The sequence below is a fragment of the Campylobacter sp. BCW_6466 genome, assembly GCF_001762835.1.
GTDB classification, from domain to species: Bacteria; Campylobacterota; Campylobacteria; order Campylobacterales; family Campylobacteraceae; genus Campylobacter_D; species Campylobacter_D jejuni.
This window is the reverse complement of sequence record NZ_MJXO01000067.1, coordinates 19,038-119,312: the sequence shown is the minus strand read 5'-3', so window position 1 is coordinate 119,312 and position 100,275 is coordinate 19,038. Positions and strand designations below refer to the sequence as shown.

Below are 100,275 nucleotides of genomic sequence, written 5' to 3'. Positions count from 1 at the left end.
TTTACTCAAATATTTTTCTCCTTCCTTATTTAAAATGATTTATTTTGAAATTAATTTCATATTTTTTATTTTTTAATAATAATATAAAATATAAAAATAAAATAGCGGAATAATAAAATATTTAAACTTAAAGTATAATTAAATACTGATTATTATATAATTATAAAATTTCAATTTAAATTTTATTTTATATAAAAAATTGATTTAATGAGAGTAAAATTAATTAAATATTGAAATTATCTGTGAAATATTTTTAATTAATTTATATTAATTAAAGCTAGCCTGTAAATTCAGTAGCTTCATAGCCCATAGGCTTATCTACAAAACAAGATTTTTCTTTTAAAAATATAACCTCTATAGTTCCGACCGGTCCATTTCTATTTTTTCCAACAATAATTTCAGCATTTTCTTGCATAGGATTTGGTATAAAAAGCCTTTGATAAGCTTTACCTTCAGCTTTAGCTTTATTCTCTCTTTCTTTTTCTTCTTGCTCCCTATAAACCTCATCGCGATATACAAATAAAATAGCATCCGCATCTTGCTCTATAGCTCCACTTTCTCGCAAATCACTCATCAAAGGACGCTTATTTGCTCTTTGCTCTAAACCACGATTAAGTTGTGAAAGTGCGATAATCGGCATATCAAGCTCCCTAGCCAAAAGCTTAAGTCCTCTTGAAATTTCACTCACTTGCAAATGCCTATCATTAAAATTTGAATTACTCATCATAAGCCCTATATAGTCAATCACACAAAGTCCTACACTTTCATCTTGAGATTTTAAACGCCTTAAAATAGCCCTTACATCAGCAATAGTTGCATAACCACTATCATAAATATATAATTTCTTTTGACTATAATCATTACAAGCATCTCCTAAACGCTCCCATTCATCATCGTTTAAATCTGCGGTTAAAATTCTTTGTAAAGGGATAGAAGTTTTTGAAGAAAGCATTCTTTGCATGATTTGAGTTGCGGGCATTTCAAGAGAAAACAAAGCCACACCTTTATTTTGTCTTAAAACTTTATCAATGAAATTTAAACAAAGGGTTGTTTTTCCCATACCTGGGCGCGCAGCGATTATTATAAGCTCACCTCCTTTAAAACCTTTTGTCATTTTATTTAAACCCTCAAAACCTGTATCAAGGCCTATGATATTTTTATTTTCTAAAGTTTTTTGCTTTTTAAATTCTTCAAAAAGTTCTGATATTATTATATTAACATCTTTAATATCTCTAAAATTTACACGATTTGTAATGCTAAAAATTTCTTTACCAATTTCATCTGCGATTTCACTTACAGCACGATTTTCATTAATACGAGCTGGTAAAAGATGTGCAAAACTCAAAAGTTGTCTTTTGATGGACTTTTCGCGAAGTTCATTTACATAAGCAGGCAAATCTATCATAGAAGGAGTGGCAAGAATTTCTGCTAAAATCTCTTCATCTATTTTTTTATGTTTTTTTAAAAAACTTATAGAAATAGGCTCTTTGTTGTTGCTACAAGCTATAATTGCTTTAAAAATATCTTCATGAGCTTTAAGACTAAAATCTTTTGGACTGATATCGCCTGCTATACTAGCGTAAGCTTCTTCACTCATGATGCAACTGCTTAAAATAGCTCGCTCTAAATCCAAGTCATAATACTCTTGTTGCACTAAATTTCCTTATAAATATAAATAGTTTTAAAAATTTTATCTAAAAAAACTTAAAATTATAAACTTTAATTTTTTATAAATATTTAAAGTAATATTAGTTACAATTATAATCACAACATTTATTTTATTAGGAGAACACTTGAAAAAACATTTATTTTCATGTATTTTAGCTTCCATCTTAGCCCAGTCAGCTATGGCTGTAGATTTTCAAGAAGGTTTTAGTGGAAATTTAAGCATAGGTGTAGGTGCAAGAGATATTAAAAGCAATATTTCAACTTTAGCGGATAGTGATTACTTAGGTGGTTATGATGCTGATAATTCGGACTCTTCTTTTATTCCTTTTATCGGTGTAGAACTTTACTATGGCAACCTTATAGACAATGATAGAGTTTTTATCAAAAACTACAATGGAAGAGATATCAGCGGTATAGCTTTAGGTTATGAAAAAGCCTATTTAGAGCGTTTTAGTACTTCTTTTTCTGTAATTTCTTCTTTAAGAGAAAAAGCTTATGCAAATCCTTATCAAATAGGCAATAGAGAAGAAACTGATGTTGATAGATATGGTTTTAAAATCTCTCAACTTTACGAAAGTGATTTAGGAAAATTTACAGCTTCATATTTATTTAGCAAAAACAAATATGATAAAGACGCAGTTGAGTACAACTCTTTAAAAAGAGAGGGGTATTATCACGAGTTTGAATTAAATTACAATTATAGTTTGTTAAATTTAGGACTAAGCTATGATTATAATGATGCAGATGGAAAAGCTCAAAGTTACTCAAGATATGGTTTAAGCATGGGGGCAAATTTAGCTTTTGCTAATGACTATATCTTCACCCCAAATTTAAGTCTTAGTAAATATGAAGCAGTAGGAACAGATCCTATCTTCCACAAAAAACAAGACGGTAATATAGTTAAGCTTAATCTAAAAGTTGTTAAAAATCAATTTTTGGGCTATAACGGACTTTATGGTTTTGCAAATTATGGTATAGAAAAAAGAAATAGCGATATAGGATTTTATGATGAAACCTATCAAGTTGTTTTAACTGGAATAGGATATAAATTCTAAAAAATTATAAAAAAAGCTCCTTTGATAAAATTTAAAAAAGATCTATCCACTATAAAGATAGATCTTTAAAAATCCTTTTAAGAAAAATCCAAGCTAAAATCAAAACACAAAATTCAGCAAAAAATGGACTTAACCATACTCCATTTAAACCTATAAAATAAGATAAAAGCAAAAGAAAAAATAAAGGCATGAATAAATTTTGCATTAAGCTTAAAAACAAAGAAAAACTTGCTTTATTAAAAGCTGTCAAAAAAGAACCGCTTAGGACATTAAACCATGCAAAAATATAATTAAAAGCAAAAAGCATCAAAGCTGTATAAGCAAAAGTTTTAAATTCTTGATCATTTTCTTTTGCAAAAAGTGCTATTAAATTTTCTCCAAATATCAATATAAATACTATAGAAAATAAAGATAAAATTCCCCCTGCAAAAAATACCACTTTTATAATAGCTTTAATCCTTAAAAAATCTTTTTTAGCATAATTATAACTAAGTGCAGGTTGCATCGCATCCCCCATAGCAATAATGAGCATTATAATAAAACTATCAATATATAAAATAATAGAAAAAGCTGCCACGGCTTGAGTGGTAGAAATTTTTAACAAAACAAAATTTGCAAAAATACTATATAAAGAACCCGAAACATTGCCAAAAAACTCGCTACTTCCATTATAAAGAATATTTTTAAAAATTCTCAAATTTATATATAAACTTGAAAATTTAAGCTCTAAATTTTGAAATAAAAAAGGAATAATTCCAAAAATACCACTTAAAACAATTCCTAAACAAGTTGCAAGGGCTACCGAAAACAAGCCCCAACCAAATACAACTATAAAAAGATAATCAAATATAATATTACTTAAAGCTATGATTATGTTCATAATCATACTATAGGTTGTTTTTCCACAAATTCTTAAATAATTATCCAAGGCAAAAGAAAGCATGGTAAAAGGTGCAAATAAAGCAAAAACAAACATACATTCTTTAGCCATGGTTTTAATCTCATCGCTAACATTTAGACAATCAATCAAAACAGGTCCTAAAAAATACTCCAAAATTCCAATAAAACAAGAGATTAGAAAAATAATCAATATACTAGAACTAAATATCTTTCTAGCTAAATTCTTCTTGCCTAAACCCAAATGCATAGAAATTTGCACTGCTGAACCTATAGCTATCATATCAGCCAAAGCAAAAGACATCATAATAAAGGGAATAATCAAGGCTAGTACTGCTAAAGCATCACTTCCTAGATATTTTCCAACAAAAATTCCATCAACTATATAATAAAAAGAAATAAAGGCCATGCTTATGACATTTGGCACGGCACATTTTATAAAAAGCCTAAAAGGGCTTAAAGTGCTAAAAATATTTGACATACAAATCCTTTAAAAATATTAAAATAAAATATTTTTAAAGACGCTAGTAGAGTGCTTGAAGTCCTAAAATATAGAAATTTAAACGATAAGTTCTTATTGTTGTTTTTGTATTAGTTTTATTTTGCATTTTCATAGTTTTAAATTAAAATAACTAAGAATTATAAAATTTACTTATTAATAAGTCAAATTTAGCCCGAAGGCTAAATTTTAAAGCACAGAAAGAATTTTTACAGCGTCATTTAACCCTGTAACTATACTTGCTCCATTTTTAGTAGCAATATCTCCTGCTACAAAGATACCTTTAATATTGCTTTGTTTATTTTCATCCATTAAAGGCACGCCTTTATCATCAACATTAATCCCGCATTTTTGTAAAAAATCAAGTGGAGTAGAACCACCAATAGCATAAATAATTCTATCATAAATATCGCTTGTACCATCGGTAAAATTTACCTTAGCCTTGCCACTATCATCTTCTACCTCATTAATATCAATTCCTAGTTTTAACTCTACTTTACCCGAATTTCCAGCTTCGTGAATATCTTTAAGATTGATATCATTTAATCTTGTAAATTCTTTTTTGCGATAACAAAGGCTAACTTGATTTGAATTAGCCAAATCCACAGCGTATTCTGCTGCTGAATTTCCACCACCTACAACAAGAATTTTTTCATTGCCCAAAACTGAATTGGCATTAAAATTAATGATTTTTGTTAAAGTCATAGGAAGTTTGTAATCAGGCTTATTAGGCTTACCCATTCTACCTATAGCAACGATGATGTTTTTACACTCATAAGCGCCTTTAGCTGTGCTTACTAAAAAAACTCCATTTTCATTTTTAACGCTCTCAACTTCAGAGCCAAATTCAACTTCTATATTGTGCTCTTTTAATGCGTTTTGAAAAGTTTCTATAGTACTTTCTTTGGTACCATCTTCAAAAGGAACATGTCCATGATTAGTTCCTTCGCATCCCTTATAAGCTTTATCTACTCTTTTGCCATCTTTATAAAATTGCATTAAAGTTTGACAAATGTTATTTGATTTTTCCAGTATCAAAACTTCTTTGTTTTTAAGCTTAGCTTCAACCGCACAACCTATGCCTGTTGGACCTGCACCTACTATAATTAAATCTATTTTTTTCATTTATATTTACCTTTCAATTCTGATTTTTTTTGTATAATTTATCAAGTTTTTTGTAAATAAAGGATTAAAAATGCGAAATTTGCTTGAAAATATTAAGAAAAATTCTCAAAAACTACTTAACTTAACACCTAAAGATAAAGAAAAAATTATTTTAAAATTAGCTCAAATTTTAAGAGAAAATTTCAAAATTATCCTAGAAGCAAATGAAAAAGATATAGCAAATTTCACAAAAAGTGGGGCAATAAAAGATAGGCTTTTATTAGATGAAAAACGCATTTTAGCTCTTTGTGAAGGCCTAGAAAAAATCGCTTATATCGAAGATCCTATAGGTAAAATTTCTAAAGGCTGGAAAAATTATGCGGGTTTAAGCATACAAAAAATAAGCATTCCTTTGGGACTTATTTGTGTTATTTACGAAGCAAGGCCTAGTCTTAGTGCTGAAATCGCAGCTTTAATGATAAAAAGTTCTAATGCTTGTGTATTTAAAGGTGGAAGTGAAGCAAAATTTACAAATGAAGCTATATTTACTCTTGTTAGCAAAACACTTAAGGAATTTGGTTTACAAGATTGTTTTGCTATGTTTACTCAAAGAGACGAGATCAAACAAATTCTAACTTTTGATGATTTAATCGATGTGATCATACCTCGCGGTAGTTCAAATATGATACAAGAAATCGCAAACAATACCAAAATTCCTCTTATTAAACAAGATAAGGGCTTGTGTCATGCTTTTGTAGATCAAAGCGCTAACTTAGATACGGCTTTAAAAATAATCCTTAATGCAAAGTGTCAAAGAGTAAGTGTTTGCAACGCTTTAGAAACGCTTTTAATCCATGAAAAAATTGCTAAAAATTTTATAAGTCTTTTAATCCCTGAATTTAAAAAATTTAAGGTAAAAATTCATGCCTATGAAAATGCTTTGGCTTATTTTAACAACTCAAATTTAGAAGTTTTTAAAGCAAGTGAAAATACCTTTGATACAGAATGGCTTGATTTTGCTTTAAGTGTAAAATTAGTAAAAGATTGCGATGAAGCTATAGAGCATATCAATAAACACAGCTCCTTGCATTCTGAAACCATTATCTCAAATGATGCTTCAAATATCGCTAAATTTCAACGCCTTATAAACTCATCTTGTATTTATGCTAATGCTTCAACGCGTTTTAGCGATGGAGGAGAATTTGGCTTTGGTGGGGAAGTTGGAATTTCAACTAGCAAATTGCATGCAAGAGGTCCTATGGGGGTTGAAGATATTTGCACTTATAAATATATAATTAATGGAGAAGGACAAATTCGAGAGTGAATAAAATAGAAATGCTAAAACAACACTTTAAAGAAATTGCTAAACTAAATTCAAGCGAACAAGTTTGGCAAATGCCTTTTTTTGCGGCTTTAGGTGTGGGTATAGTTTTAGGGTTTAGTGTATTTTTTGGAAAATTAAACTATGGACTCATTGCCATGATAGGAGCTTTATCTTTTTTATATGTTCCAAACACTCCTTTATATCATAGAATGGCTGTTGTAATGTGCTGTTCTTTTGGCATAGTTTCTAGTTTTTTCTTAGGAATTTTAACCCATTTTTTACCTTCAGTTTTTGCCTTCATCCCTATAGGACTTGTGGCCATGGGAAGTTCTATTTTAATTAGATATTATAACATTGGTGCACCTGGATATTTCTTCTTTGTATTTTCTTGTGTTTTAGGAGCTTATTCTCCTTTTGAAGCTAAGGATTTTATCTTTTTAGTGGGTCTTGTTTTTCTTGGAGCAATGGTAGCTAATTTAATGGCTTTTTTATACTCTATCGTTGTGATTTATGGATTTAAAAATGCTTTACCTAGCGAAATTCCACCTAGAGAATACATAGGTTTTGATGCAGTTTTTGTGGATTCTTTGATTATGGGTTCTTTTGTAGCTTTTTCTATATTTTTAGGAACTTTTTTAGAACTTGAAAGAAGTTATTGGATAGCCATTTCTTGCACAGCTATTATGCAAGGTGTAACTTTAAACTCTATATGGATTAAACAAATTCAACGTATCATAGGAACGGCCTTAGGAGTATGTTTTGCTTGGTGGCTTTTATCTAAACAATTTCACAATATAGAACTTGTTTTACTTATGATGTCTTTGTTTTTTATAGGACAATTTTTAGTCAATCGAAACTATGCTTTAGCTATGATTTTCTTTACTCCTTATGCCACTTATCTTTCAGAAGCAGCTAATTTTATGAGTGAGAATGCAAATACATTAATACTCGCTCGTTTAGTTGATGTCGTAATAGGAAGCATTTTAGGACTTTTGGGTGGTTTTGTAATTTATAAACCTTATCTAAGAGTACATTTTGAACGCATTGCAAAATACATCTTTAGGATAAAACGAAAAGCTTAAAAGTCAAATAAAACACAAGCATTATCCCCTAAAATTTGCTCTTGTTCTTTTTTAGATACGACAACTTCATTAAAAGCTGCTAGAGCCGATGAAAAATTAACATTTGCTTCAAAATTTGTATGTGGCCAATCGCTTCCAAAAACAAAATTGCTAAGTGGAAAATATTCTTTTAAAATTTCATATATTTTCTTTGCAAATTTTATAGCTTGTTCATTATTAACATAGTCTATTTTTGCCCTATAAAAACCGCTAATTTTAAAAAATATTCTAGAATTTTTTAAACAAATTAAATCCTCTAAATTTGTTAAGTTTGCATTAGCTCTTGCTAAATGATCAATAACAATATTACAACCATAAGGAATTAAATTTTTAACAATATCAACAAGATTATTATCCAAATCTCTTTGAATTTCTATTTGCATTTTAAGCTTACTTAAATTTTCAAAAAATTGAGTCCAAACCGTACTTTTAAAATTTGGCAATTCTTTGCCAATTAAATTTAATCTAACTCCACAAGCTTTTCTTTCTTTTAGTTTTTGAAGCTCATCAAATTTAATACCTTCATCAACCACAACTATAGCTTTTATATTTTCATCTTTTTCGATACTCTGAAGCAAAAATTCATTATCAACACCTAAAAAACTTGGCTGAACTAAAACCCCTTTATCAAAATCATAATGATCTAAATTTGCTTTATAATCTTTAAAACTAGCGTCATAATCAGGCTTATATCTTGCATTTGCAACTGTATTTAACTTTTTCAAAAATATATGTGCATGAGTATCAATCTTCATTAAATTATCCTTATAAAATAAAACTCATTATAATAGTAGCTAAAATCGCCGCCATAAATCCTATTGGCACAGCTTTAATAAGTAAATCTTTAAATAATTTTTCCTTATATTTATCAGGACAAGATCCTAAAATTAAACTTCCTCCAGAAGAAAAAGGAGAAATAGCAGAAGCTTGAGCCCCTACAACAATACAAGAAAAAAGCAATGCCTCGCTTAATCCACTGCTTGCAGCAATGCTTGGAACTATAGGAAAAAGCGCTGGAGTAACCACACCCAAAGTACTTGAAAAAAGCGACATAAAAGCTGCAATAGCACACATTATTAACGGGATAAAAATCACATTGATCTCATTTTCTACAAGATCTGAAAATAATTTTATAGCCCCTGCTTCAACTGCTATGCTAATTAACATCCCTACTCCACAAATCATTATTAAGGTTCCCCAAGGAATTAAAGCAACAACTTGTTTCTCATCGGCTAATTTTAAAAATAAAGCAATGGCAACAAAAATCATGGCTATCATAGCTATATCTATTTTTTTATTAAAATAACTAATTGTCTCATTATGTGGAAAAATAATATTTAGCACAGGAAAGATTAAAACAACAATAATCATCATAAACATGAGAATTAAAGTAGTTTTTTGTTTACAATCAAATGGATCAGGTTTTGAAATAACACTGGTTTGCATCTTATTTCTAAAAGCATTAAACACAAAAAAAGATAATACCACAATAGGCAAAATTATAGTAAAAGCAAAAATAATACTAGAATTTATAAAAGCTTCATTTGCTTCAATACCTGAATTTTGCATCAATCCTCGAAAAATAATCCCACTTTGAGAAGTCATAAAATTTGCTCCTCCTAAAGCACCATAGTTTATGGCCATAGCTCCGGCAATTTTACTTAAACCGATTTTATCGCAAAGTAAAAAAGTAAGGGGTGCCATAAAAGCCAAAACCGTATAAAAACCCGCTCCTAAAGCAGCTATAATAGCACTAACCACAAAAATAACAAAAGGAAGTAAATAGGGATGATTAGCAAAACGATACATCAAATGTCCAGCTAATTTTTCAAGAGTTCCATTTACGGTTGCAAAATTATAAAACAATGAAACAGCAAAAATAACAAAAAATATAGAAATAGGCCAAAAAGCTATGATTTTTTTAGGAGCTAAATCCATAAAAAAGGCTCCTATAATATAAGCAAAAATCATAGCAAAAATTCCAACATTATGTCTAGTAATATAGCCTAAAATGATGGCTACTATAATACTAGAGATGATTAAAAAAACCATTATCATCCTTTAAAATATTATAGGGCTTATGATATCAAAAAATATATTTTTCAAAGCATAAAAACAAAATCTAAAATTTAAAAAATATCTATTTAGTAACAAATTTACTCATCTTATAAAATATTTTACAGAATATCTTGAATTATAACAAGCAAAAACCCCTTTTAGGCAAAAAACAATACCATAATCCCATCTAAAAATATTTGAAAATAGAAAGAATATTCTCATAAGCTCATCTTTATAATATAGAATTAAAACACTACAGAAAAGTCAAGTTTAAAAATTTAAAAAATGTCTTGAAGAATAAAATAAAGAAAATAAAAAATTGTATAAATTTAAAAAGCTTTGGAATACTCCAAAAGCTTTTTTTATATTATTTGTTCGCTCTTTCTATATACTCACCACGCACAGTATCAACGCGTATAACTTCACCTTCTAGCACATGAAAAGGAATTTGCACTACTGCGCCTGTTTCTAAAGTAGCTGGTTTTTTATTTGATCCTTGAGTATCACCTTTGAAATTTGGAGCTGTTTCGATGATTTTGAGTTCAACAACTTGTGGAACTTCTACGCCAATAGCTTTACCATTATGAAAAAGTACATCTACCATCATACCATCAAGCATCCATTTTTTTGCCTCACCCACATCATCATCACTGATAGCTACTTGTTCATATGTTTGTGTATCCATAAATTGGCAATTTTCACCATCATCATAAAGATACTGCATAGTTTTATCTTCTAAATTTGGAGCTTCACATTTATCGCCTGCATGGAAAGTTTTTTCAAGTACTTTACCATCAATAAAAGATTTGATTTTAATACGCACAAAAGCAGGACCTTTACCTGGTTTTACATGCTGATACTCAACTATTTTAAAAGGAATTCCATCGATTTCTATTTTAAGTCCCTTTTTTAAATCACCCATTGAATAAGATGCCATAAATTTCCTTTGTTAAAAAATAAAAAATAATTCTATCAAATTTTGATTGATATCACAATAAAATTATTTTATTTGATAAAAAAATAAGTAAAATTACGCTAAAATTTAAATTTAAAGCATAGTAAATGCTCGCTTCTTTTTAGAAGAGGAAAGTCCGAGCTGCTAAAGACAAGCATTCCATCTAACAGATGGCTAGGGCAACCTAAGGGATAGTGCAACAGAAAGAAAACTACCACACAAGTGGAAAAGGTGAAACGGTGGGGTAAAAGCCTACCAGCGATTTTGGCAACAATTTCGGCTATGTAAACCCAATGCGCAGCAAGAAGGGATGGTTAGCGTCTTTGTTTTAACCCTTCGCTTGATTTTGTTTGTAAAAACAAAACTAGATAAATGAGCATTCAAGACAGAACTCGGCTTATCGCTATGCTTTTTAAGATCTAACATAGGTCAAAGCTTTTTGAAATTTTTGAATTTCAACAGCCTTTGCTTTTTTCTTTTGTTCAATTAGTGCAACAGCTTCTTGCAAAAGAGCTTGAATTTGATAAAATATATCATTTATATTTTCTTTTATAAAGTCTTCTGAGGGCGATCTTTTAGCTAAATTTTTAATAAAAGCTTTCATATCAAGTTTATCAAGCAAATTTTCAAGCTTATTAATATCTTCTTGAATTAACGCGAGTTTAAAATCATTGATCCACTGTTTCATTACTATGCACTTCTCTCCAAGCTTCTAGTAAACCTTTGGTTACATTTATAACTTCATTAATTCTTTCTTCGTTATTTTCTAAATTTGCCAAAGATAAAAGTTGAATTTCTCTTGTATAAAGCCCACTTAAATAATGCGCCACATCTCCACCTTTTTCGTAATCTAAAGTATTAATAAGCTCTATAAAAATAGCTGTTGTTCTTTTTACAAAGTATACTCTTTGCTCTATATCCTCGTTTCTTATCGCCACTTTAGCCCTTGCACAAAAACGCAAAATTCCCTCATAGAGCATTTCGATAAGTTTTTGCGGAGATTCTATCCCCGCTTGATTTTGAGAATAAGCATTATAAGCTAAACTATTTTGCATCTTTTTTATCCTTAATTATTAGAATTATTTGCTGCATTGATCATATTAGTCACAGTTGTTAATTGCTGATTAAGTTTATTTAAGATGCTCTCATATTGCAACCATTGATTTGCCATTGTATCATACCTTGTATCAATCAAAGTTTGAGTTGATTCTTTGGTTTGGGTTAAAGACTTAGTATCATTTGTTAAACTCTCATCGTATTTTGTTAAAGAGCCATCTTTGCCTGTTATACCTTGTAAAGTTGTTTTAAGTTGCGCAAAAACACCCACACCTTCAACTGCCTCAGCAGCAATGCTCGTTTGGCTTAAGCCAAATTGTTTAAGAAATTCGCTATCTCCTTTTATGGCAAAATCAGAACTTCCGTCGGTTTTAAAATTAAGCTTATATCCTTTTTCTCCATCTTTTTCATAAGTTTCAACTTTAACCGTTAAACCTTCAATACCTTTACTATTGATATGATCAGCTAGATTTTGAAGCATTTCTTGTTCTGTTTTTCCTGTTAATTTAAAATCAGTTCCATCAGCATTTTTAGATAAATCATAAGTTTCAAAATTCGTAACAATTTGAAACTTACCTGAAGAAAAACTTATACCTTTATCATCACCTTCGCCCACATATTTGTTAAGACTACCTTCTTTAATTAAATCACCAGTATAGTTTATATCCTTGTATTGAGTAATGCCTGAAAAAAAGCTTTCAGTTAAATCAGGATTTTCTTTCATCTTGCTTTCAAAAGTGGAAGAGTCAAAATTTAGAGTTCCTGACTCAGTCATACTTAAACCATAGTCTTGTAAAGAAAGCATTACCTTAGCACTTACTTTATTTCCATTAGTATCTTCTACAGTACCATCAACTGATTGAGTTTTAAAAAGCGCAGAAATAATACTTGAGCGTATAGAGTTTACTTCGGTTACGCCTTGTAAAGAACCTTTGGTTCCTGTTTCGCTGTTATAGTCTGTAGCGGCATTAAGATTTAACACTAAATCATTATAGGCATCAACCATATCTTGCATAGCCTTGGTAACAGACTCACTATCTTGCTGAACATCAAAATTAATTTCACCTGTTTTATTTAAAGTCAAAGTAATACCTACACCAAGATCGGTTATAGTATTGCTCGATCTTGTCATCTTGATACCATCCATGGTAAATTTAGCATCCTGAGCTTTTTGAATATGCAAAGGATTATCTTCGCTATCAATAATGCCAACACCTTTTTTACTTTTAGCAGGATCAAAATCTTCAGCTTTTAAAGCATCTTCATCGAGTTTCCAACCAAGACTTTCAAAAACACTTTTAGCATTTTCATCAACTTTGTATTTACCATCAGAATCTTTTGCACCCGGATAAAAGCTTATAGCACTATCTTCACCTGTCTCCTTACTCGTTAAGGTTAAGCGATAAGGTGCGTCTTTTTCTCCTGTATTTACCATCTTAGCTACAATTTCTCCACCCGTAGCAGTATTAATCTTATCAACTAAATCACTATAGGTTGTATTTTTATCTATAGTAACGCTATATTCTTTTCCATTAGAAAAAAAAGTTAAATTTGTAGGTTCTTTTAAACTTGCATTGATAATTCCTGTATCATTTACCAAACCCTTGCTTTGATAAACATCTTTTTGGGCAAGTTGAGTTACATTGATATTCATGCTTTGTAAAGCAACACCTGAAGTCACACTAAGGCTTGCAGGAGGATTATCAGTGATACTTGCTATAACCTTTCTTTTTGCAAAAGCCGTAGAGTCTCCTAAAGACGATACAGCTGCTTGAAAAGCAGAAAGCTTGGTTTTAAGCTCGGTTAAATCTTTTTGTTTGGTTGTATTTTCTTCGATTTTTTTAGTATAAGGATCAATACGAGCTTTTTGTTCTGCTTCTTTTAACTTGTCTAAGGTTTCTTGAGTTAAAACCCCAGAACCAAATCCTAAACTTGATAAACTACCGAATGCCATTTTTAACTCTCCTTATCAAATATCATTCCTATCACATCTCTAAAATACTCAGCTAATCTCATAGCTTCTTCGCTAGGAATTTGACGAATTTCCCTTCCAGTACTTTTTTCAGTCACGCTAATATACATAGAATTAATTTTATCACTATAACCAAAACGAACATTAGTATCTAAAGAATCCATTTGTTCATTTAACTTTTTTGTAATATCAGCTAACTTTTCATTCACACCTTGCTGTTGTCCATCATCGCCTCCTTGGCTTTGACTTTTATCGGTTTGAATGTTTAAACTAGCCTGTGTCTCACTTGTTCTTTGGCTAATGTTTGCCAAAGCTGTATCCATTTGCCCATTTGCCTTCGATATTTCCATTTTAAAATCCTTTTTAAAATTTCTTATTGCTAGTTACAAGCTTATATCGACAAATTTATAAATTTATGAACACTTAGTAAAGAAAAATTTATTTTTCAATATAAAAAATAGTAAGCAAAAACTGTGCCAAAATTTTAAAAAAATCTCAACTATCTTAAAAAATTTCAAATTTATTAAAAAGATCTGGATTATTTTCTAAGATATTACGTAAGATTAAATCTTCTATCACGCTTTTAGTGCAATCTGTTTGCTTAGGCCAAGTTCTTAAATAGCCCTCAGCTTCACCCTTAGCACTTGCATCCACTCCAAGTCTTTCTTCTTTGATAAAAATATCTCTTTTAGCATCTATATTATTTACCACACGCCAAACAAGCATATAAGGGTTTTCAAGCTTATTTTCAGTATCCAAAAATACTAAAATCCTAAAATGTTTTTTAAATTCTAAAAATTTATTAAAACTTTGTTCAATTTTTTCTTTTTTATTAAGCAAAATGCAAACTATAGGACTTTTGCTTTCTTTATAAAATTGCTTTAAATTTAAAAGCTCTACCTTAGTTTTAAAAAGTTCTAACAATTTTTCATCTTCTAAAATTTCAAGCTCTTCTACTTGTGTTTCCTTGCAAGCATCAAGTCCTGCTTTACCCCCAAAACAAGAATTAGGCGAAGCATGATCTAATTGATCACAAATTCCTTCTGAAATTAACATTTTCTTTGTATCAAAACGATTTAAAATATAAGGAATTAAAGCATCATAATCTTTCAAAGAAGGTGCATTTTTATCTACAAAAATTGCATGTTTAACAAAACTCATTTGCCCTACTCCCCAAAATGCATGCATAATTTGTTGCGCATGAGCGGGATATTTTGCATCAATTTTTGCTAAGATAAGATTATGAAAGACTCCATTTTCAGGCATATTATAATCAATTAAATCAGGTACTGAAGTTTGAAGCAAGGGTAAAAAAATTCTTTCAGTACCAAGCCCCATGATCTTATCTTCTAAAGGAGGCTTTCCTACAACCGTTGCTTGATATATCGCATCTTTTTTGGCATAAATTTTTTCTACTTTCATCACAGGAAAAAGTTCAGCAGGAGTATAAAAACCTGTATGATCTCCAAAAGGACCTTCGATTTTAAACTCTTCTAAATCCACATAACCTTCAATAACCACATCACTATCACAAGGTACAAAAATACCATTTTCACAAGGGGTAAGTTTTGCAGGAGTTTTTTTAATAAAACCATAAAGCAAAAGTTCAAAAATTCCTTTAGGTAAAGGTGCTTGAGAACACCAAATATAAAGTGGATCTCCACCTATAGCTATACTTACAGGCATTTTTTTAAAACCAGCATTTTTGTATTCGTGATAAAAATTTGCCCCATCTTTATGAATTTGCCAATGCATTAAAAGTTCATTTTTATCACTCATTTGCAAACGATACATTCCAAGATTATTTTGAGTTTTATCTAAATTTTGCGTATAAACTTGCCCCATGGTGATAAATTTACCCGCATCATCTTCCCAAGTTCTAAGCACTGGAAGTTCTTCAAGAGAGTTTAAAATTTCATAATCATACAAGGCTTTATTTTTTTTCAGTCTTTTAGGAGGAACATTTTTAAAACTTAACAAATTCATAAAAAAATCCATTTTTGCTTTAAAACTCGTAGGAATATGAAGCTTGGTGAGTTTTGAAATTTCTTCAGCCACCTCTTCATAATCACGCCCAAAAGCTAAATTTAAAGCCTTTTCATTGCAAAAAGTATTCATCAAAACAGGAAATTTATATTGTTTATTTAATTTTTTATCTATAGGATTTTTAAACAATAAAGCCTTACCTTTTTCTCCTTTTTTGGCTTCTATATAAGCTAAATGAGCAATTTCAAGATCTACATCTACAGGCTCTTCAATTACCCTTAAAAGATCATTTTCTTTTAAAATTTGAATAAATTCTTTCATATCATACTCTCAGCTTTTTTTAAAAGTTCTTTAGCACCTTTAGCAATAAACTCCTTAGCCAAACTCTCTCCAAAACCTTTAAAATCATTCTTTTTAATCATTCTTTTATCTTTTAAAATTTCGCTTCCATCGGGTAGTCCAAGCACCGCACGCACACAAATTTCATCCCCTAAAAGCTCTGCGTTAATACCTATAGGAACCTGACAACCCCCTTCTAAAGTAGCGATAAATTCTCTTTCAATGCTTGTTTCAATCAAAGCATTTTCATCATTTAAACATTTTAAAAGTTCTAAAATTTTTTCATCATTTATACTTTCTATACCTAAAGCTCCTTGAGAAGCTGCAGGGATTAGTTCATCCTTGCTAAATTCATAAATAAAATTCACTTGCTTATCTAAGTTTAAGCGTTTAATTCCCGCCATTGCCAAAATAATCGCATCAAATTCATTATTTTTTAATTTCTCTATACGAGAATTAACATTACCGCGCAAAGAAATAATCTCTAAATCAGGTCTTAACAACAAAAGTTGCATCTTGCGTCTAAGACTAGTAGTGCCAATTTTTGCACCTTTTGGCAAAGAAAGAAAATCTTTATAATTTTGACTTAGCATAGCATCATTACTTTGCTCTCTTTTACTTACCGCTGCCAAAACTAAACCTTGAGGAAAAAAACTAGGCACATCTTTTAAACTATGTACCGCTAAATGTGCTTCTTTCCTTAACATGCTTTCTTCAAGTTCTTTTGTAAAAAGTCCTTTGCCGCCAATTTTTGCCAAAGGAGAATCCAGCAAAACATCACCTTTTGTTTTAAAACCTTCTAAAAGCACTTCAATTTGATGTGTATTTTTTAAAATTTGGGCTACATGTTCACTTTGCCAAAGAGCTAATTGACTTTTTCTTGTTGCGATAATAAGCTTCATTTTCTATCCTCTATAATTTCAACATCAATGATTTCTTCATTAGAATTTTGATACTCTTGCTTAGTGTATTGATATTTTGATTTAGTCATTATTTTCAAAGCAATACCAAAGAAAAATACAAAAATTCCAAAAACGCTTGTAATAATCCCTGGAACAACAAGCAAAAATCCTGCGATAACAAAAGAAAATTGTGTTAACATATCCTTTAAGCCACCCATTTGAAATTCAAGCATATTTTTCCAAAAAATTCCCAATAAAACTACTCCAAAAATCATACTCAAAAGTATGAAAAACAAAAAATTACCAAAACCAAAAAAAACTATAAAAAGCACACTTGCAATAATTTCAAGTATAAATAAAGGACTTAAACTTAATTTATAATTCATAACACTTTCTTTTTAAGAATTTCCATAAGTTCATCAGTTTTTATAAGTTCTTTTATCAAGCCTTCTCTTTGGACAAACTCTATTTCATTATTTTCTAATCCCTTGCCAATAACTAACGCATAAGGAAAACCCATAAGTTCAAAATCATTCATTTTAACCCCGAAACGCTCATTTCTATCATCAAGCAATACTTCTAATCCAAGATTGGTTAAATCCTCATAAAGCTTATTAGCAAATTCTAAAGCCTTTTCATCTTTGAGATTTGAAACAATAATTTCAAGCACAAAAGGAGCTAAAGTTTTATTCCAAATACATCCTTTTTCATCATGACTTGCTTCAATAGCTACAGCCAACAAGCGTGAAACACCTATGCCATAACATCCCATATAAAAAGCTTGACTTTTGCCATTTTCATCTAAAAAATTTGCATTCATCGCTTTAGAATATTTTTGTCCTAGTTTAAAAATATGCCCTACTTCTATACCTTTGCTTTGTTTTAATTTTGCTCCACATTTAGCACAGCAATCTCCTTCTTTAACTTCAATCAAATCTTTAAAACGATCTTTGTTTAAATTTACAACATCAATGCCGATTAAATGATAATCTTTTTCATTCGCACCCATAATCATTTGCTTTTCGTTTTCAAGCTCAAAATCTATATAAAAGTCTATATCTTTTAATCCCACAAAACCTATAAAACCAGCTACTAAACCAGCTTTTTCTAATTCTTCTTCGCTCGCATCGACTAATTCAAGAGCATTGCAAGCATTTTGAGCCTTGATTTCTTGTAAATCATCACTTCCTCTTATAAAAAACACAACTAATTTGCTTTCATTTTCGTAAATAGCTTTTTTTACCACTGCTTTAATCGTATAAAAAGCATTGATTTTAAAAAATTGTGCTAAAGAATCTATAGTTTTAATATTTGGAGTGTGAAATTTACTTGCATAATTTGCTTCGGGACGCTCATCTTGACAAATTTTTTTAGCTCTTTTTGCAGCTTCAACATTAGCCGCATAATCACAATTTTCACAAATTAAAATATCATCTTCTCCATTTTTTGCTAAAACCATAAATTCCTTAGAACCACTTCCACCAATAGCCCCACTATCAGCTTCAACTGCTCTAAAATCAAGCCCCATTCTTTGTAAAATTTGAGAATAAGTTTTATACATAAGCTCAAACTCACGCCCTAAATCTTCTTCATTAGCATGAAAACTGTATCCATCTTTCATTAAAAATTCACGACATCTTAAAAGCCCAAATCTAGGCCTTGCTTCATCACGAAATTTAAGTCCGATTTGATATAAATGCAAAGGAAGTTGTTTATAGCTTGTGATTTTATTTTTTACCAAAGAAAGCATAGCTTCTTCATGTGTTGGGCCTAAAACAAATTCATTTTCTTTTCTGTCTTTAAAACGCAAGAGTTCTTTTCCAAAAACATTATAACGCCCACTTTCTTGCCACAAACTTGCAGGAGTGATAAAACTAAGATTTACTTCTTGTGCTCCAGCTTTATCCATTTCTTCTTTAACTATATTTTTAATCTTATCTAAAACTCTTTTTCCTAAAGGCAAGAAATTATAAAGTCCACTACCAATTTGTTCTACAAAACCTGCACGCGTTAAAAAAATATGACTAGGTAAACTGGCATCTTTTGGTGCTTCTTTTAAACTTGGTGCATAAAATTTAGTAAATCTCATCATTATTCTCCATATCAAATTCACATTTATATTGATTTAAACCTTCAAGATTATTTTGCAAATCAAAAACATAACGCATAGCATTAATCACTGTATCGCTTTGCATTTTACCTTGTAAATGTTTCAAATTCACAGTAGGTGTGTGTAAAAAAGCCTTAAAAACTTGATAAATCAACTTTCTAGCCTCTTCTTTGTCGGATTTTTTCAAGTATCCTTTTTTTAACGCAATTTCAAGTTGTTTATCTGCATATTCTTTAGCTTGCAAGCGTATAGCTTTGATAATAGGCATCAAAGCCAAATCGTTTAAATACCTAAAAAATTCACTTGTTTCACGGCCTATTATCCCATAAGCCATGCGAGCTTCTTGTTCTCTTAGTGCTAAATTTTTTTGAACTACAATCTCAAGATCATCTACAGCAAAAACAGATATATTTTCATTTTCATTAATATCAATATCCCTTGGAACTGCAATATCAAAAAAATACCTTTTGTAAGGAAGTTCTTCTATTAGAGAATTTGTAATAATAGCATTTGGTGCATTAGTAGCTGAGAAAAAAAACTCATATTGATTTAAATATTTTTTTAAATTTTCTAAACTATCATATTCGCTTAAAACACCAAGTCTCTCACACAAATCTTTAGCTTTTTGCAAGTCACGATTTAAAATAATCACTTTAGCACCCGCAGCAATTAAATGTTTTGCCGCAAGTTCTCCCATCTCTCCAGCTCCAATAACAACAGCTTTTTTTTGCGTTAAATCTGCAAGTTCTTTTGCTTTTGCTACAGCAACGCTAGCTACAGAAATAGGATTTTTAGAAATTTGAGTTTCATTGCGTACCTTAGCAGCACATTTAAAAGCACTATGTACCGCTCTTGAAAGGTGTACTCCGCAAAAATTATTTTTTACAGCAAAAGCAAAGGCATCTTTTAATTGCCCTGCTATCTGAGTTTCTCCAACCACCAAACTATCCAAAGAACTTGCTACAGAAAAAAGATGGTGAATTGCTCCACTATCTTCAAAAATATCAGCTTTTTCAAGTAAAATATCTTTATCCATATCACAAAGCAAAGCCAAAGATTTAACAATAAACTCCGCACAGGCCATTTTTACAAAAGCAACAATTTCAACACGATTGCAAGTACTTATAACCAAACATTCTTCAATATTTTCATGAGTGCTAATAACTTTTAAAAACTCACTTTTTTTAGCTTCATTGGAAAAGCTTAACCTTTCCCTTAAGGCAATATCTGTATTTTTATGAGTAAAAGATATACAATAATACATTAAAATTCCCTATCTATCATAGCTTTAATAATATCATTAAGCTTGTTATTATCATATTTTTCAATCGCTTTACTAGCCTTTTTTGCATAAGTTTTAGCTTTCAAAATAGCTTTTTCCAAAGCTTTTTGTTCTTCAAATTTAGTTTTTAACCATTCTTTTTCATTTTCATTTAAATCTTTTTTAAATAAAGTCTGCAAATATGTCCTATCTTGTTCTTGCAAATTTTCATAAAGATAAATATAGGGTAAGGTAGTTTTACCCTCTTTAAAATCATTCATAGCAGGTTTTCCAAGAATTTTTTCATCGCTCTTAATATCTAAAATATCATCAATCATCTGAAAAGCGAGTCCTAAATTTTTACCATATTCTGCAAAATCTTTTTCATATAATCCAGCCAAAATAGCTCCGCATCTCGCACTTGCTTCGATCAAAACAGCTGTTTTATTATAAATCATTTTCAAATAAGCTTCTTTATTGATATTAAATTTCTCTCCCAAATCAACATCCATAAGTTCGCCTATAGCAAGCTTTACAACAGCATCTGAAATAATACTTGCAAATCTAGCATCCATTTTGCTTAATTCATAAAAGGCTTTGGAATACAAAATATCGCCCAACATAAGAGCATTTTTTGTACCAAATTCAGCATTAACAGATCTTGCTCCACGTCTTAACTCACTCTCATCAATAATATCATCATGTAACAAACTAGCAAGATGTATCAATTCTATAGCTGCGCAAATTTTAAAAGCAATCTCACTCTCATCTGCGATAGCTAATAATAATTTAGAACGTAATTTTTTTCCTGATTTTACATTTGAAAGCATATTTAAAATAGGTTCATAGCCAAGCTCTTGTAAAAACTGTTTTATTAATTCATCTATTTTTTGCACTATCTTTTCCTTGTTAATTGCTATTATTATTTTCTTTGTTTGTTAATGGTTTTACCTGAGGTTCGTTAAAATTAATCATAGGAACAACCTGATTATTTTGCGGTGGATTTTGTAAAGCTTTTTTTCTTGGATCTAAAAATTCTACCATTAAGCGAGATTCCTTATCTTCTATATAAACCGTAAAAGTTGCCAAACCTTTATTATAAGCACTAAATTCTAAAATCAGTCTTGCTCTATCAATATGTGGATTAGTATAATCAGGTATTAAAGTTTGAGTTACCCAATCCAAATTTCTTCTTAAACTCATCACAAATTGACGCGGATATTTGCGAAATTTCGAATGTACGATGATATTAGTATTATCAAACAAAGTCCAATAAAAATCAAAATTTTGCACCTTATCTTCATAGCCTATTTCTTTAATCTGCACACTAGCTCTCTCATCTTTTTTAAGTATAAATTTATAAGTATAATCAAAAGTTGGTTCAGATGCTAAAACATTGCTAAAAATAAAAAAAATACAAATTAAACAAGGGCTTATTTTAAACAATTTTAGCCTTCGTGTCCTAAAATTTTTGCGCCTAATTCTATATAAATATCATTTTGCCTTTCTTCTATAAAATCACCATTTTCTAATATGAAATTTTTTACATCCATTTCTGTTAAACCTTGTTTTTCTAAAAGTTCTACCATGGCAATATGATCAGCAAAAAATTCCTCAAAAACTTTTTCTAAGGCTCCTAAATTTCCATTTTGTATAATTTCTATAAATTTTTCTTTTGGAGTTTTATTAAACATTTCATCAAAAAAATCCATTAATTTTCCTTGAAAATATAAGTTTTTGATTATAAAATTTTAATCGTTAAAAGTAGCTAAATTAAAATAATTAAAATTTAAATTTTATTTGCAATATGTAAAATTTTAGAAGTTAAATTCCGCATGGTGCGGAATTTATTATGAATGTGGTTTTGCTTGAGTGGCGTATTTTACACCCAAATCAAAAGCTTTAGCATTTGCATCACGAGTTTTTGCAGGAACCATATGAAGCATAGTTTCCTTTAAAACATCTAAATCTATACATTTGCTCATATAAGCAGCAATTGCAAGTGCTACAACTGATTGAGTAGCCACATTTCCTACCTCATCTTTAGCTATGGTAATAATAGGAATTTCAAAAATTTGCCATTTTTTATAATCTTCACTTTCAGGATGCACCAAATTTGGCTCTACAACTATGATGCCTCCTTCTTTTACACCGCCACGAAAACCTTTATAGCCCTTATCTGCAGTCGAAAGCATAAAGTCTATCTCCCCTTCTACAGCATAAGGAAATAAAATTTCTTTATCATCAATGATAATATCCACTTTAGTAGGACCGCCACGTACTTGTGAAGTATAAGTTGAAGCCTTAAAAGCTTGACGGCCTTCTTTAATGGCTGCTTCTGCTAAAATTTCTCCTGCAGTGATAACACCTTGTCCGCCTTCACCGCCAAATCTTAATTGATATTTCATTTTAAAGCTCCTAAATCCACCATTCTTTTTTCTTTGGCTGCACGACGTACTTCTTCATAAGCGCGGCAGTATTCTGGCTGAGAATTATCTTCATGTAAAATTCCTGTTGGAAATTTATCTTTTCTTTCTTCAAAATCCATGCTTTCAAATTTAGCTTTATCCACAACGCGATTTTTAATCCAATCAAGCATAGCTACAGCTTCGCCCATTTTGTTTTTTCTACCTAGATTGATATGACAATTTGAAAAAACATCTACAAAACTATAACCCTTATGCGCTAAAGCCTTATAAATTAAATTTTCAAGCTTATTAGCTTCGATCACATTACCCCTTGCCACAAAAGAAGCTCCTGCAGCTTTAGTTAATTCACACGCATCAAAATTTGGATCAATATTTCCAAATTGAGCTGTTACTGTATAAAAACCTTTTGGAGTAGTTGGACTTGTTTGAGAATTCGTAAGTCCATAGATAAAATTATTGATCACAATATGTGTTAAATCAATATTTCTACGACAACCATGTATGGTATGATTTCCACCAATTGCCAAAGTATCCCCATCTCCACTTACTACAATAACATGTTTACTAGGATTGGCTAATTTAATACCTGTTGCATAGGCTATTGCCCTACCATGAGTTGTATGAACTGTATTGCAATTTACATAAGAACTCATTCTACCACTACAACCTATACCCGAAACAAGACAAACATCATCCATATTCCAACCAAGTTTTTCTATTGCACGGATAATACATTTTAAAACAACGCCATCACCACATCCCCAGCACCACTGAGTAGGCATTTTATCTACTCTTAGATATTCATCATAATTAAAAGCCATTTATATACTCTCCTTTACCTTAGCAATAATTTCACTTGGAGTGATAGGACGACCATTTGCACGGTGCAAGCTAATAAAATCGCGACGCGAAGTTACTCTTTCAATCTCTTCAAGATATTGCCCCATATTAAGCTCGCTTACCATTACTTTTTTAAATTTGCTTACAACTTCAGCGATTTTTTTCTCAGCCACTGGATAAAGAGTAATTGGACGGAAAAGTCCCACTTTAATCCCTTGTTCTCTTAATCTTTGTATAGCTTCTTTTGCTGAACGACTCACGCTTCCATAAGCAATGATTAAAAATTCAGCATCATCAAGCATATACTCTTCATAAGCACAAATATCTTCTTGATTGTTTTTAATTTTACCTATGAGTCTTTCCATATTTTTTTTCACTATGACTCCATCTTCAGTTGGAAAACCTATATCTCCATGATGAAGTCCTGTAACATGATAACGATAACCTGTAAAGAAAGGATTTAAAGTTGCAGGCTCATTTTCTCCTGCTGCATAAGGTTTATAATCCTTTTTATCTCCTTCAAATTTTTTACGGTTATAAACTTTAATATCTTTTAAATCAGGTAAAACCGCTTTACCATTCATGTGCCCTACAGTTTCATCCATAAGCAAAAATACTGGAGTCATATATTTTTCAGCTAAATTAAACGCTCTAATGGTTTCTATATAAGCTTCTTCAAGACTTGCAGGAGCAATAGCAATACTTGCAAAATCCCCATGAGTTGGTGCTTTAGCTTGAAACAAATCTCCTTGTGCTACACGAGTTGGAAGACCTGTCGAAGGACCACCTCTCATAACATTTACAATCACAAGTGGAATTTCAGCAATAAATGCAAGTCCTATTTGCTCTGCTTTTAAAGAAATTCCTGGACCGCTACTTGCAGTCATGGATTTTACTCCACTCATTGCCGCACCAATAGCCACGCTAATACCTGAAATTTCATCTTCCATTTGTATAAAAGTTCCATCATTTGCAGGAAGCATATGACTTAGCTCGTGAGCTATCTCACTACTAGGGGTAATAGGATAGCCTCCAAAAAATTTACATCCACAATCAATCGCAGCTTTGGCGATTAAAACATTACCTGTTGCTATAACTTCTCTCATTATTTTTCCTATGTTAATTTTTTGTATTTGTTATTTTTTACGGCTACAGCTCTATCTTTAGACTCAGCAGTAAGTTTGGCAAATTTAAATTCATCTCTTTTTGCCACCATAATAGCAAAATCAGGGCAATGTGTCTCACACTCGGTACAGCCTATACAGGATTCAGGGTGTACCACCTCTATCATTTGTCCTAAAACCGCATGCACATCATCGCGCATAGCTAAAACCCCAGCGGGGCAATAGCTAACACAAATATTACATGCTTTGCATCTATGCTCATCTACCCAAACAGGGGTATCTTTTGGAGCTGTCATACTCATGTTTTTCCTTTATCAACCTAATATTTTTTGAATTTCTTCACCAATTAAAGCCGGAGAATCCACCACATGAATTCCGTAACTTTTCAAAGCTTCTTTTTTAGCCGCAGCACTTTCATCAGCACTTCCTACTATGGCACCTGCATGCCCCATTCTTTTGCCTTTAGGAGCAGTTGCACCTGCAATGAATGCTACCACAGGTTTGCTAATATTTTCTTTAATAAATTTAGCCGCTTCCACTTCCAAACTACCACCAATTTCACCTATCATTACAATAGCTTTAGTTTCATCATCTTTTTGGAATTCACTTAAAAGTTCTTTATAAGCAAGACCTATGATAGGATCACCGCCAATTCCTACTGCAGTAGAAATTCCATAACCACCTTGAACTACCTGATTAGCAGCTTCATAAGTTAAAGTTCCACTTTTTGAAATAAGCCCCACGCAACCTTTTTTAAAAATAAAACCTGGCATAATACCTAACTTACATTCTTCAGAAGTGATAATACCTGGACAATTTGGTCCAATGATTTTCATACCCTTTTTATTAGCATATTGCTTAGCAAACATCATATCTTTTACAGGTGTATGCTCTGTGATTACAACTGCAAGCTTAATACCCGCATCAGCTGCTTCAATCACGCTATCACCCACAGTAAAAGCAGGTACAAAGATCAAGCTCACATCAGCCTTTGTTGCTTTAACCGCATCTGCAACGGTATCAAAAACTGGTTTACCTAAATGAGTTTGTCCGCCTTTATGAGGTGTGACACCTCCAACTATATTTGTACCATAAGCCATGCATTGCTCAGCGTGAAAAGTTGCTTCTTTACCTGTAAAACCTTGAACTATTACTTTTGTATTTTTATTAACCAATATACTCATTTTCTATCCTTATCCTACTAAACTTTTTACAAGCTCTGCACCGTTTTTAAGATTGGTTGCTGCTTTGATATTTTTAAGATTTGAATTATCTAAAATTGTCTTTGCTTCTGCTGCGTTAGTGCCATCAAGACGCACTACAATTGGAATATTTACCTCAACATTCTTAGTAGCTTCTAAAATTCCATTTGCTATCCTATCACAACGAACAATACCACCAAAGATATTGATAAATATAACTTTTACATTCTTATCTCTTAAAATGATTTCAAAAGCCTTTGCAACAGTTTCAGGAGAAGCTCCCCCACCTACATCTAAGAAATTTGCAGGTTTTGCACCACTATAATTAATAATATCCATAGTTGCCATTGCTAGACCCGCACCATTTACCATACAAGCTACATCTCCATCTAGTTTCACATAGCTTAAGCCAAATTCAGCCGCTTCTCTTTCAGCAGGATTTTCTTCAGTAATATCTCTAAGTTCAGCAATTTCAGGATGACGATAAAGCGCACTATCATCAAAACTGCATTTTGCATCAAGGGCATAAAAATCCCCTTCTGCAGTTTTAATTAAAGGATTGATTTCAAGCATATTCATATCTTTATCCATGTAAAGCTTATAAAGTTTAGCTATCATAGAAATGAGTTTTTTGCCTTCATCTTTATCAAGTCCTAAAACTCTCGCTACTTCAAGTCCATGAAACATTTTAAAACCAATTTGTGGATCAATGCCTACTTTTGCAATTTTTTCAGGACTTTCTTTGGCTACTTTTTCTATATCCATCCCTCCTTCACTTGAAGCGATAATGGTAATTTGCTCTGCCATTCTATTAAATAAAATAGCCAAATAATACTCTTTTACTATATTAGCGCCACTTTCTATATAAAGTTTTTGCACGAGCTTACCTTCAGGTCCTGTTTGATGAGTTACTAAATTCATTCCTAAAATTTTACTTGCGTAATCTTTTACCTCATCTAAATTCTTAGCGATTTTAACACCACCACCAAGACCACGGCCTCCTGCATGAATTTGAGCTTTAACCGCCCAAACACTACCGCCTAATTCTTTAGCATTAGCCACAGCTTCATCTACGCTAAATGCAACTTTTCCCTTTAAGGTAGGGATGCCATTGTCTGCAAAAATTGCTTTTGCTTGATACTCATGTATGTTCATTTATTCTCCTTTATATTGATATTTGATTAAAGATTTTTCTAATTTGTCTTTTTCTTGTGAACTAAGATCTAATCTCATGATTTCAATCACACCTTCAAGTCCTAATCTTGCCATAACTCCTAAGGCTTTGTTTTGCACTCCAAATTCTCCATGTAAAATCACACTCATAGGTAAAAACTCGCCACTTCTTATGGACTCAAGCATTCTTATACAAGCACTAGCAGGGGCTAAATAAGCTGAAGTTTTAAGATGTTTGATTACTTTAGCTCCACCTGTTTTTACTTCATTTTCTAAATCATCAAATTCTTCTTCATTTAAAAATTCGCTTATATTTTTATTTTTAACACTTGCGTAAGATTTTACCAAAACCATATCATCATTATGAAAACCAATAAGTCTTGTATCCACACTTGACATTTTGACATTAAGTTTTTTGGCAAGCTCATACTTAAATCTTGCATTGTCTAAAACTCCCGCCATGGCTATAATTTTCTTTGATGAAAAAATCCCGCTTTCATAAAGAGTATTAAGTAGAAAATCCACAGGATTAGTTAAAATAATAAAAAGCGGATCTTCTGTAAAATCTTTAATTTTTTTAGCACAATCAAGCATAATGCTTGTATTCAACTGAAGCAATTCTTCTCTACTTTGCCCATCTTTTCTAGCAAAACCTGCACTAAAAAGCACTATATCTGAATTTTTGGTATGAGTATAATCTTTAGCGCAAAGTAAATCTATATTTAAATTTAAAGCAGCTATGCTTTGAGTAAGTTCTAGTTCTTTTGCATAAAGCAAATCCTCATTGATATCTACTAAAACAATTTCATTTGCTATTTCTCTTAAAATCAAAGCATAAGCTACGCTTGAGCCCACATTGCCAGCCCCTATAACAGTGATTTTCATCTTTGTCCTATTTTTTCTAAAATAGCGTTAAAAGTTGCACTTGGACGCATGATTTTATTTGCTTTTTCATCATCAAATTTATAATACCCACCCAAATCCACTTTCACACCTTGTGCATTGTTAAATTCGGCTCTGATTTTTTCTTCATTAGAAGAAAGCTCTAGGGCAATATCTTTAAAAAAGCTTTGAAGCTCCATATCACTTGCCTGTCTTGCTAAATGATTTGCAAAATACATTGCTAAGTAAAAATGACTTGTTCTATTGTCATCTTCTTTAACTTTTCTTGATGGAGCTTTATTATTTTCAAGCCATTCGCCTATAGCCTCATCAAGACATTCTGCTAAAACCTTAGCTTTATGATTACTGCACTTATTTGCATAAAATTCCAAACTTGCTTGCAAAGCCAAAAATTCACCCAAACTATCCCAACGCAGATGATTTTCTTCGACTAATTGTTCTACTTGTTTAGGTGCTGAACCCCCTGCTCCTGTTTCAAACATAGCTCCACCCTTTAACATAGGCACAACAGAAAGCATTTTTGCACTTGTTCCAAGCTCTAAAATAGGAAAAAGATCGGTTAAATAATCCCTTAAAACATTACCCGTGATAGAAATAACATCTTTACCTTCTCGGATTAACTCTAAACTTCTTAAACAAGCTTCTTTTGGAGTTAAAATGGCTATATTTTTACCCTTTTCTTTTAAACGATTTTGTACCAAAGTTATCATGATTTTATTACTAGCTCTTTTGCTATCTAACCAAAAAATAGCTTCGGCTCCACTAAGTTCTGATCTTTCTATACCTAAATCAATCCAATTTAACACCGCATCAAATTTAGCCTGATTAGCTCTATAAATATCACCTTTTCTAACCTTATGTTCTAATAAAACTTTACCGTTAGAAACTATTTTAAAAGTTCCTTCTTCTTTAGCCACAAAGGTTTTATCGTGCGAGCCATATTCTTGAGCCTTTTTAGCCATTAAACCTACATTAGATACACTGCCAAGTTTTGAAGGATTTAAAGTACCATTTTTATGCAAATCTTCAATAACCGCCTCATAAATAGTTGCGTAAGTTTGATCAGGAATTACGGCATTTGTGTCCTTTTCCTTACCTTCCTTATCCCACAATCTTGCGCCATTTTTAAGCATTGCAGGCATAGAAGCATCAACGATAACATCGCTTGGAACATGAAGATTTGTGATGCCTTTATCTGAATTTACCATAGAAATATCTGCAGATTTAGCTAAAATTTCATTGTATTTTTTTAAAATTTCATCTTTTTTGCTTGAATTTTCGATCTTACTTAAAAGCTCACTTAAACCATTATTTGGATTAATACCTAATTTTTCAAATTCATCTTGAAATTCGATAAATAATTCTTTAAAAAATACTTTTACCGCATAACCAAAAAGTATAGGATCACTTACTTTCATCATTGTAGCTTTTAAATGCAAAGAAAAAAGCACATCATCATCTTTGCTTGCTTTAATTTCTTTTGCATAAAATTCCTGAAGCTTCTCTACATCCATAAAAGTAGCGTCTAAAATTTCATTTTTTTCAAGTTTTAAACCCTCTTTTAAAATTTCATTTTTACCATCAATGCTTGTAAATTCTATATTAGCCACACAATCTTGATCGATTAAAACCGCTTTTTCATTAGAGAAAAAATCCCCTTCTTTCATGTAAGAAACACGAGTTTTTGAGTTTGGATTAAACTCAACCACACGATAAGGATTGTTTTTTGCATAGTCTTTTACCGCTTTTGTTGAACGACGATCTGAATTTCCTTGTCTTAATACAGGATTAACCGCTGAACCTAAAACTTTTTGATATTTTGTTTTAATTTGCAATTCTTCATCATTTTTTGGCTCATCTGGGTAATTTGGTAACATGTAACCCTTATCTTGCAATTCTTTAATCGCCGCCTTAAGCTGAGGAATAGAAGCTGAAATATTTGGGGTTTTAATAAGATTTGCATCCGATCTTTTGACAAGCTCGCCTAAAAGCTCTAAAGCATCTTCACATCTTTGTTCCTCTTTTAAATACTCACTAAAAGTAGCTAAAATCCTTCCAGATAAAGAAATATCCGAGGTTTTTACTCCTATATACGCCCTACTTAAAAAAGCTTTCACTATAGGCAAAAACGAATAAGTCGCAAGAGCTGGGGACTCATCTGTTAAGGTATAAGTAATTTGCATTTTTAGTCCTTTAAAAACTTATTTTTATTTTCATTTTTAAGTATATTACAAATAAAAAAAAATGCAAGAGTAAGTTTAAAGTTTGTTTTAGTTTTCAAACAAACTTTAAATATTTTTAATTAAGTAAATTAGCAGGAAGTTGTATGATATTTTTAATAAGATTAAAAGGGGTTTTTAGGGTATCTGTTAAAATTTCGGTATGAAATTTAGGGTCATCTATACTTCCATCTATTTTTAAGTTTGTGCTAATTTCTTGATTTTTACCTAAAATTACATAATTTAAAATTGGAACCTTGGATATAGCTTCTGAAGCTGATTTTAAAGTTTTAAGCTCTAAACTAAAATCCACTGTATTTAATCTTAAATTTGCTGATCCTAAACCATATATATCTACACTATCGCCATTTAAATTAATAGCCAAAACACTTAAAAGATCTTTTTTCCTATTAAAAATAATCTTTCCATCATGCAAGCTTAAACCTTTTTGATTAAAAGTTGGAGATTTAAACATCAATAAACTTGGTACAGTATCAATAAAGGAAATAAGCTGATTTACACCTTTTAAATCCTTCACATAAGTGTTTTTAAAATCGATCTGTCCGTCAAAATACTCCAATCCACTTCCTTTTATACTTAAGTTAAACACTCCATCTTGAACAGCTTGTTTTTGTAAAAACTCATTTAAATAATTATCATCAATATTGCTAACGTTTAAATTTAAATCATTAGAAGAATAATAAAGATCAAATTTTGCATTTCCTCTAGAACCTTTAAGATCCAAAGCATTGCCTTTTAAATCAGCCTCTACCCTATCAAAAGCCAAAGTTTTATTAGAATCTGGCAAAATTAAAGCTACATTTGCTCCACCAAAACTAATATTTTGGGTATTAGTAGAAATATCAAATGTTGAATTTGAAGAGTTGGAATCTTTTCTATAAATATAACTTAAATTTTTCAAATGAATTTCTTTATTATCAGAACTTATTTTAGCACTTGCTGTATCACTTTGAGTATGAATTTCCATAACGCCTTTATTTTTTACAATATCAAAGCTATCATTTTCATAAGGAGTTTGACCGTTGATAAGTAAATTATTTTTAAAATAAGCATCATTAACGCTTGCATTAAAATCTTCGAAATTTAAAGTTTTATAATAAACATTTTTAGCATCGATAAACCCAAACTTTTTAAGCAATGGAGAAAATGAAAATAAAATCTTAGGATTACTAAGATTAGCCTCAAGTCCATCTTTAAAATTTAAAATCAAATTCCACTGAGGAATGCTAATGTTAACATTTTGCGAATAATCTAATTTTACTTCTACATTTTGATTTTTTAAATCTAAAAGCTCCCCATTGTCAAAATAAAGCCTTGAAATCTGAGTATTGAAATTTCCTTGCTGTTTTTGCAAGTCAAATTTAGCATTAAAATCAGCTTTTAAAAAGCCATTTTCAACACTAGCATTTTCTATATTTAAATTATTTTGATTTAATTTGACAAATGCTTTTGCAATATTAAAATCAGCCAAAGAAATACTAGCATTCTCTAAAGCTAAAATACCACTATAAAAAATTTCACCCTTATCATGAAAATCAATTTTAAGCTCTAAATCACTTTTAATTTTTCCGCTTTTTTGATAAAAAGGTAATGAAAAATGATAATCTTCCAAAGCTTTAGCAAGTTTTTCGTCAAATTTTAGATTATCAGACTTAATGCGCAAATAAATCCCAACTTTTTTTTCATCAAACAAATCATATAGATAAACCTTACTAGAACTTAAATCAGCACCATTATAGAAAGCTTTATTAAAGACAAAATCAAGCTTTTGTTTATTTAAATTTAAATCGAGTTTTGGAATTTCAATAGCATTCATTTTATCATCCAAGCGAACTTTGACATTATTAACATAACCTGATGCGCTAATATTGTCTAAATAATAATTATTTTTAGTAAAATCTATAAAGCCCTGCAAATAATCTAAATGATAAAATTCTCCCTTAGCCCTATATGCCATCCAAAGATTTAAACTCTGTGGAAGTTCTATTCTTTTATTAACTCTTTTAAAAATTTCCGTAATATTCCTAATGTTTAAATCTTCTATTTTATAAGCTAAATTTTTATCTTTGTAAGAAATACTTGCGTTAAAGTCAAATAATTCTCCACTTGCTCTACCTTGAAAATAATAAAACTCGCTCTTAGTATTGATACTTAAATTTCCATCAATATTTAAATCATAATCTTTTAATAAAAGTTTTTTAATATCAGCTATAAGTTCTTTATTTTGACGCTGTAATGTTAATTTTAAAAATAACAAATCATTATCTATAAAAAATTCATTATCTTTAAATAAAATACGCACATGATTATCTTTTATATTTAAATTTTGTATATCAATCTCTTCAACAAAAGTATATAGATATTTTAAATTTTTTGTTATTTTTAAAATCTCTGTTGAAGCATTATCAGAAGAGTGAGTTTGTGATGAAATTTCGGAATTTTGAGTCTCATTTATAGTGATATTTTTTGCTCGTACAATTAATTTTTTATCTAATTTAATATATAATTGTTCTAATTTTAAAAAATCAAATTGGATACTAGAGATGACAATCCCATTTTTAAGCACTATAAACAAAGCTAATATAAGCACAACAAAAAATACAACAATATATAAAATTTTCTTTTTCATACGCAACTTCTTTTTGATATTTATTTTGGGGATTTTTTATTATCTAACTCAGCCTTTAAAAAGCAATTCTGTGGTATTTATTCCCCAAGGTTCAATTTCTCAAATTATAACATATTTAAAGCAAAATAAATATCAGATGAGTAGTATTGATAAATATATTTTATTTTTTTTAGGACACCCTCAATCAGGCTGGATCAACATAGGTACAAAAGATTTAAATAGAGCTGAATTTCTACATAAACTCACTATTGCTAAAGCAGCACTTCAAACCATTACTCTTATCCCAGGGGAAACAAGTGTAATCTTTTTAGAACAAGCAGCCAAACAACTTGGACTTGATAAAGATATACTTTTAAAAGAATTTCAAGCTCAAGCTCCTTATGATGAAGGAGTTTTTTTACCAGAAACTTATAAAATCCCAAAAGGCATTACAGAAAATCTACTCATTCAAATGCTTTTAAACCATGCTGAAATTTCCAATAAAAAAACTTCTGAGAAAATTTTTGGGGATTATAATCCAAAAAAATGGCACCAATATATCATCATCGCTTCTGTAATACAAAAAGAAGCTGCCAATGAAAATGAAATGCCTATAGTTGCAAGCGTAATTTACAATCGACTTAAAAAAGGTATGAAGCTTCAAATGGATGGAACTTTAAATTATGGAATTTACTCCCATGTAAAAGTTACCCCACAAAGAATAAGACAAGATAATAGCTCTTATAATACCTATAAATTTACGGGATTGCCTAAAGAAGCGGTTTGCAATGTTTCTTTAGCTGCTATTCGTGCAGCTATTTTTCCTTTAAAAACAGATTATTTATATTTTGTGCGTGATAAAAATACTGGAGTTCATATTTTTAACACAAATATAGATGATCACAATAAAGCCATAAATTTACAAAAAGGAAAATAATTTGATATTTTTATGCAAAATAGTTAAATTGGAACAGTATTTGCTTGTTAATATTAAAAATTATAAAAAGGATAAAAAATGATTAACCCATTTAAGTCAAAAGAACTAGTCACTGGTGCTTTAGCGGGTAGAAATCTAAGAAATCAGCTCATCAATGCCAATCTTGCAAATGTTGATACTCCTTTTTATAAAGCAAGAGATATTGAATTTGAAACAGCTTTGGTAAATCGTGCAAATGAAATTTTTAAAAAAAATGATAATAAAGAATTGCAATTAGCCATAACCGAAGAAGGACATCAAAAACCTTGGAAATTTCCAGATCCTAGTAAATCTACTATTTACTTAAGAGACGGACATTTAGCAAGAAATGATGCAAATACTGTTGATCTAGATGTAGAAACCACAGAAATGAGCAAAAATACAGTTATGATAACAGCTCTTGATGGAGTTTTAAGAAGACAAAGCAATATCTTTAGTTCTATACTTGATGCAAGCTCTAAATTAAGTTAAAGGTAAATTATGGCATACTTAAGTGATTTTGATATTAGTGGTTATGGTTTAAGTGCTCAACGTTTTAGAATGAATGTTATTAGCTCTAATATAGCTAATGCAAATACTACAAGAACAGCTGAAGGTGGGCCTTATAGAAGACGCGAAGTGATCTTTAAAGCAACAGATTTTGATAAGCTTTTAAATGAGCAAATTAACAAAGATAATAATTTTTTAAAATATGAAAATCCTTTAAATGATCCAAGTTCGCCAGAAGAAGCTAAACCTGCTATTCAAAGTGTTGTAGTGGATAAAGTGGTCAGAGATGACAAAGATTTTCGTATGAAGTATGATCCAAGCCATCCTGATGCAAATGCTGAAGGTTATGTAGCGTATCCAAATGTAAACCCTGTCATTGAAATGGCAGATTTGATTGAAGCTACAAGAGCTTATCAAGCCAATGTAAGCGCTTTTACAAGTGCAAAAACTATAGCTCAAAGTGCGATTGATTTATTAAGAGGATAATAAAAAATGAACAATATTAATGATTTAAGATTAAATAATAATATTTCAAATACCAACAAAAGTCAAAATTCCACAGGAATTGGTGATGAATTTGCCAAGATGCTTAAAAATGAAATCGATGATTTAAATAAAGCACAAGAAAGTGGAGAAGCTGCAATGACAGACATTGCCACAGGACAAGTAAAAGATTTACATCAAGCAGCTATAGCTATCACTAAAGCTGAAAGCAGCATGAAATTTATGCTAGAAGTAAGAAATAAAGCGATCAGTGCTTATAAAGAAATCACAAGAACTCAAATTTAAACCCTAATGCAAGAATATAAAAAAAATAGGGTTTCAAAAGTTGCCTTTGCCTACTGCATGGCACTTTTGTTTATGATTATTTTTATCAGCTCTACTTTTTTTCTTACATCAAAACGTCATATACCTAACACTGAAAAAGATCAATACGCTCTTGCTCTAAGAGGATCGATTATAACCAAAGATAATTTTACTATCACAAGTTCTAAACAAATTTATCGCGCTGAAATTGATCTTAGAAGTATCAACAAAGATAAATTTGATCTATTTTTAAAGCTTTTTCAAATTTATAGTGGAATAAGTAACGATCAAGTAGCAGATATTAAAAAAAGAATGCAAAATCAAAAAAAACGCTCTTATAATTTTGTTCTTTTGCAAAACTTAGATTCCAAGCAAGCAAGCTACCTTAAAGATCTTGCTAAAAAACTTTATATACAAGGTTTTTTCAAAGCTTTTACAAATAACTCTGGAAGAGTTGAAACAAGAGGATTAAATATCATCGAACATGAAGAAGATAGAATTTACATGTCAAAAGATTCTTTTACTCCTATTATCGGTTATACCAAAATGATATTAGATCCAGAAAGTGGAATTTTAAAAAATATAGGAGTTAAAGGTTTAGAAAAATACTACGATGAATGTCTAAGTCCTGTTCAAAATGAAAAAATTCAAGGACTTAAAGATATAGGTGGAAATATTATTTTAAATCTAAATTCACTACAGCAAAAAAAGATCAATGGTTGTGATTTATATTTAAATCTTTCTTTAAAACTGCAAAAAAGCATAGAGAAAGCTATAGATCAAAGAAATGAGGATTTAAAAGCCAATGAAATCATCGTTGGGGTAATGGAAAGCAAAACAGGAAGAATTTTAGCTCTAGCAAGCTCAAGGCGCTATGATCCGCAAAATCGTGGAAAAGATCTATCAGTTCTTAATGCAAGCGCTATAGAATACGGTTATGAAGCAGGTTCTGTTATCAAACCTTTTATCTTTACAACAGCCTTAAGACTTGGTAAAATAAAAATGGATGAAGTGATTAATACTTATGGCGGTTCTTACAAGCTAGGACGTTTTACCATCAAAGACGATCACAAAATGGACAAAATGACTATGGAGGAAGTTATAAGATATTCTTCAAATATAGGCATGATACAAATTGCCAAAAGACTTAACAATATAGAAATCGTATCAGGGCTTAAAATATTTAAATTTGGCGAAAAAAGTGGTATTGATCTACCCTATGAACAAAAAGGAGAAATTCCAAATCCTAAGCGCTTAAGAGATATAGAAAAATCTGTTTTAAGTTATGGTTATGGACTTAAAACAACCTTTATACAACTCCTTGCAGCTTATAATGTTTTCAACAATGATGGGTTTTATATCACACCACGTTTAGCTGAAAAATTCTATCAAAATGGACGCTTTACAAATCTTGATGATGATGTAAAAAAAGAAAAAATTCTTTCTAGCGAAGCCGCTAAAACGATGCAAAATGTTCTTATAAATGTTATAGAAAAAGGAACAGGAAAAAAGGCAATTACACAAGGTATTATTGCAGGAGGTAAAACAGGAACGGCAAGAATAGCCGAAAGACAAGGTTACACCTCAAATCGCTACAATGCTTCCTTTTTTGGTTTTGCAAATGATTTAAATCACGCCTATACCATAGGAGTTCTCGTAAGACATCCTACTAAACCTTATAGTTATTATGCTGCACAAAGTGCTTTGCCTATGTTTAAAGATGTTGTTGATATTTTAATCAATGAAGAATTTCTAACGCCTATACAAGACAATAACCAAACTAGCACAAACAACTAGTTTGATATATCTTTAGAAAATATCACCTCAACAGCACCTATAAGTTCTTCGGCAATCTTAGCAGCAAAAGTTGTATCATTAAGTATTGAAATTCCTTCAGCTGTTGTGATTTTTCTTACTGAAATAAGATGTTCAACATTGCTTAAGGTTAAAGTATCGATTTCTTTTAAAATTTCTTTTCCTTTTTGAAGATTTTTAATAATCAAATAAAGCTTTTCACGATCTTCAACCACTCTAAGCTCTTCTATACTTCTTAAAAGCTCTCCTAAATTCGATCTAATTTTATTGTACTCTAAAGCCAAAAATTCATTAGAAGAACTAGAATATTTCTTAATATTTGCTTGGATAATTTTTAAATTTTTAGTTGTTTCGGCTAAATTTTTAGCTGCCATCTTAAAGGTAAAAATTTTATGATTCTTTGTTTCATCGTTAATATAAACTTGTGCTTTAGTTGAAAAATCGATAATAGCTTCAAAAAGAACCTTTATCCTAGTTTGATACAAATAGTCCAAATCCACATTTTTACTAAACCACTTTTTATTTTCTAAAATTTCTTTAAAACTTTTATCACTTTGTATATCTTTACGACTAAAACCTATAACATGAGCAACAATTGCATAGGTATTGTTATAAAGATGCTCGCTTTCTTTCCTTAAAGCTTCGATGGCTGTGTCACTAAACTTAACCAAACTACTATCAAGATATAAAGGCTTGTCTTTATTCTTATCTTTAGGAGCTTTTACTATCTTATTTAAAAAAAGAACAATTTGAGGAGTAAAGAATGAAAAAAGCACAACACCAATTAAATTAAACAAAGTGTGAAATAATGCTACTTTCAAAGCTATATCTTCTATGTTTAATACAATGGATAAAAAATTAAGAAAATGTATAAAATAAGGAAAAATAAGCACTATTAAAAAAGCTATACCAAAATTAAAAATACAATTTGCAAACGCTAATTTCTTTCCTTCAATATTGGTACTTAAAGAAGCTAAAGCAGCCGTTACAACCCCTCCAACACTAGTACCTAAAGTTGCTGCTAAGGAATTTTCCAAACTGATTTGTCCAGCAAGTAAAGCAGCAACAATAATAGCCATTGTAGCTGTGCTTGATTGTATAACTCCTGTAAGCAAAGCACCCAATCCTAAAAAAACAAAAACTCCTTTAAAACCAGCAAAATCAAAGCGAGAAAGATCAATTATATGTTTAAAATTTTCAAAACCACTTTTAATATAATCCACACCCAAAAAGAAAAATCCTATACCAATAAAAATATTACCCAAACCTTTTAAAACACTATCTTTTTGAAAGAAAAATAATACTCCAATAATCAAAAGTGGGATAGCTAACATTGAAATTTTAATATTTGTCAAACCAACAATCAGCCAAGAACTTGCCGTATTTCCTAAATTTGCTCCAAAAATAATCCCTATGCCCGCACCCAAAGAAATAAGCCCTGCACTCAAAAAAGAAATCGTAATAATAGAAACTAAAGTTGAAGATTGCATAATTAAAGTACTTAAAGTACCAAAAAGTATACTTTTCATCTTTGTATTGGTTGACTTTGCTAAAATTTTTTCAAGCAAACCGCCACTAAAAGCTTTAAAACCTATACCTAAATTAGTCATTCCAATAAGAAGTATTGCCACTCCTGCTAAAAGATTGGCAAGCTCGTCATAACGAATTAAAATAAAAATCAGAACTAAAGTAAAAATACTCCATGAAATAAATTTAAAATATTTTAAAGAATTTCTTTCCTCTTGCAATGCCTAACCTTTTAGTTTTTCAAATTCATTCATCAGAAATTCTCTTAAATTTTCAGCTTCTTCTTCGCCTTTTTCTAGATACTCAAGCAATAAATTTTCTAATTCCTTTAAAAAAGAAAAAAGTTCATTTTGCCAGATACTATCGTTTTTATTACTTAAATTCATGGTTTGTATGAAAGTTAATTCCCTGCTTAAATCCCCAAGTTTTTCTAAAAATTCATCTTTTTGATCAGAAATTTTTAATGCTAAATTAGCATTTTGGACATTTTCTTTAAATTCTCTGATTTTTTCATCGATTAAATCACAAAATTTCGGATAAATATCCATTTTAATAGGCTCTAAAAGAGTTCGCTCATCTATATTTAAAGTAAGCTTTTTAACAGCAAAATAAAGAGCCAAAAAAGACAAAGCTGCTATGAGTAAATAAATTCCTAGCATTAATAACCCTTAAGGGCTAGCATTCCGCCATCTAAATTAATGCTTTCAAGTCCCAATTTTTCAGCTATAAATTCAGCTGCAACCATGCTTCTATGACCACTACGACAAATAAAAGCAAGTTTTTTATTTTCATCTCTTTTACTTTGAAATTCATCTAAAAATTTAGCATTTAAAAGCCCTTTATTATCATATAAAGCCACACATTGCGCATTAGGTAAAATACCTTCTTCCCATTCTAAAGGAGTGCGCACATCAAAAATTTGATATGCGTTTAAATCTTGCTTTGTCCAAAGACTTGCAGGGATATTTTCTATCATGAAAAAGCCTTGTTGATGATTTTTGTAAGGCTTGCATTAAATTCAGCAGGATTATCCACGCCCATACCTTCGCTTAGTTTTGCCATATTTAAAACTAGGGTTGCTATATCTGCGCTAAAGGTTTCGTTGTTTTTAAGACCTGTAAAAATAGCGTGTTTTGGATTGATTTCTAAAATAGGTTTGAAATTTTGCTCTTGACCCATTTGTTTTAAGAGTTGCTGCATAGCAAAATCAGGTTTATTTTTATCATAAACTATACAACTTGGGCTATCTTTTAAACGACTGGTTAGTCTTACATCTTCAACTTGATCTTTTAGAAGTTCTTTAAATTTAGCTACAAGTGGAGCAAAAGTATTTTTTTCCTCATCGCTTAGTTCATTTTTATCTTCTACTTGATTGATGGCTACAAATTTCAAACCTTCAAATTCTAGCATAGGAGTTACTAAAGAATCAATCTCATCGTCCATGAGTAAAACTTCTATATTTTTTTGTTTATACTCTTCAAGTAAAGGAGAAGTTCTTAATAAACTTTCATTATTTCCTGCTATATAAAAAATTTCCTTTTGTTCGCCTTGAAGGTCATTTTTATACTCCTCTAAAGAGCGTAAATTTTCACCTTTAGTGCTTTTATAAAGCATGAGTTTTAAAAGACTATCTTTTTCTCCGCCAAAACCATAAAGTCCTTCTTTTAATACTTTACCAAAGGTTTTAAAGAAAGATAAGTATTTTTCTTTATCATTGTTTTTTAGTTTTTCAAGTTCACCTAAAATCTTTTTAACGCTAGCTTCTTTAACACCTTTTAAAATTTGATTTTCTTGCAAAATTTCACGGCTTACATTAAGTGGTAAATCTTCTACATCGATAATCCCACGCACAAAACGCAAATAAGTTGGTAAAAGTTCTTTATCGTCATCGCTGATAAATACGCGTTTTACATAAAGTTTTAAGCCACTTTGATAATCCACACGGAATAAATCAAAAGGTGCATTTTGTGGTATAAAAAATAAAGAATTGTATTCTAATTTTCCTTCACTTTTAGTGTGAAGATAAAGTAAAGGTTTGTTTGAATCATGAAAATTTTGCTCATAAAATCTTTCATAATCTTCTGCTTTAAGGCTTGATTTTTGCATTCTCCATAAAGCATTGGCTTTATTGATTTGAGAAATTTTAAGTTCAGTTTTCCCTTCTTCTTCGCCTTCTTTAGCAGGAGTAAATTCTTCTTTTTCCATGAAAATTGGAAATTGAATATGATTAGAATATTTTTCTATAATGCTTTCGATTTTATAAGTATTAGCAAACTCATCATCTTTTAAGTATAAAGTAATGCTTGTACCTTGTTCTTCTTTGCTTGCGTCATCAATCTCATAACCATTTGCATCAGAACTCCAAAGATAAGCTTTATCATCTAAAGCTTTTTTACTTAAAACTTCGATTTTACTAGCCACCATAAAAGCAGAATAAAAACCTACTCCAAATTGTCCTATGAGTTGAGAATCTTTTTTAGCATCACCGCTCAAATTTTCTAAAAAGCTTTTAGTACCGCTTTTTGCTATGGTTCCAAGGTTGTTGATAAGATCATCTTTATCCATACCTATACCATTATCACTAATGCTTAAAGTTTTTTTATCTTTGTCAATTTTGATTTCAATTTTAGGTTCGAATTTTAAGCTTTTATATTTATCATCACTTACGCTCAAAAAATTAAGCTTATCTAAAGCGTCGCTTGCGTTTGAAATAAGTTCTCTTAAAAAAATTTCTTTATTAGAATATAAAGAGTGTATCATAAGCTGTAAAAGCTGATTTACTTCGGTTTGAAATTGCATTTTAATCTCCTTTGTAATTTTTTAAAGTGGTATTTTAGCAAAAAATACAAATTCTAAAGTAAATTTAAAGATTTATTTGAAAATTATAAAACCAAGCCATGCGGCAAATAAGCAAAGAAAGACATTTAAGATAATATTTAACGCAAAATGAAGATAATTTCCACTTTGCAAAAGAAGTAAATTTTGATAAGAAAAAGTAGAAAAAGTTGTAAAAGCTCCTAAAAAACCTGTACTTATAAAGCTTTTAAGTAAAGGAGATAAACCTTTATTTTGTACATAAGAAAACAAAAGTCCTATGATAAAAGAACCCAAAACATTAACAAAAAGAGTTCCAAGGTTGATAGAATAAGGAAAAAATTTATTCACTAAATTTATAGAAAGCATTCTTAATATTGCTCCTATAAATCCCCCAAAACCAACAACTAAAAGGGTATTTAGCAAAGCTTAGCTCTTTCTTGCTCGAGCAATTCTTGCATTTTTTTTCTAGTGTTTTCAAGCCATTTGTCATCATTTGTATCGACTAAATCCATACAAATGATTTTAAGTACTCCACTGCTTGCACTAAAACTTTTTGTGTCTAAAATTTTTGCAGAATCCACAATTAAAATAGGCTGAACTTTAAGATTTAATTTTTCACTTAAAATTTTTGCTCCACTTTGAAATTTAAGCATTTTTTCATTCTTAGATCTAGTTCCTTCTGGAAAAATAGCCAAAACCCTATCTTCGCTAATTCTTTCTTTTGCTTCTTTTAAAACTCGTACCAAATCACGCGGATTTTTTCTATCTATACAAAGAAGTTTTGGTTTTTTCATAGCGACTTTGAAAATAGGAATTTCTCCTAATTCTTTTTTGGCAATCCAGCATAAATTTTTAGGATATAATTCTTCTAAAGCAATGATATCTAAAGCACTTTGATGATTCATTAAAATCATCTGAGCTTGTGGATTAAAAGTACCAATGATTTCTTGTTTATAAGAGATGGTATATCTTTGAAATTTAGCCCAAATTTTGCGGATTTTCCAAAGTGTGTTTTGAGATTTTGTAAAGTAAAAACAAAAAACCACCAAAGCAACGCTTAAAACAAAAAAAATCCAAAAATAAAGAGCTTTAATTTTTTTGTAAATCATCTTTATTAACCCAACCTATTTTTCCATCAGAAAACAGTACTTTAATATAATTTTGTCTTTTGCCTAAAACTTCTACTTTTTCATCTGCATTTGCCGTATAAAAATAAGTTGAAGGCTCTGTAGGTAAAATTTTAGCCCTAGAACCAGCCTTGATAATCGCATTTTGAGTATTGGTATCTACAAGAAAACTAAGCGCAAAACAAACAACTGCCAAAGCCAGAATAATGTAATTTTTTCTCCATACAAATAAAGCTCCAAATAAAACCGCTAAAAACCATAAGGTATATTGTTTATAAATATTTAAGTCTTTATTTACAGGATTTAAATCACTCTGAGTGCTGATCTCATCGTCACTAATTTTTAGTTTTAAATTTATATTTTCAAGCTTTTTACTGTCCTTATTGAAATACGAAAATTCAAAATTTGTTTTACTTAATGGCAAAATAGCATAATAAAAAGCACTAGAAGCATTAAAATCCCCTTTTAAATTTTCAATGCCTTGCTTTTGAATTCCTTCTATAAAAAAGCTTTTAAGATTTGTATTGGTTGCGTTTAGTTCTACCATCATAATGATATTAGCATCATCAAAATAACTCGCTTTAACTTTTTTAATTTCCAAAGAACTTGCCACAAGGTGTGAAAAATCTTTATTGGATAAAGTATTTTCAAATTTGATAGGATTAAGATTGATATCGGCCTCTTGAAAAGCTTCATTATTTCTAAGAAGTTTGATAGAAATTTTACTCAAACTAGCATTTGAATTTTTGGCTTCAAACCATAAAGTTGTTTTATATTCGTTATTGATAAATTCCCATTTTGCATCTGGATTTAAAAAAGATAAGTTAGTTTTTTCTACGCTTATGTTAAAATCAAATTTTGTATTTTCCGTAGTGCGAGCATAGATCGTAATAGGAAAAACTTCTCCAACATATACCCTACTTGGATATTCATCATTTGTAAGAACCAAACTCCCTTTAGCTACAAAAGGATCATCTACATTGCTTTCAAAGTCATTGTTTTCATCACTTGGCGGAATATTTTGATAAATTTTTTGTTCTTCTTGGGGTAATTTTTGTAATTCTTTTTGCATATTTTCATCTTGGCCACTAAATACAGAAATTTCACCCCTGCCAAACAATACAACAACACTAAAAATTAAAGTTAATAAAATTTTCAAAATAAAAAGCCTTTAAGCATTTTCAAACCTAGATCATTACCCAGAACTTTTTCACAAGCACGCTCAGGATGTGGCATGAGTCCAAAGATTTTTTTGTTTTCATCACAAATTCCTGCGATATCAAATACAGAACCATTTGGATTTGGCTCGTATTTTAGAGTAATAAGATCTTTATCTTGCAATTCTTTTAAAGTAGCCTCATCAGCGTAATAATTTCCCTCTCCATGAGCAATTGGTAAATTAATAATTTCATCTTTTTTGAAATTTTTCAAAAAGGCATTATCATTAGAAACTACTCTTAAATTTTGGTTTTTTGAGATAAAACTAAGATTGTTGTTATGCTTCATTGCACCTTTTAAAAGACCACTTTCAAGTAAAATTTGAAAACCATTGCAAATGCCTAAGATATATCCTCCCTTTTTTGCATGATTAAAAACACCTTGCATAGCAGGAGCAAGTTTTGCAATAGCTGCACATCTTAGATAATCTCCATAAGAAAATCCGCCTGGCAAAACAACTAAATCTGCATCAAATTCTTTTTCTTCATGCCAAACAATCTGCGTTTTTACTCCAAGTTTTTCAAAGGCATAAGCTGTATCAAATTCACAATTTGTCCCTGGAAATCTAATAATAGCAACTTTCATTTTACTCTTTCTCAATTACAAGCTCATAATCTTCAATGACGCTATTTACCAACAACTCTTCACACATTTTTTTTACTTGTTCTTTGGCTAATTTTTCATCTTTCTCATCAAGAGAAATTTTGATTTGTTTTGCTATTTTTACTTCTTTAACACTATTAAAATTTAAAGAATGCAAAGCTTTTTCCACCGCTTTGCCTTGTGGATCTAAAACCCCATTTTTTAAAGAAATATTTACAATAACTTCCATATTTTTCCTTAATTTAATATTCTTTTTAAAACTTCTTCATAAGCCATTTTTACATTACCTAGATCTTGACGAAATCTATCTTTATCTAATTTTTCATTACTAAATTTATCCCAAAATCTACAACTATCAGGGCTTATTTCATCAGCTAAAACAAGTTCATTATCTTTAGTTAAACCTAGTTCGATTTTAAAGTCAATCAGCCTTAAATTTTTATTATCAAAAAATGGAGTTAAAATAGAGTTAATCTTTCTAGCCATATTTTTAATTTCACTAATTTGAGCTTCATTTTGCACTAAATTTAAAATCAAACAATGCTCATCATTGATAAAAGGATCGCCTAAGGCATCATCTTTAAGACAAAATTCCACCAAAGCAAAAGGTAGCACAGTACCATCTTTAATACCCAGTCTTTTTGTAAGAGAACCTGTTGCAACATTGCGTACTATAACTTCAATAGGAACAATTTTACATTTTTTAACCACTTGTTCTGTATCGCTTATAGTTTCTACCAAATGGGTTTTAATCCCATTTTTTTCGAGCAAATGAAAAATTTCAGTACTGATTTTACAGTTTAATGCACCTTTTCCACTTTCATTGCCTCTTTTTTCTGCATTAAAAGCAGTTAAATCATCTTTAAACTCACTAATTAGTAAATTTTCATCATCAGTTTTGAAAAGTTTTTTACCTTTTCCTTCGTAGAGCATTTCTTTTTTTGTCATTTTATTGTCCTTGTTTGATATTTAAAATTTTAATAGTATCAATAGCTGATTTTAACTGTGCGTCATCATTGATTTGTTTTTGACTGATTAGATTTTTATTGTCTTTATTTTCTTGTTTATCTTCTTTTTTATTTTTATCTATTTTTTCAAGCTCACTTTCTAAATGTTGTTTTAAGTCGCTTTCTTTTATAGAAAAACCATCTTCTTGAGTATTTACTTTACCTGGAAAAACTTCAATATCAGGTTTTACACCCACTGCTTGAATAGTACGCCCGCTTGGAAGATAATATCTTGCAATAGTAAGCCTTAAAGCTTCAGTTTTATTAATAGGTATGATTTGCTGAACACTACCTTTTCCAAAAGTATTTTCACCCACAATAACACCGCGTTTAAGATCTTGTAAAGCTCCACTTACAATTTCACTTGCACTAGCACTTCCACCATTTACAAGCACAACCAAAGAAGCATTAGAAATTTTGTTTTTAGGATCGGCTTTATATTCCTGATTTTCACTTGCGATGCGTCCTTTTTGAGAAACAATAACACCTTTATCTACAAATAAATTTACAAGTCCTATGGCTTGATTTAAAAGTCCACCAGGATTATTTCTAAGATCTAAAATAACTCCTTTAACATTAGGATATTTTTTAAGTTCTTTACTTGCCACATCTACAACATTTTTATCAAAATTTGTAACCCTAAGATAAAGAATGTTTTCATTTTCTATCATTTTTGCATAAACACTTTCTATCTTAATAATTTCTCTTGTAAGTGCAACATCAAAAGGTTTTGTTGCACCTTTTCTAAAAATGGTTAAAGTGATTTGAGTTTTTGGCTTACCACGCATTTTATCTACCGCATCATTGAGATTAATTCCTAAAGTGGCCTCATCATTAATTTTTAAAATAATATCTCCTGATTTTATCCCTGCTTTATCTGCTGGTGTTCCTTCTATAGGAGAAACAACTGTTAAAGCACCATCTTTCATACCTACGGTTATACCAAGGCCACCAAATTCACCATTGGTTTGAATTTTCATATCATTAAAATCTTTTTCATTTAAAAAAGAAGAATGCGCATCAAGATTGCTTAAAAGCCCTGATAAAGATTTATCCACCAAATCGCTGATATTTTGATCATCCACATAATATTGCTCTACTATGGCAAGAGTTTTTGTAAGCTTATCTAAAGCTTCTAGGCGTTTTTGAACCTGCTCTTCTTTTTGATCAACTTTAGCTTGTAAATGACTCGTTAAAAATAGACATAAAATAAAAGTAGTGGCAAAGCCTGCAAGACCTGCAAAAAATCGTTTTGTTTTCAAAATAAGCTCCATTATTGAGTTTTAGTTTAAAGAGTAAATTTTAATAAAAATTACTTAAAACTTCGTAAATAAATTTAAATTCTTAAAAATATGTTAAAATAGACTAAAAATTCCAAAAAGAAAGTTAATACAATGTGCCAAGAAAAACATACTCATACACATTCTCAAAAACATCTTAAAGCAGTTTGCAATCGTCTAAGTAGAACCATAGGGCATTTAAGTGCTATTAAAAGAATGGTTGAAAATGACAAAGACTGTAGTGAAATTTTAATCCAGCTTGCTGCCGTAAAAGCCGAAGTTAACAATACCGCAAAAGTAGTTTTAAAAGAACATTTAGCTCATTGTATGGTACATGCTATAGAAGAAAATGATATTCAAAGCATAGAAGAATTAAACAAGGCTATAGATATGTTTATGAAATAATCTAAAATTAGTCATTTGTCCTATTATTTAAAAAATTTTACTAAATTAACTTGACATTATATGACTAAAGTTATATAATGTCAAGTATATAAACTAAATAAAGGATAAAACATGGCAAATATACAAGATTTTTTAACTGATAATATGCTTTCAAACCTTGAAAGTGCAGCATCTTTAGCTATACATTCTAAAAATACCGAAGTCGTATCTTTGCACCTTTTATGGGCTTTAAGCGTAGATAGTACAAGTATTTTAAATCAAATTTTAAATAAATTAAATATTTCTAAAGAAGCCTTAGAGCTTGAAATTAAAAGCAGAATTTCAAAACTTGCAACGAGTTCAAATGTAAGCCGTGAAAATATACGCTTTTCCAATGAACTTATAAATTCATTAGAAAATGCTAAAGGATTGATGAGTGCTAATGGAGATAGTTATTTAAGTGTGGATACTTGGCTTATAAGTGAAAGTCAAAAAAGTCCTATTAAAGAAATTTTAGCGCAATTTTTAGATTTAAGAGAATTTCAAAAAGAGCTTGAAAGTCTAAGAGCAGGACGCAAAATAGATAGCAAAACAAGCGATGAAACCTTAGATAGCTTAAATAAATTTGGTATAGATTTAACCTTAAAAGCAAGTGAGGGTAAACTCGATCCTGTTATAGGTAGAGAAGAAGAAATCGAACGCTTGATGCAAATTTTAATACGTAAAACCAAAAATAACCCTATACTTTTAGGTGAACCAGGTGTAGGAAAAACAGCTATAGTAGAAGCTTTAGCGCAAAGAATTATCAAAAAAGATGTTCCAAAATCTTTACAAAATAAAAAAGTCATCGCTCTTGATATGAGTGCTTTAATTGCAGGTGCAAAATACAGAGGAGAATTTGAAGATAGATTAAAAACTGTGGTTAATGAAGTGATAAAAAGTGAAAATATCATTCTTTTTATCGATGAAATTCACACTATAGTAGGTGCTGGAGCGAGTGAAGGTAGTATGGATGCGGCAAATATTTTAAAACCCGCTCTTGCAAGAGGTGAACTCCATACCATAGGCGCAACTACTTTAAAAGAATATCGTAAATATTTTGAAAAAGATGCAGCCTTGCAGCGCCGTTTTCAGCCTGTAAATGTAGGTGAGCCAAGTGTTAATGAGGCTTTGGCTATGTTAAGGGGTATAAAAGAAAAGCTTGAAATTCATCATAATGTAACTATAAATGATAGCGCTTTAGTAGCCGCAGCTAAACTTTCAAAGCGTTATATAGCGGATCGTTTTTTACCTGATAAGGCTATTGATTTAATCGATGAAGCTGCAGCTGAACTGAAAATGCAAATTGAAAGCGAACCAAGTTCTTTAAGAAAAGTACGCAAAGATATAGAAACTTTAGAAGTTGAAAATGAAGCTTTAAAAATGGAAAATGACGAGAAAAATCAAAAAAGACTTAATGAAATCGCAAAAGAACTAGCTAATTTAAAAGAAAAACAAAATGCCCTAAATTCACAGTTTGAAAATGAAAAAAGTGTTTTTGATGATATAAGCACTAAGAAAAAAGAAATTGATCTACTTAAAAATGAAGCTTCTTTAGCTAAAGCTAGAGGTGAATTTCAAAAAGCAGCCGAGCTAGAGTATGGAAAAATTCCAAGTCTTGAAAAAGAAGTAGAAATTTTAGAAGATAAATGGAAAAAAATGAGCGAAAATGGAGTTTTACTTAAAAATCAAGTAGATGAGGATTTGGTTGCTGGAATTTTAAGCAAATGGACAGGTATTAGCGTGCAAAAAATGCTAACCTCTGAAAAACAAAAATTCTTAGAAGTGGAAAAACATTTAAAAGAAAGTGTCATAGGACAAGATAAGGCCTTAAGTGCTTTAGCTAGAGCCATTAAACGCAACAAAGCAGGACTTAATGCGGACAATAAACCTATAGGAAGCTTTTTATTTTTAGGGCCAACAGGGGTAGGAAAAACACAATCAGCTAAAGCTTTGGCGAAATTTTTATTTGATGATGAAAAAGCAATGATTCGCTTTGATATGAGTGAATTTATGGAAAAACATAGTGTTTCAAGACTCTTAGGTGCGCCTCCAGGATACATAGGGCATGAAGAAGGTGGAGAGCTTACTGAAGCTGTACGAAGAAAACCTTATAGCGTGCTTTTGTTTGATGAAGTTGAAAAAGCACATAAAGATGTATTTAATGTGCTTTTAGGGATTTTAGATGATGGTAGAGCAACCGATAGCAAAGGTGTAACAGTGGATTTTAAAAATACCATTATCATTTTAACTTCTAATATCGCCTCAAGTGCTATTATGAATTTAAGTGGAAAAGAACAAGAAGATGCGGTAAAAAATGAGTTAAAAAATTTCTTTAAACCTGAGTTTTTAAACCGCTTAGATGATATTATCACCTTTAATCCACTTGGAAAAGATGAAGCTTATGAAATAGTCAAGCTTTTATTTAAAGATTTACAAATGAGCTTAGAAAACAAAGGGATAAAAGCAAGTTTAAGCGAAAATGCAGCCCTTTTAATCGCTAAAGATGGTTTTGATCCTGATTTTGGTGCTAGACCTTTAAGAAGAGCTATTTATGATCTTATAGAAGATAAATTAAGCGATATGATACTTGCTGATGAACTTCATGAAAATGATAGCATTATCATTGATGCAAAAGATGATGAAATAATCATCAAAAAAGCTTAATCATTTTGAAAGTAGAAAGGAACTACTTTCAAAATATAATCTCACTTTCATTAAATTTCATATTTACTTTTGGTAATGGTGATTTGGTGGTATAATAAGCACTTTCTCCTTTATAATTTCCACGATAAACTCCATTAGGAATGCTAAATTTTCTAGTTGTATCAGGGAATTTTTCTATATATTGAGTTAAAAATTCTCTAAACACAGGAGCAGCCGTTCTAGCGCCACCTTCTGTATAACGCATAGGCTTGTTGTTATCATTTCCATACCAAATGATTGCTTCTATTTCAGGCGTAAGTCCACAAAACCAAGCATCAACACTTTTATTCGTTGTTCCTGTTTTTCCTGCTATTTCTATATCTTTTACTCTTGCATTACGCCCTGTGCCTTTTTCAACAACATTTCTCATCATATCTAAAACCAGAAAACTTTGCGCTTCATCGCTGACTTTACGCTCATTTGAGTTAAATTCCATGATGGTTTTACCGGTTTTATCCTGAACTTGTCTGATAATTTGAGGATCTTTAATCGTTCCATAGTTCCCAAACATGGTATAAAATTTCGAATACTCCAAAGGAGAAATACCAAAACTTCCCAATACGATTGATAAATTAGGCGGTATATCTTTAAATCCAAATTCCATTAGTTTAGAGTAAAGAACATCAAGCCCCATATCAAGTGCGAGATTAATGGTAGCTAAATTTCTTGATCTTGTTAAAGCTTCTTTTAAGGTAATTAAACCTAAAAATTTACCCCCTTCATTTTTAGGTTTCCAATCCTCATTATTACCCGCTCCACCTTCAAAAATTCTAGAAATATCAGCAATTTCACTCATAGGCGAATATCCTAAATTAATCGCCACTTGATACACAAAAGGTTTAAAAGAGCTTCCAGGTTGACGCATACTTTGAGTAGCACGGTTATAATTACTTTTTTCATAATCAACCCCACCTACCAAAGCTAAAACATCGCCACTTTGATGATTTACCACGACCATAGCTCCGTTTAAAGTGCTTAAATTTGCATCTTTATCGCGTTTTACTATCTCATCATAACCAAATTTCAAAGCATTCTGCGCCATATTTTGAACATCTAAGTCTATATTTAAAATGATTTTATATCCACCTGTTTTTAAGTCTTTGATATTAGGGCTTAATTGTTTAATCACTTCATCTACGACATAAGGAGCAGCATTTTGAGTAAGCGTGTCATCATAAACTTGCGGAATTTCTTTAATAGCTGTATCATAATCTGCTTTTGAAATCCAACCTAGATTATACATTCTTGAAATAACATTATTTGCTCTTGAGATGGAAAGATCTAAATGCTTTGTAGGATCATAACTGCTAGGTGCTTTTGGCATACCTACTAACATAGCAATCTCTTTAAGGCTTAATTCATTTAAATTTTTATGAAAATACCCCAAAGATGCGGTTTTTACTCCATAATACCCATGTCCAAAAAAGATAAAATTTAAATACCTTTCTAAAATTTGCTCTTTAGTTAAAATGGTTTCCATTTTATAAGCAAGCAAAGCTTCGCGAATTTTACGCGTAATAGTTCTTTCTGGGGTTAATTCTGTGTTTTTAATAAATTGCTGGGTAAGAGTGGAAGCTCCTTCCATGGTTTTTCCAGCGCTTTTTATGATTTTTACAGCAGCTCTAAAAATGGCATCAATATTAACTCCATTATGTTCAAAAAAGCTTGTATCTTCTATAGCAACCAAAGCTTCTATAAGGCGTGGAGGAAGCTCTTCATAAGGAGCGTAAAAACGATGCTGTTCAAAAATATTAGCCACAAGCTTGCCATTTCTATCGTAAATTTGTGTTGTAAGAGGAGGTTTGTATTCTTTAAAAGTATAACCCTCAGTATCAGCACTTGTGAAAAGATAAGCCACATAAATAAATCCAGCTATAAACAAAAGAGTAAAAAATGAAAAAATATATTTTAATATTTTCATAAATAAGCCTTTAAAGTTTGGATATCAAGCCCTAAAGCAGTGCTTAGATTTCCTACTTGTTGGGTGATGAAATTTTGATGAAAACCCTCACACATAATACAACCCGCCTTGCCTTTATAAAGATCATTTTCTACATAATCTCTTAAAGCATTTTCATCAAAATTTTTAAAATAAAGCGTAGTTTTTGAAAGAGAAAAAACTCTTTTTTCAGGTTTTACAAGCAAAAAAGCCGATAAAATACTTGCATACTTTCCATTTTGCAAGGCAAGCATTTCATAAGCTTCTTTTTTATCCTTTGCTTTGGTAAGAATTTTTTCATCTATACAAACTATACTATCTGCAAAAAGCAAATTTTGGTTTTGAAAATCTTTGCCTAAAGCACTTAAAAATTGTCTTTCTTTTTCAAGAACTATTTTTTGAACATATAAAAAAGGTGAAATATTTTTATTTAAATTTTCATCATAATCAAAACTAACTTGCCTAAAATCAATCTTTGCGGTTTTAAGCAAGTTAGCTCTTGAAATGGAACTTGAAGCAAGAATTAACATTAAAGTGCTTTTTCTATCGTTTCTAAGCTTTGTTTTAAAGCTTCATTGATTTTGCTTAAATCTTTTCCACCTGCAGTAGCAAAATCATCTCTTCCGCCACCATTTCCACCTAAAATTTGCGCCGCTTCCTTAACCAAAGCTCCTGCTTTTAAAGGTGCATCTTTAACACCAGCTGCTAAAGTGATTTTTTCATCTTTTACTTGAATAAGTAAAATCACCGCTTTAGCAAATTTATTTTTAAAATCATCAATCATAGCTTTAATATCGCCATTATCTACGCGTTTTACGCAAATTTCAACACCTTGGATATTTTTAGAATCAAGCTCGGTTTTACTTGAATTTTTAAGCTCATTTTTTAAACTTAAAATTTCATTTTTAAGCTTTTTAACCCCGCTTAAAATATCATTATTTTTAAGTTCATCTTTTGCTTTAGAAAGTTCTTCAAATTGATTTTTTACAAATTCTAAAGCCGCTTTAGAAACCACAGCTTCAATGCGTCTAACTCCAGCACTCACACCGCTTTCTTTAACTATGTAAAAACTTCCTATTTGAGCAGTATTTTTAACATGGGTTCCTCCGCAAAGTTCCTTGCTTTCACCTAGAGTTAAAACACGCACATTGCCTTGGTATTTTTCATTAAACAATGCTATAGCACCGCTTTTTTTAGCTTCTTCTAAAGGCATATTTTCTAAGATAGCTTCGCTTGAGTTTATAATCATTTCATTGACTCTTTTTTCAATGCTTTCTAGCTCTTCTTTGCTTAAAGCTTTATGATGAGTAAAATCAAATCTTAGTTTATTGCTTTCAACCAAAGATCCTGCTTGACTTACATGAGAACCTAAAATTTCTCTTAAAGCATGGTGTAAAAGATGAGTGGCTGAGTGGTGGCGTGCGATTTGCTCTCTTTTTTCTGTATCGATTCTTGCATGAACTATATCGCCAACTTTTAGTTCTTCCCCTGCTTTTACAAAGCTAAGATTGAGATTAAAAAACTTTTGCGTATCTAAAACTTCACGCTTGGCTATAAATCCACTATCAGCACTTTGCCCCCCACTTGTCGCATAAAAAGGCGTGTTTTCAAGCATCACCCAACCCGCATCTTTAAGGGTAGAAACTTCTTTAAAATCTTCATCTAAAAGGGCTAAAATTTTACTTTCGCATTCTGCTTTTTCATAACCTACGAAATGATTTTCTCCAAATTTTTCAAGCAAGTTTTTAAAATCTCCGCTTGCAGTTTTATCTCCACTTCCTTTCCAAGAAGCCTTAGCGCGTGCTTTTTGCTCATTCATTAAAAGTTCAAATTTTTCTTCATCAACTTTAAGATTTTTTTCTCTTAGCATATCAGCCGTTAAATCAAGCGGAAAACCATAAGTATCATAAAGTTTAAAGGCTACTTCTCCGCTAAAAATTTCTTTAGTGTTTTTAAGCTCTTCATTAAAAATTTCAATCCCATTTTCTATAGTGCTTAAAAATCTTTCTTCTTCAAGGCGAATTTGTTCTTTTATAAAGTCTTTTTTCTCATTAAGATAGGTATAATGTCCGCCCATTAAATCGCATACAACATCAACTAGTTTATACATAAAAGCTTGTTTAAAACCTAACAAATATCCATGTCTTAAAGCACGACGCAAAATACGACGCAAAACATAACCTCTACCTTCTTTATCAAAACTTACCCCTTGCGCAAGTAAAAATACACTTGATCTTATATGATCAGCTATGACTCTAAAACTTGCTCCGCTTTCATAAACATAAGTTTTATTACAAAGTTTTGAAATTTCATTGATGATTGGCATAAAAAGCGAGCTATCAAAATTGCTGAATTTACCTTCTTTAATCGCTGTTACTCTTTCAAGTCCCATTCCCGTATCAATGCTTGGCTTTGGTAGTGGGCTAAGCACTCCATCAGCACTTCTTTCATATTGCATAAAAACAAGATTCCAGATTTCTAAAAATCTATCTCCATCTCCGCCCATATAATCTTCGCTTGAGTTAAAATGCTCTTCTCCTTGGTCATAAAAAATCTCACTACAAGGACCACAAGGACCAGTATCGCCCATTTGCCAGAAATTATCTTTATCGCCAAATTTGTAAATTCTTTCTTTTTGAATGTGTTTTTGCCATAGATTAAAAGCTTCATCATCGTTTTCATGCACGGTTACATAAAGCCTATCTTTAGGTAGTTTTAAAACTTCAGTTACAAATTCCCAAGCATAAGCTATGGCTTGTTCTTTAAAATAATCTCCAAAGCTAAAATTTCCAAGCATTTCAAAAAAAGTATGATGGCGTGCGGTATATCCTACATTATCTAAGTCATTGTGCTTTCCGCCAGCTCTTATACAAGTTTGACAGCTTGTTTTGCGTGGAGGGTTTGGGCGTGGAATTTCTCCTGTAAATATACTTTTAAAAGGCACCATACCCGCATTAGTAAAAAGTAAAGTTGCATCATCAGGAACTAAAGGGCTTGATGGGGTTATCTCATGTCCTTTTGATGCAAAAAAATCCAAATAAGCTTTTCTAATATCCATGAATTTTCCTAAAGAAATTTTTATAAAAACATATCATACCAAAATTACTTTAAATTAAGTAAAACTAAAATACAATAAACATTTTTATTTAATTTTATTTCTCTAAGGTTTTTTATGAATTTTATCAATCTTCAAGCCCAATATCTCGCATACAAAGATGAAATCAATGCTGAAATTGAAAGCGTTTTATCAAGCTCTTCTTTTATAGGCGGTGCAAAGCTTAACGAATTTGAGCAGAATTTAGCTCATTTTTTGGGTGTTAAACACGCTATAGGTTGTTCAAGTGGAACCAGTGCTTTATATCTTGCCTTAAGAGCCTTAGATATTGGCAAAGATGATGAAGTTATAGTGCCTAGTTTTACTTTCATAGCAACAGCTGAAGTTGTGGCCTTAGTAGGTGCAAAACCTGTTTTTGTAGATATAAATTTATCAAATTACAATCTTGATTTTGAAGCAGTGCAAAAAGCAATAACCCCAAAAACCAAAGCCGTTATAGCAGTAAGCATGTTTGGACAAATGAGTGATTTAAGGGCTTTAGAAGAAATTTTAAAAAATAAAAATATCACTTTGATCGAAGATGGTGCACAAAGTTTTGGTGCAAGTTTCAAAGGAGAAAAATCCTGCTCCATAGCTAAAATTTCATGCACGAGCTTTTTTCCTTCAAAACCTTTGGGAGCTTATGGCGATGGTGGGGCTATTTTTTGCCATGATGATGAAATTGCTAAAAAAATAAGAATTTTACTCAATCACGGACAAACTCAGCGTTATAAACATGAATTTATAGGTATAAATGGACGCCTTGACACCTTGCAAGCGGCGATTTTAAATGTTAAGTTAAAATACCTAGAAAAAGAATTAGACAAAAGACAAAAATTAGCACAAATTTATAATGCAAATTTAAAAAACTGCCAAATTCCGCAAATTGATCCAAATGCTTTTAGCGCTTATGCACAATACAGCGTTTTAGTTGAAGATAGATCTAGTGTATTGCAAAAATTTGAAAAAGCTAATATACCTTATGCTATACACTATCCAACCCCTTTGCATAAACAACCTTGCTTTAGTGAGTTTTCAAATTTAGAACTTAAAAATTCAGAATATGCAAGCAAACACATCTTATCTTTGCCTTTTTCACCTTTTTTAAGCGAAGAAGAACAAGAACAAGTTATTTATATTTTTAAAGATTAATTCCATGAAAATAGGTATCATAGGCCTTGGAAAAATGGGGCAAAACCACTTAAATGAACTTAGCAAAAATTCTCATTTTAAGCTTAATGCACTTTTTGATCTTTGCAAAAATCCAAATCTAAATATTTTTGATGATATTTTTTATGATGATTTGAATAAATTTTTAAATCAAAATAATGATATTATCATCATAGCAACACCTACAAATTCACATTTAGCAATAGCAAAAAAAGTTTTTAAACAATGCAAATGCGTTTTAATCGAAAAGCCTTTAGCTCTAAATTTAAAAGAAATAGACGAAATTTCAAATTTAGCTAAAGAATACAGCATAAAAGTAGGCGTAGGTTTTTGCGAAAGATTTAATCCTGCGGTTTTAGCCCTAAAAAAAGAGCTTGAAAATGAAGAAATTATCAGCATTAACATACAAAGATTTTCACCCTACCCACAAAGAATCAGCGATGTAGGGATTTTGCAAGATTTGGCTGTACATGATCTTGATTTGCTTTGTTTTTTAAGCAAGCAAGAAATAACAAAAACCAATTTGCTTAAAAAATATACCCAAGATCAAACAAGAGAAAGTGAAAGCATTATTCTATGTGAGCTTGAAAAATGTATTGCTAGTATACATCAAAGTTGGAATAGCGCACAAAAACTAAGAAAAATTCATCTTATTACTAAAAATCATTTTTATGAAGCCAATTTAAATGACTTTTCTTTATTAAAAGATGGAAATTTTATAGAACTTACTCAACAAAGTCCACTTTTTTCAGAACATGAAGCTTTGTTAAAACTTATCGATAATCAACCCAATCATCTAGCTAGCACAAGCGATGCTTACAAAGTTCAAGAAATTTTAGAAAGGTTTGCGTGAAATTAGTTTTATTTTTAAATATGGGCGGAGCTACAAATTTACAAGATTGTGAAGTTTTTTTAAAAAATATGTTTAATGATCCTTATATTTTAGGAATCAAAAATCGATTTTTAAGAAAATTTGTAGCATGGATTATAACAAAGGCTCGCGTTAAAGCTATGCAAGAAAACTATAAAAAAATGGGCGGAAAATCCCCTTTAAACGAACTTACTCAAAGCCTATGCAACAAGCTTAATTTAAAACAAGATGAATTTAAATTTGATTTTGTAAATCTTTATGTGCCTCCTTTTGCCACAAAAATTTTGCAAAAATACGCTTTAAATGAAAATGATGAAATCATTCTTTTTCCACTTTATCCGCACCATTCTTGTACCACAGTAACTTCATCTTTAGAAGTTCTGCAAAATGAAATTTCAAAGCAAAAAATTCAAGCAAAAGTAAAAACTATAGATATTTTTTACAAAAATGAACTTTATAATGAGATGATAATTTCGCACATTTTGGCTAAAAAAAATAAATTTGATGCCAAAATTTTGATTTTTTCAGCGCATTCTTTACCACAAAGTATTATTGATAAGGGTGATTTATACGAAAAGCATGTAAATGATCATGTAGAAATTTTAAAAGAAAGGCTAAAAGATCATTTTGATGAATTTATTTTAGCTTATCAATCTAAACTAGGCCCTGTAAAATGGCTTGAACCAAATACAAGCGATATTTTGGCAAATTTAAACGATAAAGCTTTGATTTATCCTATTTCTTTTTGTATAGATTGTTCTGAAACGATTTTTGAACTAGGTATGGAGTATAAACATTTAGCAAAATGTGATTATGATTTGATAAGTTGCTCTAATGATAGTGATGAATTTATGGAATTTATTTTAAAGTATTTATCTGATCTTAACCAAGAATGAATTTGAGACCCTTGTCTATCATTTTTTTAAAGATTAACAAGGACTTTTTGGTAAAAATTTAGCTGACTAAGCCAAAGTATAAGCTTTTTCTCCGCGCAAACTCACATCTAAGCCTTTTTGTTTTACTTCTTCTTTCACTCTTAAGTCTGCAAAGTAAGAAATGATCTTAAAAAATAATAAAGCTTATGAGAGCTGAAAAAACATACAAATCATAATAGCAAGAATTTGCTCTTTTAAAAGCTCTAAACTTCCACTGATATAAAATCTCGCCAAGTGCATTTTAAGCAATCACATTAGGATTTACTTTAGCACTTGCAAAAAGCCCTGTAGCAATTCCTCCCCAAACACCTCCGATTCCGTGTAAAGAAAAAGTATCTAAAGAATCAATCCTATTTGAGTTTGTATTTAATAAAACTCAAACCAAAATAACAAAATACAGAAGACAAAGCCCCTATAACAAGAGAAGCATAAAATCTACATAACCGCAACTACAAGCCCGCTAAGTCCACCTAAAATAGTTGGTTTTTATGGATGAGCCACTCAAGCACTACCCATTGTAAAGTAATGACACTAAAAACAATAAAGCAATTCATTATGGTATTGAGTGTATTTTTACTTCTTACCATACCCAAATAAAACATTGCCAAAGCTGGAGTCATAAGCAAAACTAGCAGAGTACACAATACAATAAAACTTGAATTTACCACATTCGCTTACCTACCCTTTCTTACAAAATATAATTACAAGATAATTATATTTAAAATGATTTAAAAAATATTTTACTTCTCTATGATTCAAATTTACTAGCATTAAAATACAAATTTGGGCCAAGCTAAAAAACAACAAAGATAAAAAAGGATTATTGTAAGATGATGAAGAAAAAATTTGATTATTTAATAAAATTATCTAATATTAAAAAAGTAATTGCGCTTTAAAATGATCTAAAAGCTCTTCTTGAGCTTTTAAAATATCATCGGTATTTAACTCAAAATCAATCTTGTCTGGTTTTTTATAAGTTTTATCATAATATTCCAAAAGTATAATAATAAGCTTTTGCCATTCTTTTTTCTCATAACTTTGAAGCAATTCTTGGCGTAAATTTAAGCTGATATAAGGGCTGATTTTTTGCACACATTGTTGAAATTTTAAAGGAGTCATTTTTTCTTGATAAATTTTTTGTATTCTTTTAAGGCGATTTTCCAAAGAACAAAAACAATAAATTTTAAAAGCCTTTTGCATTTTTTCATAAAATTTCAAAGGTAAGATGATATCCCCTATTTTGCGACTTTCACTTTCTATGAAAGCAAAATTTTCTAAATTTTGCATATTGTGAAAAAGTTCTGCTTCAAAAGCTTTTTGCGTAGGTTGTTTTCCTAAAATATCACCAAAAGATGAGCCTAAATGATTTGCCATTTTTTCTAAATTTATAGCTTGTGGGAGTTGTTCTAAAAGCTCTGTTTTTCCACAGCCTGTATTGCCGCAAAGAGCAAAAAAATCAAAATTTATTTCATTTTCAAAATAACGCGTTACAAAAGTTCTATAAGCTTTAAAGCCACCTTTTAAACGCACCACTCTAAAACCAAGCTCACTTAAAATCACTGCGATAGATTTTGAACGCAAACCCCCACGAGAACAATAAATCCCCACCTTTTCTCCTATGCGAAAATTTTGAGTGATTTCTAATATATGTTTAGCGGTATTTTGACAAATATAACTCGCACCCCTAGCCTTGGCTAAAGCTTGATTTTTCTTATAAATCGTTCCTATTTCTTGATATTCTTCATCATTGAGTGCATAAAAATTTAAAGCTCCTATCAAATGAGAATGCAAAAATTCTCTAGGACTTCTTGCATCGATTAAAAGAGAGAAATTTTCTTTTTGAAATTCTGTAAATTCAACTTCACTAAGCATTTTTAAAAGCCAAAACAAGTTTTTGATAAACTTGCTCGATATTAGTGCCACAAACCCTAGTTTCTCCTATGGTTGTGATAAAATTTGTATCTCCTGCCCAGCGTGGCACTAGATGATAATGACAATGAAAAGCTATGCCAGCTCCTGCATCTTTGCTTAAATTCATACCGATATTGACCCCATTTGCATGGATTTGCTCTTTTAAAATTTTTACCCCCAAACGCACAAAATGGCTCATTTCTTGCCAAATTTCATCGCTTAAATTTTCTATATGCTCTTCATGTACATAAGGAATCACCATAAAATGCCCCGCAGAATAAGGATAGCGGTTCATCACTCCAAAACAATGCTTTACTCTAAAAATCACACCTAATTCTTCATCACTTTTGATCTTATTGGCACAATCACAAAATGGACAAACAGTTTTTTCTTTTTCAAAATACTCACTCCGCCATGGTGCATACAAATATTGCATTTTCCCTCCTTAAAGCAAAGCTTTTAAAGCCTTTCCTTCATCTTCCTCACGCATAAAATATTCGCCGATTAAAAAAGCGTCAACGCCTAAATTTTGTAAATGATCTAAAAATTTTTTATTTTCTAAACCACTTTCTGCGATGATGATTTTTGAATTTGGGATCTGTGGGATAAGTTTTTCACACAAACTCATATCCATAGTAAAATCCTCTAAATTACGATGATTGATACCAATGATATCCGCTCCAGCAAAAATTGCCTTACTCAAATCCTCTTTATCATGAATTTCAACCAAAGCCTCAAGACCTAAATGTCTTGCAAACTCAAGCAGTTTTTTAAGCTCTTTCATGCTTAGCATTTTAGCGATTAATAATACAAAATCCGCCCCGTAAACCAAAGCTTCTAAAATTTGATACTCATCAAAGATAAAATCTTTTCTAAGTAAAGGAATTTGCGTATAACGGCGTATAAGACTTAAGTATTCTAAAGAACCTTTAAAAAAATGTGGCTCAGTCAAAACAGAAATCGCCGCAGCTTTGTTATTCTCATAATTTAAAGCAATACTTAAAGGATCAAAGTCTTTTCTAATGACTCCCTTGCTGGGACTTGCTTTTTTTACTTCTGCTATGATTTTAACTTCTTTTTCTACTCTTTTTAAAGCCTTAATCACATCTTTTGGAAAGAAAGGATTTGAAGCTAAAGAACGCCCTAACATATCATAAGGAAGTTTTAGTTTGCGTTCTTTTAAATCTTCTTTTGTTTTTTCAAAAATTTTATCCAATATCATGGTTTTATACACGCCTTTATCGCTTTTATATGAGCTTTGCTCTCATCAGAATTTGCAAATTCTTTATCATCTAATGTTTGTTTTAAAATTTCCCATGCTTGCTTACAATCGCCTAGTTTATAATACCCCCAAGCTAAAGAATCTAAATAATACAAATTCTGTGGATCTTTTTCTAAGGCAAGTTTCACAAGCTCTATGCCTTTTTTAACATCTAAATCGTAATCTATGAGCAAATATCCATAGTAGTTTAAATACAAAGCATTGCTATTTTTATCGATAGCCTGTTCGAATTTTTCTTTTACAGAATCAATAACTTTTGGAGTGATTTTTTTAGCTTCATTTGCAGCTTCAAATTCAAAAACTGCCGCTCGTAGAAGATATTCTTTATTTTTTGTTTTGTGATAAAGAGCTAAACTCATTTTTTTAGCATCATCAAAGCGTTTTAAATTCTGATACAAAGCGAGTTTAATATCATCATCTAAATCATACTGCAAAGAAATTTTTAAAGCTTCTTCTGTTTTGCTTTGAGAATTTAAAAGCTCAACCAAAGCCAATGCAAAACTTTTATTTTTGGTAAGTTGATAAAGCTCTTTATATATACTTTTTAAAGCTTCGATATTTTTTTCATCAAAATAAATTTTAGCAAGCAAAACGCAAGTTTTGAGAGTGCAACCATTAGTTTTTCTTGAAAATTCTAAAACATTTTTAATATTTAAAGTATCATTTAAAATCGCATAAATTCCTATGAGTTTAAATAAAATTTCTTCGTTTTGCACTTGATTATAAGCAGATCTATAGTACTTTGTGGCATTTTTTAAATCATTTTTTTTAACCAAAATATCACCATAAAGCTCTAAATTTCTAGGATCGCTATCTTTTTTTGTTAAAAGCTCTTTCATAAGTTTTTGAGCATTATTGATATCATTTGAATTTAAAGCATAAAGAGCACTAAGTCGCTTAAGATTGTCATTTTGATTTAAATAAGGCTTTGCTAGATTATTTAACTCTGCTTGCCTGTCAAGACTGTTTGCTAAAGTAAGTAAAAATGCATTTTCTAAAAAATGAGTATTATTGTAATCTTGATAAAGACTTAAAAATTCATCTCTGGCTTTTTTGTATTGTTTATAATACTCATAATTATAAGCCTTCATAACCCTTAAATCAAAATCATTGCTTTTATATTTTGTATAATCAGGATAAACAACATTGATTTTTGAACTTCCACAAGCTGCCAAAAAAAAGGCTGCTAAGACAAATAACAAATACCTATACATTCTTTTTCTAATTCCTTTTGATGTGTTTTAAAATATTCCCAAAATGGAAAAGTTCTGCATTGTTTTGGACGAAAATCATAGATACTGCAATTTCTTTTTTGGGTATCAAAAAAAATGCAAGCAAAGCCATCTTCAAATTCGACTTCCTTAAAACTCATTTTAAAACCCACTTTTCTCAAGTATTTTTCAGCAAATTCTTTGCTTTCTAAATTTAAATGCTTTCTTAATGCTTCTAATTCTTCCTTGTTTACAAAAATATTACCACTTTCTCCAGTACAACACTTTCCACCGCATTTCTCACAAGCATTTTCATCAAAAGCATAAGAAAAATTTTTATCAAATATCATAACTTTTTAACCTAAATCTTAAGTGAATTTCTTGCATTTGTTTGCTTAAAATTTCATTTTCATATACAAAAAAAGGAGGTAAAATCTCACAAGGAGATTTTGAACCTTTTTTTACCTGTATCAAAACAAGTCTTGCTTTTTTGTTTTGATGTGTATGTACAAAGCAAAGCTTTGTTATTTTCATTTTCATATCTTTTAAAATAAAACAAATTTCATCTAAAGCTAAAGCTTCATAGCAAAAATACAAAGCACCATTTGACTTAAGCATAGAATTTGCTTTAGTTAAAAAGCTATGCAAGGGTAAAAATTCTTGAAATTTACTTATAGCTTTATGCCGATCTTCACTCTTGTAAGCTCCTTGTCTATAAAATGGAGGATTGCAAACTATGGAGTCAAATTTTTTTATGCTTTGAAATTGATTGAAATCATCATGAAAAATATCGCCTTGTATTTGGTTGGATTTTAAATTTTTTTCAATCAATTCTATATTTTCTTTTTGAATATCAATTAAAGATAAACTTAAATTTGCAATATTTTTTTTAAGTAAAATACCTATGATACCACAGCCCGCACCTACATCAAAAACAGCGCCTTTAATTCCTTGTTTTAAAATAAAATCAGCTAAAATTAAAGAATCACTATTGTAACGATATCCTTGTGATAATTGCGCTAGCGTAATCATATTTTAATGAGTTGGAATTTTAATGCGTTTTGGAGGTTGTTCTTTAAATATATTTTGTTCTTTTGTTATATTATTATCTTCTTTAAAATTTACTGGGCTTTGTGCTACCAAAAAAGAAATTACAAAAGTTATAAAAAAAGCAATTTTTATCATAATAACACCTCATAAAATGGTGTCCACGGCGAACACCTAACAATAACTATAAAATACCATAAAATATAAATTTTAAATATTTAAAATTTAATTTGGCTACAAAATGGCTACAAAAATTAAAATATAAAAATAGGTTTTTCTTTCTTTTCTATTTTTTCATTTAATATATCTGCAGTTTCAAAATTATACCATAAAGTTGGATTAATTACATCTTTTGCTAATTCTTCAACTTCACTTCCATTTCCACCTTCATTATCAGAATCATCGCTTTGCTCATTTATCATACCAGGAGTATCTGCTGTAATGCTTTGAACAACATCAAAAATCTTACTAGCTCCACTTAGTAAATTTCCAATAATATTTAAAGTTGATTCAAAAGTTGTCATTTCTTGTGCTACTTGTGCTGTATTTTTTGTAAAATCTGCAGCTAAATTCCAATTATTAGCACCCCAAGCACCTAAAAAATTAACCAAACCCCAAACAGCATTAAGAATTGAAAATAATTTATTTCCAGTAAGTGAACCCACGGCTAAACCTAAGCTAATTCCTAGTGTGATGCCCGCAGCTACACCTTCGCTAACCCCTATCAATGTTCCTAGCCATGCACCTTGTCCGCCAATCCACCAAGTAGCTACAGCCAAAATAATAGTAACAATAGGTACTAAAAAGCTTAAAATTCCTTTGCTTGATTTTTCGTATACATAAAGATAATAAAAACTATCCCATAATGCAAACCATCTATCTCTACGCCCATAAGGCAAATTTGAACTTTTTCTATATAGTGGATATACGCTTGACGTAACACTTGTATCTTTTTTTCCAAAGCTTTTATTACTTGGATATGAATAAGCTATATAAGGTTCTTCATAACAAACTAAATTAAAACTATTATAAAAACATAAAGGAGTTGCATATTTGCATTTATAATTTTCTTTTATTGAGTTAAATACTTCAAAAAAAGATATCTTTATGCTTGTTAAAGTATAATATATTTTACTCGAATCACTTTCCCTAGTTTTTTGTGCTTTCTCATATACATTATAGGTTATTTCTACTTTTTCAATTCTAAATACACTCTCATTTAACTCCTTAAAATCACTAAAAAATTTTTCAACATCAATGCATAATTTTTTATAAGGTTTTCCAAAAGTTGGTTTAAATTCAACATTTTCTACTTTAATTTCTGGTATTTTAATATCATCAATACTAGGATATATCCATTCATTATTTTTTTGGATGGTTTGAGAAAAAATAACCACTTCTATATCATTTATAAGCATGTCATAATTTATATTTTCCAATGCCTTATTTAATATATCTTTGAAATTTATTTTTTCATCAATATAAAAAAATCCTTTTCCATTATATTTCCAAGCTTTTTCTTTTTCAAATAAAAGAGCTAAATTATTTGGAAAACCATAATAATACTGCATACCTCCTAAATTATAATTAGTTCTTATTTCGCAAATATCATGATATATTCCATTTTCACTACTAGGATCTCCTTGATAAGGTTTGTATGGATCTTGCCCTACGAAAAATTGGTTAAGTCCTAAATCATTATAGTTTTCCTTATTATAAGGTGCAGTGCTAGAACTTTTAATGTTATATTTTTTCACTATATACGAATTTTTAAATAGCGGATGGTTTATATTTTGAATTTGACTTCTACCTTTTCTTACAAGTTGTTTATGTAAAAGCTCAACATATTTATTTACCCCTATCATAGCATAGGTAAACCATTGTTTATATACTTCTTGTGTATCCAATTCTCCTATGTTTGATGGATAAGCAGGCTTAAGAGTATAATTTCTCATAAGCCTTTTTTCATCTATAAGCATTATGAAGACTTTTCTATATTTTCTATCTTTTCTTTAACAAGCTTCATAATTTCTTGTGGTATATCAAGACCACCGGTACAATATCCAAATTGAACACTCTGTGTAACTTTTGCAGCTTCTATTCTTAAATTATCATCTATCTGTGAAGTTTGTCTAGCTATTAATGCAGGTTTTGCTTTTTCTGTTTCTGTTTGAGCTCTTAAAAGTAAAGCTTTTTCAGCGTTAAGCTCGTTTTCATCGCCTTGTAAAATCATGGATAAAGCTGTATTTTGACTTTGAGCCACTATGGTTTGTCCAACACTTACCAACGCTTGTGCCAAGCTTTGAAATTGTTGGTCATTTCTTATAACATTATCGTTTCCAAATTGTTCTAAAAGCTTTTTAAATTCTCCAAATGGAGATTTTTCTGCTAAACTCATTTCTAAAATTTGCGGATAAATTTCTTTAAATGCTTCAAGTCTTTTGTTGTAATCAACATTTGTATTACTCATTATTTAGCTCCTTTATTTTGCTTATCTGAATTTCACACTGTTTGTATTTGTAAAAAAGCATAGAATAAGCATTTAAAATATCTAGTTCATTTTTTGCCTTTGGCTTTTCAAGGGGGCTTAATGTTAGTAGTTCTTGCGGAATTCTTACTTTTTGAATTTCTATTTTGGTTACTACTTGTTGAGTTTGCATCCCACAACCTATCAACGACATCGTTAAAAAGCTTGGTAATATTATTTTCATTGCTTTTATAAATGTATTCTTTAGCATATTGCACCCTTTCTTGTACTTGATTTTTTTCCTTATTTGCTTCATTTAAAGCCTTTAATTCTGTTTTATGAATTTGATTTAATTCTTTTAATTTTTCTTGATTATTTTCATTTATTTTTAAAGCCAAATCTAAATCACTTTGACTTTTTTCTAATTTTACCTTTGTGCTATCAAGTCTTAGATAAAAATATCCTGCTAAGATTGCCATTAAAGCTAAGGCGATATAAAGTTTTGCATTTCCAAATAAAAGATTTATCATATTTGTTTTAGAAGTTTAAGTAAGGTTTTTGTATAATACCCCTAAGGGTTAGCCGTAGGTCTGACCCCCTATGGCTAAATTCCACCCGCGAAAGGTGGTGATATAAATGTCATACCAGAAGTTTATAATTATAATTATACTACTTTGTGTAATTATAGTCAAGGCTTATTAGCCTTGCCCCGCAAAAGCGGGGTGTAAACTTTAACCTACTTAAACTTTTATCTCCTTTCATGCTAATTCATTTGTTATTTCTAATTTAATGTCTTCAAGATTTTTACCATACACCAAATCATAAAATTCTTTGCAAGCCTGCCTGCTTTGACCGACACTTTCATTATTGTTATCTTTGGTAAGCCCCAGTAAGATACAACCTTGTGTGTCTTTATCAGTGTTTCCCCAGTGTATTAAAATTGCACGACTTGATAGAACTTCATCATTATAAACATTTATCATTGTATCATCATCTTTTTTTGTAATACTTCTTAAAGTATTTTCAAATCGTGAAGGACTATGTCTTTTTAAATTATAATTTCCTTCAGGTATTCTTAAATCTTTACCACTTTCTAAACCCTCTTTATCTTCTTCCAAAGAAAAACATTCAAAAAGAATTTCTTCTTCATCACTTAAAACCTTAAATTTACCAATAACACAAGTTTTACCTATGTATCTTCTATTAATTGTTATTTTCATTTTTTCTCCTTTTTTAATTTAAAGTTATCTCACTTCCATCTCTAATATTTAAAGTATAATCTCTTGCTATTGCATCGCTATAATATGAATTTGTAAAATTTAAGCTAAATAAAGGTTTTCCTATAGAAGAAACATAGGCTTCAATATTTAAATAACTTGAAAAATTTTGAGAATAACCTGTTGGTCTTGCAGCAATACCGATGATATTTTTTGGTAAAGGTTTATCAAAATCTAAAATATATTCATAAGGCGTCATATATGCTAAGTTTGTTCCACAAATATAACCACCTGTAATTAAATCGTAATCACCATAGTCAGCATTGATTGTAGAACTTATTCTTACTTCATATTCTTTTCCATCTATATCATATAAGCCTGTGGCTGATTTATTTTCTTTGTCTATTTGAATATTTTTAGCATAAATAGCAGTTTTATCTTCCTTTATTAATCTAACATCACTTAAGCAAACAGATCCACCACGATAGGCTGTTTGTACTGTTAATCTAAGTCTATTTACTTCTGGTTCTTTGCTAAGCTCTACTTTAATCCACGAGGTAAAATCACTTACATAAATATCGTTTGGAGTTTTTGAATTGTCTATCCAAATAAATCCTTTTTTATAACCATTATTTGTTTGTGTTTGTTCTGGTGGAGGTGTGTTTGTGATATTGCAAAGCAAAGCATTTTTTTCTAAAGCATTTGAAATAATACTTAAAGTGTTATTTATGGTATTTCCTACTTGATGAAAACTTTCTTCAAGCAAGGGTTTGGAAACTTCTTCTAAGGTTTGCCTTAATTTTTCATCGCTAATTTTATCACCATCTTCGCCTTTATCACCTTTTAAACTTGCTAAAAATTCATCTTGACTTTTTCCTGTGTTTTCTTCATTTTCAAGCCAAAGTTCATAAGCACTTTTACCATCAGCTCCTTTAGCTCCATCTTGCCCTTTTAAATTTTCAAGCTGTTCTTCTGTAAAATCTTCATAAGTAAAAGGATCTCCTTTATCACCTTTTAAACTTTCTTGATTTTCTAAAACAACTTTTAATACAACTTCTTTTAAACTCTCTTCATTGATATTTGCATTGATGTCAAGCTCTTCTAGTAAAGCTTCTAGTTTTTCTTTTAATTCACTTTGTTTTATAAAGTTAAAACTTGTTAAAACTTCATTTATAGCATTTTTAATACTTTCATCGCTTGGTTTTACTCCATTTTTAAAAAGTTCTTTTAAAATTTCTAAAGCTTCACTAAAATCTTTATTGATTTCTTCTGTTTTTATGGCAATTTCTCTTAAATCCACGCTCATCTTATCCCCTTTATTAAACATTTGATCTGATGAAATAAATTACAAGAGCAATAAAAAACAAAAATCTTAAATTTATTTATTTCTAAAGCTTGCATTGCTTCTTTTAAAACAAGATCAGCAAGTTTGTAATCTTTTCTTGATTTTGCTTTTTCACATAAAAAATCATGCACTACACAAGCACTAAAATACTCACTTTTAAAAGGTGGAAACAAAGACCAAAAAAGGCGTGGGATACTTGCACCATCTGTTTTAAAGCCTTGTGGTACAACTCCTTTGTAGTTTGGTAAAATAAACTCATAATCTTGTATCACTTCAAATCTATCTTTATCATAAGGTTTTACACAAACCCTTTTTAATTCTGTTTTAGTCATTGTTTTCCTTTTTTTTAAAAATACTTCTTAATTCATCATTTCTTATTTGAGTAAGCTTAACAAGCCTTTCATCCATTCTCATAAGATCTGTTTCTATAGCTTCTAGCTTGTCATTGGTTTTTGAGCAATGTGTTTCTATAAATTTAACCAAACTATCGCTACTTGCTCTGGATACTGCAATTTGTTCCCTAATAAGAGCATTAGTATTTTTGGTTTCACTTATAAGTTCTTTTGTTCTTTCCCCAGCTTCTTTATGTAAAGTTTTATATAAATGCCATGCAATCCCAGCTAAGACAAAAACCATCAATCCTAATAATGCAGATCCACTTAAAGAACCAAGTATAGCACCTTCTTTTATTATATTTTCAGTACTCATTTTTCACTCTCCCATGCAATTAAATTTAATTCTTCTAAAGATGTGGCATTTTTCACTTTATTTCTTAGTTCATCATTTTTAAAAATAATACTTTCAGTATATTTAGCGATACCAACCCCAAATTCTAAAAATTCTTCTTTGTTAAATGTAATGATTTTATTATCTTTATCAATCCAAGCAATATTTTCCAAAGGAGTATTATTGAGATTTGCTAACATTATCTCGCTAACTTTTCCGCTAATATTAATTTTTGCTTCCGTGTCAATTTGAAATATAGTATTTTTAAAAGGCATAAACAAAAGCTTTTCTTCTTTTATAGCTTTTAGTTCTTCTAATTTTAATTCTTTTAACTCTTCTAATGCTTTTTCTTTAATCTCATAAGAAATAATATAAAGATTATTTTCTTCATCATAAGTTTGAATTTGGCGAAGTTCTTCAATTTTTTCATTAAAACTTGGAATTTCTTCTTCTTTAACTTTAGCAAAACCAAGCTCTTTTAAAAGCTTATCATCGCAAGCACTTAAAAAATAAGTATCTTGTGCATCAATTTCACCTTCTTCGTTTTGTATTTTTACATCTTTTAAAAAAATATCATCATATTTTAAACTTTTATTTTTTAAATCATAAAACATATTTATCCTTTCTTAATTCCAGTATAATGTTAAATTTGCTCTTGGGTTTAATCTATCCCCATCACTTAAGTTCCAACCAGCACTTGCATTTGCACTACCGCTTTGCCAAGAACTTAGCATTATTTGTAAGTTGTTTATATTTCCAAAATTGAATTTTTTCTCTACTTTGATTTTTGCATTGGCAGTGTAATATTTACTTAAAGCATGCAATTCTACACTAGAGTTAAAATTGTTCCATGTGATATGCAAAGTATTTGCAGAAGTTTTATTAGACATATTTCCAGTCGTCCAAACTTCTCCTAACATAACCACTTCTTTATTATTAATATTTGATGGCAATACCACTGCTTGTTTATAAATCATGTCTAGCTTTAACATATAATTATAATTTGCAACCGAGCCTCCTAAAGATGGAGGTAAATTTAGTGCTATACCATTATTAGAAAGAAGGAGACAATTCATTTTAAGTCCTTACTAATCTTACATTATTCGAAGCTATGCAAAAATAAGCAAAAGTTTCAGTGCCACTAAATCCACTTTGAGCTATTCTAAAATTAAAAGGGGCATTAAAAGCTACTACATTTTGACAATTATTTATGGTTATTGTTCCGCTTTTTCCTACTCCTCCAAAATTAGCTATTCCTATGCTTGTTCCTGCATTTGCTGTTAAAATAAAATGTTGAGCTTGTCTTAAATCTAGATTTATACTGCCAGTTGTGCCAAGATTTTTAATTCCACCACCATAATCTACATACCATTTTCTAGTTAAGTGATTATCATTTGTTGGATTGGCCCGAGAAGTTAATGCCTGATTAAAAGTATTTGTGCCATTAAATATATTATCTCCATTTAAATTTGCTTTTGTATTTAAAGCGGTATCTACATAGATTTTATTTGTTAAATGGTTATTATTAGTTGGATTTACTTTTACTAAAATAGGATTAGCAAAAGTTTTATTTCCATTTATCTCTTCATCACCATTTAAACTTACTTTTGTATCTATAAGTGCTTCTAAAGTTTTAATAGTTATATCTAATACTTTTTGTGTAATTAGCTTTTTATCTTTTTCATTTTGCTCTAACTCATTGTTTTTGTCCTCTAAGTTTTGATTAGCTTCTTCAAGTTCTTTTTCAATTTCCTCTTTTTTGTTAATTAATTCACCAGCAATCTCTTTTTCAAGCTCAGCAATTTGATTTTCAAGTTCTTCTTTTCTCTCTTCAAGTTCGCTTGTATCAGCAGGTGGTTCTTGACTTAAAGCCTCATCGATTTGATTTTTAATTTCCTTTAATTCCTCATTTTTTTGCTTTAATTCATCATTATTGTTTAAAGCTTCTTCAATTTGCTTTTTTATCTCTTCAAGCTCTTGTTCTTTATCTTTTATACCTTGCTCTATATTTGCAATTTCATCTTTAATTCCATCATCTTTACCATCATCTTTCTCATTAAGCAAAGAAAGAAGATATTCAACATTAGCCTTAACACCACTTATATCATAGATTCTTGCTTGATTGTCAATCTCATCTATGCACTCACCTTTTTTAGTTTCAAGCTCATTAAGTCCTTGTTCTTTTGTTTGGATTATTTCATTAAGGCTTTGCTCTTTTGTTTCATTTATTTTATTGAGTCCGTTTTCTTTTGCGCTCACAAGCTCATTTAAAAAATCTTGCTTATTCTCGTTTAAACTATGCAATTTTTCATTGAAAATAATACTAAACTCATTTTTCTTTGCTTGATAATTCGCATTAAAAATATGATTTAAGTTGTCAATCATAACTTTAGAAGTATCTACAAGAGTAGTAAATTCTTTCTTTTGAGTTTCAAAAACCTCTGTGACTTCATTTCTTTCATCACTTAAACCTTTGAGCATTTCTTCCATTTGTTTTATTGTTTCTTCAGCTAAAACTTTTAATTCTGTTTCATAAATTAACTTATCATTACCTAGTTCTTTTTTAGCAACTTCAGCTAACCTACCTAAATCTTCATTAGCTATCAAAGCTCTTTGATTAAACCTATCATAACTTTGCTCAAAATGTATTTTATACCCTTCACATTTTGCTGTAAGTTCATCAAATTTAACTAAAGCTTCATTTTTTACTTCATTTAATTTTTTTAATATTTCATTTTGTTTATCATTTAAAGAAGAGTAGATACTTTCAGACTGTGATTTTAAATCTCGTTCTAAATTTTCTATTTTACTTTTAAAATCTTTTATAATTTGGGAATAAGATGTTATATCATTTTCAAATTCTTTATATAAAGCTATAACTTCTCTTAAATCTTCTATATTTTTCTTGCTTTCTAAAAGTAGTTCATATGCACTAGCTATTTCTTTATATTTAACTCCAATATCAAATTTAATTTCTTCTAGCTTTTTAACACTATCTATCATTTCTTGATTTAATCTTTGGTTTTCAAAGAATATAGTGTTAATTTTATTTTTTATAATTTCGCTTGCTTCACTTACTACTAATTTTGCTTCATTTGCTAAATCTTTTACTTCTTTTTTAATACTTATTAATTCAGGTTTTATTTCTTTTAATTCATCAACATTTAAATGTAAGCTATCTACAATTTCTAAAGCATGATTAAGTTCACTTAAAATTTCATCTTTAATTTTTGTGTTCAAATCAAAATATTCTTTTACAAAATCTTTATTTTGTTTAATTTCATTAATATAATTATCTAAATTAAATTTTATTTCTTCATATTTCTGTATATCTTTTTTTAAATTCTCAAACTCTTCTGTATTATTTTCTAAAAAATCTTTAATGTTTTGTATTTCTTGTTTATTTAAAGAAAAATCTTCATACGCTTCTTTGATATAATCAAATTTTGCATTTACATTGTTGTATTTTTCACTTATATTTGAATATTTTTTATTAATATCATCATATTTGCTTAAAATATCATCATTTTTATCTACAATATCATTTTTAAATTTTAAACATTCATTTTTTAAAGATTCGCAAGCTTGTTTTAAGCCTACAACTTCATCAAGTCTTGTATTGTCTATTGCTTCTGAAATGCTGTTTATTCTAGCTAAAACTTGATTTATGATTTCAAGTTTTTCTCTACCTGTTTTTAATTCATTTAAGCTTGTTCCCATTTTTAACCTTCATAATAATCACTATCTTTAATTCTCTTTTCACAAAAGAAAAGCAGATCATCCATGGCTAAAAGCCATTTTTTATCATCTAAATAAGCTATAAAATCAGCACTATTTATACTTTGCACATAGTCTTTATAACTCAAAGCTCTATTAAATTTTTTTGTGAAATTAGGGTTACAACCATGTTCTTTCATCATCAAGCTCCTTGCCATCATTAGCTATATACTCATAAATTATCTTGTCACATAATGCCAAAAAGTCTTTTTCTTCGCATCTTGTAATCAAATAACAAACATAATTAATCACAGCAAAACTAAGTGTTTCATCTATCATTAAATGTTCTTTTTCATTGTCAAAATCAGGCTCATCAGGAATAATCAAAAAATGATTATTTCTAACTCGCCTAAAAACTTTTTCGCCTTGCTCTACATTTTTTAAAAGAACGCTAGGAACACATTTTGATAAAATATAATAAAATGCTTCCATAAAATAGGCTTTTAAAACTTCATCATCTTCTATCATTTTGTAAGAATTTTTAACTTTAGCGATAACGAGTTTTTTAGCCATAATACAAAGCATTACACACCTTTTGCTGCTTTTAAAACCGCTTTAGCCTTTGCATTATTTCCGCTAGTTAATCCCACTCCTATAGCAAAAGCATCAGCATTTCTTACTTCTAAAGTGCTTTGTGTATAAAATCTTTTTGCTTTTGCAGTAATATCAGTTGGAACATCTTCAATCATAGTAGGAATATAAAGCCCATGTTTCATATACTCAAAATCCCCAGCAATTAAAACATCACCCAAACCATATTTAGGGCTTAATAATCTATGCATATGGAAATTTACCGTTCCAAAATCTGTTTCAAGGCTCACTACTTGTCCTGCTAGTTTTGTTTCATTGCCTAAAATTCTTGTAGCAAATTTGTTAATAGCTCCTTTTAAGTCAGCTCCTAAAAAGACATCTTTAGGCGTAACTCCGCTATTCCAAATGTTTTGTAAGATTTGATTGAGTTTATCTTCTGTAAGTTCTGTTGCAGTTCCGCTCCAATCTCCTGTTTCATCAAAAGCTAATACATCTCCACGCTTTCCATCAGCAAAGCTATCTTTTCCTTTAGCGATATAATGAAAAAGTCCAGCCATTTCTCCACTTGTTGCTTCTTGTGCTTGAACATAATCTTTGAAAACTGATTTTTTTACATCACTATCTCTGCCTAGACCAAATAAAGCATATTCCATATCCATTTTATGTTCTTTGGTTTTTTTGCCTATTTGATACTCCGTTTCATTGCCACCATATTGATTTGCTTTTAACAAAGCTTTTGATACCATGGCTTCGGTAATGAATATTTGAGTAGCATTTGTAGTTTTTTGAGCTGTGTTTTTTGTTTCACCTACAAATTTACTTAACTCTAAATTTGCATTCTTTTTTGGTTCTTCAAAAGTATCAGTAATCCAACTATGAGTTAAAGGATTTGTAACCTTTGAAGTACCTATTTTATTTAAAATTGGTGTTTCAGTAGCTCCGATTTTAATAATCGTTTCGTATATTGATTGTTTTAACTTAACATTTTCTGTTGCGGGTGCTGTATACCCCATTGAAGGTAAAGCCATTTTTGAATTCTCCTTAGTTTAGTTTTAAGGATTTTTCCAAAAATGACTATTTCAAATATAGTGTGTTTTGAAATGAAATTAAATTTTTAAGTATTTTTTATGTATAATTTTATAGTTTTAAGGATATCTCTTTGAAGACTTTGTAAAAAGTTTGAAAGGAGGTTAAGATGAATGAAGTTATTATAATCTTAATGCTTTTAGTAGTCCTTATCGTAGCGATAAAGAGCTAGATAAGAACTAATCTTTTAATATAGTTAATGATATTTTAAAGAAACCCTGCTTAGTTTGTCCTTAAAACACTAAAAAGTCTTCAAAAAAAGCAGGGTGAAGACTTCAAATATTTATACTTTTATAAAGTTCTAAACATTCTAAGAAATCATTTTGCATTCTTAAAAGTAGTTTATTCTCTTTGTTTTCATCATCTTTTAAATCTTTTAACATTTTTTCTAGCTTTAAGGCATAATTTTTAAAAGTTTTAAAATCAAAGGCATATAAACCATTTTTAGCCAATATACAATTTAATTTATCTTTAAAATTGTTTTTACTTTGTTCTAAATCATACTTTAAAGCTTTAATCTCATTCTCATATTTTTGCTTTTGCTGTGCTAATTGAGATTTGTAACCTAAACTTTGTCTAAAAGCTAACTTATCGTGCTTCTCATATTCAATATTTCTTAGTCTTTTTTCCATTTCATTAAAAGCTTTGATAAACTCGATTTTCCATTTATAAGCTTTTTCGCCTGTAAAACCCATAACAAGCAAAGAAAAAGCATCGCGAGTGATTTTGTAACAAGGTAAAACTCTACCCGTGCTATCAATATATTTACTCGGCTCAAAATTGAGCTTAGTAAAATTATCCTTTGGAAATTCATTTATTTTTCGTATAATATTTTTGTGGTTTTTATTGAATACTTCAGCCACGCTTAAAGAAGTGGTATATACTGCATTATCTACCACTTCCAACTCTACATCCACGCCATTAATTACAGCTAATTTTTCCATTTTTTGTCCTTTTTGTTTTGATTTATAAAAGTTAATTATTTTATAACTTTTATGCAGTGATTATACACTTTTTTATAATATATGTCAAGCATAAAATACATTTTTTTATAATTATTTTTTATTAAAAGTTAAATTTTTATGTATTTTTTGCTATAATAACTAAAAACAACAAGGATATTAAATGGATATAGAAACATTTGAAAAAAAATTAAATGAATTAGAGCTTACAAAAAAAGAATTTGCAAATATGGTCGGAGCTGTTTATAATGGTGTTATCAATTGGAATGCAAAAGGCGAAACACCTAAATGGGTTGATAGTTGGCTCATTAATTATGAAAAAGCAAAAGTTTTAGATGAAATTTCAAAATCTATAAAACCTTTTATAAAATAAAAATAGTGTATTTTAAAGCAAATTATTTATTTTAAAAAAAGTAAGATTATAATATATATAAATATATATAAATAAGTATAAATTAACTATAAAAAAGGTATAATTTAATTAAAATCAGTATAAGCTAAGAATTTTAAGGAGTAAAAATGTCAAACATAAATGCTTTTTTATTTGGCTTTACAAATATGTTTAATGCAGATATCCTTAAAGCTACATCTTTAAAAGATAGAAAAACAATGATAACTGATTTTTATAAAAAATCCGAAGAATTAAGAAAACATAGCAATGAAGAGTATAACGCCAAATTCGAAAAAATCACAAAACAAAAATAAGGAAAACCAAAATGACAAAAACACAAGCTTTTGTAGATGGTTTTGTAGGTAGACCTATAAAAAACGAATGCTTTAATTTATGGGATTTAAATGCTATTATAAGAGAAAAACAAGCAAAATTATATAAAGAGAATATTGAATTTAGAGAGAAACAAATTGAAAAAATCACAAAAACAAAAAACACCTAATACCATTAAACAAGAAAATCAAAATAAAGAAAATCCATCTCAAACTTTCAATACTCAGCTTAATTTTCTTATGGAAAATGAACTTAATGCTATAGGAAAATTGCCTAAAGATTTAGCAGATAGAATTGTGACAATGCTAGAGAAATCTTTAGAGTATAAAAAAGATAACGATAATAAAATACTAGATTTAGAGAATAAAAATATAGAAATTAGAAAAAAAGATATAAAATCTTATCATTTTTGGAATGGTTTTGGAATGGTATCTTTTCTACTTATAACTATTACTAGTATATGTGTTGGATTATATCTTATTCTTAATGGGCATAATGAAGGTGCTTATTTTGCTTTTATATTAGGAGCATTGACACTTTTACCTAAAATAATTGATTCTATAAAAAACAAACCTAAAAATTAATTTACATTTTCTTTATCTTTTCCTATTAATATTAAGAATAGTTTGAAGATTGAAGCAATTGTAATAAAATTAAGGGATAAACCCTTAATTTTTATTTATCTTCTCTCCTTTCTTTTAATTTAATAAGATTTTTTAGCGTATGAGTGCCTATTTTTCCTGCTATTTCCCTGTTATTTTTTTTATCTCTAACCTTATCTATTTTTTGCTTTCTAGCTATAACTTGTTTTATTTTCTCAATTCTTTGCTTTCTAGCTTTTTTATCATTTTGTATTTTCTCATCAAGCCTTTGTTTTACGCTTTTTTTATTCTTTTTCTTTACTTCTTTAGCCTTAATGTTCTCTTTTATATCATCCATTAAGTTTTTTTTAGGCTTAGCTTGGGTAGAATTTTCGTTAGAGAACGACACTTGCTTTGTCTCTGAAGATGCCCTAGATGTCGGTAAGGCTCTCGCATTATTATAATACACTACTTCAGCATTTTTCATTTTATTTTTTATATTATTTTGTTTCTTTGGCGAATTGCTAATTATAGTCAAATGCGTTTCATAGTCTTTGCCTATACTTGTAAAATAAGTCTGATTATCTATATTTTTAATAAAAATAAAATCATCTTTATCTTTTAAGATTGCCTGTGGGCTTTCTAAAGTTTCTTTGATATGTGGTATGTATTTAATTCTATCTTTTTCAATCAGCTTTAGTAAACTTCCTTTTGTAAGTTTTATTTCTCTATCTTTTAAAGCTATCTTTGCTTCTTTTGGTATATTAGGGATATATTCATCATCGATATTTTTAAGATTGAAAGTTTTCATCCATTCATTTCTAACATCTTTATTTATAGTATACTCTTTGCCATTTTTGCCTATAAATCTTAAAGAATTGTCTTTAGGATCAGCTTTATCCATGAAGAAGTTGTCGCCTTTGATAACACCTTCTTTAATTAGTGCATCTTTTAATATTTTATTTTGTTCTTTATCTACTTTAATATAATTATCCAAAGCATCTTTAAAAATTCTACTTTGTTCTTGATCTGCTATTTTTATGTTTTTAAGATTAGATATAACTTCTTTATTGGTTTTAGCAAGTTTTAGAGCATCTAGTATTTGATTTCTTAATGCTTGTTCTTTGGCACTTTTAAAAAAGGGAGCTAAAGCGTGTAATCTAGCAAAAATACCACTTATTAATATTCTATCAAAAACACCCTGTATTGTTGTAGCCATTGAAGAGTTTGTCTTTTTTCCACTACTTGCTAAGGCTGTCATTATCAAACCTCTATTATTGTTATATATCAAAGCGTATGTATTAATAACATCTTTAGCATCTTTTATTTTTTTGCTTGAAAAATTGACATCTTCTAAATCTTTTGCTAAGGATTTAAAATCATACCCCACACCTTCAATCCTATGTTTTTCTAATAAAGCATTCATCGCATGAGTTTCATTAGCTAATCTTTCTTGTTCGTTCATTCCTTTAAAAGCATTTTCTAAATTCTTATCTTCATTTATATTTCTAAGCCCTTTAACCAATCTATCGGTAAGCCCTTCTTTTGTTTCTTGAGGCTTCATCATACCTAAATAACTTTCTTTAAAATTTTCCTTTAAAGCAAAATTTTTATTTGCATTATCTAGGATTTCTTTTGCTAATACTTTGTCACTAGCATTTCTTATCAACGCATCATCTAAAATTTCTTTTACTATTCCATAAGCTTGTTTTGTATTATATGTTTTATTTCCTGTGTTTAATTGCTTATTTATAGCTGTTCTTAATCCAAAAATTTGCTCCGCACTTACTTCTTTTCCTTTTATTTCATCTAAATAGCCTTGTATGTTATTTTTTACATCTTGATCTAAAAAATTATTATTTTTAAAATTTTCAAGCTTTGCTAAATCTTCACTAGTTAATACTATTTTTCCATTATTAAGCTCATCTAATTTACTTATAGCACTGCCATACTCTTGGTTTATTCTATTCTCATAAGCGTGATTATCTTTTTGCCAAGCCTTATAATCAAACTCACCATTTAAACCTGTTTTGTTTTTAAATACTTCATCTTGCCCTTTAATCATATTTAAAAAAGAAATACTAGCATCCTTATCAGCCTTTAAAACATCATCTAAAAAACTTCCTATTTCTGGATAAGCTTGTGCTGCTTTTAATAATACTTCTCTTCTTTGTGTAGTTGGCATTCCTTGTAAACTATTAGAAATATTTTTTAAAATAGCACTTGTTCTTTTAGCGCTATCTTGTATAAATTGTGGATTATTTTTATTAAGTCCTTGCTCGACAATGTTTTTTAATATTTCTATTGTAGGCTTTCCATTTTCTAGGTAAGTTGGATTTTCTTTTGCTATAAGTTCATCTATTTGTTTTTTATTCTCTACATTTTTTGTAAGATTATTAAAAATTGTTTCTGCATTTTGCAAACCACCATCTGTAAATTTTCCTACCATAGGTATATCTATCTTGCTTATTTTATCTATAAATCTATTGCCTAAATTACCACCTTTTACTGCCATGCCATCTATCATATCTTTACCGGCTTGTGCTCCTGTTTTTGCCATATTATAGGTATTTTTTAAAGCTCTTGCTCCTTTAGCAACTCCTGTAAAAGCTGCGTCTCCTATCAAAGAAAGTCCAGCATTTTCACCCATAAGCATAAGAGCTTCTTTTAAATTCATATCTTGATTTGTATCTTTTGTATTTCCGTAGTAATCATATCCTGCCCCTAAAGATGCACCTAATGCACCCCCTGCAACCATACCAACTCCGCCACCTAGCATTGTGCCGCCAATGGCACCTGCTGTTCCTAAAGCCATACTAGCACCATTATCTCTTAATCCACGATATAAATCACCCATTGTGCTACCTTGTACTTTTAAATAATTTCCGTTATTATCTTGCACCCAATAAGATCCATCATCATCTTGCAATAATCTTCCACGCCCTGATTTTTGCAACTCATCGCCTAAATCTCTCATAAACTGATTACTTTTTCTTACTACTTCATTATCATCAGCAAAAATAGGTTTAGAGGCATTAAATTTAGATTGCTTATCTAAAATATAATTACTTAAATCATCAGCATTCATGGATGGATTTTTATTATAATCATATAAATCCCTTTTATATTCACTAATATTTCCCATAGGATTTGTTAAATTTTGGTCTTTGAAATTATATTTTTCATATTCTTTAGCATATTTATCTTTATTTTTATAAAAATCATTTATTACTTCATTTTTTAAATTTGATAAATATTCACTTGTATTTTGATTTTCACTTTGACTTGCTCCATCTTGTAAAAATGAAATAATGTTATTTTCTTGTGGTTTTTCTAATAAAAATTCTCTTATATTCATTGTATTAATCCTTGTTTTTTTAATTCTTCTACGCTAACTTGCATTTTTCTACCTGCTTGATTAACTAATATTACATTACCATTAGCATCAGGCTCTGATATTTGAGCATTAATTCCATTAAAACTAACGCTATGTAATTTTGGTGCATTTTGATTTTGCACTTCTAATATATTTTTGACTAAATCATTTTGTATATTTTGATTAGTTGTTGAATTATCTATAATTACTGCATTTTTACTAGGTTTTGAGTATTTTTCATCCCAATAAAAAGCTTTTACCTTTGGAGCATAATTGTTATAAAAATCCATATTATTTTTATAATCTTCTATAGCACTTTGTTTTTCTATATTTGTTTTGGCATTTCCTAGTCTTTCTGCTAATTCCATTTTAAAAGAGTTTGGAGCTTCTGCTAACCATTCTCCTGCTAATGCTTGAGCTACCCTTTGATTATTTGCTTCCATAGTATAACCATTAATAGGGAAATTGGCTTGTATATTCTCTAAATTCCATTTAGCATTTTTACCACCCCTTAATAAATCACTTTGCATTCTTTTTAAGAATAAATCACTTGCATCATTTAAATCCGTACTTTGACTTCCCCATCCACCAAAACCACGCTCTATAGCTCCATTCCAAAAACCATGGGTTGTATCATATGTTTTACCTTGATTATTTGCTAAATCTAAAAACTGAGCGTCTGCTTTATATCTTGTATTGTTTTGTAAATTTGCATTGTTTTGACTATTGAAACCTTGACTATTACTAAAAACTCCATTTAATAAATCTTGCTCTTTTTGTTTTGCATTTATCTCATTTTGTAATTTTTGGAGTTCTAATAATCCTTTTTGATAATTTAAATCCTTGTAAGCCTTATTAGCATTTATTGCTTGCTGTCTTAAAGCATTTTGCATGGTATATTGTCTAGCTCTTTGATTATAATTCATTTGCCATTGCTGATCTGCTATATTTGCTCTTTCTTTTTGATAATCAAAGTTTCTCTCATTTTGCAAAAGCTGATTATTTTGCATAGCCTGATTAAATTCCATTTGTTGTTTTCTTAAATCTTGCTCTTGCTGAAACTCATTAGCTTTAACTTTATCATCAAAACTTTTGCTCATGATGTCATATAAGACACCACCGACTTTTCCTGCGTTTTGTATAACGCCTGTATCGGGGTTAAATACTACTCTTTGTGGGTTATAAAATGCCATTTTGTTTCCTTTATTCTTTCTTTTAAAATAAAGGATTTAAGGAAGTTTGTGTATAATTTTAAAAGGTGTGGTGCCAAGGGTCGCCACCCTTAGCACTAAATTACCACCTAAAAAGGCGGTGAAATAAGATGCTACAAATCTTAATAGTTATTATACTACTTTGTATTATTGTTGTCAATGCAAATTAACAATCAATAAACAAAGCCCCTTATACAAGGGGTTAAGATTTACCCTTTAAAATAAACTCCTTAAATCCAAATTTATTTAATTACTCCAAACATTTTGAAGTTTATTTTCCATATTCTTTCTTCTATTTAATTCTTCATTAGCTAGATACTTATTGAAGTTATAAGCATCTTTTTGTAGCTCATAATTCTTTTGTGCCATCTTTTGCTGATTATAAGCACCATATAAAGCACCAGCACCGCCTAAAACATTTCCTAATCTATCAAAATTAGTTACTTTATTTGTATCGCTACTTTTAAATAACCAATCTCCAAAATTACTAAAAGAATTTTTTAATCCATTTAAAAAACCACTACTACTACTTGCTAAATTTGGAGTAAAATTGCTTGTTTTCATCAAAGTATCTGCAAAGCTAGATCCTAATCCCGTACCACCTTTTAAAGCTGTTATAAAATCCATGATTTCTCCTTTATACCAAACTTAATAATTCTTTACCGAGATCTATCTCGCTAACTTCGCCTTTTTTTAACTTATCGTTAAAATCACTAGTTCTTACATTATTATTTGCACTTGATAAATCTTCAGCTTTTTTAGCATTATTTGATTTTCCGACCAAATTAAGTAAGGTTTTCCAGCTGTCAATATTCCCTTCGCCTAAACCGCTTAATTTTGTTGCAAGTTCTGCCATAGCCTTTAAATCCGCATCAGGATAGGCTTTTCTTAACTCGCTTTCTACTTGTGCGTATTTAGCGATTAGTGCATCTTGCTCTTCTTTGTCTTTTTGCTTTTTATCAAGCTCTTCAAGCCTTTTTAATTTCTCATCAAGTCCATCAAGTCCTAATTCTTTTAAATACTGCTCTCTTTGTAATTCTTGTTCGCTTGGCTCTTTTTTTGGATTTTTTAAAGCTTCAAGCTCACTCATTAAAGCATTTAATTTGTTGTCATTTTCACTTTTATAAGCTTCAAACATCGCCTTATAATCAGGCTCGTTCTCATTAGCAACCTGCATAGGTTCATTATCTTCTACTTGCGTAGGTTCATCGCCATTAGCAACATCTCCTTTATCGTCATCTGTTATGACATTTATTAAATCTTTTAAAGCATCATTTTCCATCTTCTTCATCCTTTATTTTATTGATTATTACATCTAAAAAAGCCATAGTATCTAAAGCTTTTAACCTTAACTCTTTCTCATCGTTATTTTTTGCCATATAAAAACATTCGCTATATTTTGCTTTGATAAAATCTATTAGTTTCTTTCCTCCTTTAGTTTTAGATATATCACTTTTAATTTCAATATTAAGCATTAGTTTCTCCTTGCATTTGTGGATTAATCTCTTCATTATTTTCAAAAGCAAATAAACTATTTACATTCTTTACACCTAAAATTGGTAATAATTCTTTAGTAAGTTCTTTGCTAGCATTTATAATCCCATAAGCAGAATTTGCATCGCCTATGCTCATATACATTTGATATAATTGTGAAAAAACTTGCATACTAGCTTGAATTCCTGCACGTCTAATTTCTTTATTCATGGCACCTGTGCCGGTTTGAATTTTAAATCTAAAACTAGGTATATCCTCTCTTTGAAAACCATTAAAAAAACTATCTTCTCCATACTTAAAAACAAGCATTGCAAATCTATCAAATAAAGGCTCTATAAAAGTTTCGTTATACTGTCTTATATAGTCAGCACTTCTTCTTCCGCCTTCTTGTGCTTTTATGCTTATTTCTGTTGCTGTTTCATTATTTGCTGTTTGCGCGCCATTATTTTGTGGACTAATTCCTGTTACCTCTGTTAGCTCACTTTCTAATAATTGCAAATTTATTCCAGAACTATTTATATTTGGAGGAGGCAGTATTTGAATTCCTTTGGGGTCATCTGTATATATAGGCTTTCCTAGGGTTTCTATATCTTCTCTGCTTATTCCCATTGATTTTGGTACTATTATTTTTGGCATAATATGAGATCTTACAGCATCGATTAAAAGATTTCTTGTGATGTTAATTTCATCTTGCAAAGGCATAGCAGAAGCCATTATAGGCTCTCCATAAGCACTTATATAATCTTCGTTATCTATCTTTTTAAGTTGTGGTAGCATTGAACCCCATACAAAAGGTTGACCATCTTGCAAAGCAACTTCATTTCTAAGTAAATTATTTTCAAATAAGGTAGAAACCACCCACTCATCATCGTTTTTTCTTTCATAAATATCATAAAGCTTCACTTTTTTATATTCATCATCTTCATCAAAAAGCTTTTCAATTTCAATTTTTTTATAAAAACCTAGCTTTTGTCTTTCATGGATTTGATTATAAGTTAGATAAATTTCATTGACTATATAGCCTACATCTTCACTATTTAATGCATTTGGATCAAAGAATATACTATCAATATCTACTCTTTCAATGCGTGGCATTCCTTTATGCCAAGTAAGCTTAGCGATACTTGTTCCCACAAGTAAAACATCTAAGAAAAGTGGTTGAAAAATCTTAAACATATTGATTTTACCGCTATAAAAATCTATGGCATTTTGCCAAAGCTCTATAATCGCATCATCGCTATTAATGTAAGTTTCAATATCTGCCATTCTTTCGCTATTAAAATAAACTTCGTTTAGGCTAGTGATTAGGTATTTTACCTTAGAGTTTATTTTTGGTATGTAGATACTTGATTTATTTCTTTTTCTCAATTTTTGCATTACCTTATTTTCAAGCAAATAAGCATCTTGCAACTCTTTAAAGTGTGGTTTGTAATTTTCATATCCACTTTTACTTTCGCTAATGAGTTGTGTTAAAAACGACACTCTCTCATCATTAGTTCTTTTTGTTTTCATTCATAATTCTCCATATTGTTGTTTTGCTTAAATTTGTTATTTTTAAAATATCTTTTTCATTCACTCCTTTTTCAAATAAAAACTCCGCAAATTCTCTTTTAAATTTCTTTTTAGAAATATTATTAAATCCTGATACAAGTTCTAAAAATTCATTTGCAAGACTTGACTTTATAGCCTCATCGCTTAAATTTGAAAGCTTTTTTATTTTGTTTACATCAATTGCATCATAGATCATTAAAAACTCACCAGCCATCATAACTCCAATCTTCATTAGTATTGTTTCTGCTGTATAGTTTTTCAAAAAAAGTTAATGCCACCGCATCGCTAACATCAGGACTTTTTCCATAGTTCTTTTTTAATTGTTCTTTTGAAACTATCTTTAAAAGCCCCTTGTCGCTATATTCATATTCAATCATTCTCATATCTTTTTTTAATTCTTCATCTTTAACAAGCTCCATGTGTTTTAAGTTTTTAGCAAATGTAAAATACATTTGCGCTCTTTTATTTAAGTATTCATTACTGGTTGCAGAATTTGCAGAATTTGCCTCAAATACAGGCAAACCATAATTTAACAAGACATCATATACGCCAACGCCAAGACCACAGGTATCTATAAAAATACCTTTTGGTTTATCTTCGCTTTGATTGTATTCGGCTAGTATTTTGTTTGCTAATTCTATAGTTCCAAGTTGTGAGTATTTTTTAATCTCATAAATTACAAAACCTTTTCTTTTTGCTAAAGCACTCTTATCATCTCCATATCTTGCTACATCAAGCCCCCAAATATTCTCGCCTTGCATTTTTTCAATACTAAAAGAGTTCTTGCTCATCGCATTTTCAATTTCACTTAGAGAAAATAATTCAGCACTCGAGCTATCTATAAACTCGCCATAAATTTCTTGCTTGACAACTTCACTACCTTCTCCGCCTACTTCTTCAATTAATTCTTTAATTTGCTCTTCTTTTAAAAATGGATTATCATAACTTGAGAATTGAAAATGTTTCCAATTTTTATCGCTGAGTTCTTTTCTGCAAAGTTCATAAAATAGATTTTTTCCTTTAGGAACTCCACCGATAATCGCTCTTGATTTAGGGTTATCAAGCAACATAGGTCTTATAGCGTTATACCAAAGATACTCTCCTTTACTACCTTTTAAAATAATTCCTGCTTCGTTTAAGATAACAAGGTCATATCCAAAACCTTCGATATTTTCACTTCTTTTAGCACTTCTCATATGAAGCACTGCTCCATTAATAATTAGTTTCTTGTCTTGCACACTCCATGAGTAAAAATCTTTTGGCAAGTTTTTTAACTCAGGTGTAAAATATAACTCGTAATAATTTTGTAAATTTGCTTGTATGGTATCCACCCATAAAACATTTTGTCCTAAAAGCAAGTTTTCGATAACAAACTTAGCACTTCCCCTTGTAAAACCAAGTCTTCTGCCCTTTGCTACAGTTATAAAGCGTGGATTTTTATCATCAAAAACTTTAAGTTGTGCCGGAGTGTAAGAAAAATCGATTTTTAATTTCATTTGATTTCACTTCTTATAATTTCAATTTTTTGAACGTTATCGCTGACAACTTCTTGTTTATCCACATATCCATGTTGATTTTTTAGCAAGAACATACTAACGCTAGGAGTATAAGTGCCGATTAAGGAATGGTTTAAAATATCCATTTCACATTTTTGCTTAGCTTGAGATACAATTTCTCCAAAATCCTTATCCTTCTCCCACTCGCCTAAAGTTTGTATTGTAATTCCTAAATACACAGCTAATCCCACTTTTGTTTTAGGTGCAAAAATAATACTCTCCTTAGTTTCTTTTAAGACAACTCTTTCATTAAAATAACTCTCTATTTTTGAAACAAGCTCTTCTTTTGTCATACTTTTGCCATTTGTCATCATTCTAGCCATCAAGCCACCCCTTCTTTAAAATTAAATTCTTTGATTTCTAAGTCTAAAAAAGATTTTTTAAAACTAATAATCTCATAATCGCCTTTTAAAACATTCTTATCGTTTTCAAATAACGCATCTAACACGCATTTTACGATATTGTCCCCATCGCCATGCCTTTTGCTGTTAAATCCTATTTTTAAAGAAAACTCATATTTCTTTTGCTTATCAAAGGCTTGAAAACAGCTAATATTATTTTGTCTTCTAAACTCCATTTGCAAGAGTTTTTTAAAATCTAAATATTTAAGATAATCTTTACATGCAAATTTAGATCTTTGCGTGGTTCTTTTATAAGGAACTGGGTTGCTTTTTAAATCAATTTTTAAAATATACTTTTCCATTTCAGACTTTCTTAAATTTAGCTTATATTTTTAAAAGCCATTTTGACTTTTACTTTCTTTTGAAATTCTTCTTGATTCTCCTTAAAAAATTTTTTCTGCACCTTCTTAAAGTTATTATATTCTTCTTCATGGCTTAAAGATGTATATCCTTTTATCTTATAAGAAGTATTTATATATATCTTTTCCTATGCGCTCTTGATTTTTAAATATAAAATCTATTAAAGCGTGTTTAAATTCGTTATTTTTTAGCATTTCTCCATCTTCGTAGGTTAATTCTCCAAAATTATTTAGACAAACCAACATATTAATTGATTTTGCTAATCGTTTAAAAAGGTTGCCCTGTCCATCATAACAAACATATGAGTATTTAAAATCACTTTCAAGCAATCTAAAAAATGGACTATTTTTATATTTATTTTTTAACCATTCTAAAAAAATTCTTTGTCTTCAAAACGCTTTTTAAACTCGATTTCAGCTCTTTTGCAAACTCTTCTTAATTTCTCATAGGTTGTCCCTACGATATTCTCTCTTTCTAAAGTTTCAAAATAAAAATCTAAGAAAGCATGAATATCCTTAACGCTTTTGAGATATCTACCTACAATATCAGTTGCCTGAGCCTTATTAATTTCCAATAAGTCCATTAAAATTTGTATTTTTTCTTGCATTTTTTACTCCTTAAAAGCATCCTAAGAGCTTGTTTTTGTTCTCATCTTTCATTCCGTAATACTCCATCAAGCTATCAACCACACTAGGATTGGCTTCTTTTTTTCTGTTAAAACGCTGATTTTTTCTTGTTTCATTTTCTTTAGCGTATTTAAGCCATGTATAAAGACTTCCTGCCACACTTGACATTCTTTTTCCATTTCTTTTCCATTCCCTAGCATCCCAATAGCCTATAAAATCATTAGCCAACTCTTCACCAAAGTTTGTGCCATTTTTCTCATTAAAAGCTATTATTTGTCTCATGAGTTCATTTGCATTTGGGACTTTAAACTCTTTTTTTGCCATTTTCTCTAACTCCTTTTTGCTAAAATCAATAAAGCTCGTCACAAAAGAGGCGTTTTGATTAGAAACGCGTTCTTTCTTTTCTTGATTATTTTTTAAATTTTCTAAATTCTCTTTTTTTATAAATTTATTATTATTAATATTTATATTATTTATAAATTTATTATCGTGTGCGTGCGTGCGTGTTTCTATATAATGCAAATTCTCTTTTTTTTCGTTTTCAGTAGTTAATTTTCTGTCGATTGATGAAGTGTTATTTTTAAGAGTTTTGCTTAGCTTTTCATCACTGTTTTTAAGCAAAGATAAAGATTTGTTAAAATGCTTTTTAACTTGATAATTTTCATCTTTTAAAATCCATTCATAAAAATTTAAAGATCCATTTCTAACCTTTTTAATTTCTAAAAGTCTGAGTTCAATTAATTCTTTTTTAGCAATTCTTAGTCTATTTAAACTAATTCTTTGATTATTTTTAACTTTTATAAACTCTCTTAGATAGATCTCACTTACAATCGTTTTTTCACTAAGCTTTGCTAATTGAATATACAATGCTAAAGCATCAACACTAAGACCACCATAAGCTATAGTGTTTGATAATTTCAAATAGCCTTTTCTCTCTCTTAGGCTTTTACGCCCCAAAGCTACATCAAAACTTGCTATAAAATTTGGTATCACTAACGCTCCTTTATGTTATAATTTAAATTAAAAAGGCTTTTTATGATTGAAATGTTTTTTAATTTTCTTGAAAACAAAGAGAATGTAATTCCATTATTATTTGGATTCGTTTGCGGAATTCTTGTAGGTTTTACAATTTGTAATTTTATAAAATATTCTATTTTTAAAACAAAATGTGATGCTATAAATTTTCTAGAAACACCCATTACAATGCACTTGAGAAATGGTAAGCATTTTAAAACTTCTTGCCATTTTTTACAAGGGAATAAATGTTCTAAATTAAAATCATACTGCATATATCACCGACCTAAAAAAAGATTTTCCAAATTAAAAAATAAACTAAAAAACCTATTGAAAATCCCACTATAAAAGCCATTTTTTAACCTTTAATCCGTTTTAAAAAGTCCTTTGCTATAATTTTTTTGCACCAAATCAAGAAAGGACTTATCAAAATGGATGACAAAGATTTAAACTTGTTAAAAAACATCCCTTATCTTATGGAAAAAATCGAAGAGTTAGAAAACAGGATAAAACAGCTAGAACAAGCTGCACAACCTAAACCATACTCTACCCAAACTCCAAATTACTTAGGAGAAATCTAAGTCTTAATAAGACTTAGATTTTTATCATTCTCAAGCAAAGCACCAGCAAGCTCCATTTTATACATAGTTCCCATATATGCAAAGAGTAAATCTTCTACTTTTTCATATTTTCTTTTTTTCATAAGCTTAAGCATTATCTCATAGGTTTCATCGCTAATATCAATTTCAATCCTAACCCTTTTCATTGTCTTTTTCATTCTCTATCCTTTCTTTTTCTCCCAAAAATTTAAGCAATTTATTCCTATTATTTTTACCCCAAATATTAGGTGGTATTTGATGTTTTTCCCAAAGTTCTCCGGCTACTTGAACTTTAATTCCTATTCTAGAGCTTAAAATACTTCCAACGCCATCTTTACTATAATAATCAAGTAGTATTTTTTTAATTTTTTTCTATTCATATTCTTACAATTCCTAAAAATATTTTTAAAAATGTAGCATAACTACTATAAAATTAAGTTTAAAAAATATGTAAATATACTACATATATTTTTTTAAATAGTCGATGTATAATTACTACAATTAATAAGGTGGATAAAAAATGGAAAAAAATAAAACATTTTATAAGCTTGATAAAGAATATTTATCACAAATTTTAAAAGAAAAAAAAATAAGCAGAGCAAAATTTGCACAGATGCTTTCAGAAAATGGATATGAAATCACTTTAGATGGAATAACTTATTGGTATAGAAGTGAAAACAATCAACCTGAGGATTACAAAAATATTATAACTATGGCAAAAGTTTTAGAAGTGCCAGTTAGTAAACTTGCTCCAGTAAATGATAATATAAAATCTTTTTTACAAGATGATAATCAAATAAATTTCAGATATTTCCCAGATATTTATGCAAGTGCAGGACTTGGAACCTCATCTCAAAGTGAAGAAGTTAAAATAGTTTCCGTTGATGAAAATTTTCTAAAAGAAATTTTAGATATACCTATAAAGAAGAGTTATGATATTATAAAAATTAATGGCGATAGTATGGAACCTATTTTATCTAATGGAGATTTTATTATTATAGATAGAAGTAAAAATTCACTTGAGACTATTTCAAATGCAGATATTGTTATTTTTAGAAAAAATGATGATTTATTTTGTAAAAAAATTAAAAAAGAACCTTTTGAAGATTATATTTTTTTAGTTTCTGAAAATAAAAAATACGAGGATAAAAAAGTAGATAATAGCGAATTTGAACAATGCGAGATCTTAGGTGCTGTAGTATCAAAAATGGCTGTTGAAACCTTTAAAAATTTTATAGAAGTGGTGGGATGAATTTTAAGCAATGGTTTTATTTTTATTTAAAGTTTTTATTTAACAAAGTGCAGTATAATATAAAATATTTTAGGTTTGTTTAATTATAGAGAAAGAAAACTTATGACAAAAATACAATCATTTTGGAATGGTTTTTACGGTAAGCAAATTAAGATGAAATTATCAAATTATGGAAAATTTCTAATAAGCTTAAAGATGCACAAGCCACAGAAAGAAAAGTTATTTCAGAAAAAAGATAAAAAGAATTTAGTTGTTTTAGCAAATAAATTAGTATCATAAAGATTATATTAATTTCCAAAAAAGGATATATAATGAGGAAAATGGATGCAGCATCGGAAAAAAGATTAATTGAAGCCGTATCTTATCTTAAAAAGATAAGTAAAGACGCATTAATGGCAAGGCTTTATCAAAAAATATTATTTTTATTAGAGTTGAAATATTATCAACAACATTCAAGACCGTTTATCGGTATAAATTTTAAAAGTTATAAATTTGGACCTTTTAGTCTTGATGTAGCAAAAGCTTTAGATGACCCTAAACCAAATTCAGAATGCTCAAACGAAGTTAAAGAAAAAATAGATGAAATATTAAAAGAATATAATCTTAATAGATTTGACCAAAAAACAATGGGAAAATCATTTAAAAAAATGATTGATTATATTCACTCTTTAGTGTTTTATAATCTAACTCCATTCGATTGTGATTTTAACTTTGATAATTATTCTTTTGAAGATTTATTTGAGAGAATTAACTCAAAGCTAGATGGTAAAAAATTAGAAGATGAGAAGTATAAATTTGCTTTAATTAACCAAAAAGCTAAGGAATACGAATGCCTATTCCAAATTTAGCTATTAATATAATAAGATTTTTAGTATCAACCTATAAATTAAAAAACGAAACATATGCTTATAGTGAATTTGGAAAATATATTAGAGTAACATTTTCAAAATTAAATGAAAAAAGTGATGTAAAAGAAATTTTAGATTTAATACGCAATTTCGATGAAAAGAAATTAGTGGAATTTTATGATTTATTAGTTTGCGCAACAAAAAATTTTAAAGATTTCTTAGTAGAATTTAAAGCCAAATTATTTTGTTTTATATGTGAAGAAATGAGAATTGAAATAAAATCCCTTATAAATAAATGAAAAACTCATAATCTTATCATTATTAGCTATTTTAGCTTTTGCTGATTATAATCAATACAAACCAAGTGAAACTACTTGCAAGTTGGCAAGAGTATAAAAAGTTATAAAACTGATTGTGGTAAATTTTAGTCTTTATTTTACTTATACTATCAATACCCCATCAGCCTTTTATATCCATCGCAACCAAGTTGATAACCACCATCACAAGCTAAACCATAATATTTTTTTGCTTGTTTAAAATTTATCCTTACGCCTTTGCCATTCTCATAAAGTCCGCCAACAACTCCACAACTCACGCTATCTTTATATTTATCACATAAAAGTTTTAAATTTAAAAAAGCTCGTTTTATAGTATCTGGTTTTATTAAAAGTGCAGTATTTTTTTACAGGCACAAGGCATATCTATTTTATCAGATTGTAATTTATCATTATGATACAAAGGACATGCATAAGCCCGATTAATTTCAAAATCACTCATCTTTTTTAGTAATTTTAGCCCCTCTATAGTTTTTGTATCATTGGTTTTACTCAAAACAAAATCTATCAATTCTGACGCTTTTTTCCAACTATCTAAAGCTATCAATCGATTAATTTCTTTATACTTTTTATCTTTGTCTATATCAAGAGTTAAACCAACATAAGTCATTATTGTAATCAAATTAAATATATTGCTCTCAATTTTAAAATTTTCATCTATAGCAAAATTATTATAAATATACAAACAAGCTTCTTTATTCTTTTTATCATAGCAATCACTAAAAGATTTTTTGTATAGTTTTTCTTCTGGAAGGTTAAAATTTTTGTTTTTATAACCAACGGCGTGTTTTTCTATATATGCAGACATTTCAATATCTCTTCGCTCACATACATCAACCCCAAAGGCGTAAATATATATAAATAAAGCTAGTATTATTCTCAAATTTTAATCCTTCCAATTTTCTAAAAATATTTTTAAATATTTTTAGATTTTTCATCTTCCCATTAAAAAATTATACCAAAAAAATATTTTTAAAAAATGTAGGAATACTACTATTATTTAAGCATAGTTTAAGTGTAGTAATACTACAATTATTTCAACAAAACAAAAAGGATAAAAAAATGCTAGAGGTTAAATTAGATTTAAGACCTGATATTAAAAAAATGCTAGAAATAGCCTTTGAAAGAAATTATTCAAAAAGTTACACTTCTTTGGAAGAGTTTTTAGCTAATGTTCTTCATAATGCAGTTAAAAACTTAATCACCAAAGAAGCGTTTGAAAACAAAGGATTTGTTATTTCTCTCAAAGATTAGGAGTTTCGTTTAAAACTTGAAAATCTTTGTCATCTAGTCTTTTTTCAAGGGTTGCGACTTTACTTTCTAGCTCGCTAACTCTTAAAAGAAGATTATTAAGTTGAGCTTTTAAGCTTTGTATTTCGTCCATTACATCACCTTCCTAGAGTGAAAGTGATTATAACTAAAAAAGGATAAAAAATGAGTTTTACAGATTTTTATTTTGATAGAGAAGAAAAAAGAATTTCTAGCCAAACAAAAGAATTAATTACAAATGAGTTTGAAAGCAAAGAGAATTTAGAAAATATATTTGCAAACTTGCAAGATTTTAAAAACTCTTTGGAAATAAGCTTAGAAGATGATGAAGAAATAGCAATATCTTTACAAGCTTATGGAGATGAATTTATAAAAAATGCTTATGAGCTTTTAGAGAGAGTTAGAAAATTCGAAAAACAATGTAAAAAGCTTTTTTAAAAGTTTAACAAGTCCTTTAAAAAGGGCTTTCTTAAGCTTTTGACCGCTTGAAAATTAAGCTTAATTGCTAATGTTCTTTTCTTTGCTTTACTCTTACCCACGAAGTGGGACGGGGGCTTTAGCAAAGCGGTTTTAAACGAATTTATTTCGGATAAAACAATAGCAATAACATAGCGGAAGGGTTAGCAAGTTATCCATAAACTTGGCTCGTTATTATTGTTTATAGTGCTATTTTTAAGGTTTTCTTGCACTTTAAAAACGACAGAAAATCAAGAGTTTAAGAAAAAGAAAGTATAATTATAAAGTTTAAGTTGCTAACTTGTCTCGGTGTTGAGAAAGGAGGCTAGAATGATTGAAAAATTAATAACTATTTTAATTCTAATTTTACAATTAGTTTTAGAGCTATTAAGACTTTACAATTAAATAGCCACACTTTTATAAAACACAGACAAATTTTAACCAAATCCGCTTAGCATAAACTTAAACGATTATACAATGCCGAGACTTGCGGATTTACTCGGCTTTATCAAAAATAAAAATAAATTTGATAAAATAACATTGTTTAAGTGGCTAATTTCTCTTGGTGGGGAAGGAGCTGTTTTTGATGATAGAGAAGTTTTTAAAAATTGCTTTTTTATTGTTAGAAATAGTAAAAAAGTTGATTGAAATAATCAATCAACTAAACTAAAAAACCACTAAAATTATAGAATAGCCTTGCTTAGCCTATACTTAAACAATACTCACGCCAAGAGAGCAAGGCTCTTGGCTTTTCTTAAGCTCCTTTAATGCTTAAATGGGGCAACTTTACTACTTGAGAATTCGCCTTTTTGTTTTATTTCTACTATTTTAAAGAACTCAGTTGTCCTTTTTAAGCATTAATCTAAAAGGAGAAAAAATGAAAGCTTATCACACAAAAGAACAAGTCATTATAAAACTAAGTAAAGATGAATATAGAAAAGAAATGAAGCTAAATAAGTCTTTAAAAGATGAAAATAAATCTTTAAAAACTGAAATTTCTAATCTTGAAAATGAAAAAATAGAACTTTTAAAAGAGTTAAAAGATCAAATAGAAGCAAATATGAAAAATATAAAAGAAATTAGCTCTTTGCAAAATAAAATTTATGAGCTTCTTTATATAAAAGAAAGGTCGAAACTATGTTCCTAAATAGTAAAAAAAATGAAAAAATAAGATATTTAGAAAAAGAAATTCAAAGGCTAAAAGGTGTAATAGCATTAAAAGATACTGCTATAAATGAAATTTCATTGAAGTTAGAAGAAGAAATTGAAATCAATGTAAAACTTAGTAATTTTCGTATAAAAATACTTGATGCTTTAGGGCTTATAGGCGTTTTTAAAAATGATGATAAAGCTATTAAAGAAGTAAAAAGATTAAAGGAGAAAGAATTATGAAAAAACAAACAAAACCGCTAAGTATAAGAATTCCATTAGAATTAAAAGAAGAGTTGCAAAAAATAGCAGATAAAGAATACCGCCCTTTAGCAACTCAAATAGTTAAAATTTTAAGCGATTATGTTAAAATAACCAGTAAAAAGGAGTAGCATGGCAGAAGAGAAAGAAAACATTGTTAAAAGAGTTTGTAAAGAGTTAAATATCACACAAAAGGAGTTAAGCGAGATTTTGGGGGTGCATCTTACTACTATTCAAAAATGGGTAGCTAATGATAATGATTTGCCTTTACAAGCTAAAAAATCTTTAAATTTGGTATTAGAAAATCATCGTTTAAAAACAAGACTTAAAATGCTTGATGAGTTTGTAAGATTATTTAAAGAGCTTCAAAAATAAGCATTTAAAGGTGTAAAGAAATTCTTTATACCTTTAAAATACAGAAAATTTATATATTTATTTTTAAAAAATATATATATTTTCTATAAAATATATTGACTTTTATATAATATTTATGTATAATTACTCTAAGAATACAGAATAATTCTGTAATGTTCTTTTAAAGTAAGAGTGTTTTAAGTTAGTTTTGTTAAAATTTGACTATGTTAGAGTTACTTAAGAACATAGGACTTGGCTTATTTGTCAATGGTAATTATGCTTTACTTAGTGGCAACATCACACTAAATAACACTTATATAGTGTTTGGCAGTGTGGCACTTATGGCACTTAGTATTTATGCAGATAGAAAGGAGAAAAAATGAGCGGCGAATATATAATCAGTGGATTTTTAACAATTTGCCTTATTATTGCTTCTTATGAGGCTTACAAAGCTTATAAAAAGGTAAAAAAACAACACTAAACTTATAAAACACTCTTGCTTTTAAATTAAAAAGCAGGAGTAATTATGCAAACTTTAACCCCAAAAACAATTTTTTTAAATACAGAAGTTGCAATATCTTATGAAACTTCAAAACAAAACATAAATAGCACTAAAAACTATCACGCTGATGAGCTCATAGAAAATATACACTATTTCTATGATTATGAGCAAACCAAAGGCGGAAGACAAAGAGTAATCAAATGGACCTTAGAAGGTGTTTATATGCTAGGCTTTTTTATAAAAAGTCCTAAGGCTAAAGAATACCGCAAAAAAGTAGCTAAGCTTTTAAGAGAGCAAACACAGGCTAGATTTAAAACCCTAAGCGATGAAAATCTAAGGCTTAATTCTTTAAATCATCATCAAAAAATAGGTTATAAATCTCAATTAAAACAACAAAAGGAACATTATGAAAACAAAATCAAAGCCCTAAAATACGACTTAGAACATAAAAAGTAGCTAAGCTTTAAAAGAAAACTTAGTGAAAAAGAACTACTTGAACTTAGAAAAATCTTAGCCAAGGATTATGATATGGTTTGCATAAAAGAATGGGAAATGAGTTTATTTGCCGAAAAAATAGGAAAAGATACTGTTTTTGAAGCTGTTTTAAATAAATTAGAAAAAGAGCTTAAGTATTGGCAAAATTATGAAAAATGCGAAGAAAAATGGAAAAAGATATTAAGGAGATGAAAAATGAGTAATGAAGTTGTATTAAAAGAAGAAAATAAATTAGAAATAAATTTTAATCCTTATGAGTTGGCTTTGGTAAAAGGTGATTTATCAAAACTTAGTGATGTAGAACGAGCGAGTTATGTTAAAAATCTTTGTGAAAGTTTAGGCTTAAACATGCTTACAAAGCCTTTTGAATACATAGTATTAAATGGCAAACTTACTTTATATGCAAATAAATCAGCAACAGATCAGCTAAGACAAATAAGAAAAGTAAGTATTACAAAAGCAGAAGTGGCACAAGTTGGCGATATTTATATGGTTACAGCCTACGCAGCAACACCAGATGGAAGAACTGATTGCGATACAGGTGCTTTAAATATTAAAAATTTAGGTGGCGATAATTTAGCAAACGCAATAATGAAAGCTATCACAAAAGCAAAAAGGCGTGTAACCTTAAGTATTTGCGGACTTGGAATGCTTGATGAGAGTGAATTAGAAACAATAAAGGAAAAGCGATTTTTAAATCCAAATGAAGATTTAAAAGTTTGGGGTAGTGATGAAAAAGCTATAGAAAATAAAGCAAAAGAATTAAAAGCTTTAGGTGCTGAACTTAGAAAATTTATGTGTGATAATGGTTTAAACACCCAAGAGCAAAACAATTTTATAAAAAAACATTCTTTATTTACAAGTGAAAAAATACAAGAAGTTCTAAGTAATAAAGATGAATTTTTAACACAATTAAAAGGAGAATTATAATGTTACCAGCATTTAAGGCAAGTTTTGAAGTGGCAAATTATTCGCCAAGTGTAGAGTATTTAAGTGAAGGTGGGCTTTATAGCGGAATTTTCCGCAAAGCCTTTTTATATGATAAATTGGCAAGCGATGGAAGCAATAATACTTTTATTTGTTTTGAATTTTTAACCAGAAAAGAGCAAAAACTAGCTATTTTTAATCTTTTTGTAGCTAAAAATAACGATTTTAGCTATATCAATAAAAATGGAGAAAAAGAAAATTATTTAGGATTTAGACAATTAAACGCTATTATGAAATTCTTTGGAATTGATGAACTTGATTTTAGCGAAAAGGGAAATGAGAATGTTTTTGGAGTGCAGACTGAAGTTATTTATCTAAATTCTTTAGTTAATAAACTTTTAGTTTTAGGTTTTGGAACAGAAGAATATTTAAGTAAAAATGGAGAACCTGCTAACAAAATCTTTCTTGATAGAATTTTTAATGAAAAAATGCAAAACATGGATGAGTTTCAAAATAATAAAGAGCCTTTATCTATAAAATCTTTTAAAGCAAGGCATAAATCTTTAAATAATGACAATAATAAATCATTTATTCCAAAAGAAAATCAAAGCTATAATCCTTATGGAAATGAAGTAAAAAATCCTAACAATGAAAAATATATCGAAATAGGAGATGATGATGAAAGTTTGCCGTTCTAATTATCTTGAAATTGTAAAAATCATACCATTTAGTGAAAGAAGAACTTGTTTTTGCGAATTTGCTAAACAAAATGAAATAAAAATCGAGAAAATAAATTATAAAAATCACATAAGCAAAAAAGAACTCAGAAAGGCTTACAAAATTTACAAAAGTAAGCCAAGTGGAAGAAATTTCTTTCATGAAAAAAAGCTTATTGTTAAAGCTTTTGAAGATGTTGAAAAATTTTTAAGGAGTTAGAATGAAACCAAATTTATATAACGACCATTTTCAAAATTTTAAAAGATATAATATACCAAAAGCACAGCTCGTAATAGCTGATATTCCTTATAATTTAGGCAACAATGCTTATGCTTCATCTCCTGAATGGTATATAAATGGGGATAATAAAAATGGAGAAAGCAAAAAAGCAAACAAAGCATTTTTTGACACAGATAATGATTTTAGAGTTAGCGAATTTATGCACTTTTGCTCTAAAATGCTTATAAAAGAACCTAAAGAATGCGGTAAAAGTCCTTGTATGATTGTTTTTTGCTCTTTTGAACAACAAACAATGTTAATTGAAGTAGCTAAAAAATATGGCTTTAATCATTATATAAATTTGGTTTTTAGAAAACAAAACTCATCTCAAGTTTTAAAAGCAAATATGAAAATAGTTGGAAATTGTGAATATGCTTTAATCTTATATCGTGAAAAACTTCCAAAATTTAATAATGATGGCAAGATGATTTATAACTGCATGGATTGGCAAAAAGATGAAGGTATTCCTAAAGTACATCCCACACAAAAGCCTGTTAAATTACTAGAAAGATTAATCATTATTTTTACAGATGCAGGCGATGTTGTTATAGATCCATGTGCTGGAAGCGGAAGCACTCTTTTAGCAGCTACAAATTTAAACCGCAAAGCTTATGGCTTTGAGATTAAAAAAGACTTTTTTAAAAGTGCTAATGAGATTATGTTTAAACATATAGAAAGAAGCTTATTTGCTTAAGTAAAATTTTGATAAAATAAAATAAAGGAGAATTAATGCAAAATTTCAAAGCTTTTAAGCTTATTTCAAAACGTATTATAAAAACACTTTTAAATGATTTTCCAAATCAAAGCATACTTTTTTCAGATGACTTTAACAAAGATTGTAAAGAATATAAAATAGACTTTAGCTCTTGTATTCATTTTCTAAAAGAATGCAAAGTTTTAAAATACGACAAAGAAAACAATAGCGATTTTTCAGGAGTTTTAATCAGTCCTAAAGCTTATTTATACTTTTCTAAAAATGATTTTAATGATATTGATGATCTGATTGAATTTTGTATGAGATAAAGGATTAAAATGCAAGAAGAAACAATTACTTACGCAAGAGGTCGTTTAACTGAGCTTAAAGATAAAAAAGATGAGCTTCAAAGACTTATCAAAGATAGTAAAAATCTAGCAATTAAAAATATACAAAATGATGATTTAAAAGGCGCTAGACTTTATATTGATAAACTAGAGCTTTATTTTGATGAACTTTTAAAGACAAATACGGATTTAAATTTGCTTTGCAATAAATGGGGTTTAAAGGATAAATATAACACAATGGATTAATGAATTATAGGAGATATTATGGGCGATACTGAAGTTACAAAACAGCAAGTTAGAAAAGCTGGAGAAAATATTAGAAATAACATAGCAACTCTTAAAGATTATGAAATAATATCAAATTGGCGTAGCATTCATATTTCTATTATGACTAGTATGGTTAATTCTATTAACAAAAAACTAAAAAAACATAAATTAAAAGCTTTAATTGTAGCAAGAAGACTTAAAAGACTTAATTCTATAGAAATTAAGTTAAAGCGTTTTAGCAGTATGAATTTAGATAGAATGCAAGATATAGCAGGTGTTAGAATTGTTTTCAAAACCATGGAGCAAGTCAATGAGTTTAAAACAATAATGGATGATACCTATTTAAAAGGTAGCATAAAATTTAAGCTTGAAAAAACAAGTAATTATATTGAACAACCAAAATCAGATGGTTATCGTTCAATTCATCAAATTTTTGAATACAAAGATGGTTCAAAAAAATGTTTAGAACTACAAATAAGAACACAGTTGCAACATAATTGGGCAACAGCAGTAGAAGTTTTAGGAATGAAAACAAAATCAAAAATAAAGCAAGGAGAAGGTGAAGAACATTATAAAGAATTTTTTAAACTATGTAGTGCTTTATTTTCAATAATAGAAAAAACTAATATCTTGGAAGAGTATAGCAAATTTACAAAGTTTGAAATATGCAAAAAGATACAAAAACTTGATAGCGAGTTTAATATTTTACAAACTTTATCAGGTTTGGCAATTTTAGGCAAAAATATAGAAAAACAAACAGATAGGAAAAATTATTATTTTATTGTGGAACTCAATATTACAGAAAACACTTTAATGATTCGTGGATATAAAAAGAATAGCTTTCAAAAAGCACAATGGGATTATGATTTATTAGAACAAATATCCAAAGAAAAAGGAGATACTGATGTGGTTTTAGTTTCTTTAGATGAGTTTAATCTCCTTAAAAAAGCTTATCCAAATTATTATCTTGATAGTGGTATGTTTATCGGGTCTATAAAAAAAGAAATTAATGAGATAAAGGAGAAAAATGACAGCACAGGAAATTAAGGAATTATAATGGATATTATTTTAGGAATTGGTGCGGTAACTCTAGCTATAGTTTCAATAGCTTTAGCTTATGGATTTTATAAAGAAAAGAAAGATAATTATGAATGAAGAGCAGTTTGATAAGTGGAATGAACGCAAAAAAAGTTTAAATAAAGCAAGTTTAATCAGAAAGGCAAACGCAAAAAAGATTTATTGGCTTAGCGTTGGTTTAAATGTGGGTAGCGAAGTTTATGGTAAAAATGAGTTTTTTACGCGTCCTGTTTTGGTAATAAATAGTTTTTATAATGGCACATTTTTAGGCATACCTTTAAGTTCTAAGACTAAAAACAAAAAAGGCTTTTTATTTCACAAATTTAAGGACAATAAAGGCACTTTACAAGTTGCACTTTTA

The 100,275-nt window shown here is 29.6% G+C and carries 117 protein-coding genes, 1 other RNA gene and 3 pseudogenes; 40 read left to right on the top strand and 81 right to left on the bottom strand.

Annotated elements, in window-relative coordinates; all coding sequences use genetic code 11:
* Positions 1–277: 277 nt before the first annotated feature.
* Positions 278–1,654, bottom strand: a complete 1,377-nt coding sequence (locus AJ887_RS07415) for a replicative DNA helicase (protein WP_070278829.1) — start codon at positions 1,652–1,654, stop codon at positions 278–280.
* 139 nt (positions 1,655–1,793) lie between these two features.
* Between AJ887_RS07415 and AJ887_RS07410 the strand changes: the two genes are divergently transcribed.
* Positions 1,794–2,723 carry a DUF2860 family protein gene (locus AJ887_RS07410; protein ID WP_002881020.1) on the top strand — a complete coding sequence of 310 codons (930 nt, stop codon included), beginning with the start codon at positions 1,794–1,796 and terminating at the stop codon, positions 2,721–2,723.
* 49 nt (positions 2,724–2,772) lie between these two features.
* On the opposite strand, the gene AJ887_RS07405 is transcribed toward AJ887_RS07410, so the two are convergent.
* Both AJ887_RS07405 and AJ887_RS07400 read right to left on the bottom strand, forming a co-directional pair.
* Positions 2,773–4,101 carry an MATE family efflux transporter gene (locus AJ887_RS07405; protein WP_070240552.1) on the bottom strand — a complete coding sequence of 443 codons (1,329 nt, stop codon included), beginning with the start codon at positions 4,099–4,101 and terminating at the stop codon, positions 2,773–2,775.
* Positions 4,102–4,308: 207 nt separating this feature from the next.
* A complete protein-coding gene (locus AJ887_RS07400; protein ID WP_070240553.1) occupies positions 4,309–5,244 on the bottom strand; it encodes an NAD(P)-binding domain-containing protein in 936 nt (311 codons plus the stop codon).
* Between the two features lie 70 nt (positions 5,245–5,314).
* On the opposite strand from AJ887_RS07400, the gene AJ887_RS07395 reads away from it, so the two are divergent.
* Positions 5,315–6,547: a glutamate-5-semialdehyde dehydrogenase gene (locus AJ887_RS07395; protein WP_070240554.1), complete on the top strand. Its 1,233-nt coding sequence runs from the start codon at positions 5,315–5,317 to the stop codon at positions 6,545–6,547.
* On the top strand, positions 6,544–7,629 hold the full coding sequence (locus AJ887_RS07390) for an FUSC family protein (RefSeq protein WP_070240555.1): 1,086 nt from the start codon (positions 6,544–6,546) through the stop codon (positions 7,627–7,629). The genes AJ887_RS07395 and AJ887_RS07390 overlap by 4 nt, the downstream gene beginning before the upstream one ends.
* Here the strand turns inward: AJ887_RS07390 and AJ887_RS07385 are convergent.
* The 3 genes from AJ887_RS07385 to efp all read right to left on the bottom strand — a co-directional run bounded on the left by AJ887_RS07385 (position 7,626) and on the right by efp (position 10,663).
* Complete coding sequence (locus AJ887_RS07385; protein ID WP_044779921.1) at positions 7,626–8,423, bottom strand: amidohydrolase family protein; 798 nt, start codon at positions 8,421–8,423, stop codon at positions 7,626–7,628. The genes AJ887_RS07390 and AJ887_RS07385 overlap by 4 nt on opposite strands.
* Before the next feature lie 10 nt (positions 8,424–8,433).
* Positions 8,434–9,726 (bottom strand): SLC13 family permease, encoded by a 1,293-nt coding sequence (locus tag AJ887_RS07380; RefSeq protein ID WP_079860385.1) that lies wholly within the window; start codon positions 9,724–9,726, stop codon positions 8,434–8,436.
* Positions 9,727–10,093: 367 nt separating this feature from the next.
* Positions 10,094–10,663 carry an elongation factor P gene (efp, locus tag AJ887_RS07375; protein ID WP_002855210.1) on the bottom strand — a complete coding sequence of 190 codons (570 nt, stop codon included), beginning with the start codon at positions 10,661–10,663 and terminating at the stop codon, positions 10,094–10,096.
* A 113-nt stretch (positions 10,664–10,776) separates the two neighbouring features.
* On the opposite strand from efp, the gene rnpB reads away from it, so the two are divergent.
* Positions 10,777–11,097, top strand: an RNA gene (gene rnpB, locus AJ887_RS07370) — RNase P RNA component class A.
* On the opposite strand, the gene AJ887_RS07365 is transcribed toward rnpB, so the two are convergent.
* From AJ887_RS07365 to AJ887_RS07265, 21 genes are all read right to left on the bottom strand, one after another.
* The gene (locus AJ887_RS07365; protein WP_002861272.1) at positions 11,094–11,369 is read right to left on the bottom strand and encodes a hypothetical protein; all 276 of its coding nucleotides are present in this window, start codon (positions 11,367–11,369) and stop codon (positions 11,094–11,096) included. The two genes, rnpB and AJ887_RS07365, sit on opposite strands and share 4 nt — an antisense overlap.
* Complete coding sequence (gene fliS / locus AJ887_RS07360; protein WP_002861271.1) at positions 11,350–11,736, bottom strand: flagellar export chaperone FliS; 387 nt, start codon at positions 11,734–11,736, stop codon at positions 11,350–11,352. Before fliS ends, AJ887_RS07365 begins: the two co-directional genes overlap by 20 nt.
* A gap of 11 nt (positions 11,737–11,747) precedes the next feature.
* Entirely contained in the window at positions 11,748–13,691 is a 1,944-nt protein-coding gene (fliD, locus tag AJ887_RS07355) for a flagellar filament capping protein FliD (protein WP_044778754.1), read from the bottom strand.
* 2 nt (positions 13,692–13,693) lie between these two features.
* Positions 13,694–14,059, bottom strand: a complete 366-nt coding sequence (locus AJ887_RS07350; protein ID WP_070240557.1) for a FlaG family protein — start codon at positions 14,057–14,059, stop codon at positions 13,694–13,696.
* Positions 14,060–14,213: 154 nt separating this feature from the next.
* A complete protein-coding gene (locus AJ887_RS07345) occupies positions 14,214–16,016 on the bottom strand; it encodes a menaquinone biosynthesis decarboxylase (RefSeq protein ID WP_002861268.1) in 1,803 nt (600 codons plus the stop codon).
* The gene (hemC, locus tag AJ887_RS07340; RefSeq protein ID WP_070240558.1) at positions 16,013–16,936 is read right to left on the bottom strand and encodes a hydroxymethylbilane synthase; all 924 of its coding nucleotides are present in this window, start codon (positions 16,934–16,936) and stop codon (positions 16,013–16,015) included. Before hemC ends, AJ887_RS07345 begins: the two co-directional genes overlap by 4 nt.
* Entirely contained in the window at positions 16,933–17,322 is a 390-nt protein-coding gene (fxsA, locus tag AJ887_RS07335) for an FxsA family membrane protein (RefSeq protein WP_070240559.1), read from the bottom strand. Before fxsA ends, hemC begins: the two co-directional genes overlap by 4 nt.
* A complete protein-coding gene (locus tag AJ887_RS07330) occupies positions 17,319–19,028 on the bottom strand; it encodes a proline--tRNA ligase (RefSeq protein WP_079860386.1) in 1,710 nt (569 codons plus the stop codon). The genes fxsA and AJ887_RS07330 overlap by 4 nt, the downstream gene beginning before the upstream one ends.
* The gene (gene hemA, locus AJ887_RS07325; RefSeq protein ID WP_070285044.1) at positions 19,012–20,310 is read right to left on the bottom strand and encodes a glutamyl-tRNA reductase; all 1,299 of its coding nucleotides are present in this window, start codon (positions 20,308–20,310) and stop codon (positions 19,012–19,014) included. The genes AJ887_RS07330 and hemA overlap by 17 nt, the downstream gene beginning before the upstream one ends.
* Positions 20,310–21,203, bottom strand: coding sequence for a hexaprenyl-diphosphate synthase (locus AJ887_RS07320; protein WP_044778758.1), 894 nt, complete (start codon positions 21,201–21,203; stop codon positions 20,310–20,312). Before AJ887_RS07320 ends, hemA begins: the two co-directional genes overlap by 1 nt.
* A gap of 13 nt (positions 21,204–21,216) precedes the next feature.
* Positions 21,217–21,753, bottom strand: a complete 537-nt coding sequence (locus AJ887_RS07315; protein ID WP_002870948.1) for a hypothetical protein — start codon at positions 21,751–21,753, stop codon at positions 21,217–21,219.
* Positions 21,754–21,755: 2 nt separating this feature from the next.
* Positions 21,756–22,019: a DUF2018 family protein gene (locus tag AJ887_RS07310; RefSeq protein WP_002854834.1), complete on the bottom strand. Its 264-nt coding sequence runs from the start codon at positions 22,017–22,019 to the stop codon at positions 21,756–21,758.
* Between the two features lie 138 nt (positions 22,020–22,157).
* Positions 22,158–22,715, bottom strand: a complete 558-nt coding sequence (locus AJ887_RS07305; RefSeq protein WP_002870949.1) for a 2-oxoacid:acceptor oxidoreductase family protein — start codon at positions 22,713–22,715, stop codon at positions 22,158–22,160.
* Positions 22,712–23,557: a 2-oxoglutarate ferredoxin oxidoreductase subunit beta gene (locus AJ887_RS07300; protein WP_070240561.1), complete on the bottom strand. Its 846-nt coding sequence runs from the start codon at positions 23,555–23,557 to the stop codon at positions 22,712–22,714. The genes AJ887_RS07305 and AJ887_RS07300 overlap by 4 nt, the downstream gene beginning before the upstream one ends.
* Positions 23,558–24,682 carry a 2-oxoglutarate synthase subunit alpha gene (locus AJ887_RS07295; protein WP_052857915.1) on the bottom strand — a complete coding sequence of 375 codons (1,125 nt, stop codon included), beginning with the start codon at positions 24,680–24,682 and terminating at the stop codon, positions 23,558–23,560.
* 8 nt (positions 24,683–24,690) lie between these two features.
* Positions 24,691–25,002, bottom strand: coding sequence for a 4Fe-4S binding protein (locus AJ887_RS07290; RefSeq protein ID WP_070240562.1), 312 nt, complete (start codon positions 25,000–25,002; stop codon positions 24,691–24,693).
* Positions 25,003–25,014: 12 nt separating this feature from the next.
* Positions 25,015–25,884: a succinate--CoA ligase subunit alpha gene (sucD, locus tag AJ887_RS07285; protein WP_070240563.1), complete on the bottom strand. Its 870-nt coding sequence runs from the start codon at positions 25,882–25,884 to the stop codon at positions 25,015–25,017.
* A 9-nt stretch (positions 25,885–25,893) separates the two neighbouring features.
* Positions 25,894–27,057 carry an ADP-forming succinate--CoA ligase subunit beta gene (gene sucC, locus AJ887_RS07280; protein WP_002855069.1) on the bottom strand — a complete coding sequence of 388 codons (1,164 nt, stop codon included), beginning with the start codon at positions 27,055–27,057 and terminating at the stop codon, positions 25,894–25,896.
* The gene (locus AJ887_RS07275; protein ID WP_070240564.1) at positions 27,058–27,960 is read right to left on the bottom strand and encodes a malate dehydrogenase; all 903 of its coding nucleotides are present in this window, start codon (positions 27,958–27,960) and stop codon (positions 27,058–27,060) included.
* Entirely contained in the window at positions 27,957–30,161 is a 2,205-nt protein-coding gene (locus tag AJ887_RS07270) for an NADP-dependent isocitrate dehydrogenase (protein ID WP_070240565.1), read from the bottom strand. The genes AJ887_RS07275 and AJ887_RS07270 overlap by 4 nt, the downstream gene beginning before the upstream one ends.
* A gap of 115 nt (positions 30,162–30,276) precedes the next feature.
* Complete coding sequence (locus AJ887_RS07265; RefSeq protein ID WP_070240566.1) at positions 30,277–32,847, bottom strand: DUF3971 domain-containing protein; 2,571 nt, start codon at positions 32,845–32,847, stop codon at positions 30,277–30,279.
* On the opposite strand from AJ887_RS07265, the gene mltG reads away from it, so the two are divergent.
* The 5 genes from mltG to AJ887_RS07240 all read left to right on the top strand — a co-directional run bounded on the left by mltG (position 32,762) and on the right by AJ887_RS07240 (position 36,895).
* A complete protein-coding gene (mltG, locus tag AJ887_RS07260) occupies positions 32,762–33,763 on the top strand; it encodes an endolytic transglycosylase MltG (protein WP_044778761.1) in 1,002 nt (333 codons plus the stop codon). The genes AJ887_RS07265 and mltG overlap by 86 nt on opposite strands.
* Positions 33,764–33,841: 78 nt before the next feature.
* Positions 33,842–34,273, top strand: a complete 432-nt coding sequence (gene flgB, locus AJ887_RS07255) for a flagellar basal body rod protein FlgB (protein ID WP_002861254.1) — start codon at positions 33,842–33,844, stop codon at positions 34,271–34,273.
* 9 nt (positions 34,274–34,282) lie between these two features.
* Positions 34,283–34,777, top strand: coding sequence for a flagellar basal body rod protein FlgC (gene flgC, locus AJ887_RS07250; protein WP_002855235.1), 495 nt, complete (start codon positions 34,283–34,285; stop codon positions 34,775–34,777).
* 6 nt (positions 34,778–34,783) lie between these two features.
* Entirely contained in the window at positions 34,784–35,080 is a 297-nt protein-coding gene (gene fliE / locus AJ887_RS07245) for a flagellar hook-basal body complex protein FliE (protein WP_002856884.1), read from the top strand.
* 6 nt (positions 35,081–35,086) lie between these two features.
* Entirely contained in the window at positions 35,087–36,895 is a 1,809-nt protein-coding gene (locus AJ887_RS07240; RefSeq protein ID WP_002880961.1) for a peptidoglycan D,D-transpeptidase FtsI family protein, read from the top strand.
* Here AJ887_RS07240 and AJ887_RS07235 read toward each other — a convergent pair.
* The 11 genes and pseudogenes from AJ887_RS07235 to AJ887_RS07185 all read right to left on the bottom strand — a co-directional run bounded on the left by AJ887_RS07235 (position 36,892) and on the right by AJ887_RS07185 (position 46,489).
* Positions 36,892–38,661, bottom strand: a complete 1,770-nt coding sequence (locus AJ887_RS07235) for a Na/Pi cotransporter family protein (protein ID WP_070240567.1) — start codon at positions 38,659–38,661, stop codon at positions 36,892–36,894. The two genes, AJ887_RS07240 and AJ887_RS07235, sit on opposite strands and share 4 nt — an antisense overlap.
* 3 nt (positions 38,662–38,664) lie before the next feature.
* Positions 38,665–39,099, bottom strand: a complete 435-nt coding sequence (locus tag AJ887_RS07230) for a hypothetical protein (protein ID WP_044779932.1) — start codon at positions 39,097–39,099, stop codon at positions 38,665–38,667.
* Positions 39,099–39,416 (bottom strand): rhodanese-like domain-containing protein, encoded by a 318-nt coding sequence (locus tag AJ887_RS07225; RefSeq protein WP_002861250.1) that lies wholly within the window; start codon positions 39,414–39,416, stop codon positions 39,099–39,101. The genes AJ887_RS07230 and AJ887_RS07225 overlap by 1 nt, the downstream gene beginning before the upstream one ends.
* Positions 39,413–41,239 (bottom strand): molecular chaperone HtpG, encoded by a 1,827-nt coding sequence (gene htpG, locus AJ887_RS07220; protein ID WP_070209768.1) that lies wholly within the window; start codon positions 41,237–41,239, stop codon positions 39,413–39,415. Before htpG ends, AJ887_RS07225 begins: the two co-directional genes overlap by 4 nt.
* A 72-nt stretch (positions 41,240–41,311) precedes the next feature.
* Positions 41,312–41,680, bottom strand: a complete 369-nt coding sequence (gene crcB, locus AJ887_RS07215; protein WP_070209767.1) for a fluoride efflux transporter CrcB — start codon at positions 41,678–41,680, stop codon at positions 41,312–41,314.
* On the bottom strand, positions 41,674–42,366 hold the full coding sequence (locus tag AJ887_RS07210; protein WP_070233413.1) for a lysophospholipid acyltransferase family protein: 693 nt from the start codon (positions 42,364–42,366) through the stop codon (positions 41,674–41,676). Before AJ887_RS07210 ends, crcB begins: the two co-directional genes overlap by 7 nt.
* Positions 42,347–43,543: an SH3 domain-containing protein gene (locus tag AJ887_RS07205; RefSeq protein WP_002893747.1), complete on the bottom strand. Its 1,197-nt coding sequence runs from the start codon at positions 43,541–43,543 to the stop codon at positions 42,347–42,349. The genes AJ887_RS07210 and AJ887_RS07205 overlap by 20 nt, the downstream gene beginning before the upstream one ends.
* Positions 43,515–44,187, bottom strand: a pseudogene (gene purQ / locus AJ887_RS07200) (phosphoribosylformylglycinamidine synthase I). Before purQ ends, AJ887_RS07205 begins: the two are co-directional and overlap by 29 nt.
* A 1-nt stretch (position 44,188) precedes the next feature.
* Entirely contained in the window at positions 44,189–44,434 is a 246-nt protein-coding gene (purS, locus tag AJ887_RS07195; RefSeq protein WP_002857003.1) for a phosphoribosylformylglycinamidine synthase subunit PurS, read from the bottom strand.
* A gap of 8 nt (positions 44,435–44,442) precedes the next feature.
* A complete protein-coding gene (gene purC, locus AJ887_RS07190; protein WP_002854922.1) occupies positions 44,443–45,153 on the bottom strand; it encodes a phosphoribosylaminoimidazolesuccinocarboxamide synthase in 711 nt (236 codons plus the stop codon).
* Between the two features lies 1 nt (position 45,154).
* A complete protein-coding gene (locus tag AJ887_RS07185; RefSeq protein WP_079860897.1) occupies positions 45,155–46,489 on the bottom strand; it encodes a S41 family peptidase in 1,335 nt (444 codons plus the stop codon).
* Positions 46,490–46,606: 117 nt separating this feature from the next.
* Between AJ887_RS07185 and AJ887_RS07180 the strand changes: the two genes are divergently transcribed.
* On the top strand, positions 46,607–46,897 hold the full coding sequence (locus AJ887_RS07180; protein WP_002859054.1) for a metal-sensing transcriptional repressor: 291 nt from the start codon (positions 46,607–46,609) through the stop codon (positions 46,895–46,897).
* A gap of 111 nt (positions 46,898–47,008) precedes the next feature.
* A complete protein-coding gene (locus AJ887_RS07175) occupies positions 47,009–49,582 on the top strand; it encodes an ATP-dependent Clp protease ATP-binding subunit (RefSeq protein ID WP_070240569.1) in 2,574 nt (857 codons plus the stop codon).
* Positions 49,583–49,610: 28 nt separating this feature from the next.
* Here AJ887_RS07175 and AJ887_RS07170 read toward each other — a convergent pair whose 3' ends face one another.
* From AJ887_RS07170 to alaS, 3 genes are read right to left on the bottom strand one after another with little or no spacing between them, the layout of a single operon-like run.
* Complete coding sequence (locus AJ887_RS07170) at positions 49,611–51,542, bottom strand: penicillin-binding protein 1A (protein WP_070240570.1); 1,932 nt, start codon at positions 51,540–51,542, stop codon at positions 49,611–49,613.
* Positions 51,539–52,090 carry a septum formation inhibitor Maf gene (gene maf, locus AJ887_RS07165; protein ID WP_002938074.1) on the bottom strand — a complete coding sequence of 184 codons (552 nt, stop codon included), beginning with the start codon at positions 52,088–52,090 and terminating at the stop codon, positions 51,539–51,541. Before maf ends, AJ887_RS07170 begins: the two co-directional genes overlap by 4 nt.
* Positions 52,090–54,618 carry an alanine--tRNA ligase gene (gene alaS / locus AJ887_RS07160; RefSeq protein ID WP_070240571.1) on the bottom strand — a complete coding sequence of 843 codons (2,529 nt, stop codon included), beginning with the start codon at positions 54,616–54,618 and terminating at the stop codon, positions 52,090–52,092. Before alaS ends, maf begins: the two co-directional genes overlap by 1 nt.
* A 114-nt stretch (positions 54,619–54,732) precedes the next feature.
* Between alaS and AJ887_RS07155 the strand changes: the two genes are divergently transcribed.
* Genes AJ887_RS07155 through hemH form a run of 3 tightly spaced genes read left to right on the top strand, consistent with a single transcriptional unit; the run spans position 54,733 to position 57,591 of the window.
* On the top strand, positions 54,733–55,806 hold the full coding sequence (locus AJ887_RS07155; protein ID WP_070240572.1) for a DegT/DnrJ/EryC1/StrS family aminotransferase: 1,074 nt from the start codon (positions 54,733–54,735) through the stop codon (positions 55,804–55,806).
* 4 nt (positions 55,807–55,810) lie between these two features.
* Positions 55,811–56,677, top strand: coding sequence for a Gfo/Idh/MocA family protein (locus AJ887_RS07150; RefSeq protein ID WP_070240573.1), 867 nt, complete (start codon positions 55,811–55,813; stop codon positions 56,675–56,677).
* Complete coding sequence (gene hemH, locus AJ887_RS07145; RefSeq protein WP_070240574.1) at positions 56,674–57,591, top strand: ferrochelatase; 918 nt, start codon at positions 56,674–56,676, stop codon at positions 57,589–57,591. Before AJ887_RS07150 ends, hemH begins: the two co-directional genes overlap by 4 nt.
* A 66-nt stretch (positions 57,592–57,657) precedes the next feature.
* Here the strand turns inward: hemH and AJ887_RS09955 are convergent.
* From AJ887_RS09955 to AJ887_RS07040, 23 genes and pseudogenes are all read right to left on the bottom strand, one after another.
* Positions 57,658–58,250: pseudogene (locus AJ887_RS09955) on the bottom strand (hypothetical protein).
* Between the two features lie 253 nt (positions 58,251–58,503).
* Complete coding sequence (mnmH, locus tag AJ887_RS07140; RefSeq protein WP_070240617.1) at positions 58,504–59,502, bottom strand: tRNA 2-selenouridine(34) synthase MnmH; 999 nt, start codon at positions 59,500–59,502, stop codon at positions 58,504–58,506.
* The gene (locus AJ887_RS07135; RefSeq protein ID WP_070285042.1) at positions 59,495–59,977 is read right to left on the bottom strand and encodes an HIT family protein; all 483 of its coding nucleotides are present in this window, start codon (positions 59,975–59,977) and stop codon (positions 59,495–59,497) included. The genes mnmH and AJ887_RS07135 overlap by 8 nt, the downstream gene beginning before the upstream one ends.
* 9 nt (positions 59,978–59,986) lie before the next feature.
* The gene (gene trpC / locus AJ887_RS07130; RefSeq protein WP_070240576.1) at positions 59,987–60,763 is read right to left on the bottom strand and encodes an indole-3-glycerol phosphate synthase TrpC; all 777 of its coding nucleotides are present in this window, start codon (positions 60,761–60,763) and stop codon (positions 59,987–59,989) included.
* A complete protein-coding gene (locus AJ887_RS07125) occupies positions 60,760–62,037 on the bottom strand; it encodes a tetratricopeptide repeat protein (protein ID WP_070240577.1) in 1,278 nt (425 codons plus the stop codon). Before AJ887_RS07125 ends, trpC begins: the two co-directional genes overlap by 4 nt.
* On the bottom strand, positions 62,010–62,384 hold the full coding sequence (locus AJ887_RS07120; protein ID WP_002870978.1) for a YkgJ family cysteine cluster protein: 375 nt from the start codon (positions 62,382–62,384) through the stop codon (positions 62,010–62,012). The genes AJ887_RS07125 and AJ887_RS07120 overlap by 28 nt, the downstream gene beginning before the upstream one ends.
* Complete coding sequence (locus AJ887_RS07115) at positions 62,374–63,066, bottom strand: tRNA1(Val) (adenine(37)-N6)-methyltransferase (RefSeq protein WP_070285040.1); 693 nt, start codon at positions 63,064–63,066, stop codon at positions 62,374–62,376. The genes AJ887_RS07120 and AJ887_RS07115 overlap by 11 nt, the downstream gene beginning before the upstream one ends.
* 3 nt (positions 63,067–63,069) lie before the next feature.
* A complete protein-coding gene (locus tag AJ887_RS07110; protein ID WP_004306029.1) occupies positions 63,070–63,219 on the bottom strand; it encodes a hypothetical protein in 150 nt (49 codons plus the stop codon).
* Between the two features lie 116 nt (positions 63,220–63,335).
* Positions 63,336–65,060: a hypothetical protein gene (locus AJ887_RS07105; RefSeq protein WP_070240579.1), complete on the bottom strand. Its 1,725-nt coding sequence runs from the start codon at positions 65,058–65,060 to the stop codon at positions 63,336–63,338.
* Positions 65,060–65,551: a hypothetical protein gene (locus AJ887_RS07100; RefSeq protein WP_002861686.1), complete on the bottom strand. Its 492-nt coding sequence runs from the start codon at positions 65,549–65,551 to the stop codon at positions 65,060–65,062. Before AJ887_RS07100 ends, AJ887_RS07105 begins: the two co-directional genes overlap by 1 nt.
* Complete coding sequence (locus AJ887_RS09950; protein ID WP_002796174.1) at positions 65,544–65,741, bottom strand: hypothetical protein; 198 nt, start codon at positions 65,739–65,741, stop codon at positions 65,544–65,546. The genes AJ887_RS07100 and AJ887_RS09950 overlap by 8 nt, the downstream gene beginning before the upstream one ends.
* On the bottom strand, positions 65,659–66,078 hold the full coding sequence (locus AJ887_RS07095) for a hypothetical protein (RefSeq protein ID WP_070285038.1): 420 nt from the start codon (positions 66,076–66,078) through the stop codon (positions 65,659–65,661). The genes AJ887_RS09950 and AJ887_RS07095 overlap by 83 nt, the downstream gene beginning before the upstream one ends.
* A gap of 228 nt (positions 66,079–66,306) precedes the next feature.
* Positions 66,307–66,768 (bottom strand): DUF5675 family protein, encoded by a 462-nt coding sequence (locus tag AJ887_RS07090; RefSeq protein WP_070285036.1) that lies wholly within the window; start codon positions 66,766–66,768, stop codon positions 66,307–66,309.
* Positions 66,769–66,781: 13 nt separating this feature from the next.
* Positions 66,782–68,071 (bottom strand): hypothetical protein, encoded by a 1,290-nt coding sequence (locus AJ887_RS10480; RefSeq protein WP_261659876.1) that lies wholly within the window; start codon positions 68,069–68,071, stop codon positions 66,782–66,784.
* Complete coding sequence (locus AJ887_RS07080) at positions 68,068–68,442, bottom strand: DUF1353 domain-containing protein (protein WP_021358083.1); 375 nt, start codon at positions 68,440–68,442, stop codon at positions 68,068–68,070. Before AJ887_RS07080 ends, AJ887_RS10480 begins: the two co-directional genes overlap by 4 nt.
* Positions 68,435–68,818, bottom strand: a complete 384-nt coding sequence (locus AJ887_RS07075) for a hypothetical protein (RefSeq protein WP_044780579.1) — start codon at positions 68,816–68,818, stop codon at positions 68,435–68,437. Before AJ887_RS07075 ends, AJ887_RS07080 begins: the two co-directional genes overlap by 8 nt.
* The gene (locus AJ887_RS07070; RefSeq protein ID WP_002789149.1) at positions 68,815–69,450 is read right to left on the bottom strand and encodes a DUF4376 domain-containing protein; all 636 of its coding nucleotides are present in this window, start codon (positions 69,448–69,450) and stop codon (positions 68,815–68,817) included. The genes AJ887_RS07075 and AJ887_RS07070 overlap by 4 nt, the downstream gene beginning before the upstream one ends.
* Before the next feature lie 12 nt (positions 69,451–69,462).
* Positions 69,463–69,912: a hypothetical protein gene (locus AJ887_RS07065; protein WP_044780581.1), complete on the bottom strand. Its 450-nt coding sequence runs from the start codon at positions 69,910–69,912 to the stop codon at positions 69,463–69,465.
* A 1-nt stretch (position 69,913) separates the two neighbouring features.
* A complete protein-coding gene (locus AJ887_RS10475) occupies positions 69,914–72,556 on the bottom strand; it encodes a hypothetical protein (protein WP_070240581.1) in 2,643 nt (880 codons plus the stop codon).
* 2 nt (positions 72,557–72,558) lie between these two features.
* Positions 72,559–72,753: a hypothetical protein gene (locus AJ887_RS07055; RefSeq protein ID WP_052798806.1), complete on the bottom strand. Its 195-nt coding sequence runs from the start codon at positions 72,751–72,753 to the stop codon at positions 72,559–72,561.
* Complete coding sequence (locus AJ887_RS07050) at positions 72,734–73,138, bottom strand: hypothetical protein (protein ID WP_070285034.1); 405 nt, start codon at positions 73,136–73,138, stop codon at positions 72,734–72,736. The genes AJ887_RS07055 and AJ887_RS07050 overlap by 20 nt, the downstream gene beginning before the upstream one ends.
* Positions 73,138–74,172 carry a DUF5309 family protein gene (locus tag AJ887_RS07045; protein ID WP_070285032.1) on the bottom strand — a complete coding sequence of 345 codons (1,035 nt, stop codon included), beginning with the start codon at positions 74,170–74,172 and terminating at the stop codon, positions 73,138–73,140. The genes AJ887_RS07050 and AJ887_RS07045 overlap by 1 nt, the downstream gene beginning before the upstream one ends.
* Positions 74,173–74,505: 333 nt before the next feature.
* Positions 74,506–75,174 carry a Rha family transcriptional regulator gene (locus AJ887_RS07040; protein ID WP_070240584.1) on the bottom strand — a complete coding sequence of 223 codons (669 nt, stop codon included), beginning with the start codon at positions 75,172–75,174 and terminating at the stop codon, positions 74,506–74,508.
* A 181-nt stretch (positions 75,175–75,355) separates the two neighbouring features.
* Here AJ887_RS07040 and AJ887_RS07035 point away from each other — a divergent pair, with 181 nt between their 5' ends.
* From AJ887_RS07035 to AJ887_RS07025, 4 genes are all read left to right on the top strand, one after another.
* Positions 75,356–75,565: a hypothetical protein gene (locus AJ887_RS07035; RefSeq protein WP_002861671.1), complete on the top strand. Its 210-nt coding sequence runs from the start codon at positions 75,356–75,358 to the stop codon at positions 75,563–75,565.
* A gap of 146 nt (positions 75,566–75,711) precedes the next feature.
* Entirely contained in the window at positions 75,712–75,897 is a 186-nt protein-coding gene (locus AJ887_RS07030; protein WP_002861670.1) for a hypothetical protein, read from the top strand.
* Positions 75,898–75,908: 11 nt separating this feature from the next.
* Positions 75,909–76,085, top strand: a complete 177-nt coding sequence (locus AJ887_RS10270) for a hypothetical protein (protein ID WP_162842413.1) — start codon at positions 75,909–75,911, stop codon at positions 76,083–76,085.
* On the top strand, positions 76,054–76,500 hold the full coding sequence (locus AJ887_RS07025; RefSeq protein ID WP_002846375.1) for a hypothetical protein: 447 nt from the start codon (positions 76,054–76,056) through the stop codon (positions 76,498–76,500). Before AJ887_RS10270 ends, AJ887_RS07025 begins: the two co-directional genes overlap by 32 nt.
* Positions 76,501–76,591: 91 nt before the next feature.
* Here AJ887_RS07025 and AJ887_RS07020 read toward each other — a convergent pair whose 3' ends face one another.
* The 13 genes from AJ887_RS07020 to AJ887_RS06965 form a co-directional block, all read right to left on the bottom strand.
* Positions 76,592–79,855, bottom strand: coding sequence for a PBECR2 nuclease fold domain-containing protein (locus tag AJ887_RS07020; protein WP_070240585.1), 3,264 nt, complete (start codon positions 79,853–79,855; stop codon positions 76,592–76,594).
* On the bottom strand, positions 79,852–81,066 hold the full coding sequence (locus AJ887_RS07015) for a hypothetical protein (protein ID WP_070240586.1): 1,215 nt from the start codon (positions 81,064–81,066) through the stop codon (positions 79,852–79,854). Before AJ887_RS07015 ends, AJ887_RS07020 begins: the two co-directional genes overlap by 4 nt.
* Before the next feature lie 264 nt (positions 81,067–81,330).
* Positions 81,331–81,711, bottom strand: coding sequence for a hypothetical protein (locus AJ887_RS07010; protein WP_059119425.1), 381 nt, complete (start codon positions 81,709–81,711; stop codon positions 81,331–81,333).
* 10 nt (positions 81,712–81,721) lie between these two features.
* Positions 81,722–82,366, bottom strand: a complete 645-nt coding sequence (locus AJ887_RS07005) for a hypothetical protein (RefSeq protein ID WP_070240587.1) — start codon at positions 82,364–82,366, stop codon at positions 81,722–81,724.
* Positions 82,356–82,559 (bottom strand): hypothetical protein, encoded by a 204-nt coding sequence (locus tag AJ887_RS07000; protein ID WP_070240588.1) that lies wholly within the window; start codon positions 82,557–82,559, stop codon positions 82,356–82,358. Before AJ887_RS07000 ends, AJ887_RS07005 begins: the two co-directional genes overlap by 11 nt.
* On the bottom strand, positions 82,552–84,090 hold the full coding sequence (locus tag AJ887_RS06995) for a hypothetical protein (protein ID WP_070285030.1): 1,539 nt from the start codon (positions 84,088–84,090) through the stop codon (positions 82,552–82,554). The genes AJ887_RS07000 and AJ887_RS06995 overlap by 8 nt, the downstream gene beginning before the upstream one ends.
* Entirely contained in the window at positions 84,071–84,343 is a 273-nt protein-coding gene (locus AJ887_RS06990; protein WP_002781524.1) for a hypothetical protein, read from the bottom strand. Before AJ887_RS06990 ends, AJ887_RS06995 begins: the two co-directional genes overlap by 20 nt.
* On the bottom strand, positions 84,333–85,625 hold the full coding sequence (locus AJ887_RS06985; protein ID WP_070240590.1) for a terminase: 1,293 nt from the start codon (positions 85,623–85,625) through the stop codon (positions 84,333–84,335). Before AJ887_RS06985 ends, AJ887_RS06990 begins: the two co-directional genes overlap by 11 nt.
* Positions 85,622–86,008 carry a terminase small subunit gene (locus tag AJ887_RS06980; RefSeq protein WP_002861661.1) on the bottom strand — a complete coding sequence of 129 codons (387 nt, stop codon included), beginning with the start codon at positions 86,006–86,008 and terminating at the stop codon, positions 85,622–85,624. Before AJ887_RS06980 ends, AJ887_RS06985 begins: the two co-directional genes overlap by 4 nt.
* The gene (locus AJ887_RS06975; protein ID WP_002788333.1) at positions 86,008–86,388 is read right to left on the bottom strand and encodes a hypothetical protein; all 381 of its coding nucleotides are present in this window, start codon (positions 86,386–86,388) and stop codon (positions 86,008–86,010) included. The genes AJ887_RS06980 and AJ887_RS06975 overlap by 1 nt, the downstream gene beginning before the upstream one ends.
* Before the next feature lie 156 nt (positions 86,389–86,544).
* Positions 86,545–86,691 (bottom strand): hypothetical protein, encoded by a 147-nt coding sequence (locus tag AJ887_RS10470; protein WP_234744289.1) that lies wholly within the window; start codon positions 86,689–86,691, stop codon positions 86,545–86,547.
* Between the two features lie 125 nt (positions 86,692–86,816).
* Positions 86,817–87,053 carry a hypothetical protein gene (locus AJ887_RS10465; protein ID WP_224374458.1) on the bottom strand — a complete coding sequence of 79 codons (237 nt, stop codon included), beginning with the start codon at positions 87,051–87,053 and terminating at the stop codon, positions 86,817–86,819.
* 10 nt (positions 87,054–87,063) lie between these two features.
* Positions 87,064–88,065 carry a hypothetical protein gene (locus AJ887_RS06965; protein WP_070240591.1) on the bottom strand — a complete coding sequence of 334 codons (1,002 nt, stop codon included), beginning with the start codon at positions 88,063–88,065 and terminating at the stop codon, positions 87,064–87,066.
* 452 nt (positions 88,066–88,517) lie between these two features.
* Here AJ887_RS06965 and AJ887_RS10265 point away from each other — a divergent pair, with 452 nt between their 5' ends.
* Entirely contained in the window at positions 88,518–88,667 is a 150-nt protein-coding gene (locus AJ887_RS10265; RefSeq protein WP_002785586.1) for a hypothetical protein, read from the top strand.
* Here the strand turns inward: AJ887_RS10265 and AJ887_RS06955 are convergent.
* Positions 88,664–88,864 carry a hypothetical protein gene (locus tag AJ887_RS06955; protein WP_070240592.1) on the bottom strand — a complete coding sequence of 67 codons (201 nt, stop codon included), beginning with the start codon at positions 88,862–88,864 and terminating at the stop codon, positions 88,664–88,666. The two genes, AJ887_RS10265 and AJ887_RS06955, sit on opposite strands and share 4 nt — an antisense overlap.
* 341 nt (positions 88,865–89,205) lie before the next feature.
* Between AJ887_RS06955 and AJ887_RS06950 the strand changes: the two genes are divergently transcribed.
* The 4 genes from AJ887_RS06950 (at position 89,206) to AJ887_RS06940 (ending at position 91,084) form a co-directional block, all read left to right on the top strand.
* Entirely contained in the window at positions 89,206–89,937 is a 732-nt protein-coding gene (locus AJ887_RS06950) for a helix-turn-helix transcriptional regulator (protein ID WP_070240593.1), read from the top strand.
* Positions 89,938–90,039: 102 nt separating this feature from the next.
* Positions 90,040–90,216, top strand: coding sequence for a hypothetical protein (locus AJ887_RS10260; RefSeq protein WP_002819537.1), 177 nt, complete (start codon positions 90,040–90,042; stop codon positions 90,214–90,216).
* Positions 90,217–90,248: 32 nt separating this feature from the next.
* Complete coding sequence (locus tag AJ887_RS06945; protein WP_002819544.1) at positions 90,249–90,785, top strand: type II toxin-antitoxin system antitoxin SocA domain-containing protein; 537 nt, start codon at positions 90,249–90,251, stop codon at positions 90,783–90,785.
* Positions 90,767–91,084 carry a hypothetical protein gene (locus AJ887_RS06940; protein ID WP_002881987.1) on the top strand — a complete coding sequence of 106 codons (318 nt, stop codon included), beginning with the start codon at positions 90,767–90,769 and terminating at the stop codon, positions 91,082–91,084. Before AJ887_RS06945 ends, AJ887_RS06940 begins: the two co-directional genes overlap by 19 nt.
* A 149-nt stretch (positions 91,085–91,233) precedes the next feature.
* Here AJ887_RS06940 and AJ887_RS10460 read toward each other — a convergent pair whose 3' ends face one another.
* Together AJ887_RS10460 and AJ887_RS06935 are read right to left on the bottom strand one after the other, a co-directional pair.
* Entirely contained in the window at positions 91,234–91,380 is a 147-nt protein-coding gene (locus AJ887_RS10460; protein ID WP_079860511.1) for a Sel1 repeat protein, read from the bottom strand.
* Between the two features lie 68 nt (positions 91,381–91,448).
* Positions 91,449–92,003 (bottom strand): sel1 repeat family protein, encoded by a 555-nt coding sequence (locus AJ887_RS06935; protein ID WP_251988542.1) that lies wholly within the window; start codon positions 92,001–92,003, stop codon positions 91,449–91,451.
* 179 nt (positions 92,004–92,182) lie between these two features.
* On the opposite strand from AJ887_RS06935, the gene AJ887_RS06930 reads away from it, so the two are divergent.
* The gene (locus tag AJ887_RS06930; RefSeq protein ID WP_070240594.1) at positions 92,183–92,374 is read left to right on the top strand and encodes a hypothetical protein; all 192 of its coding nucleotides are present in this window, start codon (positions 92,183–92,185) and stop codon (positions 92,372–92,374) included.
* On the opposite strand, the gene AJ887_RS10255 is transcribed toward AJ887_RS06930, so the two are convergent.
* Entirely contained in the window at positions 92,364–92,504 is a 141-nt protein-coding gene (locus AJ887_RS10255) for a hypothetical protein (protein ID WP_002881938.1), read from the bottom strand. The two genes, AJ887_RS06930 and AJ887_RS10255, sit on opposite strands and share 11 nt — an antisense overlap.
* Positions 92,505–92,554: 50 nt before the next feature.
* Here AJ887_RS10255 and AJ887_RS06925 point away from each other — a divergent pair, with 50 nt between their 5' ends.
* From AJ887_RS06925 to AJ887_RS09935, 16 genes and pseudogenes are all read left to right on the top strand, one after another.
* Positions 92,555–92,827: a hypothetical protein gene (locus AJ887_RS06925; protein WP_070240595.1), complete on the top strand. Its 273-nt coding sequence runs from the start codon at positions 92,555–92,557 to the stop codon at positions 92,825–92,827.
* A 495-nt stretch (positions 92,828–93,322) separates the two neighbouring features.
* A complete protein-coding gene (locus tag AJ887_RS10250; protein WP_002786775.1) occupies positions 93,323–93,493 on the top strand; it encodes a hypothetical protein in 171 nt (56 codons plus the stop codon).
* 229 nt (positions 93,494–93,722) lie between these two features.
* Positions 93,723–93,992 (top strand): hypothetical protein, encoded by a 270-nt coding sequence (locus AJ887_RS06920; protein WP_002874357.1) that lies wholly within the window; start codon positions 93,723–93,725, stop codon positions 93,990–93,992.
* Positions 93,983–94,237 carry a hypothetical protein gene (locus AJ887_RS06915; RefSeq protein ID WP_002825847.1) on the top strand — a complete coding sequence of 85 codons (255 nt, stop codon included), beginning with the start codon at positions 93,983–93,985 and terminating at the stop codon, positions 94,235–94,237. Before AJ887_RS06920 ends, AJ887_RS06915 begins: the two co-directional genes overlap by 10 nt.
* On the top strand, positions 94,234–94,386 hold the full coding sequence (locus tag AJ887_RS10245) for a hypothetical protein (protein ID WP_002881929.1): 153 nt from the start codon (positions 94,234–94,236) through the stop codon (positions 94,384–94,386). The genes AJ887_RS06915 and AJ887_RS10245 overlap by 4 nt, the downstream gene beginning before the upstream one ends.
* Position 94,387: 1 nt before the next feature.
* Positions 94,388–94,630, top strand: a complete 243-nt coding sequence (locus AJ887_RS06910; protein WP_070240596.1) for a helix-turn-helix domain-containing protein — start codon at positions 94,388–94,390, stop codon at positions 94,628–94,630.
* Between the two features lie 203 nt (positions 94,631–94,833).
* Entirely contained in the window at positions 94,834–94,992 is a 159-nt protein-coding gene (locus AJ887_RS10240) for a hypothetical protein (RefSeq protein ID WP_002826568.1), read from the top strand.
* A 143-nt stretch (positions 94,993–95,135) separates the two neighbouring features.
* Positions 95,136–95,798 (top strand): annotated as a pseudogene (locus AJ887_RS06905) (hypothetical protein).
* Between the two features lie 3 nt (positions 95,799–95,801).
* Positions 95,802–96,536: a hypothetical protein gene (locus AJ887_RS06900; protein ID WP_070285028.1), complete on the top strand. Its 735-nt coding sequence runs from the start codon at positions 95,802–95,804 to the stop codon at positions 96,534–96,536.
* The gene (locus tag AJ887_RS06895; RefSeq protein ID WP_070240598.1) at positions 96,536–97,231 is read left to right on the top strand and encodes a hypothetical protein; all 696 of its coding nucleotides are present in this window, start codon (positions 96,536–96,538) and stop codon (positions 97,229–97,231) included. Before AJ887_RS06900 ends, AJ887_RS06895 begins: the two co-directional genes overlap by 1 nt.
* The gene (locus tag AJ887_RS06890; protein WP_059111150.1) at positions 97,212–97,469 is read left to right on the top strand and encodes a hypothetical protein; all 258 of its coding nucleotides are present in this window, start codon (positions 97,212–97,214) and stop codon (positions 97,467–97,469) included. The genes AJ887_RS06895 and AJ887_RS06890 overlap by 20 nt, the downstream gene beginning before the upstream one ends.
* 1 nt (position 97,470) lies before the next feature.
* Positions 97,471–98,223 carry a DNA-methyltransferase gene (locus tag AJ887_RS06885; protein WP_070240599.1) on the top strand — a complete coding sequence of 251 codons (753 nt, stop codon included), beginning with the start codon at positions 97,471–97,473 and terminating at the stop codon, positions 98,221–98,223.
* Positions 98,224–98,258: 35 nt separating this feature from the next.
* Positions 98,259–98,552 (top strand): hypothetical protein, encoded by a 294-nt coding sequence (locus AJ887_RS06880; protein WP_070240600.1) that lies wholly within the window; start codon positions 98,259–98,261, stop codon positions 98,550–98,552.
* A 9-nt stretch (positions 98,553–98,561) separates the two neighbouring features.
* Positions 98,562–98,816, top strand: coding sequence for a hypothetical protein (locus tag AJ887_RS06875; protein ID WP_070240601.1), 255 nt, complete (start codon positions 98,562–98,564; stop codon positions 98,814–98,816).
* A gap of 18 nt (positions 98,817–98,834) precedes the next feature.
* Complete coding sequence (locus AJ887_RS06870) at positions 98,835–99,884, top strand: RelA/SpoT domain-containing protein (protein WP_070240602.1); 1,050 nt, start codon at positions 98,835–98,837, stop codon at positions 99,882–99,884.
* 100 nt (positions 99,885–99,984) lie between these two features.
* Positions 99,985–100,275 (top strand): toxin-antitoxin system protein (locus AJ887_RS09935; RefSeq protein WP_079860899.1); only part of this gene is annotated, 291 nt, incomplete at its 3' end.

Excerpts from the sequence above, each read along its gene's own strand:
- AJ887_RS07405 (WP_070240552.1), bottom strand. The coding sequence starts at position 4,101 with ATGTCAAATATTTTTAGCACTTTAAGCCCTTTTAGGCTTTTTATAAAA.
- AJ887_RS07400 (WP_070240553.1), bottom strand. The coding sequence starts at position 5,244 with ATGAAAAAAATAGATTTAATTATAGTAGGTGCAGGTCCAACAGGCATA.
- AJ887_RS07395 (WP_070240554.1), top strand. The coding sequence starts at position 5,315 with ATGCGAAATTTGCTTGAAAATATTAAGAAAAATTCTCAAAAACTACTT.
- AJ887_RS07385 (WP_044779921.1), bottom strand. The coding sequence starts at position 8,423 with ATGAAGATTGATACTCATGCACATATATTTTTGAAAAAGTTAAATACA.
- AJ887_RS07380 (WP_079860385.1), bottom strand. The coding sequence starts at position 9,726 with ATGATAATGGTTTTTTTAATCATCTCTAGTATTATAGTAGCCATCATT.
- efp (WP_002855210.1), bottom strand. The coding sequence starts at position 10,663 with ATGGCATCTTATTCAATGGGTGATTTAAAAAAGGGACTTAAAATAGAA.
- AJ887_RS07365 (WP_002861272.1), bottom strand. The coding sequence starts at position 11,369 with ATGAAACAGTGGATCAATGATTTTAAACTCGCGTTAATTCAAGAAGAT.
- fliS (WP_002861271.1), bottom strand. The coding sequence starts at position 11,736 with ATGCAAAATAGTTTAGCTTATAATGCTTATTCTCAAAATCAAGCGGGG.
- fliD (WP_044778754.1), bottom strand. The coding sequence starts at position 13,691 with ATGGCATTCGGTAGTTTATCAAGTTTAGGATTTGGTTCTGGGGTTTTA.
- AJ887_RS07350 (WP_070240557.1), bottom strand. The coding sequence starts at position 14,059 with ATGGAAATATCGAAGGCAAATGGGCAAATGGATACAGCTTTGGCAAAC.
- AJ887_RS07345 (WP_002861268.1), bottom strand. The coding sequence starts at position 16,016 with ATGAAAGAATTTATTCAAATTTTAAAAGAAAATGATCTTTTAAGGGTA.
- hemC (WP_070240558.1), bottom strand. The coding sequence starts at position 16,936 with ATGAAGCTTATTATCGCAACAAGAAAAAGTCAATTAGCTCTTTGGCAA.
- fxsA (WP_070240559.1), bottom strand. The coding sequence starts at position 17,322 with ATGAATTATAAATTAAGTTTAAGTCCTTTATTTATACTTGAAATTATT.
- AJ887_RS07330 (WP_079860386.1), bottom strand. The coding sequence starts at position 19,028 with ATGATGAGATTTACTAAATTTTATGCACCAAGTTTAAAAGAAGCACCA.
- hemA (WP_070285044.1), bottom strand. The coding sequence starts at position 20,310 with ATGTATTATTGTATATCTTTTACTCATAAAAATACAGATATTGCCTTA.
- AJ887_RS07310 (WP_002854834.1), bottom strand. The coding sequence starts at position 22,019 with ATGGATTTTTTTGATGAAATGTTTAATAAAACTCCAAAAGAAAAATTT.
- AJ887_RS07305 (WP_002870949.1), bottom strand. The coding sequence starts at position 22,715 with ATGAAATATCAATTAAGATTTGGCGGTGAAGGCGGACAAGGTGTTATC.
- AJ887_RS07300 (WP_070240561.1), bottom strand. The coding sequence starts at position 23,557 with ATGGCTTTTAATTATGATGAATATCTAAGAGTAGATAAAATGCCTACT.
- AJ887_RS07295 (WP_052857915.1), bottom strand. The coding sequence starts at position 24,682 with ATGAGAGAAGTTATAGCAACAGGTAATGTTTTAATCGCCAAAGCTGCG.
- AJ887_RS07290 (WP_070240562.1), bottom strand. The coding sequence starts at position 25,002 with ATGAGTATGACAGCTCCAAAAGATACCCCTGTTTGGGTAGATGAGCAT.
- sucD (WP_070240563.1), bottom strand. The coding sequence starts at position 25,884 with ATGAGTATATTGGTTAATAAAAATACAAAAGTAATAGTTCAAGGTTTT.
- sucC (WP_002855069.1), bottom strand. The coding sequence starts at position 27,057 with ATGAACATACATGAGTATCAAGCAAAAGCAATTTTTGCAGACAATGGC.
- AJ887_RS07275 (WP_070240564.1), bottom strand. The coding sequence starts at position 27,960 with ATGAAAATCACTGTTATAGGGGCTGGCAATGTGGGCTCAAGCGTAGCT.
- AJ887_RS07270 (WP_070240565.1), bottom strand. The coding sequence starts at position 30,161 with ATGCAAATTACTTATACCTTAACAGATGAGTCCCCAGCTCTTGCGACT.
- mltG (WP_044778761.1), top strand. The coding sequence starts at position 32,762 with ATGACAATCCCATTTTTAAGCACTATAAACAAAGCTAATATAAGCACA.
- AJ887_RS07265 (WP_070240566.1), bottom strand. The coding sequence starts at position 32,847 with ATGAAAAAGAAAATTTTATATATTGTTGTATTTTTTGTTGTGCTTATA.
- flgB (WP_002861254.1), top strand. The coding sequence starts at position 33,842 with ATGATTAACCCATTTAAGTCAAAAGAACTAGTCACTGGTGCTTTAGCG.
- flgC (WP_002855235.1), top strand. The coding sequence starts at position 34,283 with ATGGCATACTTAAGTGATTTTGATATTAGTGGTTATGGTTTAAGTGCT.
- fliE (WP_002856884.1), top strand. The coding sequence starts at position 34,784 with ATGAACAATATTAATGATTTAAGATTAAATAATAATATTTCAAATACC.
- AJ887_RS07240 (WP_002880961.1), top strand. The coding sequence starts at position 35,087 with ATGCAAGAATATAAAAAAAATAGGGTTTCAAAAGTTGCCTTTGCCTAC.
- AJ887_RS07230 (WP_044779932.1), bottom strand. The coding sequence starts at position 39,099 with ATGCTAGGAATTTATTTACTCATAGCAGCTTTGTCTTTTTTGGCTCTT.
- AJ887_RS07225 (WP_002861250.1), bottom strand. The coding sequence starts at position 39,416 with ATGATAGAAAATATCCCTGCAAGTCTTTGGACAAAGCAAGATTTAAAC.
- htpG (WP_070209768.1), bottom strand. The coding sequence starts at position 41,239 with ATGCAATTTCAAACCGAAGTAAATCAGCTTTTACAGCTTATGATACAC.
- AJ887_RS07210 (WP_070233413.1), bottom strand. The coding sequence starts at position 42,366 with ATGATTTACAAAAAAATTAAAGCTCTTTATTTTTGGATTTTTTTTGTT.
- purS (WP_002857003.1), bottom strand. The coding sequence starts at position 44,434 with ATGGAAGTTATTGTAAATATTTCTTTAAAAAATGGGGTTTTAGATCCA.
- purC (WP_002854922.1), bottom strand. The coding sequence starts at position 45,153 with ATGACAAAAAAAGAAATGCTCTACGAAGGAAAAGGTAAAAAACTTTTC.
- AJ887_RS07180 (WP_002859054.1), top strand. The coding sequence starts at position 46,607 with ATGTGCCAAGAAAAACATACTCATACACATTCTCAAAAACATCTTAAA.
- AJ887_RS07175 (WP_070240569.1), top strand. The coding sequence starts at position 47,009 with ATGGCAAATATACAAGATTTTTTAACTGATAATATGCTTTCAAACCTT.
- AJ887_RS07170 (WP_070240570.1), bottom strand. The coding sequence starts at position 51,542 with ATGAAAATATTAAAATATATTTTTTCATTTTTTACTCTTTTGTTTATA.
- maf (WP_002938074.1), bottom strand. The coding sequence starts at position 52,090 with ATGTTAATTCTTGCTTCAAGTTCCATTTCAAGAGCTAACTTGCTTAAA.
- alaS (WP_070240571.1), bottom strand. The coding sequence starts at position 54,618 with ATGGATATTAGAAAAGCTTATTTGGATTTTTTTGCATCAAAAGGACAT.
- AJ887_RS07155 (WP_070240572.1), top strand. The coding sequence starts at position 54,733 with ATGAATTTTATCAATCTTCAAGCCCAATATCTCGCATACAAAGATGAA.
- AJ887_RS07150 (WP_070240573.1), top strand. The coding sequence starts at position 55,811 with ATGAAAATAGGTATCATAGGCCTTGGAAAAATGGGGCAAAACCACTTA.
- mnmH (WP_070240617.1), bottom strand. The coding sequence starts at position 59,502 with ATGCTTAGTGAAGTTGAATTTACAGAATTTCAAAAAGAAAATTTCTCT.
- AJ887_RS07135 (WP_070285042.1), bottom strand. The coding sequence starts at position 59,977 with ATGCAATATTTGTATGCACCATGGCGGAGTGAGTATTTTGAAAAAGAA.
- trpC (WP_070240576.1), bottom strand. The coding sequence starts at position 60,763 with ATGATATTGGATAAAATTTTTGAAAAAACAAAAGAAGATTTAAAAGAA.
- AJ887_RS07125 (WP_070240577.1), bottom strand. The coding sequence starts at position 62,037 with ATGTATAGGTATTTGTTATTTGTCTTAGCAGCCTTTTTTTTGGCAGCT.
- AJ887_RS07120 (WP_002870978.1), bottom strand. The coding sequence starts at position 62,384 with ATGATATTTGATAAAAATTTTTCTTATGCTTTTGATGAAAATGCTTGT.
- AJ887_RS07115 (WP_070285040.1), bottom strand. The coding sequence starts at position 63,066 with ATGATTACGCTAGCGCAATTATCACAAGGATATCGTTACAATAGTGAT.
- AJ887_RS07110 (WP_004306029.1), bottom strand. The coding sequence starts at position 63,219 with ATGATAAAAATTGCTTTTTTTATAACTTTTGTAATTTCTTTTTTGGTA.
- AJ887_RS07105 (WP_070240579.1), bottom strand. The coding sequence starts at position 65,060 with ATGCTTATAGATGAAAAAAGGCTTATGAGAAATTATACTCTTAAGCCT.
- AJ887_RS07100 (WP_002861686.1), bottom strand. The coding sequence starts at position 65,551 with ATGAGTAATACAAATGTTGATTACAACAAAAGACTTGAAGCATTTAAA.
- AJ887_RS09950 (WP_002796174.1), bottom strand. The coding sequence starts at position 65,741 with ATGCAAACTCAACAAGTAGTAACCAAAATAGAAATTCAAAAAGTAAGA.
- AJ887_RS07095 (WP_070285038.1), bottom strand. The coding sequence starts at position 66,078 with ATGATAAATCTTTTATTTGGAAATGCAAAACTTTATATCGCCTTAGCT.
- AJ887_RS07090 (WP_070285036.1), bottom strand. The coding sequence starts at position 66,768 with ATGAAAATAACAATTAATAGAAGATACATAGGTAAAACTTGTGTTATT.
- AJ887_RS10480 (WP_261659876.1), bottom strand. The coding sequence starts at position 68,071 with ATGAGCGTGGATTTAAGAGAAATTGCCATAAAAACAGAAGAAATCAAT.
- AJ887_RS07080 (WP_021358083.1), bottom strand. The coding sequence starts at position 68,442 with ATGACTAAAACAGAATTAAAAAGGGTTTGTGTAAAACCTTATGATAAA.
- AJ887_RS07075 (WP_044780579.1), bottom strand. The coding sequence starts at position 68,818 with ATGAGTACTGAAAATATAATAAAAGAAGGTGCTATACTTGGTTCTTTA.
- AJ887_RS07070 (WP_002789149.1), bottom strand. The coding sequence starts at position 69,450 with ATGTTTTATGATTTAAAAAATAAAAGTTTAAAATATGATGATATTTTT.
- AJ887_RS07065 (WP_044780581.1), bottom strand. The coding sequence starts at position 69,912 with ATGAATTGTCTCCTTCTTTCTAATAATGGTATAGCACTAAATTTACCT.
- AJ887_RS10475 (WP_070240581.1), bottom strand. The coding sequence starts at position 72,556 with ATGGGAACAAGCTTAAATGAATTAAAAACAGGTAGAGAAAAACTTGAA.
- AJ887_RS07055 (WP_052798806.1), bottom strand. The coding sequence starts at position 72,753 with ATGAAAGAACATGGTTGTAACCCTAATTTCACAAAAAAATTTAATAGA.
- AJ887_RS07050 (WP_070285034.1), bottom strand. The coding sequence starts at position 73,138 with ATGCTTTGTATTATGGCTAAAAAACTCGTTATCGCTAAAGTTAAAAAT.
- AJ887_RS07045 (WP_070285032.1), bottom strand. The coding sequence starts at position 74,172 with ATGGCTTTACCTTCAATGGGGTATACAGCACCCGCAACAGAAAATGTT.
- AJ887_RS07040 (WP_070240584.1), bottom strand. The coding sequence starts at position 75,174 with ATGGAAAAATTAGCTGTAATTAATGGCGTGGATGTAGAGTTGGAAGTG.
- AJ887_RS07035 (WP_002861671.1), top strand. The coding sequence starts at position 75,356 with ATGGATATAGAAACATTTGAAAAAAAATTAAATGAATTAGAGCTTACA.
- AJ887_RS07030 (WP_002861670.1), top strand. The coding sequence starts at position 75,712 with ATGTCAAACATAAATGCTTTTTTATTTGGCTTTACAAATATGTTTAAT.
- AJ887_RS10270 (WP_162842413.1), top strand. The coding sequence starts at position 75,909 with ATGACAAAAACACAAGCTTTTGTAGATGGTTTTGTAGGTAGACCTATA.
- AJ887_RS07020 (WP_070240585.1), bottom strand. The coding sequence starts at position 79,855 with ATGAATATAAGAGAATTTTTATTAGAAAAACCACAAGAAAATAACATT.
- AJ887_RS07015 (WP_070240586.1), bottom strand. The coding sequence starts at position 81,066 with ATGGCATTTTATAACCCACAAAGAGTAGTATTTAACCCCGATACAGGC.
- AJ887_RS07010 (WP_059119425.1), bottom strand. The coding sequence starts at position 81,711 with ATGGATTTTATAACAGCTTTAAAAGGTGGTACGGGATTAGGATCTAGC.
- AJ887_RS07005 (WP_070240587.1), bottom strand. The coding sequence starts at position 82,366 with ATGGAAAATGATGCTTTAAAAGATTTAATAAATGTCATAACAGATGAC.
- AJ887_RS07000 (WP_070240588.1), bottom strand. The coding sequence starts at position 82,559 with ATGCTTAATATTGAAATTAAAAGTGATATATCTAAAACTAAAGGAGGA.
- AJ887_RS06995 (WP_070285030.1), bottom strand. The coding sequence starts at position 84,090 with ATGAAAACAAAAAGAACTAATGATGAGAGAGTGTCGTTTTTAACACAA.
- AJ887_RS06990 (WP_002781524.1), bottom strand. The coding sequence starts at position 84,343 with ATGGCTGGTGAGTTTTTAATGATCTATGATGCAATTGATGTAAACAAA.
- AJ887_RS06985 (WP_070240590.1), bottom strand. The coding sequence starts at position 85,625 with ATGAAATTAAAAATCGATTTTTCTTACACTCCGGCACAACTTAAAGTT.
- AJ887_RS06980 (WP_002861661.1), bottom strand. The coding sequence starts at position 86,008 with ATGGCTAGAATGATGACAAATGGCAAAAGTATGACAAAAGAAGAGCTT.
- AJ887_RS06975 (WP_002788333.1), bottom strand. The coding sequence starts at position 86,388 with ATGGAAAAGTATATTTTAAAAATTGATTTAAAAAGCAACCCAGTTCCT.
- AJ887_RS10470 (WP_234744289.1), bottom strand. The coding sequence starts at position 86,691 with ATGTTGGTTTGTCTAAATAATTTTGGAGAATTAACCTACGAAGATGGA.
- AJ887_RS10465 (WP_224374458.1), bottom strand. The coding sequence starts at position 87,053 with ATGCAAGAAAAAATACAAATTTTAATGGACTTATTGGAAATTAATAAG.
- AJ887_RS10265 (WP_002785586.1), top strand. The coding sequence starts at position 88,518 with ATGGATGACAAAGATTTAAACTTGTTAAAAAACATCCCTTATCTTATG.
- AJ887_RS06955 (WP_070240592.1), bottom strand. The coding sequence starts at position 88,864 with ATGAAAAAGACAATGAAAAGGGTTAGGATTGAAATTGATATTAGCGAT.
- AJ887_RS06950 (WP_070240593.1), top strand. The coding sequence starts at position 89,206 with ATGGAAAAAAATAAAACATTTTATAAGCTTGATAAAGAATATTTATCA.
- AJ887_RS10260 (WP_002819537.1), top strand. The coding sequence starts at position 90,040 with ATGACAAAAATACAATCATTTTGGAATGGTTTTTACGGTAAGCAAATT.
- AJ887_RS06945 (WP_002819544.1), top strand. The coding sequence starts at position 90,249 with ATGAGGAAAATGGATGCAGCATCGGAAAAAAGATTAATTGAAGCCGTA.
- AJ887_RS06940 (WP_002881987.1), top strand. The coding sequence starts at position 90,767 with ATGCCTATTCCAAATTTAGCTATTAATATAATAAGATTTTTAGTATCA.
- AJ887_RS06930 (WP_070240594.1), top strand. The coding sequence starts at position 92,183 with ATGCTAGAGGTTAAATTAGATTTAAGACCTGATATTAAAAAAATGCTA.
- AJ887_RS10255 (WP_002881938.1), bottom strand. The coding sequence starts at position 92,504 with ATGGACGAAATACAAAGCTTAAAAGCTCAACTTAATAATCTTCTTTTA.
- AJ887_RS06925 (WP_070240595.1), top strand. The coding sequence starts at position 92,555 with ATGAGTTTTACAGATTTTTATTTTGATAGAGAAGAAAAAAGAATTTCT.
- AJ887_RS10250 (WP_002786775.1), top strand. The coding sequence starts at position 93,323 with ATGCCGAGACTTGCGGATTTACTCGGCTTTATCAAAAATAAAAATAAA.
- AJ887_RS06920 (WP_002874357.1), top strand. The coding sequence starts at position 93,723 with ATGAAAGCTTATCACACAAAAGAACAAGTCATTATAAAACTAAGTAAA.
- AJ887_RS06915 (WP_002825847.1), top strand. The coding sequence starts at position 93,983 with ATGTTCCTAAATAGTAAAAAAAATGAAAAAATAAGATATTTAGAAAAA.
- AJ887_RS10245 (WP_002881929.1), top strand. The coding sequence starts at position 94,234 with ATGAAAAAACAAACAAAACCGCTAAGTATAAGAATTCCATTAGAATTA.
- AJ887_RS06910 (WP_070240596.1), top strand. The coding sequence starts at position 94,388 with ATGGCAGAAGAGAAAGAAAACATTGTTAAAAGAGTTTGTAAAGAGTTA.
- AJ887_RS10240 (WP_002826568.1), top strand. The coding sequence starts at position 94,834 with ATGTTAGAGTTACTTAAGAACATAGGACTTGGCTTATTTGTCAATGGT.
- AJ887_RS06900 (WP_070285028.1), top strand. The coding sequence starts at position 95,802 with ATGAGTAATGAAGTTGTATTAAAAGAAGAAAATAAATTAGAAATAAAT.
- AJ887_RS06895 (WP_070240598.1), top strand. The coding sequence starts at position 96,536 with ATGTTACCAGCATTTAAGGCAAGTTTTGAAGTGGCAAATTATTCGCCA.
- AJ887_RS06890 (WP_059111150.1), top strand. The coding sequence starts at position 97,212 with ATGAAAGTTTGCCGTTCTAATTATCTTGAAATTGTAAAAATCATACCA.
- AJ887_RS06885 (WP_070240599.1), top strand. The coding sequence starts at position 97,471 with ATGAAACCAAATTTATATAACGACCATTTTCAAAATTTTAAAAGATAT.
- AJ887_RS06880 (WP_070240600.1), top strand. The coding sequence starts at position 98,259 with ATGCAAAATTTCAAAGCTTTTAAGCTTATTTCAAAACGTATTATAAAA.
- AJ887_RS06875 (WP_070240601.1), top strand. The coding sequence starts at position 98,562 with ATGCAAGAAGAAACAATTACTTACGCAAGAGGTCGTTTAACTGAGCTT.
- AJ887_RS06870 (WP_070240602.1), top strand. The coding sequence starts at position 98,835 with ATGGGCGATACTGAAGTTACAAAACAGCAAGTTAGAAAAGCTGGAGAA.